The sequence below is a fragment of the Bacillus sp. CCNWLW194 genome (assembly GCF_037120585.1).
In the GTDB taxonomy this organism is placed as follows: Bacteria; Bacillota; Bacilli; order Bacillales; family Bacillaceae_G; genus Bacillus_A; species Bacillus_A basilensis.
In genome coordinates, this window is the sequence record NZ_JBBBBL010000009.1 from 158,713 (window position 1) to 254,022 (window position 95,310).

At 36.9% G+C, this 95,310-nt stretch carries 98 protein-coding genes, 1 tRNA gene, 1 other RNA gene, 1 pseudogene and 1 riboswitch; of the genes and pseudogenes, 24 read left to right on the forward strand and 77 right to left on the reverse strand.

The genetic code is table 11. The annotated features are described in order from the left end of the window. Positions 1–245: 245 nt before the first annotated feature. From V7S50_RS20850 to V7S50_RS20860, 3 genes are all read right to left on the reverse strand, one after another. Positions 246–641 (reverse strand): SET domain-containing protein, encoded by a 396-nt coding sequence (locus V7S50_RS20850; RefSeq protein ID WP_000573650.1) that lies wholly within the window; start codon positions 639–641, stop codon positions 246–248. 196 nt (positions 642–837) lie between these two features. Continuing rightward, the gene (locus V7S50_RS20855; RefSeq protein WP_242254810.1) at positions 838–2,340 is read right to left on the reverse strand and encodes a DUF4077 domain-containing protein; all 1,503 of its coding nucleotides are present in this window, start codon (positions 2,338–2,340) and stop codon (positions 838–840) included. A gap of 27 nt (positions 2,341–2,367) precedes the next feature. Beyond that, complete coding sequence (locus V7S50_RS20860) at positions 2,368–3,426, reverse strand: endonuclease/exonuclease/phosphatase family protein (RefSeq protein ID WP_242254812.1); 1,059 nt, start codon at positions 3,424–3,426, stop codon at positions 2,368–2,370. Positions 3,427–3,644: 218 nt separating this feature from the next. Continuing rightward, positions 3,645–3,704, forward strand: a riboswitch (Fluoride riboswitch). 54 nt (positions 3,705–3,758) lie between these two features. Here V7S50_RS20860 and crcB (V7S50_RS20865) point away from each other — a divergent pair. Both crcB (V7S50_RS20865) and crcB (V7S50_RS20870) read left to right on the forward strand, forming a co-directional pair. Continuing rightward, positions 3,759–4,163 carry a fluoride efflux transporter CrcB gene (gene crcB, locus V7S50_RS20865; protein WP_242255020.1) on the forward strand — a complete coding sequence of 135 codons (405 nt, stop codon included), beginning with the start codon at positions 3,759–3,761 and terminating at the stop codon, positions 4,161–4,163. Then, complete coding sequence (gene crcB / locus V7S50_RS20870; protein ID WP_242254815.1) at positions 4,160–4,516, forward strand: fluoride efflux transporter CrcB; 357 nt, start codon at positions 4,160–4,162, stop codon at positions 4,514–4,516. The genes crcB (V7S50_RS20865) and crcB (V7S50_RS20870) overlap by 4 nt, the downstream gene beginning before the upstream one ends. 33 nt (positions 4,517–4,549) lie before the next feature. Here the strand turns inward: crcB (V7S50_RS20870) and V7S50_RS20875 are convergent, their stop codons facing one another. The 5 genes from V7S50_RS20875 to V7S50_RS20895 form a co-directional block, all read right to left on the reverse strand. Continuing rightward, entirely contained in the window at positions 4,550–4,789 is a 240-nt protein-coding gene (locus tag V7S50_RS20875; RefSeq protein ID WP_242255023.1) for a DUF3947 family protein, read from the reverse strand. Positions 4,790–4,870: 81 nt separating this feature from the next. Then, complete coding sequence (locus V7S50_RS20880) at positions 4,871–5,107, reverse strand: DUF3955 domain-containing protein (protein ID WP_396024862.1); 237 nt, start codon at positions 5,105–5,107, stop codon at positions 4,871–4,873. A gap of 136 nt (positions 5,108–5,243) precedes the next feature. Continuing rightward, positions 5,244–5,759: a spermidine N1-acetyltransferase gene (gene speG / locus V7S50_RS20885; RefSeq protein WP_063221756.1), complete on the reverse strand. Its 516-nt coding sequence runs from the start codon at positions 5,757–5,759 to the stop codon at positions 5,244–5,246. A gap of 142 nt (positions 5,760–5,901) precedes the next feature. Beyond that, complete coding sequence (gene psiE, locus V7S50_RS20890; RefSeq protein WP_000834704.1) at positions 5,902–6,306, reverse strand: phosphate-starvation-inducible protein PsiE; 405 nt, start codon at positions 6,304–6,306, stop codon at positions 5,902–5,904. 49 nt (positions 6,307–6,355) lie between these two features. Further along, entirely contained in the window at positions 6,356–7,318 is a 963-nt protein-coding gene (locus V7S50_RS20895) for a nuclease-related domain-containing protein (RefSeq protein ID WP_242254825.1), read from the reverse strand. A gap of 441 nt (positions 7,319–7,759) precedes the next feature. Between V7S50_RS20895 and V7S50_RS20900 the strand changes: the two genes are divergently transcribed. Then, positions 7,760–8,725, forward strand: coding sequence for a DUF4822 domain-containing protein (locus tag V7S50_RS20900; protein WP_242254827.1), 966 nt, complete (start codon positions 7,760–7,762; stop codon positions 8,723–8,725). A gap of 298 nt (positions 8,726–9,023) precedes the next feature. On the opposite strand, the gene V7S50_RS20905 is transcribed toward V7S50_RS20900, so the two are convergent. From V7S50_RS20905 to V7S50_RS20925, 5 genes are all read right to left on the reverse strand, one after another. Then, a complete protein-coding gene (locus tag V7S50_RS20905; protein WP_242254829.1) occupies positions 9,024–9,776 on the reverse strand; it encodes an iron ABC transporter ATP-binding protein in 753 nt (250 codons plus the stop codon). Next, positions 9,773–10,837: an iron chelate uptake ABC transporter family permease subunit gene (locus V7S50_RS20910; RefSeq protein WP_242254831.1), complete on the reverse strand. Its 1,065-nt coding sequence runs from the start codon at positions 10,835–10,837 to the stop codon at positions 9,773–9,775. Before V7S50_RS20910 ends, V7S50_RS20905 begins: the two co-directional genes overlap by 4 nt. Next, positions 10,834–11,850 carry an ABC transporter permease gene (locus tag V7S50_RS20915; RefSeq protein WP_061679285.1) on the reverse strand — a complete coding sequence of 339 codons (1,017 nt, stop codon included), beginning with the start codon at positions 11,848–11,850 and terminating at the stop codon, positions 10,834–10,836. Before V7S50_RS20915 ends, V7S50_RS20910 begins: the two co-directional genes overlap by 4 nt. Before the next feature lie 19 nt (positions 11,851–11,869). After that, positions 11,870–12,883, reverse strand: coding sequence for a siderophore ABC transporter substrate-binding protein (locus V7S50_RS20920; RefSeq protein WP_242254834.1), 1,014 nt, complete (start codon positions 12,881–12,883; stop codon positions 11,870–11,872). Positions 12,884–13,252: 369 nt separating this feature from the next. Further along, positions 13,253–13,930 (reverse strand): response regulator transcription factor, encoded by a 678-nt coding sequence (locus V7S50_RS20925; protein ID WP_242254836.1) that lies wholly within the window; start codon positions 13,928–13,930, stop codon positions 13,253–13,255. Between the two features lie 488 nt (positions 13,931–14,418). Between V7S50_RS20925 and V7S50_RS20930 the strand changes: the two genes are divergently transcribed. Beyond that, the gene (locus V7S50_RS20930) at positions 14,419–15,186 is read left to right on the forward strand and encodes a GNAT family N-acetyltransferase (protein ID WP_242254839.1); all 768 of its coding nucleotides are present in this window, start codon (positions 14,419–14,421) and stop codon (positions 15,184–15,186) included. A 317-nt stretch (positions 15,187–15,503) separates the two neighbouring features. On the opposite strand, the gene ssrA is transcribed toward V7S50_RS20930, so the two are convergent. The 7 genes from ssrA to V7S50_RS20965 form a co-directional block, all read right to left on the reverse strand. Continuing rightward, positions 15,504–15,858, reverse strand: a transfer-messenger RNA (tmRNA) gene (gene ssrA, locus V7S50_RS20935). A gap of 126 nt (positions 15,859–15,984) precedes the next feature. Continuing rightward, positions 15,985–16,452, reverse strand: coding sequence for an SsrA-binding protein (smpB, locus tag V7S50_RS20940; protein ID WP_001123906.1), 468 nt, complete (start codon positions 16,450–16,452; stop codon positions 15,985–15,987). A gap of 125 nt (positions 16,453–16,577) precedes the next feature. Continuing rightward, on the reverse strand, positions 16,578–19,028 hold the full coding sequence (gene rnr, locus V7S50_RS20945) for a ribonuclease R (protein WP_242254857.1): 2,451 nt from the start codon (positions 19,026–19,028) through the stop codon (positions 16,578–16,580). A gap of 142 nt (positions 19,029–19,170) precedes the next feature. Then, positions 19,171–19,911 (reverse strand): carboxylesterase, encoded by a 741-nt coding sequence (gene estA, locus V7S50_RS20950; RefSeq protein WP_161940515.1) that lies wholly within the window; start codon positions 19,909–19,911, stop codon positions 19,171–19,173. A 162-nt stretch (positions 19,912–20,073) separates the two neighbouring features. Next, entirely contained in the window at positions 20,074–20,307 is a 234-nt protein-coding gene (secG, locus tag V7S50_RS20955) for a preprotein translocase subunit SecG (RefSeq protein ID WP_000557263.1), read from the reverse strand. Positions 20,308–20,401: 94 nt separating this feature from the next. Then, positions 20,402–21,094 (reverse strand): LrgB family protein, encoded by a 693-nt coding sequence (locus tag V7S50_RS20960; protein WP_063221764.1) that lies wholly within the window; start codon positions 21,092–21,094, stop codon positions 20,402–20,404. Continuing rightward, complete coding sequence (locus tag V7S50_RS20965; RefSeq protein WP_000673222.1) at positions 21,091–21,459, reverse strand: CidA/LrgA family holin-like protein; 369 nt, start codon at positions 21,457–21,459, stop codon at positions 21,091–21,093. The genes V7S50_RS20960 and V7S50_RS20965 overlap by 4 nt, the downstream gene beginning before the upstream one ends. A 321-nt stretch (positions 21,460–21,780) precedes the next feature. On the opposite strand from V7S50_RS20965, the gene V7S50_RS20970 reads away from it, so the two are divergent. Beyond that, positions 21,781–22,731, forward strand: coding sequence for a nucleoside hydrolase (locus V7S50_RS20970; protein WP_242254859.1), 951 nt, complete (start codon positions 21,781–21,783; stop codon positions 22,729–22,731). Between the two features lie 49 nt (positions 22,732–22,780). Here the strand turns inward: V7S50_RS20970 and eno are convergent, their stop codons facing one another. From eno to V7S50_RS21015, 9 genes are all read right to left on the reverse strand, one after another. Further along, positions 22,781–24,076, reverse strand: a complete 1,296-nt coding sequence (gene eno, locus V7S50_RS20975; RefSeq protein ID WP_060632838.1) for a phosphopyruvate hydratase — start codon at positions 24,074–24,076, stop codon at positions 22,781–22,783. Between the two features lie 30 nt (positions 24,077–24,106). After that, positions 24,107–25,636, reverse strand: a complete 1,530-nt coding sequence (gene gpmI, locus V7S50_RS20980; protein WP_001231144.1) for a 2,3-bisphosphoglycerate-independent phosphoglycerate mutase — start codon at positions 25,634–25,636, stop codon at positions 24,107–24,109. Then, positions 25,633–26,388: a triose-phosphate isomerase gene (gene tpiA, locus V7S50_RS20985; protein ID WP_001231043.1), complete on the reverse strand. Its 756-nt coding sequence runs from the start codon at positions 26,386–26,388 to the stop codon at positions 25,633–25,635. Before tpiA ends, gpmI begins: the two co-directional genes overlap by 4 nt. 32 nt (positions 26,389–26,420) lie before the next feature. Further along, the gene (locus V7S50_RS20990; protein ID WP_063221767.1) at positions 26,421–27,605 is read right to left on the reverse strand and encodes a phosphoglycerate kinase; all 1,185 of its coding nucleotides are present in this window, start codon (positions 27,603–27,605) and stop codon (positions 26,421–26,423) included. A gap of 139 nt (positions 27,606–27,744) precedes the next feature. After that, positions 27,745–28,749 carry a type I glyceraldehyde-3-phosphate dehydrogenase gene (gene gap / locus V7S50_RS20995; RefSeq protein ID WP_000161237.1) on the reverse strand — a complete coding sequence of 335 codons (1,005 nt, stop codon included), beginning with the start codon at positions 28,747–28,749 and terminating at the stop codon, positions 27,745–27,747. 26 nt (positions 28,750–28,775) lie between these two features. Next, a complete protein-coding gene (gene cggR, locus V7S50_RS21000; protein WP_001258183.1) occupies positions 28,776–29,804 on the reverse strand; it encodes a gapA transcriptional regulator CggR in 1,029 nt (342 codons plus the stop codon). 136 nt (positions 29,805–29,940) lie between these two features. After that, positions 29,941–30,186, reverse strand: a complete 246-nt coding sequence (locus V7S50_RS21005) for a glutaredoxin family protein (protein WP_063221768.1) — start codon at positions 30,184–30,186, stop codon at positions 29,941–29,943. A 9-nt stretch (positions 30,187–30,195) separates the two neighbouring features. Continuing rightward, positions 30,196–31,503: an RNA polymerase factor sigma-54 gene (gene rpoN / locus V7S50_RS21010; protein ID WP_242254861.1), complete on the reverse strand. Its 1,308-nt coding sequence runs from the start codon at positions 31,501–31,503 to the stop codon at positions 30,196–30,198. Positions 31,504–31,762: 259 nt separating this feature from the next. Further along, positions 31,763–31,838, reverse strand: a tRNA-Arg gene (locus V7S50_RS21015). Positions 31,839–32,043: 205 nt separating this feature from the next. Here V7S50_RS21015 and V7S50_RS21020 point away from each other — a divergent pair. The 8 genes from V7S50_RS21020 (at position 32,044) to clpP (ending at position 36,631) form a co-directional block, all read left to right on the forward strand. Beyond that, positions 32,044–32,250 (forward strand): DUF1657 domain-containing protein, encoded by a 207-nt coding sequence (locus V7S50_RS21020; RefSeq protein WP_000216166.1) that lies wholly within the window; start codon positions 32,044–32,046, stop codon positions 32,248–32,250. 93 nt (positions 32,251–32,343) lie between these two features. Beyond that, a complete protein-coding gene (locus V7S50_RS21025) occupies positions 32,344–32,829 on the forward strand; it encodes a YhcN/YlaJ family sporulation lipoprotein (protein ID WP_001228545.1) in 486 nt (161 codons plus the stop codon). 30 nt (positions 32,830–32,859) lie between these two features. Beyond that, on the forward strand, positions 32,860–33,336 hold the full coding sequence (gene spoVAC, locus V7S50_RS21030; RefSeq protein WP_000095399.1) for a stage V sporulation protein AC: 477 nt from the start codon (positions 32,860–32,862) through the stop codon (positions 33,334–33,336). Continuing rightward, a complete protein-coding gene (spoVAD, locus tag V7S50_RS21035; RefSeq protein ID WP_063221773.1) occupies positions 33,337–34,353 on the forward strand; it encodes a stage V sporulation protein AD in 1,017 nt (338 codons plus the stop codon). Beyond that, positions 34,350–34,700 (forward strand): stage V sporulation protein AE, encoded by a 351-nt coding sequence (gene spoVAE, locus V7S50_RS21040; protein WP_000575919.1) that lies wholly within the window; start codon positions 34,350–34,352, stop codon positions 34,698–34,700. Before spoVAD ends, spoVAE begins: the two co-directional genes overlap by 4 nt. A gap of 11 nt (positions 34,701–34,711) precedes the next feature. Further along, on the forward strand, positions 34,712–34,918 hold the full coding sequence (locus tag V7S50_RS21045) for a DUF1657 domain-containing protein (RefSeq protein WP_000215914.1): 207 nt from the start codon (positions 34,712–34,714) through the stop codon (positions 34,916–34,918). Positions 34,919–34,938: 20 nt separating this feature from the next. Continuing rightward, positions 34,939–35,808 (forward strand): DUF421 domain-containing protein, encoded by an 870-nt coding sequence (locus V7S50_RS21050; protein ID WP_336376470.1) that lies wholly within the window; start codon positions 34,939–34,941, stop codon positions 35,806–35,808. A gap of 241 nt (positions 35,809–36,049) precedes the next feature. Then, positions 36,050–36,631, forward strand: coding sequence for an ATP-dependent Clp endopeptidase proteolytic subunit ClpP (gene clpP, locus V7S50_RS21055; protein WP_001049162.1), 582 nt, complete (start codon positions 36,050–36,052; stop codon positions 36,629–36,631). A gap of 386 nt (positions 36,632–37,017) precedes the next feature. On the opposite strand, the gene V7S50_RS21060 is transcribed toward clpP, so the two are convergent. From V7S50_RS21060 to V7S50_RS21175, 24 genes are all read right to left on the reverse strand, one after another. After that, a complete protein-coding gene (locus tag V7S50_RS21060; protein ID WP_000250307.1) occupies positions 37,018–37,266 on the reverse strand; it encodes an HPr family phosphocarrier protein in 249 nt (82 codons plus the stop codon). Positions 37,267–37,289: 23 nt separating this feature from the next. Then, the gene (gene whiA, locus V7S50_RS21065) at positions 37,290–38,240 is read right to left on the reverse strand and encodes a DNA-binding protein WhiA (protein WP_000006561.1); all 951 of its coding nucleotides are present in this window, start codon (positions 38,238–38,240) and stop codon (positions 37,290–37,292) included. An 89-nt stretch (positions 38,241–38,329) separates the two neighbouring features. Then, a complete protein-coding gene (locus V7S50_RS21070) occupies positions 38,330–39,283 on the reverse strand; it encodes a gluconeogenesis factor YvcK family protein (protein WP_060632850.1) in 954 nt (317 codons plus the stop codon). 3 nt (positions 39,284–39,286) lie between these two features. After that, entirely contained in the window at positions 39,287–40,168 is an 882-nt protein-coding gene (gene rapZ, locus V7S50_RS21075) for an RNase adapter RapZ (RefSeq protein ID WP_000138465.1), read from the reverse strand. Between the two features lie 20 nt (positions 40,169–40,188). Continuing rightward, on the reverse strand, positions 40,189–40,647 hold the full coding sequence (locus V7S50_RS21080; RefSeq protein ID WP_001190080.1) for an NUDIX hydrolase: 459 nt from the start codon (positions 40,645–40,647) through the stop codon (positions 40,189–40,191). Positions 40,648–40,875: 228 nt separating this feature from the next. After that, entirely contained in the window at positions 40,876–41,682 is an 807-nt protein-coding gene (locus V7S50_RS21085) for a DUF368 domain-containing protein (RefSeq protein ID WP_242254865.1), read from the reverse strand. 165 nt (positions 41,683–41,847) lie between these two features. Further along, positions 41,848–42,804, reverse strand: coding sequence for a thioredoxin-disulfide reductase (gene trxB / locus V7S50_RS21090; RefSeq protein ID WP_063221778.1), 957 nt, complete (start codon positions 42,802–42,804; stop codon positions 41,848–41,850). 84 nt (positions 42,805–42,888) lie between these two features. Further along, positions 42,889–44,400: a tetratricopeptide repeat protein gene (locus tag V7S50_RS21095; protein ID WP_252209184.1), complete on the reverse strand. Its 1,512-nt coding sequence runs from the start codon at positions 44,398–44,400 to the stop codon at positions 42,889–42,891. Between the two features lie 145 nt (positions 44,401–44,545). Further along, positions 44,546–45,052, reverse strand: a complete 507-nt coding sequence (locus V7S50_RS21100; protein ID WP_063221780.1) for an acyltransferase — start codon at positions 45,050–45,052, stop codon at positions 44,546–44,548. A 34-nt stretch (positions 45,053–45,086) separates the two neighbouring features. Continuing rightward, on the reverse strand, positions 45,087–45,737 hold the full coding sequence (gene ppaX, locus V7S50_RS21105) for a pyrophosphatase PpaX (RefSeq protein WP_063221781.1): 651 nt from the start codon (positions 45,735–45,737) through the stop codon (positions 45,087–45,089). Positions 45,738–45,804: 67 nt separating this feature from the next. Next, on the reverse strand, positions 45,805–46,617 hold the full coding sequence (gene lgt, locus V7S50_RS21110; protein WP_000924239.1) for a prolipoprotein diacylglyceryl transferase: 813 nt from the start codon (positions 46,615–46,617) through the stop codon (positions 45,805–45,807). 24 nt (positions 46,618–46,641) lie between these two features. Then, complete coding sequence (hprK, locus tag V7S50_RS21115; protein ID WP_060632856.1) at positions 46,642–47,571, reverse strand: HPr(Ser) kinase/phosphatase; 930 nt, start codon at positions 47,569–47,571, stop codon at positions 46,642–46,644. 156 nt (positions 47,572–47,727) lie between these two features. Next, positions 47,728–48,108 carry a phage holin family protein gene (locus V7S50_RS21120; protein WP_001267308.1) on the reverse strand — a complete coding sequence of 127 codons (381 nt, stop codon included), beginning with the start codon at positions 48,106–48,108 and terminating at the stop codon, positions 47,728–47,730. A gap of 114 nt (positions 48,109–48,222) precedes the next feature. Next, a complete protein-coding gene (locus tag V7S50_RS21125) occupies positions 48,223–48,480 on the reverse strand; it encodes a DUF4275 family protein (RefSeq protein WP_242254872.1) in 258 nt (85 codons plus the stop codon). A gap of 59 nt (positions 48,481–48,539) precedes the next feature. Beyond that, entirely contained in the window at positions 48,540–51,416 is a 2,877-nt protein-coding gene (gene uvrA / locus V7S50_RS21130; protein ID WP_063221784.1) for an excinuclease ABC subunit UvrA, read from the reverse strand. Positions 51,417–51,421: 5 nt separating this feature from the next. Next, complete coding sequence (uvrB, locus tag V7S50_RS21135; RefSeq protein WP_063221785.1) at positions 51,422–53,398, reverse strand: excinuclease ABC subunit B; 1,977 nt, start codon at positions 53,396–53,398, stop codon at positions 51,422–51,424. 158 nt (positions 53,399–53,556) lie between these two features. Continuing rightward, on the reverse strand, positions 53,557–53,967 hold the full coding sequence (locus tag V7S50_RS21140; protein ID WP_242254879.1) for a DUF4362 domain-containing protein: 411 nt from the start codon (positions 53,965–53,967) through the stop codon (positions 53,557–53,559). A 40-nt stretch (positions 53,968–54,007) separates the two neighbouring features. After that, a complete protein-coding gene (locus V7S50_RS21145; protein ID WP_242254880.1) occupies positions 54,008–54,637 on the reverse strand; it encodes a hypothetical protein in 630 nt (209 codons plus the stop codon). After that, positions 54,634–55,395: a MerR family transcriptional regulator gene (locus V7S50_RS21150; RefSeq protein WP_242254882.1), complete on the reverse strand. Its 762-nt coding sequence runs from the start codon at positions 55,393–55,395 to the stop codon at positions 54,634–54,636. The genes V7S50_RS21145 and V7S50_RS21150 overlap by 4 nt, the downstream gene beginning before the upstream one ends. Positions 55,396–55,494: 99 nt before the next feature. Then, on the reverse strand, positions 55,495–55,722 hold the full coding sequence (locus tag V7S50_RS21155; protein ID WP_242254891.1) for a hypothetical protein: 228 nt from the start codon (positions 55,720–55,722) through the stop codon (positions 55,495–55,497). A 47-nt stretch (positions 55,723–55,769) separates the two neighbouring features. Then, positions 55,770–55,991: a hypothetical protein gene (locus V7S50_RS21160; RefSeq protein ID WP_063221790.1), complete on the reverse strand. Its 222-nt coding sequence runs from the start codon at positions 55,989–55,991 to the stop codon at positions 55,770–55,772. 19 nt (positions 55,992–56,010) lie between these two features. Next, positions 56,011–56,400, reverse strand: coding sequence for a hypothetical protein (locus tag V7S50_RS21165; RefSeq protein ID WP_063221791.1), 390 nt, complete (start codon positions 56,398–56,400; stop codon positions 56,011–56,013). An 11-nt stretch (positions 56,401–56,411) separates the two neighbouring features. Continuing rightward, positions 56,412–56,609, reverse strand: a complete 198-nt coding sequence (locus V7S50_RS21170; RefSeq protein ID WP_000538359.1) for a helix-turn-helix transcriptional regulator — start codon at positions 56,607–56,609, stop codon at positions 56,412–56,414. 235 nt (positions 56,610–56,844) lie between these two features. Beyond that, positions 56,845–57,867 carry a YeiH family protein gene (locus tag V7S50_RS21175; RefSeq protein ID WP_242254905.1) on the reverse strand — a complete coding sequence of 341 codons (1,023 nt, stop codon included), beginning with the start codon at positions 57,865–57,867 and terminating at the stop codon, positions 56,845–56,847. Between the two features lie 151 nt (positions 57,868–58,018). On the opposite strand from V7S50_RS21175, the gene V7S50_RS21180 reads away from it, so the two are divergent. From V7S50_RS21180 to V7S50_RS21195, 4 genes are read left to right on the forward strand one after another with little or no spacing between them, the layout of a single operon-like run. After that, positions 58,019–58,912, forward strand: coding sequence for a LysR family transcriptional regulator (locus tag V7S50_RS21180; protein WP_242254908.1), 894 nt, complete (start codon positions 58,019–58,021; stop codon positions 58,910–58,912). A gap of 51 nt (positions 58,913–58,963) precedes the next feature. After that, positions 58,964–59,332, forward strand: coding sequence for a MerR family transcriptional regulator (locus V7S50_RS21185; RefSeq protein ID WP_242254912.1), 369 nt, complete (start codon positions 58,964–58,966; stop codon positions 59,330–59,332). Positions 59,333–59,336: 4 nt separating this feature from the next. Beyond that, complete coding sequence (locus tag V7S50_RS21190; RefSeq protein WP_242254914.1) at positions 59,337–59,882, forward strand: flavodoxin family protein; 546 nt, start codon at positions 59,337–59,339, stop codon at positions 59,880–59,882. Positions 59,883–59,884: 2 nt separating this feature from the next. Beyond that, positions 59,885–60,244, forward strand: a complete 360-nt coding sequence (locus tag V7S50_RS21195) for a macrolide transporter (RefSeq protein WP_242254916.1) — start codon at positions 59,885–59,887, stop codon at positions 60,242–60,244. Between the two features lie 115 nt (positions 60,245–60,359). Here V7S50_RS21195 and V7S50_RS21200 read toward each other — a convergent pair whose 3' ends face one another. The 16 genes from V7S50_RS21200 to V7S50_RS21275 form a co-directional block, all read right to left on the reverse strand. After that, entirely contained in the window at positions 60,360–60,671 is a 312-nt protein-coding gene (locus V7S50_RS21200) for a heavy metal-binding domain-containing protein (RefSeq protein WP_000637523.1), read from the reverse strand. A gap of 65 nt (positions 60,672–60,736) precedes the next feature. Then, positions 60,737–62,452: an ABC transporter ATP-binding protein gene (locus tag V7S50_RS21205; RefSeq protein WP_242254918.1), complete on the reverse strand. Its 1,716-nt coding sequence runs from the start codon at positions 62,450–62,452 to the stop codon at positions 60,737–60,739. Between the two features lie 285 nt (positions 62,453–62,737). Further along, a complete protein-coding gene (locus V7S50_RS21210) occupies positions 62,738–63,940 on the reverse strand; it encodes a PDZ domain-containing protein (RefSeq protein WP_242254920.1) in 1,203 nt (400 codons plus the stop codon). An 89-nt stretch (positions 63,941–64,029) separates the two neighbouring features. Then, the gene (locus tag V7S50_RS21215; protein ID WP_000830292.1) at positions 64,030–65,466 is read right to left on the reverse strand and encodes a S41 family peptidase; all 1,437 of its coding nucleotides are present in this window, start codon (positions 65,464–65,466) and stop codon (positions 64,030–64,032) included. Between the two features lie 118 nt (positions 65,467–65,584). Next, positions 65,585–66,478, reverse strand: a complete 894-nt coding sequence (ftsX, locus tag V7S50_RS21220; RefSeq protein ID WP_063221800.1) for a permease-like cell division protein FtsX — start codon at positions 66,476–66,478, stop codon at positions 65,585–65,587. Continuing rightward, entirely contained in the window at positions 66,468–67,154 is a 687-nt protein-coding gene (gene ftsE, locus V7S50_RS21225) for a cell division ATP-binding protein FtsE (protein WP_080468341.1), read from the reverse strand. Before ftsE ends, ftsX begins: the two co-directional genes overlap by 11 nt. A 287-nt stretch (positions 67,155–67,441) precedes the next feature. Then, on the reverse strand, positions 67,442–67,765 hold the full coding sequence (gene cccB / locus V7S50_RS21230; RefSeq protein WP_242254922.1) for a cytochrome c551: 324 nt from the start codon (positions 67,763–67,765) through the stop codon (positions 67,442–67,444). A 438-nt stretch (positions 67,766–68,203) separates the two neighbouring features. Next, positions 68,204–69,302, reverse strand: a protein-coding gene (prfB, locus tag V7S50_RS21235; RefSeq protein WP_098555249.1) for a peptide chain release factor 2 whose coding sequence is annotated in 2 segments (ribosomal slippage) — positions 68,204–69,229 and positions 69,231–69,302 — 1,098 coding nt in all. Because the reading frame shifts where the segments join, the coding sequence is not laid out codon by codon here. 144 nt (positions 69,303–69,446) lie between these two features. After that, the gene (gene secA / locus V7S50_RS21240) at positions 69,447–71,954 is read right to left on the reverse strand and encodes a preprotein translocase subunit SecA (protein ID WP_242254925.1); all 2,508 of its coding nucleotides are present in this window, start codon (positions 71,952–71,954) and stop codon (positions 69,447–69,449) included. Between the two features lie 274 nt (positions 71,955–72,228). Then, a complete protein-coding gene (gene hpf / locus V7S50_RS21245) occupies positions 72,229–72,771 on the reverse strand; it encodes a ribosome hibernation-promoting factor, HPF/YfiA family (RefSeq protein ID WP_060632875.1) in 543 nt (180 codons plus the stop codon). Positions 72,772–73,089: 318 nt separating this feature from the next. Next, complete coding sequence (cspC, locus tag V7S50_RS21250) at positions 73,090–73,287, reverse strand: cold shock protein CspC (RefSeq protein ID WP_001990088.1); 198 nt, start codon at positions 73,285–73,287, stop codon at positions 73,090–73,092. A gap of 126 nt (positions 73,288–73,413) precedes the next feature. Next, positions 73,414–74,118, reverse strand: coding sequence for a ComF family protein (locus V7S50_RS21255; RefSeq protein ID WP_242254926.1), 705 nt, complete (start codon positions 74,116–74,118; stop codon positions 73,414–73,416). After that, positions 74,118–75,467 (reverse strand): ATP-dependent helicase ComFA, encoded by a 1,350-nt coding sequence (comFA, locus tag V7S50_RS21260; protein WP_242254928.1) that lies wholly within the window; start codon positions 75,465–75,467, stop codon positions 74,118–74,120. Before comFA ends, V7S50_RS21255 begins: the two co-directional genes overlap by 1 nt. Positions 75,468–75,594: 127 nt before the next feature. Continuing rightward, a complete protein-coding gene (locus tag V7S50_RS21265) occupies positions 75,595–77,013 on the reverse strand; it encodes a C40 family peptidase (protein ID WP_242254929.1) in 1,419 nt (472 codons plus the stop codon). Between the two features lie 146 nt (positions 77,014–77,159). Then, entirely contained in the window at positions 77,160–77,474 is a 315-nt protein-coding gene (locus V7S50_RS21270; RefSeq protein ID WP_000400857.1) for a winged helix-turn-helix transcriptional regulator, read from the reverse strand. A gap of 173 nt (positions 77,475–77,647) precedes the next feature. After that, on the reverse strand, positions 77,648–78,490 hold the full coding sequence (locus V7S50_RS21275; RefSeq protein WP_063221805.1) for a DegV family protein: 843 nt from the start codon (positions 78,488–78,490) through the stop codon (positions 77,648–77,650). A gap of 239 nt (positions 78,491–78,729) precedes the next feature. Here V7S50_RS21275 and V7S50_RS21280 point away from each other — a divergent pair, with 239 nt between their 5' ends. Further along, positions 78,730–79,365 (forward strand): YigZ family protein, encoded by a 636-nt coding sequence (locus tag V7S50_RS21280; protein ID WP_336376471.1) that lies wholly within the window; start codon positions 78,730–78,732, stop codon positions 79,363–79,365. A 74-nt stretch (positions 79,366–79,439) separates the two neighbouring features. Continuing rightward, on the forward strand, positions 79,440–80,573 hold the full coding sequence (locus V7S50_RS21285; RefSeq protein WP_242254935.1) for an LCP family protein: 1,134 nt from the start codon (positions 79,440–79,442) through the stop codon (positions 80,571–80,573). A 37-nt stretch (positions 80,574–80,610) separates the two neighbouring features. Here V7S50_RS21285 and wecB read toward each other — a convergent pair whose 3' ends face one another. Together wecB and V7S50_RS21295 are read right to left on the reverse strand one after the other, a co-directional pair. After that, complete coding sequence (gene wecB / locus V7S50_RS21290; RefSeq protein ID WP_242254937.1) at positions 80,611–81,726, reverse strand: non-hydrolyzing UDP-N-acetylglucosamine 2-epimerase; 1,116 nt, start codon at positions 81,724–81,726, stop codon at positions 80,611–80,613. Positions 81,727–81,800: 74 nt separating this feature from the next. Beyond that, on the reverse strand, positions 81,801–83,171 hold the full coding sequence (locus V7S50_RS21295) for a UDP-glucose dehydrogenase family protein (protein WP_277930189.1): 1,371 nt from the start codon (positions 83,169–83,171) through the stop codon (positions 81,801–81,803). A 500-nt stretch (positions 83,172–83,671) separates the two neighbouring features. Between V7S50_RS21295 and V7S50_RS21300 the strand changes: the two genes are divergently transcribed. The 3 genes from V7S50_RS21300 (at position 83,672) to V7S50_RS21310 (ending at position 88,464) form a co-directional block, all read left to right on the forward strand. Next, on the forward strand, positions 83,672–84,745 hold the full coding sequence (locus tag V7S50_RS21300) for a glycosyltransferase family 4 protein (protein WP_000378310.1): 1,074 nt from the start codon (positions 83,672–83,674) through the stop codon (positions 84,743–84,745). A 201-nt stretch (positions 84,746–84,946) separates the two neighbouring features. Beyond that, entirely contained in the window at positions 84,947–85,684 is a 738-nt protein-coding gene (locus tag V7S50_RS21305; protein ID WP_242254941.1) for a polysaccharide deacetylase family protein, read from the forward strand. A gap of 104 nt (positions 85,685–85,788) precedes the next feature. After that, positions 85,789–88,464, forward strand: coding sequence for a PRD domain-containing protein (locus tag V7S50_RS21310; protein ID WP_242254942.1), 2,676 nt, complete (start codon positions 85,789–85,791; stop codon positions 88,462–88,464). A 141-nt stretch (positions 88,465–88,605) separates the two neighbouring features. Here the strand turns inward: V7S50_RS21310 and exsM are convergent, their stop codons facing one another. After that, on the reverse strand, positions 88,606–89,019 hold the full coding sequence (gene exsM / locus V7S50_RS21315; RefSeq protein WP_063221810.1) for an exosporium regulatory protein ExsM: 414 nt from the start codon (positions 89,017–89,019) through the stop codon (positions 88,606–88,608). 189 nt (positions 89,020–89,208) lie between these two features. Between exsM and V7S50_RS21320 the strand changes: the two genes are divergently transcribed. Next, positions 89,209–90,390, forward strand: a complete 1,182-nt coding sequence (locus V7S50_RS21320) for a chromate transporter (RefSeq protein WP_242254944.1) — start codon at positions 89,209–89,211, stop codon at positions 90,388–90,390. A 38-nt stretch (positions 90,391–90,428) separates the two neighbouring features. Here V7S50_RS21320 and chbG read toward each other — a convergent pair whose 3' ends face one another. From chbG to V7S50_RS21345, 5 genes are all read right to left on the reverse strand, one after another. Next, entirely contained in the window at positions 90,429–91,133 is a 705-nt protein-coding gene (chbG, locus tag V7S50_RS21325) for a chitin disaccharide deacetylase (RefSeq protein WP_242254946.1), read from the reverse strand. Between the two features lie 49 nt (positions 91,134–91,182). Further along, positions 91,183–92,508: a 6-phospho-beta-glucosidase gene (celF, locus tag V7S50_RS21330; protein WP_242254948.1), complete on the reverse strand. Its 1,326-nt coding sequence runs from the start codon at positions 92,506–92,508 to the stop codon at positions 91,183–91,185. Positions 92,509–92,511: 3 nt separating this feature from the next. Next, a complete protein-coding gene (locus V7S50_RS21335) occupies positions 92,512–92,835 on the reverse strand; it encodes a PTS lactose/cellobiose transporter subunit IIA (protein ID WP_242254950.1) in 324 nt (107 codons plus the stop codon). Positions 92,836–93,018: 183 nt separating this feature from the next. Next, complete coding sequence (gene celB / locus V7S50_RS21340; protein ID WP_001168824.1) at positions 93,019–94,326, reverse strand: PTS cellobiose transporter subunit IIC; 1,308 nt, start codon at positions 94,324–94,326, stop codon at positions 93,019–93,021. Positions 94,327–94,342: 16 nt separating this feature from the next. Continuing rightward, positions 94,343–94,645 carry a PTS sugar transporter subunit IIB gene (locus tag V7S50_RS21345; RefSeq protein WP_078994117.1) on the reverse strand — a complete coding sequence of 101 codons (303 nt, stop codon included), beginning with the start codon at positions 94,643–94,645 and terminating at the stop codon, positions 94,343–94,345. 400 nt (positions 94,646–95,045) lie between these two features. Between V7S50_RS21345 and V7S50_RS21350 the strand changes: the two are divergent. After that, positions 95,046–95,310: pseudogene (locus tag V7S50_RS21350) on the forward strand (polyamine aminopropyltransferase); the annotation flags it as partial.

Genomic DNA, 95,310 nt, shown 5'->3' on the forward strand with positions numbered 1-95,310 from the left:
GTGCCACTCATATTAAAATATATATTGCATAATAAAGCAACCCAAATGGGCTACTAAACTTGACATGTAACCAGAAAGACAACAATTTGTAAAATATATCACTTTTACAAAACAATATCCTTCAGTATCTTACTATACCATACGAAAAGAAAGTGGTATTTTTTTGTAATCTTTACTTTATTTTCATCAACGAAAAAGGATGCTTTTACCTATGTAAAAGCATCCTTTTCATTACTTATTTTAAATTACTTTTCGTTCTCTTCTTTTTCTTTATCAAACCATAACAGCTCATCGTCATCAACTTCACCATTATAATTGATTAGAATCTCTTCTCCCGCTTTTATATCCTTATAAGCAAAGAAGTTAAACGTATGATTCTCAAAGACAATATCATACGTTGCATTCGGATTATATGCATGATTAAATAACATGCCGTATCCTAAAAGGAATGCCGTATGATTTACCCCATACTCAAATGCGTAGTCAGCAAGTAACGTTTTCTCAATGTGTTCATGCTGTTCATTCGGATAAGAGATAACTGGTGCTGAGTGAATCAACTCGCCCTTTTTAATATCACGAGTTGCAAATACACCTCTATTAAATTCTCCATCACTAAGTTCAGAAGTCTTAACTTCGATCATATGCGTCACCTATAAAATTCTTTCTTTGAAGTATTTTATCTCGCTACCTGCGAGGTTCAACTAATAATTAGTAGCTATTAGTTGAATTTTATCTCCTTAAGCTTGGCAGAAAACGCGCAGAAAAGCAATTAAATTCCTATTAAGTCTTCGTTTAAATGAAAAAAGAGCACAAATGGTGTGCTCTCTTCAAGCGATATTACTTTTCTAAAATATCTTCTAACAATTTCACTTGCTCGCTAACAGTATGTAATGTCTTCACTGATGTATCATTTCGATGTTTTTCTTCTTCCACACTTGCTAACACTTCTTCTGTAGCCGCAGAAGTTTGCTGAATTACATTAGAAGCATGTGTAACATCCTTTACGATATTCGTCGTTTTAGCTTGGAAATTTTCTTGATGACCAACAATCTCTCTCATTACATCATTAATTGTATCAATAAACTTCCCTAAATCCGTTACATTTGTTAAAACGCTTGCTAGCATTTCGTTACATTCTTCTTGTACTCTTTCTGATTTCTCTACCTGCACTTCTACCTTGCTTGCTTGATTACTAAACTCCTTCAAAATCCCTTGAATTCTTCCAGCAGAACGATTCGATTCTTCAGCAAGCTTTAATACTTCATTCGCTACAATAGCAAACCCTTTTCCATGTTCTCCTGCTCTTGCCGCTTCAATATTTGCATTTAAAGCTAGCAAACTCGTCTGACTTGAAATATTCGTTATTACATCTACAATTTCATTAATTTGCTTCGATTGCATCATTAAATCTCTAAATATAATTCCTGATTGTGAAACAACATCATTTAAACTTCTCATGTTAGCTTCAAAACTTCTTAAAGTATTCACACTACCCTTTGAAATCTCTAAACTTTCATCAACACGAATTGATGCATTTCTTACTTGAGAGATGATTTGTTCAATATTTCCTTCCATATCGTTCAATACTTCTACTGAACGTGACATCATCTCTGATTGTGATTGCGTGCCAACTGCCACCTCTTCAAAAGCAAAATTAATGTCACTCATCGACTCCATTGATGTATTCATATTTTGTCTTAAATGATTGAAATTACTATCTAGTTTCACAACTGTTTCTTCAATAAGCCTTTGCGTCTCTTCTAGCTCCTGAGCTTTTCTCATTACTTCTTGCTTCTCATCGCTTAAACGAGACAACAGATTAGAACCAATTTTCGTGACGCCCCACATAGCGATTGTAACAATCGCTAACAAACTCGCAAAATTAGCAGCTTCAGATGCCGCTGTATAAGCAAAAAATTGATCCGGCCAATAACTACAAAGGATAAATGTACTAACAACAGCTACCCCACCAAGAATTAAAATAAGGCGCTCACTTAAATAAATAAGTGAAACCGCTAGTGTAAAGTAGACCATTTGAAATACAGCTGGGCTTTCATTAAATGCTTGTACCATAATGAAAGACATCATAAGCAACATAAATGTCATGATGTATTTATACATTGATTCCATACTTTTTATAAAAGTAAAAATCGTTCCAAATACAACGACAGAAATGCCACAAGCCCAAAACGCTAGTGCTCTCTCTGTAAAAATATATCCGTAATACCCAATCGCGATGATTCCAAGGAAGAAACTATAAATCGTAATAAACAGCAATAAATGATTTTTCTGTGATTTTTTCTCAAGGTTAGAAAAACAAGTTTTCTTTAACCATTCCATATATAAAGTCCCACCTTCTGCACTTAATTACTTCAACTTAAATACCGCACTCACTGGGTTATGATCACTATTTTCAAACTTTAAATCTTTCCCTTGTACATTTACAATCTCCACATTCGGCGAAACGATAAAGCCATCAATAATCGTAACGAAGTTTTCACCCTCCACATATTTCTTCACATCATCTCTCACCGTCATAACAGACGGATCTACAGCCCACTTAAAGCCACCATCAGTAAAGTCCTTCGGTAACTCTACTAACCACTCAGGACGCTCTTTCACAAACTTCGGATCACTTAATTGAACGTCAGAAAGCAATTGATTCCAATCTCCGCCCATTATTACGTAATCACCATTTTTATAATGCTTGTTCATATATTCTTTTAAATACTCTACTTGCTGTTTTCTAATTTTCCCGCCTTCATCATAGGCAGACAAATGTAAATTTACGAGTCTCACAAACTTCCCATTATTAACAGGAATTTTATGTTCAACAATCGCTCGATCTAAATCAAACAAACGCTTCGGCCAAGGCTCCATTCCAGGAAGCTGGAACCTATTCGCTGTTTGAACTGTATATTTAGAAAATGTACTTAATCCAGCATCTGCATATCCCATTGGACTTGTAATTGGAACAGGAACCCATTTTGTATCATAGTTCTTCCCGAATGACGAAGCATAATCAGGTAATCCCTTTTTTAAAAATTCATGCCCATTTACATCAAATGATCGAAGTGATTTTATATCAACTTCTTGTAATAACGCAAAATCACTATTCTCATTTTGTAAAAACGAAAGCATATTTTTTAAGTTCGTTTCCGTTTGATCTTTACTACTTGAACCAGATCTCTTTCCCCCATCCATAAAGAAGTCTTGGTCCTTATCTAATCCAGCATAACCAATATTAAATGTTGTAACTTTAAAGTCATTTCCTGTCGCTAATACGCGCTCTTTATTATTTTCCACCTTCAAACTTATAACATCAGCAGGCTGTTCTTTAGTAAGCGTCATATACGCTAAAAAACCACCTACAACTCCCATCCCTACTAAAATACATATAAGTACTATTTTTAATAATTTCTTCAAATAAACGCCCCTTTTCTAAAACACACAACTTAATTATCTTTATTTTCAGTTAACTGAAACTGAATGACAGACATACGAAATATTTTACCACATCGAAAACCTTATATCACTATATTTAGTTTATAAGTAATGATTCTTGCTCTTAAATCATCAAAAAATACAAAATGCCCCTACTTCTTCACTGGAAATCAAACGCGATGTTTAGTACACTATATGTAATAATCATAGGCGATGGAGTTCGCCATAACTGCTGCTTAGCTAATGACTCCTACCAGTATAACTACTGGTAGGAGTCTATTTTTTTGAGCAAGCTATTTAAAGAGGTGAGAAAATTGATTTATATTATCGTTGGCATTGCCGGTATATTAGGAGCCCTTTCTCGTTATTATTTAGGTCTTACTATTCATGAGTTTTGGCATCATTCATTTCCATTAGCCACATTACTGATTAACTTAATCGGCTGCTTCTTATTAGCATGGTTAACTACATATATTGCTCGGCTAAACATTTTACCTTCGGAGGTTATCACAGGCGTTGGAACTGGATTTATCGGTTCTTTTACGACGTTTTCAACATTTAGTGTAGAGACTATTCAATTGATCAATCATTCTGAGTGGAGCATAGCCTTCTTATATGTATCATGTAGCATACTTGGTGGCCTCATTATGTCTGGCATCGGCTATACATTTGGTGATTTCTTAATTAAGAAATCACTGACGGAAGGTGATCACATATGATGGAAGCTTTATTAGTCGCAACAGGGGGATTTTTCGGTGCGATTACACGATTCGCAATTAGCAATTGGTTTAAAAAAAGAAATAAAACTTCATTTCCAATTGCTACATTTCTCATTAATATAACAGGAGCGTTTTTACTCGGATATATAATTGGCAGTGAAGTCACTACAGGTTGGCAATTATTATTAGGTACTGGATTTATGGGGGCATTCACGACATTTTCGACGTTTAAACTAGAATCTGTTCAACTTCTCAATCGTAAAAACATTAACACTTTCCTTTTATACTTAAGTACTACTTACATAATTGGTCTCCTCTTTGCATTCCTTGGAATGAAGCTAGGGGGAATATAAAAAAAGAAAGCGACTCTTATCAGTCGCTTTCTTTCATAAGAAGTAAGTCCCGCCATATGGAATGGAAAAAAAACTAGCTGGATACACATTATAATGGACAATTTGCATTGGAAACTGTGAATACGGCATGTACTGACCTTGCATCATTTTTGCAAATTGTGCTTGTTGTTGCATTTTAATAACTTGATTCACAGCATGAATGGTTCCCTGTGCCCCAGCCAGCGTAATAGCTGCTCCTATTTGTCTTCCATTGTAAAAATAACGATTCATCATTATCCAACTCACTTATTATTTGTCTTCCATATGATATGTTTCTATTTCATAGTGAGTGTTTTGTCCCGCTTTATGAACCCCTTATCTATTACTTTTTTTCAGCTTTGAAGTAATAAATCCAAATAATAATACACCAATACCACTAAGGAACAATACATAACTTATCGGTACTAGGAAAAAGAAAGATTCTTCAAGGAATCCATTCGCTCCTACTTTACTGTTTGAAGCATGTATAGTTAAAGAAATAATCGCTAAAATCATGAAAGAAATAGCTACTACGTATTTATTTTTCATCATGTACTCTCCTTTAATTTCCACTAATCTTATTACCAACATAATAAGCCTATAAATATTATAAGTCAATAATATTTTATTGTTTATCGATAAAATATTATTGTTCAACTCATAAAAAAGGGCTAGAGACAAAACATTGTCTTTAGCCCTTTTTACGCATTTATTTCACTCTAAAATATTCCTTTTGGAACATACACATTCTTATCGCATTATGGTAGTTGCCATCAACGAAGAACTCGTCTAAAAGCTCACCTTCTACCATAAATCCAACCTTCTTATAAACATGTACTGCTTTTTCATTTTCCTTATCCACAACTAAATATATCTTATGCATATTTAATACGGAAAAAGCGTAATTCATCGCTAAACGCGTCGCATCCGCTGCATAACCATACCCTTGATAATTAGGATCAATAATAATTTGAAATTCTGTTCTTCTGTGAATATAATCGATTTCTACTAACTCAACTAATCCAACCATCTCATTATCTTTTTCAACGATAAATCGGCGTTCACTTTGATCATGTATATGTTTATCGTATAGGTCCTGTAGCTCCACAAATGCCTCATATGGCTCTTCAAACCAATACGACATAATATGTGCATTATTATTAAGTTCATGTACAAACTTTAAATCTTCTCGCTCTAATGGACGTAACTTCAATTCTTGACTCATTTCTATAACCTCCAAGTAAAAGAAACCTCTTCACTTAATTTCTCAATTTTTTTCAATTTCAAACGCCCTATTTACATTGTAAACTTTCAAGCAACTTGAAGGTCAAGACATAAAAAAGCAGTGCAAGCTTATGCCTGCACTACTACTCTTTTCTCAAATCTCTCATATTTGATATGTATAAAGCAATAACTAAAACAAGAATTGCTCCTGCGTATAATAACGTCTCCATCGGTTCCTCATGAGATACAATAATTAATCGAATTAAAGCCGTAATTCCGATATAAATAAAATAACGTAATGGGAAATGATAGTTCGATTTAAAATACTTAATAATTAATGCAATGAACTCGAAATATAAGAAATAAACGATAATACTTTCAACTAATTTATATGACGTATACTTCTTCGCTGAAAATATGTATTGAATAAAAGTAATCGTCTCATTAATTAAAAAGATAGATAAAACAATGGATAATATAATTAGAGCTATATTTAATATCCACTGTAAAACACTCGCGATAAAATGATCAATATTGAATGATTTCATTTTCTCTTTAAACTCCCCTTCGTATAAGTACGTATTTATTATAGCAAAATTATGATTGGAAAGAAGTTAAATCATAGGTTCGTCCTTTGTTGTTGCCGGTGTATGGGATTTTCATTGTTTGGAGGAGTCGTTTAACCGCAGAACTAGATTGCATATTAAAGAATCCTCTCAATTTGCTATTAGTAGTTATCATTCCAAACAGAAGTGTGTAATCTTGCAAAGCACGTAAATGAGCTTGTTTAGACGTACTATTACAGTTTTGGCAACGCCATCCCTGCTTTTCTTTTAACATCGCCATGGTAAAACATTCCTCACACTGTACGCCCTTTAGCAACTCCTCTTCTTTAACTTTATATTGTACAAGAATATTTTGTCTCTGCGGGATGTGCCCATTCATAATTTGATTTATAAGTCCATTTATATTACTAATTGCTTCTTCTTTATATTGATTTTCAATCTGTTTGATTCTATTAGGTAAATTTGCACCGTGTATAATTTTATTAGGAAGTATTTCATCTGAAGTTTTAATAATTGTACGAGGAGAACTAATTACAACGAGAGATTCAATCGGAATATTATATAAATCATGCAAACTCAACCATTTTCTCAGCTGCATCTCTTGCCGTTTCAGTTGTAAAAGCGGATCTGGGAACCCTTCTTCCGAAGTACCATCTGCTATTCGAATGAGTTGATTAAACTTCGCATCAAAAATTAATGTGCCAATGATATTTTTTATTTCAAGAAAAAGAAGAAAACACGAGGAAACTACAAGGGTATCGATTTGGAAATAATGTTTCTGATCAAACAACCTGATATCATGTAAAATACTATATCTTGTTTCGGACAGAAAACTAAGTGGATATTCAATCGCCTGCTCTCCTTTATAGCCAGCCATAAATTTCGCTAGATTTTCAGCCACCATATTCCTTTTTGGATGATGGGCAGGCAATCTTCTAAGTAAAGCTTCTAATTGAAGTAAATGTACGGGTATTTTTCGTTCTTTCACAATCATCTTTATCCACCTCCAAAATATATCAGCGATTTTTCAAATATATCAGCGCTACTCAAATTATATCGGCGATTTTCTAAATATATCGGCGCAAATCCAAATATATCAGCGATTTTCTAAATATATCGACTTACCGACAAAAACCGACACAACAAACACTCATAGAACCCTATATACAGTATAGCATCACATCAAAAAGCGTACTGTAATCATAATATTAATCCGCCCATTTGATTCCGGCAGTTTCAAAATGAGAGATCAGCATTCATCGTATGTAAAAGACCATTTTCTAAGTATGAACAAATTTTAGGAATTAGTTTATCTTTTTTTAATGTTTTATTTAGAGGCAGTTTATACTCGAGGATTAACATAATAAACGTAGTAACTATTACTACAATCAACAACCGTACTACTTACATTTATAAAATGAGGAGACGATAAAAAATGAACAAAAAAACGAAAGCACTATCATCTATATTGCTCGGATTCACACTAGCACTAACCGGATGTGTTGGTACTAAAGCTGAAGAAAATCATAGTAAACCGAAACAAGAACAAGCTGCTAAAGAAACAAAAAAGGAAAATAAGTTAACGAAAGGCCAAAAAATGGCTAACATTCTTAGCGATACAAATTGGCAAGGTACCCAAGTATATGACAAAGATAAAAATGATTTAACAAAAGAAAATGCAAACTTCATTGGTCTTGCGAAATATGATGCAAAGTCAGGAAGATATGAATTCTTTGATGCTAAAACAGGTGCAAGTCGTGGCGATAAAGGAACTTTCTTTATCACAAATAATGGGAAGAAGAGAATATTAATTTCAGAATCAATGAAATATCAAGCTGTTGTTGACATGACAAAATTAAATAAAAATGTATTTACTTATAAAAGAATGGGGAAAGACGCTAACGGTAACGATGTAGAAGTCTTCGTTGAACATGTTCCATATAAAGAAAAAGAGCTTTCTTTCACTGATCCGGACAAGCAACTGAACACGACTACAGGCGATATCGTTAAGAACGTTGATGGAGATAAAATTTTAGGTGGAACCCTTTGGTACGGAACAAAAGCATTAGATGAAGCTGGTAATGACGTAACACAGTTTAATTCGAACTTTATTAGTTTAGCAAAATTCGATGACAAATCTAATAAATATGAGTTCTTCAATAGCGAAACAGGTCAAAGCCGCGGTGACTATGGTTACTTCGATGTTTTACATGAAAATAAAATAAGAGCTCATGTTTCAATTGGAAATAATAAATATGGTGCGGCTCTTGAACTTACTGAACTGAACAATAAGAAATTTACGTATAAAAGAACTGGTAAAGACCAAGCGGGTAAGGACATCACTATATTCGTTGAACATGAACCTTATAAAGGTGATATGAAGCCACAATTTAGTTTTTAATTAGTTTGATTAAAACTCCTGTACTGAGTTACAGGAGTTTTTTTATGAGTCTACTTTTTATATTTAAAAAATAAAAGAAGCATAAGCTGACCAGCACAGTCAGCTTATGCTTCTTTTACATGGAACAATCACTACAGTTCATCCATTACTTTCGTTGGCTTTTGAAGCTCAGATGAAAAAATTGTTAATTCTTCAGCTGATTGCAAGGTAAAAAAAAATGCTGCCTATAAAATACAGACAGCAACTTCAACTAAAGTAGCTAACATAATTTACGCAAGCTACAGTATACATTTTTTAACTAATAAACAGCAATTGGCCCATAAGGCCCCTTGATAATCTCTATTTTTGTTTCAAAAATATCTGTCAAAAGTGTTGGGTCCATAACCTCTTCTACTGTTCCAAAAGCAGCAATTTGTCCATCTTTCATAGCACAAATTTTGTCAGAGTATTTAGCTGCAAAATTTATGTCATGCATAACAGTCAAAATTGTTCTTCCAAATTCATTAGCCGCACGTCTCAAATGCTCCATCATTTGAACAGATCGAGCAACATCAAGGTTGTTCAGAGGCTCATCCAAAAGTACATATTCAGTCTCTTGGCACAATACCATCGCTACATATGCCCTTTGTCTTTGACCACCAGAAAGCTCATCTAAATACCTATTCTCTAAACTAGTTAAATCTAGGAAGTCGATATATTTAGAAATAATAACTTCATCCTCTTTCGTTAATCTTCCCTTTGAATAAGGAAAGCGTCCAAATCCAACTAATTGTCTAACAGTAAGCCTAGTTACAAAATGATTTTCTTGTCGCAATATAGTCAAAACTTTTGCTAAGTCTTTTGATTTAGATTCAGAAACATCCATATTCGCTACCTGAATTTGACCTTCATCCATATCTAAAAGTCTTCCAATCATCAAAAGTGTCGTGGACTTTCCAGCGCCATTTGGTCCAATTAAAGAAGTAAAGCCTGCTTTTGGTATTTCAATATCCAAAGGTCCTATTTTTACCTTATCAGTATAGAACTTTTTAACGTTATCAATTTTTATCATAAAGCCCTCTTCCTTAAAACTATAGTTAAGAATATGATTCCACCAAATAATTCAATAATAACTGAAACTACCCCTTGAGCATGGAATACATGATACATTAAAAAGTATGCACTCGTCATTATTAAAAATCCTATAGCAAAAGCCATTGGGAAAATATATCTATGATCATACGTTGACGCCGCCTGATAACTCAAAGTTGCTACTAAAAAGCCGTAGAAAGTAAGTGGCCCAATTAGAGCTGTTGAGATAGACATCAAAATAGCTACTAATACAAGCGTATAAATTACACTAGGTTGATATTTAACCCCAAAAGAAGTAGCAACATCCTTTCCTAATGACAAAACATTCAACTTCTTAGAATGAACAAAAATTAATACTGCTACAATTATGATCATAGGAATTACAATCGGAAAATATGCAGGGTCTGCATGATTAACAGAACCAAATAATCTCGCTTGTAAAATATCAAATTCTGAAGGCGCAAGTAGTTTTCTCATAAAAGTTGACACAGAATTTAGTCCGGTACCAATGATAATTCCAACTAAAAGCATAAGTTGTAAATTCCCGTATTTACCGGAAAGTAACCATCCATAAAGTATCAAACTCATGAAAACCATCACAACAACTTGAAATAAAAATGATCCAATTCCATTAAAGTTTATTAATGCACTAGCACCAAAGAAGAATATTGTACTCGTTTGAATTGCTGAATAAAGTGATTCGAAACCTAAAAGTGAAGGAGTAATAATCTTATTATTCGTAATAGATTGGAAAGCAACTGTCGATAAGCTATGGCAAACTGCAGCACTAATCATTGCAACAATAGCTACTATCCTTCTCTTAACAACTGGGATAAAAGAAGGTGAATCTATCGGAACTGGGTTGTTATAAACTAAAAGTCCATATGAAGAAAGGAGACCTAAAGCAATCAATGTTATGAGTAAAATCCAATAACGTCTCGCTTCCTTCTTAGAACGAAAAGCACTAGCTGATCTACTTTCATTATGAAGGCTAGAATCGATTTCGACATTTTCTTTATTTTTATATTCTAATGTGATCATCGCAGCCTCCTTGGTTTTCTTTGTCTCAATAGAATAGTAATAAACACAACCGCTCCCACTGTTGCAAGTATTAAAGAAACAGGGACTTCAAAAGGCTTTATAATTGTTCGAGAAATGATGTCACAGGCAGTTATTGTCCCCATTCCAATCACACAAACCCAAGGTAAATTACTTCTAAGATCATCACCTCTAAACATAGAAACAATATTTGGCACAATTAATCCCAAGAAAGGTAAGTGTCCAATAACAGCTGCAACAATTCCAACTGCAACAGAGATAAGAGCAGTCCCAAAAAGAACAATTCTATTGTAATTAACGCCAAGGCTTGTTGCGACATCTTCTCCTAGTCCAGCTAAAGTCAATCTATTAGCATACATAAAAATAAGCAAAGTAATGATAACAATCAGCCATAAATATTCATATCTTCCCACCTGAATGTTAGCAAATGAACCTACAAACCAAGTTTCAATACTTTGCGTCATTTGAAAAAGGAGTCCCAAAAAAGTAGACACTGCAGAAATAACTGCTCCAAGCATCAATCCAATAATCGGGACAATTAAAGACGAACGAAGCTTAACTCTTCTTAAAAATAGAAAGAAAATCATAGTTCCTATAAAAGAAAAAATGATTGCACCAGTCATTCTTTGAACTAAAGTCGGGGCAGGAAATAATAAATACACAAAAAGCAGGCCTAAGCCTGACCATTCAATAGTACCCGTTGTAGTAGGTTCAACAAAGCGATTCTGTGTAATGAGTTGCATTACGAGTCCTGCCATCGCCATTGCAGCTCCAGTAAGCATTAATGCAACTGTTCTCGGAACACGAGTGATGAAAAACATCTCCATTCCGTCCTCTTGTCCACGTATATCATAAACTCCAGTAAACAGTGATATAATCCCTAAAATTATAACAACTATAACCGCTATTATAAAAGGTTTTGTCCATATTTTATTGTGATTATAAAACTGGGGTTGAGAAATATTCTCAACCCTAGAAATCATATTTTTTGACACTGTTTCGTACCCCTTTACACTACTTAGCTAAAGTTTTAGCAAGATTTCCAAATAACTCTACGTAAGTCTGAATTGATTCATTTGTGTAAGTATCTTCTGGTGCATAAACAACTTGTTTTTTAGAAACAGCAGTTGTGTTTTGAAGAGCTGGTGATTTAGAAATAACATCCTTAGCAGGTGTTGAAGTAGCTGCATCAGATGTTGCAGCATCACGATCTAATACGAAAAGCCAATCAGGATTTGTTTGTGCAATAGCTTCAACAGAAACGTCATCACCTTTATGACCTGCAGTAGAATTAGACACTTCTAATGCTGGAGTCCAACCGAAAATTTCATACATTGGTCCCCAAACACGACCAGAATGTGGAGCAGCAAAACCAATATTCCCACCAGTAACAATAACACTCATAACTTTATCTTTTCCGTTATAAGCAGATTTTGCTTTTTCAATAGATTTATCAAAATCAGCTACTAATTGTTTAGCTTCTTTATCTTTATCAAAGATTTTTCCTAGAGTAGTTGTAGAATTTTTAAGTCCATCTACTAAATTTTTTCCAGGCGTAGTAGATTTCTCAGAAACATCAAAATTAAGATCAATAACAGCTGCATTTGGCACTAATTTTTTGATTTCTTCGTAATGATCAGCAAATCTTTGACCAACGATTACAAGTTCAGGGTTTGCAGCTGCAATAATTTCAAGATTTGGCTCACGGTGATTCCCAATATTTTGAACTTTTTCATCCTTTTTATATGCTGAATCAGCAGGCATGATATCCTTTGGAGCAGCCGCTAATTTAATTCCCCAATCAGCTAAAGTTTCAAAAGTTCTATTATCTAAAGCAACTACATTCTTTGGATTTACAGGGACTTTAACAGTTCCATGAGCATCAGTGATTTCAACCGTTTTTGACTTATCACTACTATCACCTTTATTAGCTTTCGAAGTTTCCTTACTTGAATCTGAGCAAGCTACTAACATTAAAGTGAAAATTGCTAGAATACTTACTAATTTTAAAAGCATAGTTTTTTTCATACGTATACTCCTTATTATGTAATTTAGTTCGAAAATGATAAAGTTCATAGATTAAATTAGATAGTAACTTTTATACATCTAAATTGCTATTGATAATCATTTTCATTTGAACATCCTGTAAATAAGTATAGTCATTAATTCTGTGAAAATCTTGTGAATGGTATGAGTTAATAAAATTAAAGATAAATTTGATACGGTCTCAACTAATGCGCATCAGATCCATCCCCCCACTCATACTAACCGATAGGCTCACACCTTATAAACCATGATTTCTACTGCAAGAAAATGACCATTTCCTGATAGCAATCTTCTTTTTATAGTTTCTGTCTTTTCATATTTCACAGAAACTACTTTATTATCTTATTTTTATCATTCAACCATTGAATATCCCCTGCCATGTATCGTTTGAATATATCTATCTTTCTTCTCGCACTTTAACTTTTTTCTTATATACCCAATATATAAGTCTACTACATTTGGATTTACTACTACGTTATGTCCCCAAACCTGATTCAAAAGCATTTCACGGCTCAATATTGTATTTTTATTCTTGATTAAGAATACAAGTAAATCATACTCCCGCTTCGTAAGCGAGAGATTTTTACCACCTTTTTTCACAATATTGCTAGATGCATCAACAAAAAGATCTTTAAACTGAAAAAAGTTTATCTCATTTTGCTGGTTACAGTCACTTCTTCTTAAAATAGCTTGAATCCTTGCTACTAATTCTTCTTTCGCAAATGGTTTTCTTATATAATCATCTGCTCCTGCTTGTAACCCTGCTACGCAATCCTTGCTAGAAATATTGTCGGTTACAATAATGATCGGTGTCATTTTAACAAGTCGTATTTGTCTGCAAAATTCTGGTCCGGATATGCTTAATGAATCCCAATCTAATATGATAATATCCCAATCTTGTTCATATATTATATTTAAACCTTCGTTTTCATTGTGAAGTTTTAAAATGAAATAGCCTTCTTGCGTTAAACCGCTTACGATTTTCTTTGCTAAAGACCGTTCATTCTTAATTACTAACACCTGCCTCACCGATGGTTCACCTCTACTTCAATATCACTTAGTTAGATAAAAAATTATCCCCAGAAAATAATTTAAGATTTATAAATATTAAATTCCTAAAAAATTCATTAAAACAGCTTATTAGGAGAACTCTATATAATCTTACAATATGTATAGATAAAAATACAAAACATATAAAGATTCGAATAAAGTGAAATTTCAATAACTATTCGCCAATCAGGCGCTTACGGGCATCTATAGTATCTACCTGCTTATCATCAATAACCATTCCTTCATTTTCTGTTTCAGGGATACCGCCCCATCAACTTATACATTTTATAAAACTACAAAACAAAATACGGTATTTTTTCTATTGCTTTAAACCTAGAAGACAAATCGCTTCAATATTTTCTGAATATTATGGGAGGATGTAAATACTGTGAACACGGTATATTTAGTGTTTAATTGACCTTATAATAAAAAACAGCGCGCTAAATTAATTTGAAAGGTGCAAAAAAATGATTACAAATCAACAATTAGTCATAAACAATTTGGAAGAAAAATTAAAAGTATTTACTCATGCAGTTAGTGGAGAACTTACAAAAGAAGAAGATTTCATCATAGCAAATACAGACATTCCTACTGATACATTCAATGTAATATTGCCGAAATCTCCAAATATCAAAAATACAGGTAAGATTAGACATGGAATCGATAATTTTTCATATAAAAAATATCCCTTTAGTATTTGGATTGATGCTCAGTATTTAACCGAGGATTGGACAAAACTTATGCAAGAATATGACCTAGAAGAAGCGGAACGTAATGTGATGATGAAGCTTGAAAATACTCTTAATGTTGGTCAAAGAATTTCCGATCAACTTATGATTACTAATGTAAAAAATAATGAAGAACTTTTAAAATATATAGACGTATTCATGAGCTTATTTGAGGGTACACCAGAAAAAAACGCATTAGAAAGTTATTTTAATAAGTTTTCTCAAGTAAAATTAGGTTCAAAAGTTCAAATGTTTATTGGATGCATAGATGAAATGCCTGTAACTACTGGTTTATTAATAGAAAGCAAAGATAGTTATGGTATTTATGATGTGATGACAAAAGAAACATTTAGAGGTAAAGGAATTGGCAGTGAAATGTTTCAATTTCTTCTAAATCAAACAACGGATAAACAAAAACCAGTTGTATTACAAGCTTCAGATGATGGAAAAAATATCTATAAGCGATTTGGATTTATGGATGTCGGGGAAATGGTTGTATTTGAATAAGGGGTTTTCTTATTCAGCTATAGGGCAGGATTCTTGAGCAACATAGATAGAAAATGATCCAAATTTTTTTAAAAGAATGAACTAATTGAAAATATTAAGGACGTGTTTTGACCAATTTTTTTCAAAACACGCTTTTTTCTTTTTTATTTATCAAGGTTATTTGCTTAATTTGAACAAACTTTATTCTAAAACAACCTTAATTAAAATTACTTCCAAGGAGCATATCTTTGCATAACAAAAAAGGAAGCATAAACCTGCATTTTATGCAAAGTTACGCTTCCTGTTATAACAAAATAAAAAAACCACCAAATATGTATTGGTGGAGACGGTGGGAGTCGAACCCACGTCCAAAAATATCGGCACTTAAGCTTCTACGAGTGTAGTCGATATATTAGCATTTCGCAAACTCTTCGGCCTATCGACAGGCTTCCAAGTTGCTAGTCTGGTTGTTCTCTTCCTTTGTCCTCAGACGGCGAACTCCGGCGTAGTCCACTTAGTTTGAGTCCCTTACCCTACCACATGGACGATGGAGGGAGGAACCTTTAGTGCAATTAAGCAGCTAAAGAAAGATTGTTTTGTTTGCCAATTATAGGCTTTGACGTTTTAACGAGGCCGATCCCCTCGACTCGCAACCTAAGCTCGAACTATCCCTGTCGAATCCGTAACGTCCCCATGATAAAAATGGAGCATACGAAGAAAATTTCGTGATAGCTACTAAGAGCTGTTTTTCAATGTGCAACAATCTTACATAAGTTATTATAACATACGCGCGCCGTTTTACAAATGTAAATATCTGTATTACATCTTTTGACGATCACGGAACGCGCGTGCAATTTCACGTTTAGCTTCTTTCTCTTTTAAATCGTGACGCTTATCATATTGTTTCTTACCTTTTGCTAAACCAAGTGCCATTTTCGCGAATCCATTTTTTAAATAGATTCTAACTGGAACTAATGCATATCCTGTTTCTTTTGAAGCACCCATTAACTTCTCGATTTCTTTTTTATGAAGAAGTAACTTTCTCGTGCGAAGCGGGTCATGGTTGAAACGATTCCCTTGCTCGTACGTACTAATATGCATATTATGAACCCATACTTCACCATTATGTACACGTGCAAACGCATCTTTCAAGTTCACGCGTCCAGCGCGAATCGACTTAATTTCCGTTCCTTGAAGGACAAGCCCTGCTTCGTATGTTTCTTCGATGAAATAATCATGAAATGCTTTTTTATTTTGTGCAATAACCTTACCTGAACCTTTTGGCATATAACGTCCCTCCTCTATTTTTACTATTGTAACAAATGTTAATAAAAAGCGAAAGTGGCTCGCTCTCAAGCCACCAAGAAAAAAGAAAAAGCCCCGCTTTTCATCAAAGCGAAGCCATCTTTTTCTTACTTACGCTTTTTCTTTTTCTTCTTGAATCCTGGTACGTTTTCGAAGAATGCTTTTTTCTTCTTGCCGTTACCATCTTTTTTCCCTGACTGGCTAGCAGACGTAGATGTGGATGTGGATGCGGATGCGGATCCTCTTCCTTTTCCTGCGCCTTTACCTTTGCCACCACGGTCAAATTTTCTTCCTGTGCCACGTTCTCCGCCGCGCTCATTACTACGCTCGCTACGTCCACCGCGTTTCTTTCTGCCTGTTCTTGGCTGTTCGATAACGACTGGGCGGTCTTTGAATTTACGACGAGGCGTACCTTTCATGCCAACGATTTCAAAGTCGATTGCACGCTCATCTTTGTTTACGTTAATAACGCGAATTGTAATTTCGTCACCAATGCGGAATACGTTACCTGTACGTTCTCCGATCATTGCGAAATGTTGCTCATCATAACGGTAGTAATCATCCGTTAAGTAGCTAACATGTACAAGACCTTCGATTGTATTTGGAAGCTCTACGAATAAACCGAAGTTTGTTACAGAGCTAATCATACCGTCATACTCTTCGCCGATCTTATCAACCATATACTCTGCTTTTTTCATTTCGTCTGTTTCACGTTCTGCTTCAACAGCACGACGCTCCATATTAGAAGAGTGCTCTGCAATCTCAGGTAAGTTTTCACGCCATTTTGCTTGTGTTTCGTTGTCGACTTTACCGTTAATGATGTATTCACGAATTAATCGATGAACAATCGTATCTGGGTAACGACGAATTGGCGACGTGAAATGCGTGTAGAATTCAGTTGATAAACCGAAATGTCCTAAGCTATCCGAATCGTAACGAGCTTGCTTCATTGAACGAAGCATAACTGTTGAGATTACCACTTCTTCCGGTTGCCCTTGAACCATTTCAAGAATTTGTTGTAGTGCGCGAGGATGCACTTCATTCGCACGACCTTTTACTGCATATCCGAAATTCGTTACAAACTCGAAGAAACGCTCTAGCTTATCTTCTTTCGGATCTTCATGGACACGGTACATGAATGGTACGTTCATCCAGTGGAAGTGCTCTGCTACTGTTTCGTTCGCAACAAGCATAAATTCTTCAATTAACTTCTCTGATACAGAACGATCACGCATGACAACATCTGTCGGTTTTCCTTCTTCATCTACTAATACTTTCGCTTCTTTAAAGTCAAAGTCGATTGCACCGCGGCGCATACGTTTTTCACGTAAAATTTGTGCCAATTGACCCATCTCTTTAAACATCGGTACAAGCGGTTCATAGCGCTTGATTAATTCTTCATCCTCGTCTTCTAAAATGCTTCTTACGTCAGCATACGTCATACGCTCTGTCGTTTTAATTACACTTTGGAAAATCTCGTGTTTGACAACGTCACCTAAATTGTTAATTTCCATTTCACAAGATAGTGTCAGACGGTCTACTTTTGGATTTAATGAACAAATACCGTTCGATAGTCGATGCGGAATCATCGGAATTACACGGTCAACAAGATATACACTCGTCGCTCTTTCCGCTGCTTCTACATCAATTGGAGAACCTTCTTGAACGTAATGGCTTACATCCGCAATATGAACGCCAAGCTTGTAGTTACCGTTCTCCAGTTTTGTTACTGTAACAGCGTCATCTAAATCTTTCGCATCTGCACCATCAATTGTTACGATCATTTGGTCACGCAGGTCACGACGATCTTTTAAATCTTCTTCTGAAATCGTTTCTGGTACACTGTTTGCATGTTCCATTACTTCTTCAGGAAATGCTAAAGGTAAGTGATGTTTATGGATGACAGATAAAATATCTACTCCTGGATCATTTTTATGACCTAGAATTTGAATAACTTCACCCTCTGCACTTAAACGATTCTCTGGATAGCTCGTAATTTTCACAACTACTTTATGACCTTCTACAGCACCCATCGATGCACTTTTCAAGATAAAGATATCACTCGTCCAGCGCTTATTGTCAGGTATAACAAACCCAAAGTTTTTCGATTCTGTATATGTACCAACTAATTCTTTCGTGCCACGCTCTAAAATGCGTACAATTGAACCTTCTTGACGCGAACCACTCGATTGGGAACTAAGTCGGGCTAATACTGTATCGCCATGAAGTGCACCGTTTAACTCTGTAGGCGGGATGAAAAGATCATCGTCTCCTGTTTTCTTCTCGTCTGGTACAACGAATGCAAAGCCACGTGCATGTCCAATTAACTTACCGCGTACTAAATTCATCTTTTCAGGAAGACCGTAACGGTTGCTACGGGTACGAATAACAAGTCCCTTCTCTTCCATCATTACAAGTGCCTTTACAAAATCTTTAAAGCCCTCAGAACTTTCAATTCCAAATGCCTCTTCTAACTCTTGTATTGTTAATGGTTTATACGCTTCTTCTCTCATAAATAATAACAACTTATCAATATGTTCTTGTATGATTTCTTCCAAGCAAAAATACCTCCTTTAAAACCTTATATTATTTAGTGTATCCGAAAGATAGGGGATGTATAAAGCGAAAATTCAATACTCCCCTTATGATTTTTACAGTTTTCACAAAAAATTCCTTATGAAAAAAAGAGGCAACTAGATCTTACCAATCTAGTTGCTCCAAGAAGTTATATACATCCTCATGTAGCTCGTCACGTTGCTTATCAAGTGTAATGACATGCGTAGAGTCTTCATACCATTTAATGTCTTTTAACGTTGATTCTACACCGTTATAAATAATGTTCGCACTATCTGTATTAATCATTTCATCATGACGTGCTTGTACAACAAATGTCGGTGCATAAATCATGTCCACATTGTTACGTACGTCAGCAATTAATTGTTGTAATGCTTTTAATGTATTCATCGGTGTCTTTTGGAATTCCAACATTTCTTGTTCAATTTGCTCTGGTGATTTTTGCTCACGCTTTTTATATTCGTGGGCATATGCCAATATACCTTGGTACATCGTTTCTTCACTCTTAATATACATTGGTGCACACATTGGTACTACACCTAAAACCGGTACTGTATAACCTAATTTTAGAGAAAATACGCCGCCAAGTGATAATCCAACGACAGCAATTTTCTCAAAACCTTTATCTTTTAAAAGCTGGTATGCCTCCGTTACATCTTGCCACCAATCTTCAGGACCTGTATGAACAAGCTCTTCTGGTGGTACACCGTGCCCTTTATAAATTGGCGCATGACAAGTATAGCCTTTCTTTTCTAAGAAACGCCCTAACATACGTACATCAGCTGAGTTTCCTGTGAAACCATGTAGTAATAAAACAGCGCGGTCTCCACCCTCAAATGTAAATGGTTTCGGAGATGCTAATTTCATCATGTACTTCTCCTCTTTCTCTTCTGTAATCTAGTCGTATTCTTTCTATATCTTAGTGTACCATATTTATATTTCTATAATCTAATTAGAAACATCTTTCAAATAGCAAAATAAAAAAAGAAGAACCATTAGTACAACTTACTAACGCTTCTTCTTTCAATTCTATAAATTTAAGTACGTTACAGCAATTGTTAATACGAAGAATAGCACAGCTAAAACAATCGTAATACGGTTCAATACCGCTTCAATTCCACGTGCTTTTTGCTTACCAAATAATTGCTCTGCACCGCCTGAAATTGCACCTGAAAGGCCTGAGCTATTACTAGACTGCATAAGTACCATAACAATCATTAAAATCGATACAATAATAAGTAAAACGGATAATAACGTATGCACTTGGCGTACCTCCTACAAAGATTCAGTTATTGTAACTGTAGCATAAATCCTATAGAAAAGCGAGAGCAATAAGGTTGCTCTCGCTTTTCTTCTATTACATAAACATCATTGCAAATAATGGTCCAAGCAAACATGTCAAAATTGCAGTTAATGTCATTGTTACCGATCCAATAACACCTTCATGTTCATTATTTTTCATCGCTCTCATGACGCCCATAATATGAGAAGCACATCCAAATCCGATCCCTTTACCAACTGAGTTTGTAACGCGGCTCCATTTTAATAAAAGCGGTCCTGTAATCGTTCCAGTAATACCTGCAATAACAACGAAAGCTGCTGTTAATGACGGTACACCACCAACTTGCTCTGAAACACTCATCGCAACTGGCATTGTCACCGATTTTGGTAAAGAAGATAAAATTAAGCTTTTATCTGTTCCCATAAGTGATGCAATGGCAAAATCACTTGCAATCGCAACTGTTGTACCTACTAATACACCACCAGCAATCGGCACAATATATTTTTGCAGAACGTGACGTTGTTTATAAAGAGGAATTGCAAATGCTACAACACCGGGTCCCAGCAGTTTTGCAATCCAGCCACCACCACTTTCCATATAATGTTGATATGGTATATCAAGCACAATAAATAAGAAAGCCATTAAACCTGTTGCTACAAGCATTGGAATGGTGAATGGTGTTGGAAATACTTTATAGATTTTTTTAGATAATTGATATAATAGCACCGTAAAAAGAACCCAACCAATTCCGATTAATATTTGGTTCATCGCGACTCTCTTTCCTTTCTATTCGCAAGATATTGTCCTGTATGTCCTGCGACAATAATAATTAAAAATGTACTCGCTACAACTGTAATAAAAAGTGAAATTCCTTTACTCATAAAAAAAGCACCGTAATTCATTAAGCCAAGCGTTGGCGGAATTAATAAAAACGGCATAATAGCAACGAGTGTTTCTGCTCCTAAATCGAACCATTTCACTGGAAGAACTTTTAGGCTAAGTAAAACAAGTAAGAGGAACATCCCAATCAAACTTCCTGGAATCGGAATATTTAACATTTCTTGTACCCAAGTTCCAACCATATAAAAAACGTAAAGAGCAGCAATTTGGACAAGAATCTTTGTAAATTTCATGTTCATCATCCCTCATGTTTATACGATCTTCTCTTAATATCTTTATCATAGTATAAATTGTAAAAAGCTGCAATTTATCAACTTGACAGCAAAAACAGCCTATGTTATACGCTTACAACCTTGATATGACTGTATTTCCAAGAGAAAATTAAGTCAAAAACCTTGACCTAATATAAGAAGTTTTTATTTTCTGAATTTTAAAGGTTGTTATTTCAATAAAATAATCTTTTTCTCCTTAAACTTACATATATATAAAGTGAAACTTTAATCACCTCTCACCAATCGGGCTTTTACGGACCAAACAACATAGGTGGTGAACATATGCCAAAAAAAGTTCTTATTTTTTGTGATCCTGGGATTGATGATACGATGGCTCTCCTCTTAGCATTCTTTATCGATGAAATAGAAATCATCGGTATTGTTGCTGATTACGGCAATGTTCCAAAAGAAATGGCCGTACAAAATGCTCATTTTCTTAAGAACGAAACAAAGAATAGAAATATCAAGATATTCGGTGGTTCAGAACGTCCGCTTACTGGTGCCCCCCCTGCTTTTTTTACAGATGTACACGGGACACAAGGGCTCGGTCCAATTATTCCAAATGGGAATGTGACTAATGGAGAAATGGAGAATTTTTTCGAGGTTATTCCTCTTATTGAACAGTATAAAGATGAATTAATCATTGTAAGTTTAGGAAGACTTACCTCCCTAGCAATTTTGTTTATCATGTGCAAACAGTTAATGAAGCAAATTAAATCTTACTACGTAATGGGCGGTGCCTTTTTACATCCCGGTAATGTTACTCCTATTTCGGAAGCGAACTTTTATGGCGATCCTACTGCCGCTAATATCGTTCTTCAATCCGCAGCTAACATGTACATATACCCGTTAAACGTCACCCAATATTCGGTCATTACACCCGAAATGACCGAATACATTGAAGCAAAAGGAAAAGCCCCACTCGTCAAACCGTTATTCGATCATTATTACTACGGCTATTATAAAGTTGCCTTACCGCATTTAAAGGGAAGCCCCTTTCATGACACAATGCCGATACTCGCTTTATTTGATAACTCTATGTTCACGTATCACAAATCACCTATTGTTGTCATGACGGAATCCTCTGCACAAGGAGCAAGCATTGGGGAATTTCGCTCTTTAGTGAACCAGAAGCCATTTATTGATTGGCCGGGTCATCAAATCGCCATTGATTTTGATTATAACCGTTTCTTTAAACATTTCATGTCACTTATGACGGGTGAACAATTTTAGCACAAAAAACAGACCGTGATTTCTCACGGTCTGTCGTTATTTTCTACAATTATCGTTTGATGTTATAGAAAGATTTTACACCATCGTAAACAGCTACTTCGCCTAGCTCGTCTTCGATACGTAATAATTGGTTGTACTTAGCAATACGATCCGTACGGCTCATAGAACCAGTTTTGATTTGGCCAGCGTTAGTTGCAACTGCGATGTCAGCGATTGTAGCATCTTCAGTTTCACCAGAACGGTGAGATACAACTGCTGTGTAACCAGCACGTTTAGCCATTTCGATAGCTTCGAAAGTCTCAGTTAAAGTACCGATTTGGTTAACTTTAATTAAGATTGAGTTAGAGATACCTTTTTCGATACCTTCAGCAAGTTTTTGAGTGTTAGTTACGAATAAATCGTCACCAACTAATTGTACTTTATCACCGATACGATCAGTTAATAATTTGTGACCATCCCAGTCGTTTTCGTCTAAACCATCTTCAATAGAGATGATTGGGAAGTCTTTGCAAAGCTCTTCGTAGAAATCAACCATTTCTGCAGAAGTTAAGCCAGTACGGCCTTCACCTGCAAGGTCATATTTACCAGTTTCTTTGTTGTAGAACTCAGAAGAAGCAACGTCCATTCCTAAGAATACGTTCTCGCCAGCTTTGTAACCAGCTTTTTCGATAGCTTCGATGATTACTTCTAGAGCTTCACGGTTAGAACCAAGGTTTGGAGCGAATCCACCTTCGTCACCTACTGCAGTGTTAAGACCTTTGTCATGTAATACAGCTTTAAGTGCATGGAATACTTCAGCACCCATACGGATTGATTCTTTGAATGTTGGAGCACCAACTGGTAAGATCATGAACTCTTGGAAGTCTACGTTGTTATCAGCGTGAGAACCACCGTTGATGATGTTCATCATTGGAGTTGGTAATTGTTTTGCATTGAATCCACCAAGGTAACGGTATAATGGAAGACCTACGAAGTCAGCTGCTGCGTGAGCTACTGCCATAGATACACCAAGGATAGCGTTAGCGCCTAGTTTACCTTTGTTTGGAGTGCCATCTAATTCGATCATAGCACGGTCGATACCAGCTTGGTCAGTTACGTCGAAACCAACGATTTCTGGAGCGATTGCTTCGTTAACGTTGTTTACTGCGTTCATAACACCTTTACCAAGGTAACGAGATTTGTCACCATCACGTAATTCTACTGCTTCGTGTTCACCAGTAGATGCACCACTTGGTACGATAGCGCGTCCGAAAGCGCCGCTTTCTGTGTAAACTTCTACTTCTACAGTTGGGTTTCCACGAGAGTCAAGGACTTCGCGAGCATAAACATCAATAATTGTTGACATAATAAATTCTCTCCTTTTTATATAAGCAAATTATTTAATAATTGTTTTACCTGTCATTTCTTTCGGTTGTTCCACATTTAAAAGCGTAAGCATTGTTGGGGCGATATCTCCTAAAATACCACCTTCACGAAGCTCTACATCATTTTTTGTAACGATGAAAGGAACCGGGTTAGTTGTATGAGCTGTCATTGGCTCGCCATCAGCAGTTAACTCCTGATCAGCATTACCATGGTCAGCAGTAATAAGTGCTACACCATCTTTTGCAAGAATTGCTTCTACAACTTTTCCTAAACATTCGTCAGTTGCTTCTACTGCTTTAATTGTTGGTTCCATCATCCCAGAATGGCCAACCATATCACAGTTTGCAAAGTTAAGAATGATAACATCATGTTTATCATTTTCGATTTCATTTACTAAAGCGTCCGTTACTTCGTAAATGCTCATTTCAGGTTTCAAGTCATACGTTGCAACCTTCGGTGAGTTAATTAAGATACGCTCTTCTCCTGGGAATTCAGCCTCACGACCACCGCTAAAGAAGAATGTAACGTGCGGATACTTTTCAGTTTCCGCGATGCGAAGTTGCTTTAATCCCGCTTGCGCAACAACTTCACCTAAAGTGTTATCAAGATTCATTGGCTTGAATGCCACGTAACCATCTACAGTTTCACTGAAGTGTGTCATACAAACGAATTCAGGAATGTGAGGTACTTTTTCACCACGATCGAACTCACGGAAATCTTCGTTTGTAAATACACGAGCAATTTGAATTGCACGGTCTGGACGGAAGTTATAGAAGATAACTGCATCATCATCATTGATTGTTGCAACTGGCGTGTTATCTTCGTTAACAATTACAGACGGCAATACGAATTCATCATAGATACCGTTCGCATAAGAGTCTTCTACACACTCTTCTGCTGATTTATAAGTAGGGCCTTCACCATTCACCATAGCACTGTAACATTTTTCAACGCGATCCCAACGCTTGTCACGGTCCATAGAGTAATAACGACCAGAGATAGTCGCGAATTGTCCTACGCCTGTTTCTTTAATTACTTCATTCGTTGCATCGATATAACCTTTTGCTGTTTGTGGTCCAACATCGCGGCCATCTAAGAATGCATGGATATAAACTTTCTCCACGCCTTCTTTTGCTGCTAAGCGAAGAAGAGCAAACATGTGGTTCATGTGACTGTGCACACCACCGTCAGAAAGTAAACCGAATAAATGAAGTGCAGTACCTTTTTCTTTTACGCTTTTAATTGCATTTTGGAACGTTTCGTTCTGATCGAACTCACCTTCACGAATTGCAACGTTTACGCGTGTTAAGCTTTGATATACTATGCGGCCAGCACCGATATTTAAGTGACCAACCTCAGAGTTACCCATTTGACCTTCTGGAAGACCTACTTCCTCACCACAAGCTGTAAGCGTTGTATGAGGGAATTTGTTCCAGTAACCATCAAAATTAGGTTTTTTAGCTTGTGCTACAGCATTCCCGTGAGTTTCTTCACGTAGTCCGAAACCGTCAAGGATGATTAAAGCTGTTGGCTTTCTCATTTTACCGCCCCCAGAAGACCTAAGAACGAAGCAGGCTCTAAGCTAGCACCGCCAACTAAAGCGCCGTCGATGTCAGATTGTGCCATATACTCTTTAATGTTTTCTGGTTTTACGCTACCGCCGTATTGAATACGAACAGCTTCTGCAGCTTCTGTAGAAACAGCTTCTGCAACAACTTTACGGATGTGCGCACATACTTCATTTGCATCTGCAGAAGAAGAAGATTTACCTGTACCGATAGCCCAAATTGGCTCATAAGCGATAACAGTTGCTTTAACTTGCTCTTCTGTTAAGCCTGCAAGTGCTTTAGTCACTTGACCTGCTACTAGATCAAATGTTTTTCCGCTTTCGCGCTCTTCTAAAGTCTCACCACAACATACGATTGGTGTTAAACCATGTTCAAATGCTGCAAGAGTCTTTTTGTTTACTGATTCGTCTGTTTCAGCAAACATTTCACGACGCTCAGAGTGGCCAAGTACTACGTAGCCTACTTTTAAGTCGCTAAGTGCTACTGGGCTAATTTCGCCAGTGAATGCACCATTTTTTTCGAAGTGCATGTTTTGTGCACCTACTTGTAAGTCAGTTCCTTCAGTTGCTGCTACTAAGCGCTCTAAGAATAGAGCTGGAGAGCAAACTACTGCATCAACAGCTGAAGCTGCTGGGATTTGACCTTTAACTTCCTCTACGAAGCTAACTGCTTCAGATAGAGTTTTATTCATTTTCCAGTTACCTGCGATAATTGGTTTACGCATGCTTTGCACCGTCCTTTTTCTTTGGCTGCTACTTATTTGTCGTTAAGACAAACTACACCTGGAAGCTCTTTACCTTCCATGAATTCTAATGACGCACCGCCGCCAGTAGAAATGTGGCTCATTTTATCAGCCATACCGAATTTTTCAACAGCTGCTGCAGAGTCACCACCGCCGATAACAGAGTATGTACCTTCTGCATCTGCTAATGCTTGTCCTACTGCTTTTGTACCTTCTGCGAATGGAGTCATTTCGAATACACCCATTGGTCCATTCCATACAACAAGCTTAGAGTTTTTAATTACATCTGCATAAATTTCACGTGTTTTAGGACCGATGTCCACGCCTTCCCAGTTAGAAGGGATAGAGTCGATACCAACGATTTTAGTTGTTGCAGTTTCAGAGAATTCCTCAGTGATTACAACATCAACTGGCATGTAGAAGTTTACGCCTTTTTCTTTTGCAAGTTGCATAAATTCTTTAGCTAGTTCAATCTTGTCGTCTTCACATAGAGATAGACCAATTTCATGACCTAAAGCTTTAACGAATGTGTAAGCAAGTCCGCCACCGATGATTAAGTTATCTACTTTGTCTAATAGATGACGAATTACACCGATTTTATCTTTTACTTTCGCACCACCAATGATAGCTGTGAATGGACGTTCTGGGTTAGAAAGTGCTTTACCTAATACATCTAACTCTTTTTCCATTAATAAACCAGATACTGCTGGTAGGTAGTCTGCGATTCCTGCTGTAGAAGCATGAGCACGGTGAGCTGCACCGAATGCATCGTTTACGAAGATATCAGCAAGAGCTGCAAATTCTTTCGCAAGTTCTGCATCGTTCTTTTCTTCGCCCGCATAGAAACGTACATTTTCAAGAACTAATACGTCGCCTTCGTTCATTGCTGCAACCATTTCTTGTGCAACTGGTCCGAATGCTTCGTCCGCTTTTTTAACATCTTTACCAAGAAGCTCGCCTAAACGTGCTGCTACTGGAGTAAGACGTAATTCTTCTACTGCTTGACCTTTTGGACGGCCTAAGTGGCTTGCTAAAATAACTTTCGCACCTTGCTCTACTAAATATTGAATTGTAGGAAGAGCTGCACGGATACGAGTTTCATCTGTAATTTTGCCTTCTTTCATAGGTACGTTGAAGTCAACGCGGCAAAATACACGCTTACCTTTTAAATCTACGTCACGAATTGATTTTTTGTTCATTGGATTTCCCTCCGACTACTAGTTAGGATTGACAAAACCCACTCAAAAGCTTAACACATTTGCTTTTAAAACGAAAGAAGAGAGAGAGGGAACAAACCCTCTCCCTCGTTTTGTCATTGATAACTTATATAATTAAGAATTAAAGACCTTTTGAAGTCATGTAAGCTGCTAAGTCTACTACGCGGTTAGAGTAACCAGTTTCGTTATCGTACCAAGAAAGTACTTTAACCATGTTACCTTCCATTACCATTGTAGATAATGCATCGATTGTAGAAGAAGCTGTACATCCGTTATAGTCGATAGATACTAATGGCTCTTCGCTGTATCCAAGGATACCTTTTAATTCGCCTTCAGAAGCTGCTTTGAATGCTGCGTTTACTTCTTCAACTGTTACTTCTTTGTCAAGTTCAACAACTAAGTCAACAAGAGAAACGTTAGCAGTTGGAACACGTACAGCGCCACCGTTTAATTTACCTTTAAGTTCTGGTAATACTAATGCTACAGCTTTAGCTGCACCAGTAGATGTTGGGATCATGTTTTCAGCTGCTGCACGAGCACGACGTAAATCTTTGTGTGGTAAGTCTAAGATTTGTTGGTCGTTAGTGTAAGAGTGAATTGTTGTCATCATTCCGCGTTTTACGCCGAATTTTTCGTTTAATACTTTAGCGAATGGAGCTAGACAGTTTGTAGTACAAGAAGCGTTAGATACTACGTTGTGGTTAGCTGCATCGTATTGTTCGTGGTTAACACCCATAACTACAGTGATATCTTCGTCAGAAGCTGGAGCTGAGATGATAACTTTCTTAACTGATCCACCTAAGTGTTTCTCAGCGTCTGATTTTTTAGTGAAACGACCAGTAGATTCTACTACTACTTCTACTCCGTAGTCGCTCCATGGTAGTTGAGCTGGGTCACGCTCAGCGATAACTTTAATTTCTTTACCGTTAACAACGATGCTGTTTTCGTTAGCAGATACTTCTGCATTTAAAGTTCCGTGAACTGTGTCATATTTTAAAAGGTGAGCTAATGTTTTAGCATCTGTTAAGTCGTTGATTGCTACTACTTCTACCTCAGAGTTGTTAAGAGCTGCGCGGAATACGTTACGTCCGATACGTCCAAATCCATTAATACCAATTTTAGTCATTTGAATTTCCTCCTTGGGGGATTATATTAAAGGGTAATACCCTTTGTTAACTGTTTTGCTGCACCTTCATCTGTAATTAGAATTGAAGTGTGCCCTTGTTTAATTACAGCCTGTATTGCCTTTGCCTTTGAAGAACCTCCAGCGACTGCAACAACGTGAGATACATGTTGTAAATCCTCTAGTTGCATACCAACTGTTCTTACTTTATGAACAACATTTCCTTGTTCATTAAAGTAGTAACCGAAAGCTTCGCCAACTGCTTCACTTGCCTGAATCTTTAACCAATCTGCTTCTGAAGTATTTCTGCGACGTGCCATTGTTAACGCATCACCTATTCCATGAATGACGATATTGGAAGATCGAATCAACTCAAGAACTTCTTTCACGGAAGGCTCTGTCACAATAGACGCATATGCTTCGCTACTAACATGGTCTGGAACATACAACAAGCGATAATTACTCATCGTATTTTGCGCCATTTTGGCACAAATGGTATTGGCTTCTAACTCAACACCTTCTCCAATTCCACCACGCGCTGGGACAAATAGCATATGTAAATCTTTGCAATCAAGCTGCATCATGTCCGCAGCAGCAGCTAGCGTAGTTCCTCCAGCCACAGCAACGATATTATTCGCTGTCAGACGGTCTTTTATACAAGTCACACAAGCACGGCCCATCTCCAGTTTGACCCAAGGTGATTCATCACTATCACCAGGGACAACGAAAACTTCATCCAAGTCTAATGTTTCCTTAAGTTGCTTTTCTAAAACCTTTAACCCGGAAATTTCTTTCATAAAGTCTTCCAAAGCAAGAACTAAAGCTGTTCCTTCTTCTGTCAAAGTCATTCCAGAAGAAGCGACGTGAACTAAGTTTTGTTCTTTCAAAACTTGAACTTCACTTCGCAATACTCGTTCTGTCATACCGAGACTTGCTGATAAGTTTCTTCTTCCAATCGGCTGCATGAGCCTAATGTATTGAAGAATTTGCATTCTCGTTTGCATAACAGGTAGCAGATCAGGTAATAATTTTTTTGTGTTCTGAATCCATGAGCGCATATCTTTTCTCCTCACTACATTGGTTCATTTTTCCTCAGTGGTCACTTTACGTCCCGTAGTGACATTTTGTGTCCCACATAGGTTAAAAAAATAATCCCTGCTACGTGTATTATTGTAACAGGAGATAGAAACTTATTCAACTCTTAACTGCATTCTTTATATAGTTTATTATGACACCTTTGTGAATGTTACCATATTCTACTTGTTTTCCGTCTATTTCTACAACCGGAATCATTAAGTGATATTTTTCTAAAAGGTCATTATCTTCATATATATCTATTTCCTCGATTTGAAAAGAATATTCACATTGTACTTCCTGCAAAACTTCTTTTGCCTGCACGCAAAGACCACAATCTTTTTTTGTATACAGTACAACTTTCATCTTCTTCACCTATCCAATCGTTTTTCGTAATGACGAAGCTGGAATATGCATTTGTTCTCTATACTTCGCCACCGTTCTTCGAGAAATAACGATTTCATGCTCTTCTTCTAATAATTTTGAAATCTTTTGATCTGAAAGTGGCTTTTTCTTATCCTCTGCCTCAACAAGCGTTTGAATAAACTGTTTTACACGTTTTGTAGAAACTGCTTCATCTTCAGTCGTTGAAACAGCATTACTAAAGAACGATTTCATCTCAAATAAACCATGTGGTGTTTGCACATATTTATTTCGCGTTGCACGACTAATTGTAGATTCATGCACACTTAACTCTTCCGCCACCTCTTTTAAAGCAAGCGGTTTTAAATACGCTGGACCTTCCCAAAAGAAATCACGTTGTTTTTCCATAATAATAGTCATTACTTGCAGCAATGTCTGTTTTCTCTGTTTCAAACTGCGCATGATCCACTGCACATGCTGATACTTTTCTGATACGTAAGATGCTACTTCACTTTCGCTATTATTAAGAAGCGCACTATACTCAGAATGAATTTCAATTCTTGGCATATTTCTCTCATTCATCTGTAAAACGAGACGATCGCCATCTTTTTTCACCGCCATATCAGGCACAATATAAAGTGGTTTATCAGAAGAAAACGCAAGACCTGGTTTTGGTTGTAATGACGTTATACAATTTACCGCATCCTGCAATTCTTCATTACTACACTTCAACACTTGAACAAGCTTTCGCCAATCTTTCTTCACGAAATAAGCGAAATGATCTTCCACAACCTCTTCTGCTAATCCATTTCGTCTTTGTAAGCGCTTCAATTGTAAAGTTAGACATTCCTGAATATTACGCGCGCCTACCCCTGCTGGCTCGAGTGATTGGACAAGCTCTACAGAGCGGTCAACTACATGAAGCGGTGCGGAAAGGAGGCTCGCTAACTCCTCGTTCGTTTCTTGTAAATATCCATTTCCATCCATGTTCATAATAATGAAAGAAGCTGCTTTTCGCTCTTCTTCCTCTATTTTATAATACTGTATTTGATTTAATAAATGTTGCTGAATCGTTGTAGAATCCACACTGTAGATTTCCATCTGATTCTCGACTTGTTTGCTGGTACTTTTACTTGTGTTAGAGCTCTTTTTCTTCTCCCTCTCAAAACCACCTAACTCAATAAGGGGATTCTCTAACGATTGCTCATACAAAAACTCCGATAATTCTTGTACATTATACTGGAGCATTGTAATCGCTTGCCTTAACTCTTGTGTCATTGCCAAACGTAAGCTTTGTTCTTGTAAAAGACTTGCCTTCAAACTAATCTCCCCCTTGTTTCTATTGTACAATAAGTTTGGTAAAAGGAGAATGCTATCACAGACACCCATTCCAAAATATTATTAATTTATATGTATTAATGAGATTTACAACTTACAACCGAAATTTGAATAATATTGAAAGAAAATATTAAGGCCAAAAAATTATTACCAAGTACTAATAGTAAATCTTATCACTAGATATAACAAGAGAGAAATAAAAAAAGTCCTAACCTACAAAACGTAAGTTAAGACTTTTTGACGCGCCCAGAGGGATTCGAACCCCCGGCAGACGTGGTACCGGAAACCACCGCTCTATCCGACTGAGCTATGGGCGCATGATTATAAAATACACTTCATTTTCTTCTCATAATAATAGCAATAAAATCCATCTAAATCAATAAAAATATCCCCATAATCCTTTATGCAACTTAGTTATGATTACATCAACAAAGCACCATCCCCTAAATTTTCCAATCATAAATTCACCCCAACTCACAAATTATAATCTTTGAATTGATATTCCAAAGGGGGCTTCATTCAATGACTGTAATTACGAAACTAAAGCAAACTGTTTCTGGATTAAAAAGTGCACAAGCTAGCTTAGAGGGATTCGCTCTTGATACGGATAACCAACAAGCTAAGCAACTTTTCCAAACAGCTGCGCAGCAAACACAAACGATTATCGATTCTTTAAACCCTCGCGTTGAAGAAGTCCAACAAGAAGAACCACAATACTCACAGCAATAACGGATTCGTCATGCTGTGAAATAGAAAAAGGATGATATGCAGTCATCCTTTTTCTATCACATTACATATTGCAATAGAAATGGAATGATAATTATGCGAAAACTCGGCCTCATAACCGCATTATTTGCCCTTCTATTTAGCTCTTTTACCGGATGTGATAATAGTCCCTTAGATAAAAAAGTGAAAGAAGAAGCAAAACGAACGGAGAAAGAGAAAGGTCCCAAATTAACAAAGACAAGTACGGAATCCTTTAATCAATCTATATCACAAGGAGCAAAAAAAAGAGCTCTCGCTATGGATGAAATTATAAAAAGCACAGCAGTAAATTCAAATTTAGATCTCTACATAGCAGTTACACCGGAGCATCACGAAAGGTTTGGATTAAAACCTCTTCGTAAGAAGCTTCAAAAGCAGCTAAGTGATGAGCATCCTACTTTCGATGTTCGTGTCAGTACAGATAAAAAAATCTTTATGTTACTCGAAAAACTCGAAAGAAAAATTAAGGAAAAAGAAGTATCTAAAGATGAAATTAATAAACAATTAAAATTCATTGGGAAAAAAATGGAGTCTAACACTTAACGCTTTTTTTTAAGAAAAGGAAGGATTGCAATGTCTAGTAAAGATAAAAACTTAACCCCTGTGCAACAGGAGTATAAAAAATTCGAACAAGAACGAGAACCGAAGCGCCCTGTCTTGAAAAATTGTATAAAAGCCTTTTTCGTCGGTGGTTTTATTTGCTTCATCGGACAACTCATTTCTACATTTTATATCACATATTTTGATTTCACTGAACGCTCAGCGGGAAATCCAACAGTCGCAACTCTTATTTTCATCTCCATGTTACTAACTGGATTTGGTATATATGATCGTTTTGGACAGTTTGCCGGAGCAGGCACAGCTGTACCTGTCACTGGATTTGGTAACTCTGTTATTGCCGCATGTATCGAACACCGAACGGAAGGTTTTGTCCTCGGTGTTGGCGGTAACATGTTTAAATTAGCTGGTTCTGTTATTTTATTTGGTGTATTTTCCGCTTTCGTCATCGCACTTATTAAAACGATTCTCGTTCAATGGGGAGGGCTATAAATGTTACAAGGACACCGAACATGGGTATTTGAAAACAAACCAGTTATTATTTCGACGGGAGTCGTTGGCGGGCCGTTTGAAGCTAAAGGAAAAATTCCAGAAGACTTCGATACCCTCCATGAAGATTTATGGCTCGGACAAGATTCCTATGAAAAAGCACATAAAATTTTGTTCGAAGAGGCTTGTAGTCGCGCTACTGAAAAAGCAAAACTTCGTAAAGATGATATTCAATTTGTACTCGCAGGCGATTTAATTAATCAAATTACCCCTACAAGCTTTGCTTGCCGTACACTGGGCACTCCTTATCTCGGACTATTCGGCGCTTGTTCTACTTCTATGGAAGGTTTAGCACTTGGAGCAAGTATCGTAAATGCAAAAGGCGCAAAATATTTATTAACCGGTGCATCAAGCCATAATACAGCTGTGGAAAAACAGTTCCGCTATCCTACCGAATATGGCGGGCAAAAACCACCTACCGCGCAGTGGACAGTAACCGGAGCAGGAGCCGCTATTTTAAGCGATACGGGACACGGTCCTAGGGTAACATCTGCCACAATCGGACGAGTGGTTGATATGGGATTAACGGATCCTTTTAATATGGGAGGTGCAATGGCTCCAGCTGCCGTTGATACAATTGAAGCCCATTTACGCGAACGCCAAATTGATGCCTCTTACTACGATTTAATCGTAACAGGCGACCTCGGACATGTCGGTCGCGAAATCGCTTATGACTTACTACATAAACACGGAACAAAAGTAACGAGCGAACAGTTTCAAGATTGTGGGTTACTCATTTATAGAGAAGGGCAACCTGTTATCGCTGGTGCTAGCGGACCAGGATGCTCTGCAACAGTCGTATACGGTCACTTATTAAACCGAATGAAAAGAGGAGAGTTTAAAAAAATACTTGTCGTTGCGACAGGCGCCTTGCTATCTCCACTTACATTCCAACAAGAAGAAACGATTCCGTGTATCGCTCATGCCGTTTCGATTGAATTTGGAGGTGCAATGCAATGATTTTTTTCTGGGCTTTCGTCATTGGTGGACTCATATGTGTAATCGGGCAACTTATGTTTGATGTCGGCAAGCTAACACCAGCTCATACAATGGCAACACTCGTTGTTGCCGGAGCTATATTAGATGGATTCAATTTGTATGAACCATTAATTGACTTCGCTGGAGCTGGGGCAACCGTACCTATTACAAGCTTCGGTAATGCCCTTGTTCACGGTGCAATGGAAGAAGCTGCAAAACATGGCATCGTTGGCGTTATTACTGGCATGTTTAAAGTAACGAGCGCCGGTGTGTCAGCAGCTATTATTTTCGGCTTCATCGGAGCATTGCTATTCAAACCGAAAGGATAAGAGGTGTTTGTATGACTGTTATCGCTAGCGTAAAAACCTGCCTTGCTAGTGTAAGAGGAGCTCAAGCAAGCTTAAGCTCCCTTTCGCTAAATTCTACAGACGATGAAGCAAAACGCGTATTTCATGAATGTATGTTAGAAATGGACAGCATCATCGCTGATTTACAAAATAGAGTTTCCGTATTAGAACGTGAAGAACCTCAATATAAAGGGTTTTAAGTAGACTGGAGGAAATGACTATGTCTCACCTGCCGGAATGGACACTGGTCATTCTTCGCTCTGTATTCATATTAATCATTTTATTCACTATTACAAAATGCTTAGGAAAAAGGCAAATCTCCCAACTTTCCTTTTTTGAATACATAGCAGGAATGACAATCGGTGATATCGCCGCTCAAATAGCTACAGGGCTTGATCAAAAGTTTTTCCATGGTGTTTTTGCCATACTTATTTTCGCCTCAGTACCCTTTTTTGTCGGAATTCTCTCCCTAAAAAACAAAACTGCTAGAGATTTTTTTGAAGGGAAGTCTACAGTGTTAATAAAAGATGGCAAAATACTTGAGGATAATTTAAAACAAGAAAAATATACAAGTGATGAGTTACTTGAACTTCTTAGAGGAAATGGTGCATTCAGTATAGCTGAAGTCGAATTTGCTGTCTTAGAACCAAGCGGAGAATTAAATGTATTATTAAAGAAAGATTCTCAACCACTTACTGCAAAAGATCTCGGTTTAAAAGTGCCGAATGAAAAAGAACCGCAAACTGTTATTATGGATGGCAATGTACTAGATGAACCTCTTTCAGCAAGCGGGCATAACCGCGCTTGGTTGCATTCCGAACTAGAAAAGCTCGGTGTTGTTATTGAAAATGTCTTTCTCGGTCAAGTGGATTCATACGGACAACTTACTATCGACATTTATAATGACAAACTACAAATGCCTTCTCCTCAAAACAAACCTTTATTATTAGCATCTTTAAAAAAATGTCATGCTGATCTTGAACTATTTTCCTTAGAAACAAAGTCAAAATCAGCAAGCGAAATGTATAGTAAAAACGCGAAACAAATCGATAAGATTTTAAATAAAGTAACCTATCTTTTAAAAGAATAACTCTCGAAAGAACGCTTCAGTAAAAAGGCGTTCTTTTCTTTTTTTCTACAGGTTTCATAACGTTTAAATTTATGTAATTCGGTTATGATGTTGAAGATACATAAGCAGGGAATTTCAAAAACATAGCGAATAATTCATGGTACAACTACATATTTTTTTGATTTAAAGTGGTTTCGTTTGACCTTTATTGACCATAATTGTATTATAAGACTAAGAAAGCTTTAGAAGGAGGAAATAACAGATGAATTTAATTCCTACAGTAATTGAACAAACAAATCGTGGAGAACGCGCTTACGATATTTACTCTCGACTATTAAAAGACCGCATCATTATGCTTGGTAGTGCAATTGATGACAACGTAGCTAACTCAATCGTTTCCCAGCTTTTATTCTTGGAATCTCAAGATCCAGAAAAAGATATTCACATCTACATCAACAGCCCTGGTGGTTCTATCACAGCAGGTATGGCAATTTACGATACAATGCAATTTATTAAACCACAAGTATCAACAATCTGTATTGGTATGGCTGCATCTATGGGTGCATTCTTACTTGCAGCAGGTGAAAAAGGAAAACGTTATGCACTTCCAAACAGTGAAGTAATGATTCACCAACCACTTGGCGGAGCACAAGGTCAAGCGACTGAAATCGAAATCGCTGCAAAACGTATCCTATTCTTACGTGAAAAACTAAACCAAATTCTTGCTGACCGCACAGGTCAACCTCTTGAAGTACTACAACGCGACACAGACCGCGACAACTTCATGACAGCAGAAAAAGCTTTAGAATACGGTTTAATCGATAAGATCTTTACAAATCGTTAATACTTAAAAGCGGAAGCGGCTCGTTTAGAATCGCAGGGTGTTGGAGCTTTTACATTCGAGGCAAAAAGCGCCTCGGATGTAAAAGCTAAACAACTGGAGATTCTAGCCGCTGGAGCTAGATACATAAAAAAGCGCCCTATTACAGGGCGCTTTTTTATGTATTGGCCTCCGTACGAATATACCCCACCTAGTATTCACCTAAATATATCAGCAATTTTTCAAATATATCGAACGTAACTCCAATTATATCGGCGATTATTTTAATATATCGACGTTTCGACACAACTTATCGACTTACCGACAATCCTCGACAAGCACTCCCCCCCACATACCTCCACCAACAAACATCAAAAACAAAAAAGCTATCGCATATACGCGATAGCTTTTTATTGTACATATGCAGCTAATGCTTCTAAAGCCTCTTCTGCATCTGAACCTTCTGTTGTAATTGTTATCATGCTACCAGTTCCAATTGCTAAGCTCATAATCCCCATTATGCTCTTTGCATTTACTGTCTTTCCATCTTTCTCGATGAAGATATCCGCATGAAAGCGATTTGCCTCTTGTACAAACAACGCAGCCGGACGTGCTTGTAAACCGTTTTTTAATGAAACCTGAACTCTTTTTTGAACCACAGCTCCATTTCCCCTTTAACCTCTTATTTTTTTGCTACCGTTTCCCCCGCGCGTAATTTCTCTGCAATATCATCGATTTTACGCAAACGATGATTAATACCCGATTTACTAATTTTGCCCCCGGATACCATCTCACCTAACTCTTTCAATGTTACATCTTGATAATCTCTTCTTAGTTGCGCAATTTCTCGTAGTTTATCTGGCAATATATCAAGACCAACCGTCTCATCAATATAGCGGATATTTTCAATCTGCCTTAGCGCTGCACCAATTGTTTTATTTAAATTAGCTGTTTCGCAGTTCACTAAACGATTTACAGAATTACGCATATCACGTACAATTCGAATGTCTTCAAATCTTAAAAGTGCATTATGAGCTCCTATAATATTTAAAAACTCTGTAATTTTTTCTGCTTCTTTCAAATACGTAATATACCCTTTTCTTCTTTCCAATGTCTTACTATTTAAATCAAATCCGTTCATCAGTTCACATATAGCATCATTATGTTCCTTATATAACGAAAAGATCTCTAAATGATAAGATGATGTTTCTGGGTTATTTACTGAACCACCTGCTAAAAATGCACCGCGTAAATACGATCGTTTACAACATTTCTTCTCAATCAATTCTTGTGATATATTTCGAATAAATGAAAAGTCATCTCGAACGATATGAAGATCGGCTAATATTTCGCGAGACTTCTCAACAAGCCTTACGATATATACATTATTTTTCTTCAATCGCATTTTTTTACGAACAAGTAATTCTACCGTCACGTCATATCCTTTTTTCAAAAGCGTATAAATCCTTCTTGCAATTGCCGCATTTTCCGTTTGAATATCGATAGATAGACGACGATTTGAAAAAGAAAGCGATCCGTTCATTCGAAGTAACGCTGATAGTTCTGCTTTCTCACAGCATTCCTTCATCTCAAGATTCGTCAACTCTTTCTTTGTTTCTGATGCAAATGACACAGTCAACACCTCCTTATACGATTATTGTGGAACAAAAATCTTGTCCTATATGAAAGGATGAGCGTTACCTCAAACGAGGCAACGCACATCTACAACAGTGAATATAAAATGGAAGCTAACTTTAATGTATCGTGCCTTACAACACGATCATCATACTTCGCTAATTGATCTTGAATGACATCAATATTGTTTTCGATAAAACGCTCTTCATCTACTACAACTGGCGCCGACATTTCTTCCTCATATAATTGACGTAATTCACAAGGAATATCACGGTTATTTACAATTGCAGTATCGATAAATGGTTTACCTAAATGATCATGTAACGCCTGCACATGGTCAAACGCAGTATATCCCATCGTTTCACCAGCTTGCGTCATAACATTACATACATATACCTTCTTCGCTTTTGCAGCAAGAACAGCGTCCCCGATTTTGTTAACAACTAAATTCGGTAATATACTCGTATACAAACTTCCTGGACCAAAAACAAGTAAATCAGCTCGTTTAATCTCAGCCAACGTTTCATGTAACGGTTCTACATCTTCTGGAGTTAAAAAGACACGGTTAATCTTCTTCCCGAAATAAGGAATTTTTGATTCACCTGTTACAATTTCTCCATCTTCTAGTTCCGCATGCAATACTGCACTTTGGTTCGCTGCCGGTAACACACGTCCTCTGACGTTCAACACTTTACTCGTTTCAGTAATCGCATGGAAGAAATCTCCTGTAATCGAGGTCATACCCGCCAATAATAAATTACCTAACGCATGACCTTTCAGCCCATCTCCCGTTGTGAAGCGATGCTGAAATAAAGCTTCCACCAGTGGCTCTACATCTGATAACGCAACAAGTACGTTACGAATATCACCTGGGGGTGGAATTTCTAGCTCATCACGTAATCTACCTGAACTGCCACCATCATCAGCGATTGTAACAACTGCTGTAATATCAACAGGATACTGTTTTAATCCTCGTAACAAAACAGAAAGTCCAGTTCCGCCTCCCATGATAACAATTTTAGGTTTTCTCTCTTTTTTCATCCCTTAATGGCCCTTTCTCTTCTCCACATCACGATGAGATACATGAACACTATACTCTGGTTTCAAATGTTTCCCAAGGTATTCTGTAAGCGTAACAGAACGATGCTGTCCACCTGTACATCCAATTGCTATTACAAGTTGACTCTTGCCTTCTCTTTTATAATGAGGCAGCATGAAAGTGATAAGATCCGTCAATTTCTCTAAAAACTTATGCGTCTCATTAAATTTCAGTACATACGATGAAACTTCCTCATCTAGTCCTGTTAATGGCTTCATATGTGGAATGTAATATGGATTTGGTAAAAAACGAACATCAAATACTAAATCTGCATCAATTGGAATGCCGTACTTAAATCCAAATGACATAACATTTACACGAAATGCTTGCTCCGTTTCAGTTGAAAACAGATGAACAATTTTTTCACGTAATTCTTTCGGTTTTAAATCCGATGTATCAAGCACAATATTCGCTCGCGCCTTCATATCAGTTAATAAGCTACGCTCCATCTCAATTCCCTTTAACGGCAAACCAGTTGGTGCAAGTGGATGCGAACGTCTCGTTTCTTTATAACGAGTCACAAGCGTGCTATCCTTCGCATCTAAGAATAAAATATGAGGAATAATCCATGTACGTTCTGATAAATCATCAAGCGCTCCCCATAAATGTTCGAAAAACTCTCGGCCACGTAAATCAACGCCAAGTGCTACTTTATTCATTTTCCCTTTTGAATCCGCCATAAGCTCAATAAACTTTGGCAATAACATCGGTGGTAAATTATCTACACAGAAATATCCTAAATCTTCAAAACTTTGTAAAGCTACTGTCTTTCCAGCTCCAGACATTCCTGTAATAATTACCATTTTTATATCATTATTCTCTGTCATCGTATCCTCTCCTTGACGGTTTAACTCGGATCTAATCGGTATGAAAGCAACTCAAAATCTGGGGTATATACAAATGTACCGTAGATTATGCCATTTCCTTTAATTAAATAATCAATAATGTGATAATCTCCTGGTGCCATTGCTAAATCATCAATTTTATCAAATGTATGCCAACCAATGATGCCTTCTTCGCTCTCTAGTTTGTTTTCTCCTGCAAAATCTGTCGCTAAAAAGGAGAACATCATCCATTCAGAAACAACTTTATCACCTTCTTGGATGACAAAGGTGAAGACCCCCTTTAACGCTGGGTTCTTTAAATAAATCCCTGTCTCTTCACGATACTCGCGAACAACGGAATCTCTTACAGTCTCACCACGCTCCATTTTCCCGCCTGGTGCAACCCACCAATTCCGGCGAGGTTTTTGGAGTAAGAGTACTTCATTATCTCTAATTAACACACAGTTTGTCACTCTTTGCATGTTTCTTCACCTCAGCTACTTGCAGCAAATTTTTCACTGCATACTCATTTCATTATACTATCAAAAACAGTTTGCTACAACGAAGGAGCCAGTCCTCTTTCGCTAAGCACACGCTACTCAACAATTTTAAAAAAGCTTTCTATAACAAGCAATGTAAATGCTTAGAATTCCAATGAATAGCATGAAAAATCCCCTTAACGATTTTTATCGCCAAGGGGATTAAAGCCTTTATTTCTTACCGAAATAAGTAACAATCGCAAATCCTAAAATAAAGGTAATAATTGAACTTATAATTGAAAATCCTCCATTTGGAATACCAGGGAACACAATTACAATCGAGCCGATAACAAGTCCAATAATTGCCGCAAATGTCATACTTTTATAACGATCTAATAAGAAACTAATTCCTTTACTACTTACAACGAACCCTACCATAACACCAGCACCGATAACTGCGATTAAAGGTAAGTTCAGTGTAGTTAAAGCGTTAATTGCTGTCGGATACACACCAATAATTAATAAAATAAATGATCCGCTAATTCCAGGAAGCAACATAGCCATACTAGCCATCCATCCTGCGAAAAATAAACCAATTGCATTTAAAATTGTTAACGTCGTAATTGGATCTGCTGCCTTATCTGGTTTAAAGAAAGCTGTGATCGCAACAAGAATTGCTGCAACTATTAATAAAACAATGTGCTTACCTTTAAATGATGCCTTTGCATCAGCTTCCCTCATTAACATCGGTAATATACTAATAATTAAACCGAGGAAGAAAAATTGAGTCGGTTCATAATGATTTGCAAGTAAATATTTAATAACGTGACTTAACGTTAAAAACGCTGCTGCCACACCAGCTGCAAGAGGAATTAAAAATCCTAAATGTTTTTTCCATTCACGACTAAAGAATCCACTAATTGCCGCAAGCAATTGTTCATAAATCCCTAACACAACAGCGATTGTACCGCCGCTCACACCAGGAATTAAATCACTAACGCCCATACAAAATCCACGATATATATTACGCCATTCCATACTGAATAAATTCCTCATTTCTTATAGTGATTTTTTCCGTAAAGTCCAGTATATCAATAAGAAAGCTTATAATCTCAATATTTTTTGACAAAACTTTGACATTTTCACACAAAAAAAGAAGAAAGCTCTTATATGTAGCTTTCTTCTCAAAAAGTATAGCATCCCTTATTTTTCTGATACAGTTTTTAGTTCTTCTAATAACTCTTCTACGTAATGTTGTGCGCTTTGCGCTGCAATACTACCGTCACCTGTTGCAGTTACAATTTGACGAAGCATTTTTTCGCGAACATCACCAGCTGCGAAAATACCAGGAACTTTCGTTTCCATACGCTCGTTCGTTTCAACGTAACCATTTTCATTTGTAATACCTAACTCAACAAACGGTTTTGATAGTGGTAACATACCGATATATACGAAAACGCCATCAGTTTTGACTTCTTTCTCTTCTCCACTGTTTACGTCTACAAGCGTTACGCTTCCTACTTTACCATTCGCTTCGTTAATTTCTTTAATAGTGTGATTCCAAATGAAATCTACTTTCTCGTTTTGGAAAGCACGATCTTGTAAAATTTTCTGTGCACGAAGAGTATCACGACGGTGAACGATTGTTACTTTTGATGCGAAGCGTGTTAAGAACACACCCTCTTCAACAGCAGAGTCTCCGCCCCCAATAACAACAAGTTCTTTCTCTTTAAAGAATGCACCATCACATACCGCACAGTATGATACACCACGGCCGCCAAGTTCTGTTTCACCTGGTACACCGATTTTTTTATACTCTGCACCACTTGCAACGATAATTGCACGTGTTTTATACTCTTTTTTACCAGCAATAATTGTTTTGTACTCTTTACCATCGATGACTGCTTTCACATCACCATATGCATATTCAGCACCAAATTTCTTCGCATGCTCGAACATTTTATTTGATAAGTCTGGTCCTAAAATTGACTCATAACCTGGGTAGTTTTCTACATCTTCTGTGTTCGCCATTTGTCCACCTGGAATACCACGCTCAAGCATTAATGTGCTTAAATTCGCACGAGATGTATATACTGCAGCTGTCATACCAGCTGGTCCTGCACCAATAATAATGACATCATAAATTTTTTCTTCTGACACACTATTCACTCCTATTCATTCCTACACAATTAAGTTACCCTCATTATACTGTTAGCATCATTTTTTTCCCAATGATTTGCTTACTTATGTGTGCGTACGCTTAACAGCTTGCACATACTTTCGAACAGTCGCTACAGATACATTATATACATCTCCGAGCTCTGACTGTGTCATCTTATTTCCTTGTTCGCTGCGTACGATATATTCAACCGCAGCTGACCACCCGTATACATTTGTAAAAACCGCCCCAGATGTATATAAGCGTATGAACGTACAAAACCAAAATTGTAAACACTCTTCGATTAATTCATCATCTTTTTTCGTATAATTGTATAACGCATCCGCGATTCGTGCGCACTGTTCAAATTGCTGTAAATCAGCTGGAATGCTCTTATGGCTATTAAGTAAAAAGAAATACTTTGCAAGTTGCGATACGATTGGAACACCGTTCTTCACCTGCGTTACATCAAAGAAGAATCCCACCTTCTCTGGCGTTGACAATTCATTCATTAAATATAAAGCTAGCATTTGTTCCTCTAGCGTCGCACTTTGCTGAAATGATTTTCGTAATTCTTCAAATAACACGTTTTGTCCTTCATCCGCTAAATTCAATGCATTCCACGGTTCTTTTCCCTTTTTATCAGGGTGCAATTCTACAACATGTTGCCACATTTTTTCAGCTACTTGCTGATCTTTCACCATATACGCAGAATATGCAAACCAATAATAAAAACTAACGTCTCCCTCATATCCTTGACGCTTTAATAATTTAAACCATTTATATGCAGGCTCGAAATGACCAATTGTTGCAAGTGTCGTTCCAAGTTTCAAACGATGTTCAAACGAAATCGGATATACCGAAACTAACTGCGCAGCTAATGCCTCTACTTGTTTATGCTCTCCAATTGAATATAGAAAAATAAGCGTATTACAAAGCGCATGTATATTACCTGGATTTTTCTCTAAAATCATTTCAGTTAACTTCAGCGCCTTATCTACATTACCAGATTGAAAATGCGCAATGGCTAAATTATTATGCCCCGACCAAAATTCCGGATAATCTTTCGTAACAATTTCTAATGTAGCAATTGCTTCTTCCAATTGTCCGTTGCGAATATAACGATTCGCTTCTTCCTGCATAACAATTAAATCATCTTCATCCTCAATCTCTTCGGCACCCATCGCTTCTTCTTCCATGATCTCAAGTAATTCTAATGTATCTTCTACGAATTCCTTCTCTTCTGCAACTTCTAAATAGCGATCCGCATACTTCTTCGCCTGCTGAAATAGCCCCATATATGCATAATTATTTGCAATAAAATAATAACACTGTTCAAGTTCTGGATTAGATCTAACAAGCTTAAAGAAGGTTTGATTTGACTCTTGATATTCACCAGCCTCAGATAATACTGTTGCTAATTGGCATAAAATAAACGGCTCCTTCTCACTTTGTGCCGCTCTTCGAAAATATTTAATTGCATCTTGCAATTTCTGCCCTTTGTAAGCCCTCATCCCTTTTTTATAAAAGAAGTCCGATAATTGATTAAAAGAGATAACTTGTCCGTTCTCCTTATATATTCTTTGATTTTTCCCCATATATCCTCCAGTTTTTTGTTTTCTTCGTTCACACATTCTTCTATCTATAAGTATAAACGATTCCGTAAAAAACAAAACAGTATATTATACTCAATTATTTCCTTTTTATTCATTAAAAAAGAAGAGAAATGTTACATTTTTAGTATCAACCTTCTCTAGCATCCATTTCTTCTTTTGTATAAATAACACGCATTGGATTTCCACCTACGAAAGCACCACTTGGTACATCTCTATGAACCAGTGTGCCAGCTGAAACAATCGCGCCATCCCCAATTTTCACACCTGGTAATATAGTCGTATTTGCTCCAATCATCACTTCGTTTCCTATGATGATTTCCCCAAGTCGATATTCGCGAATTAAATATTCATGTGCTAAAAGCGTTGTATTATAGCCGATAATCGAATTTTCTCCCACAACTATCTTTTCCGGGAACATAATATCTGGCATTACCATAAGCGCAAATGATGTTTTCTTTCCTACTTTCATCCGTAAAAACGTACGATACAGCCAATTCTTCACAGATAAAAATGGTGTGTAGCGTGCGATTTGGATAATAATAAAGTTTTTCATTACCTTCCAAAAAGACACTGTTTTATACACATTCCATAATGAATTTTCTCCTGAAACAGGATAGCGCGTTGTCCGTCGCACTGAACTCTCTCCTCTACTTATACAAAGTAAAACTTTACGAGCGATTCATATCAGACAAAATCGGTAGTAAATCACTCATTTTATCTAACATAAAGTCCGGTTTATAAGCCTCTAAATACGCTCTACCTTTCAATGTCCATGAAACCGCAGCTGTTTTCGTACCCGCATTTTGTCCACCAACAATATCATGATGATTATCCCCAACCATCAATGCCTCTTCTGGTTTCGCATCTAATAACTCAAGCGCTTTTTGAAGTGGCTCTGGATGTGGTTTCACATGCTCTACATCGTCAATTGTTACGACAACATCAAAGAACTCATCAAGCTTTGATAACTTTAATCCCATCTCAACGGTTTGTCGCGCTTTCGTTGTAACAATACCAACTTTATAACCTTGTTTCTTTAATTCTTGAACTGTTTCATATACAGTTTCATATTCTTCTACTAATTCATCATGATGATCATGGTTAAATTGACGATAGCTTGTAATTAACTCTTCAACCTTGCTTTCATCAATCTTACTAAAAGTATCATGTAAAGATGGACCGATAAATGGCAATACATCTTCACGCTTATATTGATCTGGATAATATGTATTTAAAGTATGTAAAAAAGAAGAAATAATAAGTTCATTTGTATTAATTAACGTTCCATCTAAATCAAATAACACTGTATTTATTTTCATTGCCTTAGTCCTTTCTCTTTCCTGAATATGAAAGAAGCAGCATCTTATAATAAGATGCTACTTTTCTCTAATTTTCCGAATATCTTTTATCAGCTTGCCCCATTTTTCGCCTCACAATAATGAAAATAATAGAAATAACAACAAGTCCAATTGACATCACTTGTGCAATACGAAGTGGTCCTAGCATTAAACTATCTGTACGTAACCCTTCTACGAAGAAGCGTCCTACTGAATACCAAATTAAATATGTGAAGAATAGTTCCCCGCGGCGTAAATTCACTTTTCGTAATGCAAGTAATAGAATTACTCCCGCGAAATTCCATAATGATTCATATAAAAATGTCGGGTGGTAGTACACACCATCAATATACATTTGATTAATAATGAAATCCGGTAAATGAAGACCTTCTAAAAACTGTCTCGTTACTTCATCACCATGTGCCTCTTGGTTCATAAAGTTTCCCCATCGGCCAATTGCTTGTCCTAGTAAAATACTTGGCGCAGCAATATCAGCCAACTTCCAGAATGAAACCCCGCGGCGTTTCGCAAAAAGAATTCCTGTAATAACAGCCCCGATTAAACCACCATGAATCGCCAAGCCACCTTGACGAATATTAATAATTTGACTCGGGTTTTGCGCGTAATATTCCCATTCAAAAATAACATAGTACATTCTCGCAAATAGAATAGCGATCGGTACCGCAATTAATACAAGGTCAACAAATGTATCTTTTGGAATACCTAGCCTTTCTCCCTCGCGAGTTGCTAGCCAAAGACCTAATAGCACACCTGTACCGATAATAATCCCGTACCAATAAACAGGAAACGGCCCAAGTTGGACAGCTACGCGGTCAAGCTGCGGTACAGAACCTAACAGCATATGTATGACCTCCCTCTCCAAAGTTTACTCCTGATTTCCTAACTCAATCGCACTCATTAATCGTTCTGAGAACTGCTGTGCTGCATTGACTCCCATACGTTTTAAACGGAAGTTCATCGCTGCTACTTCAATAATAACAGCCAAGTTTCGACCAGGACGAACTGGAAGTGTAATCTTCGTTAGTTCTGTATCAATAATCTTCATCTTCTCTTCATCAAGACCTAAGCGATCATAATTTTTCTTTTGATCCCAAATTTCAAGATTAATAACAAGTGTAATACGCTTATAATTTCGCACTGCCCCTGCACCAAATAACGTCATAACGTTAATGATACCTAGACCACGAATTTCTAATAAATGCTCAATTAAATCTGGTGAGCTTCCTACTAATGTGTCTTCATCTTCTTGACGAATTTCTACACTATCATCCGCAACAAGGCGGTGACCACGCTTCACAAGTTCAAGAGCTGTCTCACTTTTACCGACACCACTTTGACCTGTAATTAAAACACCAACGCCGTAAATATCTACTAACACACCATGAACAGCAGTTGTTGGCGCTAACTTACCTTCTAAATAGTTTGTTAAACGACTTGATAATCTTGTTGTCGTTTGAGAAGAACGTAATAAAGGCATGCCGGATTCACGTGATGCTTGCAGTAACTCATCTGGTACATCTTGATTACGAGTTATAATAATACATGGCGTCTCCTCGGTACAAAGCGCTTTCATTCTCTCTTGTTTTTGCTCTGACGTTAACGTGTCAAAGAACGTAAGCTCCGTCTTTCCAAGAAGCTGTACGCGATCAGCTGGATAGTATGTGAAAAATCCTGCCATTTCAATTCCAGGTCTTGATAAATCACTTGTATCAATCGGACGATGAATTCCATCTTCACCACTTATTAACTCCAATTGAAATTGTTCAATTAAATCTTTTGTCCTTACTTTCGGCATATGTATAAACCTCCACTCCGCTGCGGGTTCAGTCTCGTTTGATGTAAAATTCCATTCTACCCGATATTGTACCATTTTTTTCTGGAAACAAGAAATACGGTTTCTAATAAATAGAAAAAAACATTTCATACACATCATGAAATGTTTTTCTTTTTGTCATTTTCTCTTTTTTTCATATAACGGTTCCACAATTGCCTTTTCAATAATCATATTAAAAATTGAAATACAAATTGCCGCAACAATCGCTACACCGAAACCTGATATATTAAATGCATCTCCTAATAATGAATCTGCTATTTTTAACGTAATCGCATTAATAACAATTAAGAAGAACCCGAAAGTTACAACTGTAATTGGTAGCGTAATTAAAATTAAAAACGGTTTTACGAACACATTTAAAACAGCCAAAATAATACTCGCAATAATTGCAGTTTGTATATTTGCTACGTAAAACGCGTCTGGTGCAATCCCTTTTAAAAGTCCCGATACAGCGATTAACACAACGCTATTTACAAGAAGTGATACAATCCATCTCATTTTCTTACACATCCTTTAAACATATATATTTCATCATACGCTAATAGATAATAAACGCAAGTATCATGCAAACACTTATACCAACTTATTCTACTCTTCATGCTTGTATACCTACTAACATTTCCTTGTGAAATAAGGCCCACACCATCTATGCTCATGCGTTTTCACAAAAGTCCAAGTGAAATCTTTATCTACAATATAAATATCGCCTTTATACATATCATCTGTTTCACGTAATATATCATCCATACTTAATAAACTCGCATCTTTTATTATTAGTACATCATCACAGCGTTTCCGAAAATATACACCCCACCTTTGGAACTCTCTTACCTTCATACTTTTCTTTCGCAACACATCTAAAAACTCCATCGTCTCCCCCTATACAATAAAAACCGAGTGTCATTTCCACTCGGTTTTTATTCATACACTTATTGTGATAACTCTACTTCTTTTATTTTTGCTTTCATCCTTGCTTTATCACGAACTAAAATGTCTTTTAAATACTTACCTGTATACGAGCGCTCTTCTTTCACTACTTGCTCTGGCGTTCCGGAAGCAACGATTTGTCCACCTTTGTCCCCGCCTTCTGGTCCAAGGTCAACGATATAATCAGCTGTTTTTATCACATCTAAATTATGTTCAATTACAAGTACCGTCTCACCGCTCTCAACAAGACGTTGCAACACTTCTAGAAGACGTGCGATATCATGCGCATGTAAACCAGTCGTTGGCTCATCTAAAATGTATAGCGTACGCCCTGTAGAACGACGGTGTAATTCAGAAGCTAATTTCACACGCTGTGCTTCACCACCAGATAACGTCGTAGCTGGTTGCCCTAATTTCATATAACCAAGCCCAACATCTACAAGTGTTTGAAGTTTACGCTTAATTTTTGGGATATTAGCGAAGAACTCTACTCCATCTTCAATTGTCATCCCTAACACTTCAGAAATGTTCTTATCTTTATACTTCACTTCTAACGTTTCACGGTTGTAACGTTTACCATGACAAACTTCACACGGAACGTATACGTCTGGTAAGAAGTGCATTTCGATTTTAATAATTCCATCACCACGGCACGCTTCACAACGTCCACCTTTTACGTTAAAGCTGAAACGTCCTTTTTGATATCCGCGCACTTTCGCTTCATTCGTTTGCGCAAACACATCACGAATATCATCAAATACACCTGTATACGTCGCTGGATTAGAACGTGGTGTACGACCGATTGGTGATTGATCAATATCGATTACTTTATCTAAGTTCTCAAGACCTTTAATTTCTTTATGCGTACCTGGCTTCGCTTTCGCTTTATATAACTTTTGCGCTAACGATTTATATAGTACTTCATTAATCATCGTACTTTTACCGGAACCAGACACACCCGTTACCGCTACAAACGTACCAAGTGGGAATGACATTTTCGCGTTCTTTAAGTTATTCTCTTTTGCACCGACAATTTCCACTTTACGTCCGTCACCTTTACGTCTTTCAAGTGGAACCGGAATAAACTCTTTACCGCTTAAATACTTCCCTGTTAATGAATTCTCATCTTGCATCACTTCAGCTGGTGTCCCTGCTGATACGACTTGTCCACCGTGAATACCTGCACCAGGTCCGATATCAAGTAAATAGTCAGCTGCCATCATCGTATCTTCATCATGTTCAACGACGATTAACGTATTGCCTAAATCGCGCATTTCTTGCAATGTACGAATAAGACGATCGTTATCACGCTGGTGTAAACCGATAGAAGGCTCATCAAGAATATAAAGTACGCCAGTAAGACGAGAACCAATTTGCGTCGCCAAACGAATGCGTTGCGCCTCACCACCTGATAAAGTTCCTGCGGCACGACTTAACGTTAAATAATCTAAACCAACGTTCACTAAGAACCCAACGCGCTCCTGAATTTCTCTTAAAATTAAATGAGCAATTTTTTGTTGTTTCTCCGTTAGCTCTACATTTGAGAAGAATTCCTGTACTTCTTGAACAGAATACTTCGTTACATCAGCAATTGTTTTGTCACCAACGAAAACAGCTAAACTCTCAGGTTTCAAACGTCCACCTTTACACTTCGGACAAGCTTGTTCTGCCATATACTTTTCCATTTGCTCGCGGATATAATCAGAACTCGTTTCACGATAGCGACGTTCAATATTTGGGATAACACCTTCAAATAAAATCTCATTTTCCTTTACTTGACCAAATTCATTTACATAGCGGAAGTAAACTTTCTCTTCACCGCTTCCGTACAACACTTTATCAAATAAATCTTTCGGTATATCTTTCACAGGCATATCCATATCAACGCCGTAATGATTACAGACAGACTGTAAAAGCTGTGGGTAATATTGTGAACTTGTCGGTTCCCAAGGCGCAATCGCATGCTCATTTAATGATAAATCCCAGTTCGGAATAACAAGTTCTAAATCCACCTCTAGTTTTGAGCCAAGTCCATCACAAGACGGACATGCCCCGAATGGACTATTGAATGAGAACATACGCGGCTCTAATTCTCCAATTGAAAAACCACAATGCGGACAAGCATGATGTTCACTAAATAGAAGTTCCTCTTCTCCCATAACATCGATTAACACGCGGCCCCCACCAAGCTTTAATGCACTTTCAAGTGAATCAGCAAGACGGCTTGCGATCCCTTCTTTTACAACAATACGATCAATTACAACTTCAATGGAATGCTTTTTGTTTTTATCTAACGCAATATCTTCTGATACATCAAGCATTTCCCCATCAACACGTACACGAACATAACCTTGCTTCTTAATATCTTCCAGCACTTTCACGTGCGCGCCTTTACGCCCAGAAACGATAGGAGCTAACACTTGTAATTTCGTACGTTCAGGATATTCAAGTACACGGTCTACCATCTGCTCTACTGTTTGTGACGTAATTTCAATGCCATGATTCGGACAAATTGGCGTGCCAATTCGCGCAAATAATAAACGTAAATAATCATAAATCTCGGTTACCGTTCCAACAGTTGAACGCGGATTACGACTCGTCGTTTTTTGATCAATCGAAATCGCTGGTGATAATCCTTCAATCGTATCTACATCCGGTTTATCCATTTGCCCTAAAAACTGGCGTGCATACGCAGATAACGATTCTACGTATCTGCGCTGTCCTTCTGCATAAATCGTATCAAATGCTAATGATGATTTCCCCGAACCAGACAATCCCGTTACAACGACAAGCTGATTTCTCGGAATGGTTACATCTATATTTTTTAAGTTATGTGCTCTAGCACCTTTTACAACAATAAAATCCTTGCTCTTACTCACTCTTTTCACCCTTCCGCTTTTAATTCTAATAATAAATCTCTTAATTCAGCTGCACGCTCGAAGTCTAACGCTTTTGCTGCCTCTTTCATTTCTGCTTCCATCTTCGCAATTGTCTTTTCACGCTCTTTTTTCGTCATCTTCTTAGCTGGCGTTGCTTCATATGTTTCCGGCTCTTCAGCAGCTGTCGTTGCACGGATTACATCACGCACGCCTTTTTGAATCGTTTTCGGCGTAATACCATGCTCTTCATTGTAAGCTTCTTGTATAGTACGACGACGTTGCGTTTCTTCAATCGCAATTCCCATCGATCTTGTTATACGATCTGCGTACATAATAACGCGGCCGTTTTCATTACGTGCCGCACGACCAATTGTTTGAATTAATGAACGCTCTGAACGCAAGAACCCTTCCTTATCAGCATCTAAAATAGCTACAAGTGATACTTCTGGAATATCTAATCCTTCCCGTAATAAGTTAATACCGACAAGTACATCAAACTTACCAAGGCGAAGGTCACGGATAATTTCAATACGTTCTAATGTTTTAATTTCAGAGTGAAGATAGTTCACTTTAATTCCTACATCTTTTAAGTAATCCGTTAAATCCTCTGACATTTTTTTCGTTAAAGTCGTAATCAATACACGTTCATTTTTTGCAATGCGATCTTGAATCTCTCCTAATAAATCGTCAATTTGCCCTTCAATTGGTCGTATATCGATTGGTGGATCTAAAAGCCCTGTTGGACGAATAATTTGTTCTATTACTTCTGGCGACTGCTCTAACTCATACGGTCCTGGCGTTGCTGAAACGTAAATAACTTGATTTGTTTTCTCTTCAAACTCATCAAATGTGAGCGGTCTATTATCTAAAGCTGATGGCAGACGGAATCCATGATCCACAAGCACTTGCTTACGTGCTTGGTCCCCGTTATACATCGCTCTTACTTGTGGCACTGATACGTGCGACTCATCCATAACGATTAAGAAATCTTTCGGGAAATAGTCTAATAACGTATACGGCGTTGCACCGGCTGGACGAAGTGTTAAATGGCGGGAATAGTTTTCAATCCCTGAACAAAAGCCCATCTCGCGCATCATTTCTAAATCATAACGTGTACGTTGCTCTATACGCTGCGCTTCTAACAACTTGCCATTATCATTTAATTCCTTTAAACGTTCTTCTAATTCTTTTTCTATATTTTCAATAGCGACCTTCATCTTTTCTTCACGTGTAACGAAGTGAGATGCTGGGAAGATTGCTACATGATCACGTTCTGCTAATACTTCACCTGTTAACGCATTTACTTCGCGAATACGATCGATTTCATCGCCGAAAAACTCAATTCGAATACAATGCTCATCAAGTGATGCTGGGAAGATTTCAACTACATCTCCGCGCACACGGAATGTACCACGCTTGAAATCAATATCATTACGTCCATACTGCACATCAACTAGTTCACGAAGCAATTGATTGCGGTCCTTTTCCATACCAACTCGAAGTGAAACAACTAACTCGCGGTATTCTTCTGGAGAACCTAAACCATATATACACGAAACACTTGCAACGATAATTACATCATCCCGTTCAAATAATGCAGACGTTGCTGAGTGACGCAATTTATCAATTTCATCATTAATCTGCGCATCTTTTTCAATAAAAGTATCTGTTTGCGGCACATACGCTTCTGGCTGATAATAATCGTAATAACTAACAAAATATTCAACTGCATTATTCGGAAAAAAGTCTTTCAACTCACTATATAACTGCCCTGCTAACGTTTTATTATGAGCCATAACAAGTGTTGGCTTCTGCACTTCTTTAATGACATTTGAAATTGTAAATGTCTTACCCGTTCCTGTCGCACCAAGCAACACTTGCTTTTTCTTTCCACTATTAATTCCCTCTACAAGCTTCTCTATAGCTACCGGCTGATCACCTTGCGGGGAATACGCTGAGATAATTTCAAATTGATGTTCCAAGGAAAAACCGACCTCCTCATAAAAATCTGTATTATTATTTTACCACGAATGCCCATAAAAAACCTAAAAAAACGAACAGATATTCGGTAAAGTTTTCGACATTATATACACAGAAAAAGGAAGGAGTACATACTTCCTTCCTCTACTAACTCTATTTTTTAGGTACATATATTGCGTCTATCTTCATTCGTACAATCTATTAGCCTATAAGTGATTTCTAATTCATGCTGGTCTTTAACAATACTTTTACAACTATCTTTATGTAACCCTTTATTCTCACCAGCAAATTGGTCTTGTCTATTATCTACCACATAAAGTATATCTTTCTCACTATGCTCTAACGTTTGAAAAATCGGATCCCCTTCATGTGTGTAATGTACAATTCTTATTTTATCAACTTCCCCTTGTTCCACATTTAAAACGAATTGCTCGAATTTATCTAGATTGGAAATTCCTGCTCCCTTTACAATGACATCATTCTTCTTATCAATTGTAGTGTTAGATTGCGAGCATGCTACTAAACTAAAGAGAAATAGACATATAAAACTGGTTCTTTTTCCTATTGTCATCCTCTCCTATAAAAATTATTTGTATACCCAAAAGCTCCTTTCAACTATGAAAGGAGCTTTTCTTTTCTTTTCCTTTCTCCTTCTTCGGAAAAATCACATATGAAAATGAAATAACTGTATCTACTAAAAGTATAATTGCCCAAACTTGGCTAACACGACTCGCTGCTTTATTTAAAACAATCCCCGTTTCTAACCAATTACCCCATTGTTCAAACGGTACAAACCCATATAAGAAGAAAAAGAAAATATGAACAATCACAAATAAACTAAGATGCACTACCCAATTTTTCATTTCCTGCTTCGCATAGGCCATGCCTGTTAATTCTACTTGTTCTTCAATAATAGGCGCCGGTTCATTCCGCCATTTCGCAACTAATTTTTGTACAAATATATCAAGTTTCTTCAAATCCTTTTTCCCGTAGAAGACCGCATACAATAAAATAATTACAGTAATGATTTGAAAGTTAGAGAACTTTCCTGTTTGATAGTAATCCACTACTCCTAAAGTTAAAATAAACACTTCATTTACGAGTAGCACAATCCCCATAATAAAACTCGCCTTTTTCAAACGAAATCCGTAACGCAGTAAAAAGAAACCGATAGCCGATAACCAAAATACAATTTCTGCCCCAATTAAAAAATACCAACGATATTCTGCGAGTATACTCATTTATCCCTCTCCTTTTCATCATAAATACGAAAAGCTTCATCCATATATAGTAAAAGTTCTTCTTCGATTGGATACATGCTCATTTTCTGTGAAGCTTCCTTCGATTTTCTAACTTCCCATAACTTATCTAAAAATGCTTCGTCACCATTAGCCATCTCTAAACATTTCTGCATTAATTTCTTCGTTGCCTCTTGTACCTCATCACTAGCAGCTTCTTTACCATCTTTCATAAAAGTACGTAATTGCTTTAACAAATCTACCCACTCTAAAACATTCGGATCTTCCTCACTCATATTTGGCAAATTGTGAAGCAACTTTTGTTCTTCCTTTGAAAACACTTCATTTTGGAATATTTCACGTATACGAGGAGACTGTTTCGAAAGCTGAATCAATTCAAACATAACTTTCCAATCAAGTTCTCCCTCCACGTCCACCGAATAAACAACTGCTTGTAAAACACGCTCCATTTGATTAAATTTCTTTTGTTCTCCCTGTACAAATCGAAGTTGTTTTTCAAGAGAATCCTTTAAATTCAGCTCACCTTTTACTAACATATTCGCAGTTTCTTTTAACGAAAATCCCATTTCCTTTAAAAATAAAATTTGTTGCAAACGAATGACGTCAGCTTCACTATATAACCGATGTCCACCCTCTGTTTTCCCACTCGGCTTCAATAAATCTATTTGATCATAATAACGTAATGTACGTACCGTAACTCCTGTTTCTCTCGTCAATTGTTGTATTGAAATCACTGCCATCACCTCTTCCACTTCATTATAAAAGATGACGTTACGTAACTTTCAAGCTTTTTGTAAAAAAATACAAAAAGCTGTTTATACTCTTTGTATAAACAGCTTTTACGGAAATAACCCCTTTTGTACAGCACGACCACAAAATAAAATAAGTGCTCCAACAACAACACTCGTTGCTGTTTTATAATAATGGGCTGATAGTAATAAATAATACGATAAACCTACAGTACCAATCATAATACAAATACTTGGCACTGGATTACGAGAGAAGTTCTGCATTCCCCAAAACAAAGCAAAAATAGCCGTAGCAACACATAATACCGGTAATCCCATCCCAGTTCCCCTTTTTCTATTTATCCCTTACTCAGGCGATACCAAACTTATACACGATCAGCCTCTTTACTATTTCTATATTTCCATTTCGGCCAATAGTTCACAAAGAAATAAACAAACTGCCCTAGTACAAATAACACAAACGGCATACCAGCACTTCCGTAAACTATTAAATTGTACAAACTCCACACAGCTAAACTAATCGTAAAAAATAATCCTACATATTTAAACGCTTTATCTGACTGGAATCTCTCAAACTCATCCTGCATTTTTTCATTCCTCCTATCGCTATGCTCGTTTTCCTACCATAACTCCTATGATGAGACTACCTGCAAATAAGGAACTACATATTATAAGTATCTCTTGCACAGGTATAACAGCCCTGCCTATTGCTTTACTCGCAACAATATAAACAATAAGGAACAGAAATGCGAATACAAATGAGACGTTTACATGCTTTTTTATATTTTCATTTACTCGCTCATCTATATCAGGGAGTTCTTCTTTTTTGTACTTACGCTTTTTGTAATACATATACACTGTCAAAAATACAATTGCTAAAACGTTACTCACTACGAGCGGTAAAATTGGTATAGCTGGATTCATAATACAAACGACAATGTCTCCCAACAGCAATCCAAAAAACGTACCGACATACAACTTTCTAGCATCGTTCATTTTCTCTCCCCTTACTCTAGCGTAAATATCTCTTCCACCTTCACTCCAAAATATTTGGCGATTTTTAGGGATAATTCTAGACTCGGATTGTAATGATGGTTTTCAATCGCCACGATTGTCTGCCGCGTCACTTGCATCGCCTTTGCCATTTCCACTTGTGTTATATGATGTTGCTTTCTTAATTCTTTAATTTTATTTTTCACACCCATAGGCTCCACCTTCAAAAGTAAAGATATCTTTACTTAAATTATAAATATTTTCCAGTTACAAGTAAAGATATCTTTACAAATTTCAGAAAAATGTTTCACTGAACATCTACTCTAACAAAGTACAAGATTAATTCAATTTATATCAGCGATTTTTTAATATATCGACATCCGTAGCGCTATAATCATAAGAAAAAGCTGTCCCCAAATACCTTTGGGAACAGCTTCTTCGTCCTACTTACATAAATCCTAATCCCCATACAAGAACGTATCCAAGAACCGATAAGCAAACCGAGCCGATCAGCCCCGCCACAAATGCTTTGCTTCCTAACTTACGGAACGTTTTAAACTCTACATTTAAACCAAGCCCCGCCATCGCCATTGCGATAAGCATATAAGCGATGACTACAATATATCCCGCAACAACTTCTGGAATTACGCCAAGCGAATGCACCGCACTCATCGCTAAAAATCCGAAGATGAACCAAGGAATTGGAAGGTCACGCCACGATCTTTTTTCCTCGCTACCTTCACTCTTACCAAACCATACTCCGATTAAAATCGCTACTGGAACAAGCATTGCAACGCGCGTTAGTTTCACGATAACTGCGATATCTACAGCCGTACTTCCTCCTGGCGCCGCAGCCGCAATTACGTGAGCAATTTCATGCAGCGTCGCCCCTGAGAACACTCCGTATCCGTATGGGGATAGGCCAAGCACTGGATATAATAACGTATAAATAAGCGTAAATATCGTACCTAAAATAGCAATAATTGCGGCACCAACTGCTGTTTCATCATCCTTCGCTTTCACTTGCGGCGCAATTGCCACGACCGCAGCCGCCCCGCAAATTGCTGTCCCGCACGCTGTTAAAATGCCAAGTTTCTTTTCTACTTTAAATACTTTTGTTAGTCCGTATACAACGAAAATTGTAAATGTAATAACAACCGCAGCGATGACCAATACTTTCGGTCCCGCCTTCGCAATATCAACAAGGTTTAATCGCATTCCAAGTAAGATGATCCCAAAGCGCAGCAACTTCTTACTCGCAAAGTTCGTCCCTGCAATTGCTTCATGAGGAACTCCAATTGCTGCGCGCCAAATCATCCCAATTAGAATAGCAATTACTAATTGTCCCATAATATTTAAAAATGGAAGCTCTGCTAAATATTTCGCCGCAATTGCGATTAATAATGTAATCCCAATCCCTTGTGAAAATCCAAAGCCCTTCTTCTTTTGTATAACAAGTGTTTGTTCCACTTTGAACCACTCCAATAATCGTATTGGAACATGCATGTTCTTTCTACTTACATTATAAGAGAGTTTCTATAATAAGTTTAATATCAATATTGAATCTCTATCATCAGAAATACTTATGATAAAATAATAGAAAAAGAAAAGAGCCAATTATATGAACGTAGATATTTTAAAAATTTTTGTTACTGTCGTGGAACAGAAACACTTCTCCCGTGCAGCAGAATTATTAAATCTTTCACAGCCTGGCGTAAGTATGCACATTCGCAACTTAGAAAACGCATTCGGAACTACACTTATTCAGCGATCTCCGAAACATGTCCAAGTCACGGAAGCCGGAAATATTCTATACATACACGCAAAGCAAATGCTCTCTCTTTACGAAGATGCTAAACAAGAGATTAATGAGCTACATAACGTTGTAACAGGAACCCTTCGCATCGGTGCTAGTTTTACAATTGGCGAATACTTGCTCCCGAAAATACTAGCTAACTATGCGAATGAAAATCCACACGTCGAAGTCCATACCTTTATCTCAAATACAGAAGACGTTTTGCAAAGCCTTCGCTCTAATCAAATTGATATCGGCTTAGTAGAAGGGCAAGTTGTATATGCTGATGTTGACGTTGAAACATTTATGCAAGATGAAATGAAGCTCGTCGTCCCGCCAAACCATCCACTGCTCCGCACAAATGAAATAAACGAAAGCACACTCCAAGATCAAGTATGGGTATTAAGAGAAAGTGGTTCTGGAACACGCGCTTATAGTGACCGCTTTATTCATCAACACCATTTAAAAATGAAGCGATTCTTTACATTTAGTAGTATCCAAAGCGTGAAGGAAGCAGTGAGTGCCGGGCTTGGCATCGCTATACTTTCCGATTGGACTGTACGGAAAGAGCTACTTGCAAAAGAACTATTCCACGTCGAAGTTCCAAATGAGCAACTCATCCGTCCGTTCTCCATCGTGCGCGGCAAGTATTTCATTCCATCTAAAGCCATTCAAGTGTTCTTAAATCATGTAGATTCTTTTGCAAAAAAACAGCATTGACCTTCACATTAGTGTGAAGGTTTACAATACATGTAAAAGGAGTGAAACACATTGCGAATCGGGGAGTTATCAAAAGAAACTGGCGTTAGCGAAAGATCACTAAGACATTATGAAGAAAAGGGATTACTCCCTTCGAAGCGCCTCGCAAATGGCTATCGTGATTTCGATGAAAGTGCCATCGAAAAAGTGGAGCTTATTCAAATATACTTACAAATTGGCTTAAATTTAGAAGAGACGGCAAGGATGCTGCGCTGCCTTGAAATTGAACCGCACCTGTACGACAATCCGTGCAGCAGCATCCTTACGCTTTACGAAGATAAACTTAATGAAGTAACAAAGCAAATCTCATTGCTTTCCAACATCCAAACGAATTTGCAAAAACACGTTTCACTCCTAAAACAAGCAAAAGAAAGGGAATGATTACATGTTTGTTATACACGGCAGTTCAAGACAAAATGGAAATACAGAAACTTTAACACATATGATGATAGAGGGCATTGAAACAGAGCAAATTTACTTGCGAGACCATACAGTCCATCCTATTACAGACCAACGTCATGATGCAGAAGGATTCCAACCTGTAAATGATGACTACGAGCAGTTAACCAAACGCATGTTAGAGCACGACACAATTATCTTTGCTACACCATTATATTGGTACGGAATGAGCGGACATATGAAAAACTTCATCGATCGCTGGTCACAAAGCTTACGCGATACATCACTTCATTTCAAAGAAAAAATGAAAGGTAAAAAAATGTACGTTGTCATAGTTGGCGGAGATAATCCGAAACTAAAAGCATTACCGCTTATCTCCCAGTTCCAATACATCTTTGATTTTGTTGGTTCATCATTTGAAGGTTATATTATTGGGGATGCAAATGGATTAGATGAAATCCAAAACGATGCTGAGGCGCTAGCGAAGGCACAAATTTATAATAATGAATTCAAAAATTACAAACAGAAATAAGTTTGAAAAACTATTTAGACTTAGCAACGCAAGAAGAATTAGAAAGCATGTTACAAGAATATCCTGATCCAATACTTTTCATTAGCCATGACCGTGCCTTCATTCATTCTGTTGCAGACCATATTCTACAAGTAGATGAGGGTGAACCAAGAGTATTCCACGGTAATTATGAGCAATACACAAAAAGAACAACCGGGAATTCTGTAAACGTTACTGAACAAGAATTATTACGATTACAAACAAAATTAACAGAAAGCATCGGCCGAATTTTCATACCAAATCATCACGATGACATCAAATCTCTCGAACAAGAATACGAAACATTATTAGTTCAAATCCAAGAATGTAAAGAAGCGCTCTAATGTCTTCCCTATATATCGACAGGGCCTTCCGCATTTCCCAAGAAATATTGGAACTTCGACATAGAAATGTTAGACATAACAACAAAAAAGCCGTGCATCAGCACGGCTTTTTACTCTATATACGAACAGCAGTCCCGCTCACAGCAACCATTAGCATCCCTTCGCGAACTACTTCGTAATCCACGTCAATACCAACAATTGCATTCGCATTTTTTTGTCTCGCAAAAGTTTTCATTTCTTCCATTGCGATGTCACGCGCTTCTTTTAATTTACTTTCATAAGCGCCAGCACGACCACCGACAACATCACGGACAGAGGCGAAGAGGTCACGAACGATATTCGCACCCATAATCGCTTCTCCATTCACGATATCAATATACTCAATAATTTCTTTTCCTTGAATTGTAGACGTTGTTGTTACAATCATACTTTATAGCCTCCCATATGAGATTTTTACCTACTTATGGTGCACTAATTCAGTACAAATTATATTTACGAACTAAACTGAGCTTCGTATAACCTACTGTATCCTCCGCCTCGCTCAATTAATTCATCATGTGAACCTTGTTCTGCAATACCATCTTTATTTACAACGACGATTCGATCCGCATTTTTAATCGTTGCAAGTCTGTGAGCGATAACTAACGTTGTACGGCCAGCTGCTAATTCAGCAAGTGATTTTTGAATTGCAAGTTCCGTCTCAGTATCTAGTGCAGAAGTAGCTTCATCTAGTATTAAAATTGGCGGGTTTTTCAAGAACATACGAGCAATCGCTAAGCGCTGCTTCTGTCCACCAGAAAGTTTCACGCCGCGCTCACCGATAACAGTATCTAAACCGTCTGGTTGTGAATAAATTAAATCTTCTAGCTGCGCACGTTTTACTGCCTGCCAAATTTCAGCCTCTGATGCCTTTAAATTTCCGTAAGCAATATTTTCACGAATCGTTCCTGAGAATAAGAACACATCTTGCTGCACAATTCCAATTTGCTTACGAAGTGAAGATAACGTCATATCTTTCGTATCAATACCATCAATTTGAATCGATCCAGATGATTGCTCATAAAAACGTGGTAATAGGCTACATAACGTCGTTTTTCCAGCTCCTGATGGTCCAACGAACGCAACCGTTTCACCTGCATGTATGTTCAAACTAATGTCATTTAAAATCGGTTCTTTGTTTTCATAACCGAACGTAATGTTTTTATATTGAATATCACCGTGTACATGCTTCACTTCCATTGCATCTTTAGAGTCTACAATATCAGGCTCTGTTTCAAGAAGCTCTACATACCTTTTAAAGCCTGCAATCCCTTTCGGATAGCTTTCGATTACCGCATTGATTTTTTCAATTGGGCGGAAGAAAATATTCGTTAATAGAACGAATCCAATAAATCCACCGTACGTTAATTCGCCTTGCAGAACAAACCATGTGCCGCATATTAAGACGAAGAGTGTTACGAGACGCATGAGCATATAACTAATTGACGAATTTAACGCCATAATTTTATAAGCCATTAATTTCGTTGTACGGAAACGAGCGTTGTTCACAGCAAATTGCTCCTTCTCAAACTTTTCATTTCCGAATGCTTGTACAACGCGGATACCACCAACGTTGTTCTCAATACATGCATTGAAATCAGCAACGTCTGAGAATAAACGTCTAAACGTACCTGTCATTTTTTTGTTGAAGTACAGCGCTAACCATAATAGGAATGGAATGACGAAGAACGTTAATAGCGCTAACTTCCAGTTAATCATCATCATAAATGAGAACGCCCCAACTAAAGTCATAACAGCGATAAATAAATCTTCTGGCCCATGGTGAGCAATTTCCCCAATTTCCATTAAGTCGTTTGTAAGACGTGAAATTAAATGACCTGTTTTATTATTGTCAAAAAATCTGAATGATAGCTTTTGAATGTGATCAAATAATTTCTGCCTCATATCCGTTTCAATGTTAACACCAAGCATATGCCCCCAATATGTAACGACATATTGCAAACCTGCATTTAATATATAAACTGCAAGTAAACCGAAACAAGCCCATAAAATAAGCGTCCAGTTTTGCCCTGGCAATAACTTATCAATAAATTGATTTACGATAAGCGGGAAACCAAGTTCTAGTAATCCTGCGACGACTGCACAAGAAAAGTCGAGTATAAATAAACCTTTATAAGGTTTATAGTAAGAAAAAAATTTACGTAACATATCTTCCCTCCATTTTCCAAAATTAAAAAGACTCCCTAAATGATAACCATTATCAAATAATTATTCAAGTTATCCGTCTATGAAACTGAAAATAAGGTTTGCGATAGTTATCGTTTTTTGCCGGAAAGTCGATATATTTAAATAATCGCTGATATATTCCGATAATCGCCGATATAATTTCAATTGCGCTGATATATTCTGATAATCGCCGATATAAATTTCATTTACTAACTACCCTCTCCCAAACAAAAAAGGCATCACCACAAGGTGATACCCTTTCTTTTATTACATCGCTTCCGAATCCCACTCATGCTCCTGCTGAACAAATACAACACCTAATTCGTGATGTCCCCCAGCATACAATGCCGTTTGAGCAAGACGAAGCTCACCATTTGTATCTAATACTTCTAATTTACAAAATGCCCCTGTCGTCTTCGTTTGAAGTGCATCATAAAATTCCTCAGCACTTCTTGGAACGACTCCATTTACTTTCGTAATAATTTCTCCAGGCAGTAAATTCAGCTCTGCACCAATTGTATTCGGGATTGTATCTAATACAACGAGCCCATCATTACGTGCAGCGAAGTACGCTGGTCTTGTCTCATCAGAAATTTTTTCTTGCATGGAAATCGTGAAACGCCCAAGCATTGCGACTCCCATCGCGATAATTGCAAGTACATGCCACCAATAACTTGCGATTCCTAAAACGAGCACAAGTGCCGCTAAGCCATAGACACGTCTTCCTGTAAATAATAAAGCTTCCGTCGGCTCATAACTTCTAATCCTTCTCATAAATCCAATTAAAAATGGAACGAGGAATAGAGAATATGTATCAGAACCGATTGAAACGACAGGCCACCATGAAATAAACTGCGTTACCGCGTCACCTGGTACAAGAATAAAAATAGGAACGATCCATAAACGCTTGGATTCGTGTAAACCAATCTTTAGCCCACGCTTACCCTTCCTAATCTTCGGCGTAGAATATCCTACTGCATTTTTAGAAATCAACAAACCCTCTACAACGAGCATGACGCCTAGCAAAATAGCAAGAGATACAATCGTACTCTCCTCACCATCTCCAAGCTGTAAGAAGGAAACTGGTAGCTTAGAAGATAATAGAACACATATCATCGCGACACTAAATGTGTAAGCTGCTGATAAATATCGATACATAGCAGTTACTCCAAATAATAATGTCCAAAGTAAGATGACCCATAAACTCGCTTTAGAAACAACAAGTCCAAGTCCAATTGTAATAATAGATACAACTAATCCGTATTTAACTCCTGCAAATAGAGACGTTCGCAGTTCAAACCAAATATCATAAACTTTAAAAGAAAAATCCTTTCGTTCTCGTAACATACGTAAGTATCCAACGAAGATACTACTTATTAAAAATACATAGACAGCAGGGTGTAAGAAAAAACGTCCAACTGCCCGCATTATTTCAAAAATCCATGCCTCCACGAACCCATTCACCACCATTTATATCATTCTTTCTTTTTATATTATCATAACTGGACAAACGTTTGTTTAACACAAAAAAATACAGGCAGCAAACTGCCTGTATTTTTTTATTTCGCTATTAATTTTAATGCTGATTGTAATTGTAGATCATTTTCTCCAGAACGGATTTTTTCAATAATTTTCGTTTGAATCGCCTCAGCTGTCTTTTTATCTAGCTGTCCTGTCGCTTCCATCTCATTCGCATTTTGAAATGCTTTCAGCGCTGATTCTGTCTCTTTACTAAAGTATCCATCTTCACGTCCTGGTACATATCCTAAGCTCTTAAGCATTTCTTGCGCGTGCTTTACTTGTACATCATTTGAATTGTATGAAAGTGTCTTTTCAATTTGAATTGGTGTCGCATGATAATAATCCGGTTGCTTCACTTCTACGGTTGGCGCGATTCCTTTTTTATGAATCCAGTTTCCATCCGGTGTTAACCATTTAAACATCGTTAGTTTGATGTTGCTGCCATCTTTAAATGGAACGGCTTGCTGAACAGTACCTTTACCAAACGTTTTTTCACCAATTAAATCGTATCCTTCTCCCTCTTTTAGCGCACCCGCTAAAATCTCTGAAGCAGAAGCACTTCCATTATCAATTAATACTGAAATTGGATATGATTTTCTCTCTTTCAATTCCGTAGAGAATTTCTTCTTCTCACCATTTCGTTGCTCTACTTGTAGCATCGGCTTTTTATCCGTCATAATTTCCCCTAGTATCTCTTCTACACTATTTAAGTAGCCACCAGGATTACCACGCACGTCAATAACTAAGCCTTTTATGTTTTTCTTCTCTAACTCTTTTAACTGATCCTTAAATTCTTTCGCTGTATTTTCAGCAAAGGAAGTGATTTGCATATAACCGATATCTTTTCCGCTCTCTTGTTTCACAGAACTAAACACTGTGAAGATTGGAATTTTTTCACGCTTAATTTTAAATACAATCGGATCAGCTACTCCTGCACGCTTAATTTCAATCGCGACAGTCGTTCCTTTTTTACCACGAATCTTTAATACCGCTTCTTCACGTGATAAATCTTTCACACTATTTCCATCTACAGATAAAATTTGGTCATTCGGTTTAATTCCAATCTTTTCTGCCGGTGAGCCTTTAATTGGTGATACGATAATAAGCTTACCGTCCGTTTTGTTCACCTCAGCCCCAATCCCCTCTAGCTCAGGATCAAGCGATTCACTAAACTGTTTAGCCGTTTCTTTATCCATATACGTGGAATAAGGGTCCTTCAGCGTAGACAACATACCTTGTATTGCACCTTCGACTAACTTGTCATCCTTCACGTCTTCCACATAACGTGAATCAATTAGTGCATACGCCTCATTAATTTTTGCCAAATTCCCTTGCGCAGTGCTAGCGTTTCCACTCGAAATTGTTTGCGTCACTTCTGCTGGGTTAACCCCAAATAAAGACATACCTGCAAACATTCCGCCAGCACCAATTAAAAATGCAACAACCATTCCAATAATTGCAACTCTACGTTTCAATGCGGAATTCCCCTTTCCAAAACACACAGGTGGTGTAGCAAAAGGCATCACACAGTGTGTGATGCCTTTACCTATTTCTACTATATGATAAGCTTGTACGAATTATGTTTGCAACTTTTTATACTTTTAAGAAGCGACGAATTGACATTACACTTCCCCACATACCGATTAAAGCCCCAATTAATACTAGTAAACCAGCTAATTGGAATACGAAAGGACTATATGGTAGAAGCTCGAAAATTGTTCCGCCAAGTTTTTCGTTAAATACACTTTGCAGTGAATTATACGTAACTAAAATTAGGCCAATTGGAATAATTGATCCTAATACTCCTAGGAATAATCCTTCTAATAGAAACGGCCAACGAATAAACCAGTTTGTTGCACCTACAAGTTTCATAATTTCGATTTCTGTACTACGAGCATAAATTGTAATTTTAATTGTGTTAGAGATTAAGAACATCGCTGTGAATAAAAGACCAGCAATTAGTGCAATCCCGATATTACGTCCTGTTTTTACAGTATCAAATAATTTTTCAACTTGACCTTTACCGTATTGAACGTTACTTACAAACTGCATTTTTTCAATCTTTTTCGCAATTGTTGCTGTATCTGTTGGTTCTTTTGCTTTTACAATGAATACGTTTTTCAATGGGTTATCTTGTTCAAATAACTCAAACGCTTTTCCGCTATCGCCTAAGCTTTTAATTAAGCTTTTTAGCTCTTCCTCTTTAGAAGAATATTTAATAGAGTCTACTTTTGCAATCTTACTCATATCATCTTCTAATTTCTTTTGATCAGCTTCTTTTGCTGCTGGATCAATGTGTACACGAATCTCAACATCTTGCTCTACCTTCGTCGCAAAATGGTTCATATTCATAATGGCTGTTAAAAAGACACCTACAAGTAATAATGTAACTGTTACTGCACTAACAGAAGCAAACGTCATCCATCCGTTACGGGATAGATTTTTTACACCTTCTCGCAAATGTCGACTAAGGGTCTTAGCCTTCATATCCGTATCCTCCCTCAATCTCGTCTCGAACAATTTTTCCGCCTTCAATCGCGATTACACGATGACGGATTGTATTTACGATATCTGCATTATGCGTCGCCATAACAATTGTTGTACCACGCTCATTAATGCGAGTAAAAATCTTCATAATATCTAGAGCTGTTTCAATATCTAAGTTACCTGTTGGCTCATCGGCAATTACAACCTTTGGTCGATTTACAATCGCTCTCGCAATCGCAACACGTTGTTGCTCTCCACCTGAAAGTTCACTTGGAAGTGCGTCTGCACGATCTTCAAGACCTACAAGACCTAAAACTTCTGTTACACGCTCACGAATTGCATCTGGTTCTTCTTCAATTACTTCTAAGGCAAACGCAACATTCTCATATACCGTTAATTTAGGTAGTAATTTAAAATCTTGGAAAATTACGCCTAATTGACGACGGAAATATGGAACATCTCTTTCTGCCAATGTTTCAATAACAAGTCCATTTACATTAATTGATCCTGTAGATGGCTTCTCTTCGCGATACATCATTTTAATAAATGTAGATTTTCCGGCTCCACTCGGTCCAACTACGTATACAAACTCACCTTGTTTAATGTTAACTGTGAGACCAGCAATGGCTTTCATACCATTCGGGTACTCCTTATAAACATTCGTCATTTTTATCATTATTTATCACCCAATACTTAATGATTTTTTTCGAAATACTTTTCTGTACATTTGAAAATAAAAGATAGCCTTTTATTCCCGCCTAACCATTCTTGTTGAAGGTAGTCTACTTATACTCTGTTTCTAAGCAATACTACTCTATGTAATATATTTCAGCAAAATTCTACAAACCCCATTGTAACATCAAACGGTTTCCAATTCGGATACATTTTTGTTACAGTTATGTTACATCCCCAAGAAAGGGAAACGAGTTGACTATATTAATCAACTCGTCCATTTTACCCTTCTTATTTATGTTCAGCTAACCATTCAGCTACTTTTTTCGCATCTTTACCTTGAATGATTCCTGGTGACATAGAACCGCGGCCTTTTTCAATAATCTTTTCAATCTCTGCTGCGTCATATTTCTGTCCTACTTTTCGTAAATCGGGTCCAGTTGCTCCTGATAAATCTTTCGCATGACAACCTATACAACTTTTTTGATAAATTTGCTCTGGGCTATCTGTGCTTGCAGATTGTTTCGAAGGCTTACTCTCTTCTTTATTTCCACACGCTCCTAAAGCAAAAACGACTGATGTTCCTAGCGCAATAGCCAACAATTTCTTTTTCACTTCTATCGCTCCCCATTGTTGATATTCTTTTCATTCCTAACACACTCATTTTCATTATAAGCATTATCTTTATATAGAAAAACTAAGGTATATTTCATATTCTTCAAAAATACAGTGAGAACCCTAATAATATAAAGCTTTTATAAGATGTTTCAATTCTGTGAACAACTTATAAACTTCTATAAAGAATCCTTTTTGAACGGGAAATCAGAAAAGTTCTGTATAAAGTATTACTCTATTGCCGCTCTGTTTTACTATTCTCTACTTTTTACAAAACAATATACAACATTGTATGCTACATATAATCCCATCAAAAAGAGAAGTTGTCGTTTCCAACTTCTCTTCCTCTGTACTTCATCCATATAAATAAAATAATACTCTTTATATCCTCTATATCCTCAGCATGCGCCAACAATTTTGTTGGCCTTTTTTCGCTTATTAAATGCGAGAACGTAAGTAAGCATCAATAAACGGATCAATTTCTCCATCCATAACTGCTTGTACGTTACCAACCTCTGTATTTGTACGGTGGTCTTTCACAAGAGAATATGGGTGGAATACGTAAGAACGGATTTGGCTACCCCATCCGATTTCTTTTTGCTCTCCACGAATCTCATCTAATTGTGCTTGTTGCTCTTCCAATTTCTTTTGATATAATTTCGCTTTTAACATTTTCATCGCGTGCTCACGGTTTTTAATTTGAGAACGCTCTGACTGACACGTTACAACCGTATTTGTCGGTGTATGCGTAATACGAACTGCTGAATCTGTCGTATTAACGTGCTGTCCACCAGCTCCACTTGCGCGGTACGTATCAATTTTCAAGTCTTCCGTACGCACTTCAATTTCAACTTCATCATTGAATTCAGGTACAACTTCACAAGATACGAACGATGTATGACGACGGCCTGAAGAATCGAATGGCGAAATACGCACAAGACGATGTACACCTTTCTCTGCCTTTAAGTAACCGTAAGCGTTATGACCTTTAATTAATAAAGTAACACTCTTAATACCAGCTTCGTCACCTGGTAAGTAGTCAACTGTTTCTACTTTAAAGCCACGTTTTTCAGCCCAACGTGTGTACATACGTAGTAACATAGAACCCCAGTCTTGTGACTCTGTTCCACCAGCACCTGGGTGTAATTCTAAAATTGCATTATTTTTATCATAAGGATCGCTTAATAATAACTGAAGTTCATACTCATTCATTTCTTGAATTAAGCCTTTTACTTCTGATTCAAGCTCCTCATGTAAATCTTCATCATACTCTTCTTTTAAAAGCTCATGCGTGACTTCTAAATTTTCGAATGTCTCATCTAACTGACGGAACTTCCCAACCATATCTTTCAGTGCATTTGCTTCGTTAATTACAACTTGTGCGCCTTGTTGGTCATCCCAAAATCCTGCACCCATCATTTTCTCTTCTAATTCTGCAATTTGTTTCTCCTTAGTAGGGAGGTCAAAGAGACCCCCTAAAAGCCGCTAATCTCTTAGCCATTTTCTCTAATTCCTGTCTAATTTCTACTAATTCCATTTCCTTCACCTCTATGTAATTGCTGTTACTTTCGTATGAAAACAAGGGAAACTCTCTCCACTTATGACGGAGAGAGTTTAATCCTTCTTAATTAAACATTTTTGATATAAAAGTTTGCAAAGCGGCCTGAACTACTGCCCTATATTACTTACCGATACCACAGCAGTTTTTATATTTTTTACCGCTACCACATTTACATAAATCGTTGCGGCCCACTTGGTCACCTTTTACAACTGGCTTTTTCTTCGCTTCTTCGCCATCGCTAGATGGGTGAACAGCTTCACCTTGAACAACTTCTTGACGCTCTAAGTTTTGTTCAATTTCAGCTTTCATAATGTAACGAGCGATTTCTTCTTCGATAGAAGCAATCATTGATTCGAACATTGCGAATCCTTCCATTTGATACTCACGAAGTGGATCGATTTGACCGTAAGCACGTAAATGAATACCTTCACGAAGGTGATCCATCGCATCAATATGCTCTGTCCATTTCGTATCTACAACACGGAATACAACAACTTTTTCGAACTCACGCATTTGCTCTTCTGGCATTAGCTTTTCTTTGTCATTGTAACGCTCTATTAATTTCGCGATAATTGGCTCGCTCATTTCCTCTGGAGCAAGACGACGTAATTCTTCTTCTTTCACATCTCCTTCTTGCAGAAGGTTTGTATTTAAGTAGTCAACAAGACCTTTAATGTTCCAATCTTCTTCAATTTCTTCTTGTGTATGAAGTCCAACCGCACGCTCTACTGTAGATTTCATCATACCTTCAATAATGCCGCGTAAGTTCTCAGACTCCATTACTTCTTGACGCTGTTTGTAAATAACTTCACGTTGCTGACGAAGTACATCATCGTATTGTAGTAACTGCTTACGTGCATCATAGTTATTTCCTTCTACACGTTTTTGCGCAGATTCTACTGCACGAGAAACCATTTTACTTTCGATTGGCTGAGAATCATCCATACCAAGACGATCCATCATTGCTTTCATGTTATCTGAACCGAAGCGGCGCATTAATTCATCTTCCATCGATAAGTAGAACTGCGTAACACCAGGGTCCCCTTGACGACCAGCACGACCACGTAACTGATTATCAATACGACGACTTTCGTGACGCTCTGTACCGATAACTGCTAAACCAACGTTTTTAATATCTTCTCCCAGCTTAATATCCGTACCACGACCCGCCATGTTCGTCGCAATCGTTACAGCGCCTTTCATACCAGCTTCTGCAATGATATCTGCTTCACGCGCATGGTTTTTCGCATTTAAAATGTTATGACGTACACCTTTACGCGTTAACATTTTTGAAATAAGCTCTGATGTTTCAATTGCAACTGTACCGACAAGAACAGGTTGTCCTTGTTTATGACGATTTACAATATCCTCAACAACAGCATTAAATTTACCCTCCATTGATTTGAAGATTAAATCAGCACGGTCATCACGGACAATCGGTTTATTTGTTGGAATTACGATAACGTTCATATTATAAATGCTACGGAATTCTTCTTCCTCTGTTTTCGCTGTACCAGTCATACCAGATAACTTTTCGTACATACGGAAGTAGTTCTGGAACGTAATTGTCGCAAGCGTCATACTTTCATTTTGAATTTCTACGCCTTCTTTTGCCTCGATAGCTTGGTGTAAACCTTCACTATAACGACGACCTTTCATAAGACGACCAGTAAATTGGTCTACAATTACGATTTCGCCTTCTTGTACAACATAATCTGTATCACGATGCATAACAACGTGTGCACGAAGCGCCTGATTAATGTGGTGAAGAAGTGCTACATGTTTTAAATCGAATAAGTTTTCAATATGGAAAGCTTTCTCAGCTTTCGTAATACCATCTTCTGTTAACATTACATTTTTCGTCTTCACATCAAATGAATATTCTTTTTCATTTTCTAATGTACGAACGAATGCATTTGCAAACATGTATAGCTCTGTTGATTTTTGAGCTTGTCCAGAAATAATAAGTGGCGTACGTGCTTCATCGACTAAGATAGAATCGACTTCATCGATAATAGCAAAGTGAAGTGGACGTTGAACGCACTGCTCTTTATATAACACCATGTTATCACGTAAGTAATCGAATCCAAGCTCGTTATTCGTGCTATACGTAATATCAGCAGCATAAGCCTCTTGTTTCTCTTCTCGTGACATATGGTTTAAGTTAATTCCTACTGTTAAGCCTAGGAACTCATGAAGTTGTCCCATTTCGCTCGCATCACGTTGCGCTAAGTATTCATTGACTGTAACAACGTGAACACCTTTTCCTGTTAAAGCATTTAAATATACAGGTAATGTAGATGTTAACGTTTTACCTTCACCCGTTTTCATCTCAGAGATATTCCCTTCATGTAAGGCAATACCACCCATTAACTGTACACCATACGGACGCATTCCAAGAACACGAGTCGCAGCTTCACGAACAACCGCAAAAGCTTCAGGTAGTAGATCATCTACTGTTTCACCTTTTGTTAGACGTTCTTTAAATTCAAGCGTCTTCCCTTTTAATTGTTCATCAGTTAATGGCTTAATAGATGACTCTAATGCATCAATTTGCTCAACTGTCTTCTGCATACGTTTAATTTGGCGTTGATTTACATCAAACACCTTTTTTAAAATACCGATCATAGGAAATACGCTCCTCTTTTTATTAAAATAAAACTTCCGATTGTTTTTTCTTTTTCTCTATTACAATCAGTCGTTATAAAAATCAAATGTATGTTATGCCAATTTTTCTCCTAATTAAAAAAACTAAAATGTATATACCTAATGATAATTGTAACACTTGTCTTATAACTATGACAACAATCGGCCGAATGTCTCGTTCTAAATTAAGAAAACTTTTTTTAAAAATCTATTTTCAGCAAAAAAACGCAGCCATTTCGGCTGCGCTTTCGAATTATTATTTAGTTTCGATTAAACCATATTTCCCATCTTTACGGCCATATACAACATTTGTTTCATTTGTATCAGCATTTGTGAAGACGAAGAAATTATGTCCTAGCATATCCATTTGTAGGATTGCCTCTTCAACGTCCATCGGTTTTAAATCGAATCGTTTTGTACGTACAAGTTCTAGTTCATCCTCTTCTACCTGATCCAGAACAGCTACTGCTTCTGGAAGGATAAAGTTCGTTTTTATAGAACCTTTCTCACGTAACTTACGATTTACTTTTGTTTTATGTTTACGAATTTGTCGCTCAAGTTTATCAACTACTAAATCGATAGCAGCGTACATATCGCTATTAGTTTCTTCTGCACGAAGTAATAAATCAGTAAATGGGATTGTTACCTCGACACGTTGCTTGTCAGAGTATACTTTTAAATTAACTTTAATCTCTGGGAATGTATCAAAATAACGCTCTAACTTACTTAGTTTTTTCTCTACATATTCCTTTAATGCTGGAGTTACTTCAATATTTTCACCACGAATGTTGAATTTCATAGATGAATTCCTCCTTTCAAGCCTATGTACTATAATTTCGACACTGGCTTAAAAACTCCTTCTAACTTTTTTAAAAAAATTAGTGGAATTGCGATTTTTTTATCGTTTTTTGTTGAAATGAAAAGATGCATCGTTTCTATCTTTATTTTATCCTATTAACATCATGAATAACGAATATAACTGTGGACAATTCGTTACAGAAAAGAAACAACTTTTTGACAACTTAACTCATAACAAAAACCCCTTGTAAAAACAAGAGGTTCTACATATATATAACGTTGCCACAAACGCAGCTTTCTCTTCCCAAAAACGATATCCCTACAGTTTTACAACATTAGCTGCTTGTGGTCCACGTGCTCCATCTACAATATCAAACTCAACTTGTTGCCCTTCTTCTAATGACTTATACCCATCTTGTTGAATAGCAGAAAAATGAACAAACACATCATCACCATCTTCACGCTCAATAAACCCAAATCCCTTTTCTGCATTGAACCATTTCACTCTTCCTTGCATGTTCATTCCATTCCCTTCACTCTAAAAATCAGGGCATTCGCCCCATAATTTGACTATAACGAATGACAACATATGAAGTCAAAGAAGACTTATCGTCTTTTTATTATCCCTTTCGACAGTTACAGATCAACTTCTACAGAGCGTCAAACTAGAAACTTCCCTTGCTCCTCTATCGTATAAAAGACTTCCAATTTGTCTAACTGTAATTCCTGTCGTATATACATCATCAACGAGTAAAATGCGTTGGCCATGAAACATCTCTTCTCCCTGAAAATAAAAAGGATTACTTCCTGAAAGCCTTTCTTTACGCGATTTCTTACTTTGCTTTTCTGTTTCCCTTCTTCTTAATGATGGATAAGAAACTTTGACAGGCAAACAAGTTGCTAATAACTCTGCCTGATTAAAACCACGTTCATACTCCCGTTCCCTACTAAGCGGAACAGCAATAACAGTTGAAACGACCGGAAAATACTTTTGAAATAGCTCCCGAAAAGATCGGTGAAAAATATGAACTAATTCCGCATCCCCCCGAAACTTAAACTGTGCTACTATTTCTTTCATCTCATCATCGTATACGTACAACGAACGATTTTTAAAAGGCCAATACTTTTCATCGTCCATCCACCTTATACAATCCATACAAATATCATCTTTTTTAAACAAATTAGAAATACGTTCTAAAGGTCGCCCACACTCCGTGCAAATTTCTCCTATAATATAGGAAAGCTTTTGCTCACATCTATCACATATATATTTTTCATGAGACTTTACAAAAAAGGTGTGCCAACTAACTATTTCTACAATATACTCATCACAAATTAGACAATACATTAATCGATCAATCCTTGTTCTTTCGCAATTTTGTTCATACTTTGAATATGTTTTTTCGCACGTACCATCGCCTCTGTCTTACCGTAATGAAAATAAATAACCTCACCATAAGGTTCTTCAAAACTACGACCTGCTCGGCCTGCAATTTGTACGAGCGCACTTTCCGAAAAGATTTCTTCTTCAGCCCCTAACACAGCCACTTGTAAGTTCTTCACAGTTACTCCTCTTTCTAAAATTGTCGTTGTAACTAATAACGGAATGTCTCCCTTTCTGAAAGATGCCACTTTTTCTTTTCTCATCGGATCTTCTGCATGTACGCCATCGATTCTATTATCCAACCCTTTCAATAACAGGCTTATTTCTTCTATATATCGCACATGAGGAACAAATAAAAAAATAGGATGCTTTTTGTTTAAGTGCATTTTTAACCATTGTAGTAACACGCGAGGAATTTTTTTATGATGAAGACTTTTCTTCCAATTTCCGCACCAACTAAATAGAGGAACTGGTAACGGATGACGATGGTATCTTCCTGAGACAATGATGCCTTTTTGTTTCCCCCTTCTGAAATTGCGCTTCCACTTTTCATCAGGGGTTGCAGTTAAATAAATACGCGCTACTTTCTCTTTCATCGCTTGTTGCACTGCATACCGTAACATTTGATCCGCATGATACGGGAAGGCATCTATCTCATCTACAATCATGACATGAAACGCTTTATAGTAACGTAACAGTTGATGAGTCGTTGCAACGACTAACGCTGCATCCTTTTCATGATCTACACTCCCTCCGTATAAAGCAGCTACATTTATACTCGGAAACACTTCTTGTAATCTCGGCGCTAATTCCAGTACAACATCCGTCCTTGGCGTTGCGATACAAACTCTTTCTCCTTTTTGAAGTGCCTCTGCAATACCGTAAAATAACATTTCTGTTTTTCCAGCCCCGCACACAGCCCAAATAAAAAAAGATTCTTTCTGCTTAATAGCTTCTATAACACCTTGCGCCGCCAACTGTTGACCAGTAGACAAAGTCCCGTTCCACTGTAACAAATTTAAACCTTTTTCTCCGTTTCTTTCAGCGATTCCTCGAACAAGTACAGTACATTCACTAACTCTCCCCATCGTTATACACTTCCGGCAATACGTACATACTTTACTGCACCTTTTGCATAAAAATGAGGCGAATAGCCGCTGCTCTATATTTCCACAGCGCTGACACGTATATTTAGAAGCTTTCTTTTTTATACCTTGTACACATACGACCTCTCCCTTCTTTTTCAAGTTATTTAAGTCCCTAAGTAGATCTGAAGAAAGTTCTTCTAATAGCAACTGCTTTCCAGCAAGCATCAGCAACCACCTCCAGCACCACTATAAACCTTTCTCATAATCTCGTAAAAACGCAAAAAAGCCGATAACCTACTTATAAAATAGTAAGCTATCGACTTTATACACATGTTTTATTCGATTATAAATCCTAGAATCTACCGTATCCTAAGAAATGTTTTTGGTTGTAGCTACTGCTTAAGCTAGCGTAAGCAATCCCTTTATCACCAGCATGAATCATTTGGCCATTACCAACGTAAATACCGATGTGAGATGGACCTGGCTTATAAGTACCTTGGAAGAATACTAAATCTCCAGGTTGTGGGCTACTTACTTTAGAAACTGAATTCCAGTAACCTGCAACGTCTTGACGTCCTACACCATAGATGTAAGAAATGAATCCACTACAGTCAAAACCACCGTTTGATGGAGATGCACTTCCCCAAACATATGGTAAGCCTAAGTAGCCTTGCGCTTTACCAATTACGCCACCCGCATTTGGAGTTGGTGCTGGCTCTGGTTTTTTCGTTTCTTGCTTAGGTGCTTCTTTTTTAGGCTCTTCTTTTTTAGGTTCTTCCTTTTTAGGCTCTTCTTTTTGAGCTTGTCCACCGTTGTTTGCTGGTGCAGCTTGCTGAGCAGGTGCTTGCTGAGCTTGCGCATCTTTAGCAGCTTGTTCTGCTTGTTTTTGAGCAGCAGCTTCTTGTGCCGCTTTCTCTTGTGCTTCTTGTTCAGCAATACGTTGTAATTGTAATGCTTGTTTTTCAAGATCTTTCAATTGACTTTCCGTACTTGTCATTGAAGTTACAACTGTGTCCATTTTACCGCTTAAATCGTTTACTGCTGTTGCTTTTTTCGCTTTTTCAGCGTCAAGTTCTTTCTTAGCAGTTTCAATTTGAGCTTGTGCTTCTTTTAATTCTTTTTGCTTTGTTTTTACCGTTTCAACATCTTTTTTCACGTTCGCTTGGTCTTCTTGTTGTGTTTTCATGATATCTTCGTCAGACTCAAGAATTTTAGAAACAGAAGTTAAACGATCAACTAAATCTGCAACGTTTTTAGAGTTTACAAGAACTTCTGTTACAACATTTGTGTTTGGTTGTTCTTGAAGTGCAACTAAACGTTTTCTTAATAATTCTTCACGTTTTGCAATTTTCGTTTGTAGTTCTGCAATATCTTTATTTTTCTTTTCGATTAACTGCTCAGTATCCGCAACTTTTTTCGTTGTTTCATCAAGCTTTGAAGCATTCTCTTGGACAGACTTATCTAAACCTTGAATTGTTTTGTTTAAGTCGTTCATTTGTTTTTGTAATTCATCACGTTCTTGTTGTTGTTTATGTAAAGTATCATTTTGTGTGTTAATTTGTGATTTCACGTCAGAAATTTTATCTTCTGCAAATACATTTGGTGTTAGTCCTGAAAACATTAACCCTGCAACTAATGCGCAAGATGCCATTTTTAGCTTTTTCATTTTATTTTTTACACCGCTTTCTTTTTTCTTTTTCCGTATATAACCTATAAAATTTATACCATAATTCGGGATTTTTTTTGCTAATGTTACGCTTTTGTAAAACAAATGTAATATTATATGTAACACTATCGCAAAATATGCATATTTTTGTATGTATGTGTAGAAATTTAAAAGCTTTTTATAAGCAAAGAAAAAACGCAAGGTTTCCCTTACGTTTTGTTAAATATACTAATACGGATGAAATCAAAACGTTATTTCATCCATTTTTCAGCCCAATTTTGGACTTCATCCATAACACTTTCTAACGCTTTTCCCTTGTCCGTTAAACCGTACTCGATTCGAACTGGTACTTCTGGATAAACATTACGAACTACAATGCCTTCGCTTTCCAATTCCTTTAAACGCTCTGACAACATACGATCGCTCATATTCGGTATAATATCTGCGATTTCTCTAAAACGCTTTGACTCTTCAAGCAAAGATTTAATAATTAAGCCAGTCCATTTCTTACTAAGCAAAGTAAAAGCTGACTCAAACTTTGGACATAAACAAGAATTATGCTCCATATGTTTCACCTCTCTTCTATTATAATATAGTTTCTTGTAAAAAGTAAGTTATAAAACTTTCCTCATTATTTTATTTTACGTACATTTTACCATTTCCAAATATTAACTTGTCAACTTCATGTAAAATATCCGTAAAAAAACCCTCTTCCATAAGAGAGCTTTTTATATCTTTATTACTTCGTATACCATCCAAGACCTAATGCACCTTCACCTAAATGCGTACCAATTACAGCACCGAAATAACCTGTACGGATTGTAACATGAGGATATTTTGCTTCTAATTCTTTCTTCCATTCAATCGCTTCCTCTTCACGTTGCGCATGAATGATAACTGCTTCCATAGGTACACCTTTACTTGCTTGCTCATCAAAAATTTCGATGATACGTTTTAACGCTTTTTTACGCGTACGGATTTTTTCAAACGGAATAATGATTTTTTCTCTAAAATATAAAACCGGCTTCACTTGTAACAGACTACCAATGAAAGCTTGCGCGCTATTTAATCGTCCTCCACGTTGTAAATGGTGTAAATCATCTACTACAAAATAAGCGTCCATCGTTTTCTTCATTTCATCAAAACGGGCGATAATCTCTTTTGGATCCTTTCCTTCGCTTGCTAGCCTTGCACCTTCACGCACATAGAATCCTTGTACTTCACAACTAATTTCAGAATCGTACGTATATACATCAATGCCCTCAACCATCTGTCCAGCTGTCGTTGCCGTTTGATATGTACCACTAATTCCACTTGAAAGATGAATGCTAATAACTGCATCGTAATCCTTAGATAATTGTTCATATAGCTCAACAAACTTTCCGATTGCTGGTTGAGAAGTTTTCGGAAGTTCTTCTTGCTCACGTACTTTTACATAAAAATCATCTGCTGAAATTTCAGCTTCTTCTTGATAAGATTCCGTTCCAAATACAACGTTTAATGGAATCATATATATATTGAGTTCATCACGAATATGCTTCGGTATATATGCTGTACTATCAGTAACAATAGCTGTTTTCATTTGCGTACCTGCCTTATAAAAAAGTTTTTATTTCCTAATTTTACACGAAAACTAAAAATGGTGCATCCATACATGAAAATGCCGGTTTGAAATTATACTCATCATCTCGACAAATTACAACAAAAAGGTAAAATACTCACCAAAAATTTCAACTTATTTATAAAAAATGTTTGAATATAAAAACGCCCGCTTTTAAAATGTAAAGTACTAGTCATTTTGATGGATAGGGGCGTATACAAGTGTTATTACAATATTTAACAATAAAAGACTACGGTGAACACGAAATTGTTATTCAAAAATCAAGATTCATCTGTTATGTTAGTCGTGCTACAACCGAAGAAGAAGCTCAAGAATTCATACAAAAAATCAAAAAACAAAATTGGAATGCCACACATAATTGTTCTGCGTATTTAATTGGCGAACAAGATCAAATCCAAAAAGCAAACGATGATGGCGAACCTAGCGGTACAGCTGGTGTACCTATGTTAGAGGTACTAAAAAAACGCGGTTTAAAAAATACCGTCGGTGTCGTTACCCGCTATTTTGGTGGCATCAAACTGGGCGCTGGTGGTTTAATTCGCGCATATGGAAAATGTACAAGCGAAGGCATTAATCACGTCGGTGTTGTCGAGCGAAAACTAATGCGTGTTATGCAGACCGAGATTGATTACACATTACTTGGCAAAATTGAAAATGAATTGCGTAATTCAAAATATGCCATTAAAGATATACATTATCTCGAAAACGTCACATTTGATACGTATGTAGAAGAAGATGGAAAACAAGCATTCACAGATTGGATGATTGAATTAACAAATGGGAAATGTACAATTACAGAAGGAGATATGTTGTACTTAGAACAAGATGTTATCTAAGAATAACTACATCATCACCTTTAAATATTAATGTAGTGAATTACTTTCCTACAAATGAACTAAGGAGATTATATATGGAAGAACGTTATTATCATCTCCAAAATAGCAGAATAAAAAAGAAACGAAGAAGAAAGTTTTTCTACTTCCTCATTTTCTTATTTTTATTTGGTAGTGTAGGACTTTATATATTAAATTCCTACTCTTCTCTCATGGGGATGTATAGTGGTTTTACTCGTGAAAAATCGGATTTGAGAACCGCAGATGTAGAAATTACAAAAGAGCCTTTTACAATCCTTATTATGGGTATAGAAGATTATGCAACAGACGGTCAAAACGGTCGTACAGATTCATTAATGTTTGCGACAGTCAATCCAAAAACGCAAAAGATATCACTTATGAGTATCCCTCGTGATAGTCGTGTTCCAATTGTCGGAAAGAATAAAGAGGACAAAATTAATGCTGCGCACGCTTACGGCGGAGAAGAAATGGCAATCAAAACGGTCGAAGGTTTTCTAAAAGTGCCTGTAGACCATTATCTTAAAATTGATTTCCAAGGCTTTAAAGGTATTGTTGATGCTGTTGGCGGTGTTACTGTTGATGTCCCCTTCGATTTTTGGGAGCGTTCAGACGTGGATTACTACAAAAAAATTGAATTTAAGCAAGGGCAACAAGAATTAAATGGTGAAGAAGCACTCGCTTACGTTCGTATGCGAAAGCAAGATCCAAATGGTGATTATGGTCGGGCCGCTAGACAAAGACAATTACTAGCTGCTGTTGCTCAAAAACTAAATTCCACCTCTACCGTATTTAAAATTAAAGATTTGACAGAAGTCGTTGGAAAATATATAAAAACTGACATTCCTATTTCAGATGGCCTTGCTCTTTACAATAAACTCTCTGGGTTTGATCCTTCTACAATGCAAACGTTCAAACTTGAAGGAGAAGACAAAAAAGTAGGTGGTATTTATTACTTCCTTCCAGATCCAATCGGTGTAGAGACAGTACGTAACGAAATAAAAAAAGAATTAGGAGAAACAGCAAACTCTCAAGAAAATTCAACAACAAAAACCGAATCAAATCCTTCTTCAAATTCTAACTCTAACGAAAAGGCAAAGAAAGAAACGGACCAAAATCAGAACAAGACACAAACTGAGCCCCCTCCTTCTACGAATGCTCATGCAGAGTGGATTATGAGAAATCAGCAATAAAAAAGAGCCAAATCGTATATGATTTGGCTCTTTTTATTTACTTATTAAAGTGTTGTAAAATTGCTTCTACAATACGCTCTGATGCACGACCATCACCGTATGGGTTAGATGCTTTTGACATCTTATCATGAGCTTCTTTGTCTGATAACAACTCATCAGCAAGACTAAAGATTGTCTCTTCGTCTGTTCCTGCTAATTTCAATGTCCCTGCTTCAATACCTTCTGGGCGCTCTGTTGTATCACGAAGAACAAGAACCGGTACACCTAATGACGGTGCTTCCTCTTGTACCCCACCAGAATCAGTTAACATTAAGTATGAACGAGCTGCAACATTGTGGAAATCAATTACATCTAGCGGCTCAATTAAATGAATGCGGCCATGATCCCCTAAAATATCATTCGCTGTTTCACGAACAACAGGGTTCATATGAACAGGATACACAACTTGTACGTCTTCATGCTTATCAACAAGACGCTTAATTGCACGGAACATGTTACGCATTGGCTCTCCTAAGTTTTCACGACGGTGAGCTGTCATAAGTACAAGACGATCATTCCCAAGTTTCTCTAGTACAGGATGACTATATGTTTCTTTTACAGTCGTTTTTAGTGCGTCAATCGCTGTATTTCCTGTTATGAAAATGCTTGACTCATCTTTATTTTCTTTCTGTAAGTTCGTTGCTGATTTTGCTGTAGGTGAGAAATGAAGATCTGCCATTACACCTGTTAATTGACGATTCATCTCTTCTGGGTATGGAGAATATTTATCCCATGTGCGAAGTCCTGCCTCGACATGACCTACTGGAATTTGATTATAGAAAGCAGCCAAGCTTGCAATAAATGTTGTCGTTGTATCACCATGTACAAGTACGATATCCGGCTTTGCTTCTTTCATTACTTTATCCAAACCTTCTAAACCACGTGTTGTAATATCAATTAAAGTTTGGCGATCCTTCATAATATTCAAATCGAAATCTGGCGTAATTCCAAAGATACTTAATACTTGATCTAACATTTGACGATGTTGTGCTGTTACAGTCACAATTGATTCAATTTTATCTGGATGCTTTTGCAACTCTAATACAAGAGGTGCCATTTTAATTGCTTCTGGACGTGTCCCGAAAATTGTCATTACTTTTAAACGTTCAGTCATTTCATTGCCTCTTTTCTTTCACTAGTTACGACTTCTATTATGACATATAAGAATATACATGAATACATACCTTTTTAACGAATAACGGAAAAGTCCCTCTTACAAATACTTTCTCTTCCAACAGAATAATAATCTATCTCTTGCTTCTTGACATCCTCATCAGTATAACAATTTCTTCCATCGAATAAAATAGGTTCTCTCATAAGTTGGGCGTACTTTTCTAACGGATAAGCTCGGATAGCCTCCCATTCTGTCATGATAAAAGCCGCACTTGCTCCTCTAATTGATTCATCTATACATTCACTATATTGTATAGTCTCCCCAAAGATATTTTTCATATTTTGAATCGCCTTCGGGTCATATAGAACTACATCCGCACCTATATTAATTAATTCTTGTATCATAATAAGGGATGGTGCATCTCTTATATCATCAGTATTCGGTTTAAATGACGCTCCCAGCACCGCAATCCGCTTCTTATTCATATTTATTACTTTCTTTGCTTTTTCAATCAATAACAACTGTTGTTTATTATTCACTTCAATGACTGCTTTTAACAAGCGAAAATCATGCGCCACATTCCCTGCAATTTGTACAAGAGCTTTCGTATCTTTTGGAAAACACGATCCCCCGTAACCAATGCCCGCATTTAAAAACGACGCACCAATTCTCTTATCCATTCCCATCCCTTGTGCAACGTCTAATATATTCGCTCCTACCTTCTCACATATATTTGAAATTTCATTGATAAAACTAATTTTTGTCGCTAAAAAGGCATTCGATGCATATTTAATCATCTCTGCACTTTTTATATCTGTAACATATGTTTTTAAGCGTAATTCATTATATAAATCCTCCACTTTTCGTGCCGTTTCCTCATTATCTGCTCCAATTACAATACGATCTCCTCGAAAAAAATCGTAAATACCTGAACCCTCCCGTAAAAATTCGGGATTCGATGCAATATGTAATTCATGTCTCCCCTGTAACTTCCCCTCAATCCATCCTCTAATCGTACCATTCGTCCCTACAGGAACAGTACTTTTTGTAACAACAATAATGTCGTTAGTCGCATATGTTCCAATATCAACACATGCACTTTGAATATATGTTAAATCCGCTGTCCCATCTAATAAAGATGGTGTTCCAACTGCGATAAATATGAACTCTGCATCGTTAAATGCTTCTTCTTTACTTGTTGTAAAAGTTAAACAGTTATTCTCATATGCTTCATTTATTAATTCATATAAACCAGCTTCATAAATAGGCAGATCCCCTTGTTTTATCCGTTCAATTTTCTCATCATTTATATCAAAACATGTAACCGAATGTCCCAATACTGCCAATCCTACTCCTGTAATCAATCCAACGTATCCGGTACCTATTATCGTAATTTTCATTTCCTTTTCGCACAGGAATATACAATAGAAAATATACGAATACATAGAATTCTCCCTGTGCTTCCCCCTCTCACATTAAAAATGAGAAAACTCTTTTACTTCTTTATTATATGAATTACTTTTTTCATTCTTTTTTAAGTTTTTGTAAAATTAAATAACTTCCACTAATTATTCGTTAAACCAATTGAGATTCTACAGGAATTAAGGCTCCCTGTTCATTCGGGATAAATTCCCACATTTTAACACGGAACTTACTCATTTCTACGTGTAACACTTATAATATTGAAATAAAAGTATTCACTATTAAAGAAAAAGAGAAAATGTCATATTTTAAAGCCCAATACGATTAACCTTCTCAAATGATTCAACATTCTGTATACAATTGTCATATATTCTATCTGCTTCCATTTACCGTAAAAACAAAAAAAGATTGAATTCTAATCTTTTTGTGATACCATATGTTATGAGCCTGTAAATAAACATCATAATTTTCAGATAAATATATTAAAAAAAATTACGTTAGACTATAAAAGGGTGGGGTATTAATGGACTCACAAGTGATTTATGCCATTTTGGCATCTTTCATCACTGTACTCGTCGTTACTCCTTTAGTTATTAAGTTAGCTTTTAAAATAGGAGCAACAGATAAGCCAAACGCGCGTAAAGTACATCAAAAGATCATGCCTCGTCTTGGCGGGTTAGCGATATTTATTGGTGTAGCTGTAGGATTTGTTGTCGGTGGCTTATATGAACAAAGAATGTTATCGATAACGCTAGGTGCGATTATCATTGTAATCATCGGTATTTTAGATGATATGTACGAGTTATCTGCGAAGGTAAAATTCGGTGGACAACTATTAGTTGCCATTATGATTGTAAAAAGTGGATTATTAGTGCAAGTATTATATATTCCAATCCTCGGGGATACTGAACTTGGATGGCTTGCTTACCCAATTACAGTATTTTGGATTGTAGGTATTACAAATGCAATAAACTTAATTGATGGCTTAGATGGATTATCTGCTGGTATTTCATCTATCGTACTTGCAACGCTAGCATATATGGCCTTCACTAGCCCATGGGGCACTGGAACAGCTATCATTTTACCTCTAGCACTAATTGCACTTGCAAGTACAATTGGATTTTTATTCTACAACTTCCATCCAGCAAAAATTTTCATGGGAGATACAGGCGCACTATTTTTAGGATACTGTATTTCTGTTATATCGTTACTTGGATTATACAAAAGTGTAACGTTATTCAGCTTTATCGTTCCAGTTATCATTTTAGGTGTACCTGTATTTGATACGACATTTGCAATTATCCGTCGTATCGTAAATAAAAAACCTATTTCAGCACCAGATAAATCGCATTTACATCACCGTTTACTTGCAATGGGCTTCTCTCATCGTAAAACGGTACTAATTATATACGCATTCGGTATTTTCTTTAGTGTAAATGCAATCATTTTCTCTAGTGCGACATTATGGTTATCCATTATTCTTCTTTTCGTTTTAATCTTCTTTACAGAGATTATCGCTGAAGTAATCGGGCTTGTACATGAACGTTACAAACCACTTATTTCCTTTTATAAAAAAGTGAAAAAACGCGAAGACTAATTGTAGTATAGCCTGTACAATTATGAAATATTCAAATAGCCTACTCTTTCTTATAAGAGTAGGCTATTTTTTTATTCATTATTTTACATTTCCAAAATATAGATTGTTTGAGAGTGTCGCTATTGGAGAAAGATATACATAATAAGAAAAGGATTATATTTTCTTTTTTACATCTTGATTGTCAAACTGAGGGTGAATGTTATGATCAAGCGAGTATTTCAATACATTATTTTATTTTTAATAATTACTATGTACGCGTCATCTCATGCAGGAGCAACTACTATTCCCCCTGCTGAACATCATCCAAATACTGAGACGACTTCTCCTACCAAAAAAATCGCGTACTTAACATTTGATGACGGACCAAACAAATATACTACACAAATTTTAAACATCTTAAAAGAAAAGAACGGAAAAGCAACTTTCTTTGTTATTGGTGGAAAAGTGCCACATTATAAAAAGACAATGCAAAGATTAATTAAAGACGGACATTATATCGGACTTCACAGTATGTCACACGATGTAAAACGTCTTTACACTGGTGATCCATCTGCTTTAATTACAGAAATGGAACAAACACAAAACATTGTTCAGCAAGTTACAAAATTAAATACACATCTCGTTCGTGTCCCGTATGGTAGCATGCCTTACTTAAAAAAGAATTACCGTGATGCGCTCGTATCAGCCCAGTATAAAATGTGGGATTGGACAATCGATACATACGACTGGAAAAGCTATGACAATCCTTCTGCCATACTAGAAAGGGTACGTAATCAGAGCGATGAACAAGTCGAAGTGATTTTAATGCATGATTCGAGTGTCACTGTACAAATACTGCCAAAAGTAATTGATTATTTACAGTCACAAGGATACAAACTTCTTCCCTATAATCCATCTTCTCATCTCGAAGTTAATTTTTGGAAAGACACAAGATTGTAACAGCTTTAGTGCCTATGTGCTAAAGCTGTTTTATTTTTCTCTTCCCACCCTTCCCATTTTTGTGTAAAATTTTAAATAGTGATGAAGTTTCGAGGTGAATAGAAATGAAACGAATAGATCTCATTTTTAACGCAATACAAAAAGGCAATTATACAGAAGGTGTAACCGCATCAGAACTCGCTACCCTGTTGCAACTAGATCGCGCCAATGTAAGTAGTGACTTAAACAAACTTGTAAAAGATACACGTTTATTAAAAACAAATACGCGTCCTGTTCGTTTTTATATAGAAACGAACACGTCGTTGGAAACGCATTCAAAAGAAGTGACTTCATTAGATACATTTGCTCTTGAAAATACAAGTCTTAAAATCGCAATTGAAAAAGCGAAAGCTTCTATTCTCTATCCTCCAAACGGTATGCACACTTTACTGCTGGGAGAAACAGGAGTCGGAAAATCTATGTTCGCTTCTTTAATGCACGAATATGCAATTGAAGTTGAACAGCTTCCTAAAAACGCACCATTTATCGTCTTTAACTGTGCTGATTACGCAAATAATCCACAGCTACTACTGGGGCAGTTATTTGGGATTAAAAAAGGAGCTTATACAGGGGCAAGTGATCAAAAAGGGTTAATTGAAAAAGCGCATGAAGGGATTCTTTTCTTAGATGAAGTACATCGCCTTCCTCCAGAAGGACAAGAAATGCTTTTCACCTTTATTGACCGCGGAGTATATCGCCGCCTTGGAGAAACAGAAAACGAGCGTAAAGCACAAGTATTAATTATTACTGCAACAACCGAAGAACCAAATTCATTTTTATTAAAAACATTTACAAGACGTATACCGATGACTGTCACACTGCCACCACTTCGTGAGCGTACACATAAAGAACGCTTTGCTTTATTACAACTATTTTTCACAAATGAAGCAATCCGCCTGCGAAAAGAAATTCACGTTAGCCCGAATGCAATGCGTGCTTTCGTCTTTTACAATTGTCCCAATAACATCGGTCAATTAAAAACGGATGTACAAATCGCCTGCGCGAAAGCCTACTCTGACTTCGTGACAAAGAAACGTGATTCTGTCTACGTTTCAAGTACAGATTTACCTTGGTATATGAAAGAAGGGCTATTCATTGAAAGAAAAAGCCGTCATATATACCAAATACCAAATGAAACATTTATATTTACAGGTGATGAAGGTTGGAGTAATCATAAAATAGAGAATGAAAAACAGTCTTCTATTTACGATTATATTGATTATAAATACGAAGAACTTCAAGCTCGCGGTATTGAAGAGGACGAATTAGAATTACTAATAGAAAATGATATTCAAAGCTTTTTCGTACAATATTTTAACCAAATGTCCAAAAAGACAAGTCATGAAAATGTTTTTAAAATTGTGGATCGTAATATCGTTTCCGTATGTGAAAAAATCGCGGAACTTGCTGAAAAGCATTTATCTAAAACGTTTGATGAAAAAGTATTTCTCGCTTTAAGTTTACATGTACAGACAACTCTACAACGTTTACAAGCTGGGAAACAAATTCATCACCCACAATTAAATCAAATTCGTACGAAATATAAAGAAGCTTTTTCCGTAGCTATGCAATGCATTCAACTACTGGAAGACGAATTACAAATAACAATGCCTATCGATGAAGCAGGCTTTTTAACAATGTTCTTCGTTGTTGATCCAATTCCTGCCTCACAAACAGAAGTAAAAGTATTAATATTAGCGCACGGCAACGGCATTGCAACAGAAATGGCAAATGTTGCAAACGAACTTCTCGGCATTGAGGAAGTAACCGGTATTGATATGCCGCTACATGAATCGCCGAAAGATTTCTTAGAGCGCGTGAAAGTGTATATGAAAACACTCCAAAATGTAAACGGGCTTCTCTTACTCGTTGATATGGGGTCGCTTGCTTATATTGGTGATATATTAGAAACTGAGTTCAAAATTCCGGTACGTGTTCTTTCCATGACTAGCACTCCACATGCACTAGAAGCAGCTCGAAAAGCTCAGCTTGGCTACTCGTTAGATGCATTATATGAAACCGTGAAGAACTTAACACCGTTTTACTTAAACGTACAAGAAGAAAAGAAAAAGCCACTATCACCAATGAAATCTGTTATTTTAACAGCTTGTTTAACTGGTGAGGGCAGTGCTTTAGCTATTCAAAAAATGTTAGAGAACTATTTGCGATTTGACAAAGACTTAATTGAAATTATTCCGATTAGTATCGTCCATGAAAAAGATTTAACGAAAATGATTGAGAACATAAAAAAAGAGCGGAATATCATTTGTATCGTCACAAATTTCGATGTGCAAGTTCCATGCTTAACATATCATTTTCAAGATATCGTAAACTACACAGCAATTCAGCCAATTCAAGAATTAATTACGTATGAAGAAACATATGCAAAAATGGCTGACATTCTTGAACAACAAATGCAGCGTAACGACGGAGCATTACTTATTAAAACAATTCGTTACGCATTAAATACAATTCAAGAATTAATTTCCTTACAGCTAACTCCTGACAGCTTAATGGGTGTTATTCTGCATATGAGCTGTATGGTTGACCGTCTTCAAAAAGGAGAAAGCCTCCTCCCTCATCCAGATAAAGAGAAGCGAAGACAGGATGAATACTGGATGTATATGAAAGTGAAAAAGGCATTGCAACCGATTGAAAATACATTTGAAATACAAATACCCGATGACGAAGTGTTTTATATCATGGACTTCTTCATAAAAAATCAACCTGTAAAAAATTAATCGAGACAGTATTTTAAATATATCGACCGTAATGCGAATTATATGAGCGATTTTCAAAATATATCGATTTACCAACAATAATCGCTAAAATTTGTACCTCATAGCAAAAAAGGCTGTTCCAAAATATGGACAGCCTTTTTTCTACTTCTTTACTTTCCTAATTCTCCCCCTGATTTCGCCCTTCTTATTGGACTTCGTATAAACATTTACATATACGTTCGCCTGAATGATTTCTTGAAGTAAGCTATCAAACGCTCTCCCCTGTAAAGGCCCTTCAAAATCCGCCACATTGACTACACCCGTCACGGCTCCTTCATTTACACTAATACCTTGCTTTAATGGGCCAAATAAGCTTAAAACAATTGGACCAATTTGATCTGCTTTCCCTAAATGAATTTGGCATGATGTAACTTTTTCGATGTTTTTCAATATGACCCGATATTGCAACTTCTTTAAATCATCACTAAATATAAACTCTGCTACACCATAAGCTTCTGTATTTACAGGAGGTATTTCCCTCTTACCTGTTAACCTCGCAAAGAAATGTGTTGTCATACGGGCATTCTCCTTATATAAATTTCCCAGCACTACTTCTACTACTTTATGGTTTATACATAATCATTTATGACTTTTTAAAGCCTTAATTACAAAGAAAAGATTCACACAATCTTTACATTAGAATCGTTCCTTTTGCTTTACTATCTCTTGTATAATGCACTTAGAAAAACATTCTAGGAGGGCATTTTGAAAAATAACAAATACACTTTTCACACATTATTAGAGATTTTTTTCGTCTCATTTAAATTAGGACTTACTTCATTTGGTGGTCCTGTCGCCCATCTTGGGTATTTCCACCACGAATATGTGCAAAAAAGAAAATGGATGGATGAACGAAGCTATGGAGATTTAGTAGCACTATGTCAATTCCTTCCTGGTCCTGCTAGCAGTCAAGTCGGTATGGGAGTTGGGTTATTAAGAGGCGGGGTATTAGGAGCTATTATTTCATGGATTGGATTCACTTTACCGTCTGTGCTTGTTTTAGTTTTCTTCGCCTCATTCCTTAATCAGTTCGATCTTGGAAGTGCTGGCTGGATTCATGGACTAAAACTTGTAGCAGTCGCTATTGTCGCTCATGCCATATGGGGAATGGCACAAAAATTAACGCCAGACCGAAATCGTGCGACGATCGCTATTGTAACTGCCGCAGTCGCCTTACTATGGCCAAATAGCTGGACACAAGTCATTCTCATTGTAGTATCTGGCTTTATCGGCTGGTTTTTATATCGCAACCAACCAATTAGCCAATCTCAAAATATAAAAGTACCTATTTCAAAAAAGATAGCAGTTTCTTGTCTCATCTTATTCTTCGGGCTATTAGTACTGCTACCAATATTAAGACCGTTCTCTTATTACATCGCTTTATTTGATAGTTTCTATCGGTCTGGCGCACTTGTATTTGGAGGTGGACACGTCGTGCTGCCCCTTCTTGAAGGTGAGTTCGTACAAAATGGAATGATGACGAAAGAACAATTCCTAGCTGGATACGGATTAACACAAGCAGTACCAGGACCACTATTTACATTCGCCTCTTATATAGGAGCAGTGCTAAACGGGACACTTGGGGCAATACTCGCAACAATTGCAATCTTTCTTCCTGCTTTCTTGCTCGTTATTGGTGTTTTACCATTTTGGGACAGTGTGAGAAAAATATCTTACATACAAGGCGCACTACTTGGAGTCAATGCAGCCGTTGTCGGTATTTTATTAGCAGCTTTTTATGACCCTATTTGGACAAGCACAATCATGAACGCTGTAGATTTTGTTTTTGCGTCTCTTCTATTTTGCTTGCTCGCTTTTTGGAAAACACCACCTTGGGTTATCGTTATACTTGGAGCCTTCGGCGGATATATTCTATCCATTTTGTAAACAAAAAACGACGGCATTATGTAGCCGTCGTTTTTTTATTAAAACTTCACAAGCTCTATTCCTTCTGGTAACTCGCTCTCTGTTAAAATACGTAATTCTTTCACACGATCCATTACGTAAGAAGAACGCTTCACAAGCTCTGGATCAATATAAGCTGGATGAACCATAATTTCTACCGTTTGCTCACCTTGTACTCTTTCTTTTAACTTCACAAAATAATCTTCCGTCACACCATCCGCATAAAAGTCACTATAAAACACGTCAGAAAATGGACGCACTGCTCGCTCTTCTTCACAACGACGAATTGGAACATTATATTTAGTAGCTAATCTTTCAAGAACATCGTGCAAAATTGGCAATCCATGTACATGATGATGACTATCTAAATGAGTTGGTTTTAATCCGTAAGATAGGAATTTCTCAATTTGAGCAGTCCACTCACTCTCAACTTCTTCTGGATTTACCTTCCCTTCCCATACGACGCCTTGTTTATGAAACACCCCATCGCTACTTACAAGTGATGGTACGTCTCCAAGAAGCGGTTTTCCTGCCGTTAATACGAGATGTACTCCTATCCCTAACGTTTTATACTCTTTTGCTAAGCGTACCGCATGCTCTGTTCCTGGCATATTCATCATCATCGTCGTTGAATTTACAAGTCCATTTATATGCCCATCAATAATACCGTAATTTGTACCTTCTGTAAGACCGAAATCATCTGCATTTACAATTAACTTAATCATCGTAATACCTCCTATTGAAATAAAAAAAGCGGGCTAAATAGCGCCGCTTTTATTTCTCTATCTTTTTGAAGAACTGCGGAAGATGTTCTTTATGTGCTTCCAACATTTCATCTAAAATTTGTTTTGCAACTTTATCTGATGGTACAAGTGGATTAATTGTCATAGCAAGCAGCGCCTTATGATAATCCCCTGTAACAGCAGCTTCAATTGTTGTGCGCTCAAATGATTTAATTTGTTGTACTAAACCGCGAACTGGTACTGGAAGATCTCCAACTGCAATTGGTTTTGGACCTTCTTTCGTAATAATACAGTTCACTTCAACAGCAGAATCATGTGGTAAGCTTGCAATTGTTCCATTGTTTCGTGTATTAACAGGCTGGATATCACCTTTATTATTGTAAATAGACGTAATTAAGCTACATGCTGCATCACTATAATAAGCGCCGCCACGTTTTTCTAATTGTGGTGGTTTAATATCTAAGTTCGGGTCTTTATATAACTCGAATAAATCATCTTCTAATTGTTTTACTACTTCTGCACGTGTACCTTTTTCAACCGAAGCTTCTTTCTCTTCTTCTAGCATTTCACGTGTTTTGTAGTAGTAACGATGGTATGGACAAGGAATTGCACGAAGGCCGCGAATAAAATCTGGCTCCCAGTTAAGCGCAGCGATATTTTCCATCGTAATTTGCTTTTCTGGATCTGTTACAAGCTCTAACACACGATCCATTACACTTACGCCATCTAAATATACGTCTAGTCCGTATACCATATGGTTTAAACCTGCGAAGTCAACATGTACACGACTTGCATCTACTTCAAGTAATCTCGCAAGACCCATACGGATTCCGATTGGAACGTTACATAGACCAACTACTCTTTGAATATTTGTATAACGAAGAACAGCTTCTGTTACCATACCAGCTGGGTTTGCAAAGTTAATTAACCATGCATTCGGACAAAGCTCCTCCATATCCTTACAAATATCTAAAATAACAGGAATCGTTCTCAACGCTTTGAATAAACCACCAGGACCATTCGTTTCCTGACCGATTACATCATATTTTAATGGGATTGCTTCATCTTTTGCACGTGCTTCTAATAAACCTACGCGAAGCTGCGTCGTTACGAAATCAGCACCCTTTAATGCCTCACGGCGATCAAGTGTTAAATGAACCTCGATTGGTAAACCTGATTTTTTCACCATACGCTTCGCTAAGTTACCAACGATTTCTAACTTTTCTTTTCCTGCCTCAATATCTACTAACCAAATTTCACGAACAGGAAGCTCATCATAGCGTTTAATAAATCCTTCAATTAACTCTGGTGTATAACTAGATCCACCGCCGATTGTAGCAATTTTAATTCCAGTCATGTTTTATTCCCCTTTCGCTTCAAGCTTTTTATAAAGATCGATAAACTCTGCTGCTAATTCTTTTACTGTAATCGCATTCATTAAATGATCTTGTGCGTGAATTAAAAGAACACTAATCTCTGTTTTTTCTCCTCTTGCTTCTGATTGTATGAGCTCTGTTTGGAAATGATGCGCTTCATTAATCGCTTCTTTCGCCTTTACCATCGCTTCATCAGCTTCTGCCATTTTCCCCTTTTTGGCAAATTGAAGTGCCTCCATTGCAAAGCTTCGTGCATTACCACTATTTAAAATTAATTGGAATGGAATTTGTTCTGCTGTAGTCATCATAATTACCGCCCTCTCTATTATGGTTCAACCGATTTACATACCCCTTCAGTTTGAACATGTCTATTAAATTATTATTTTATGAATGATAGTTTGGTGTTCTTGTAGATGGGTTTCATCTTTTTGAACATGATATAAAGGTAATTGTTCTCACAGATCATGTTGTCTGTGAGAACAATTACTATGTTACATAGGTACAGAGTTGTTATTTCCTTGTGCTGCTGCTTTTTCAGTACGAACAACAGAACGGTCACATAACACAACGAATGGATAATAGATTACCATCGCAATTACAAAGTTGAATAACTGTAGAATTGCACCTGAAAGATGTCCACCTGTTACAAGATAACCACTAATAATTGGTGGTGTTGCCCATGGAATCATCACAACTGTTTTTGGTACCCAGCCAATAGATATAGCTGTATAAGAAGTAATTACTAATACAATTGGTGTTATGATAAACGGTAAGAATAAAATTGGATTTAAAATAATTGGTGTACCAAAGATTACTGGTTCGTTAATGTTGAATGCACCTGGACCAATTGATAAACGAGATACACCGCGTAATTGTGCACTTTTTGCTACAAGTAATACAACTACTAAGAACGCTAATGTTGCACCAGAACCACCAAGATATACGAAAGTATCAAAGAACGGTTTTGTAACAATGTTTGGAACATCAAATGCAGATGTGCCACCTTTGAATAACTGCATATTTTTCTCTAATGCTGGTAAGTATAACGGCTCAATAATACCACCAACGATATTTGGACCATGTAAACCGAAGAACCAAAGAAGATGAACAAGGAGTACAATGACAATTGCACTTGGTAATGTCCCTGCTAAACTTTGCAGTGGCGATTGAATCGTATTAAAGATAAATTCATGAACACTTGTACCGGCTAATTTCACTGCTAATTGAATACCTGCAACTACTGTTAAAATAACAAATGCTGGAACTATAGCTGCGAAAGATCTTAAAACTGCTGGTGGTACTCCATCAGGCATTTTAAAAGTAATGTTTCTTTGTACGAAGAAACGGAATACTTCAGTAACAAGGAGTGCTACAATAATTGCTACGAATAACCCTTGTGCACCTGTCCAAGCTAAGTTCAATCCGCCTTCTTTCGGTGTTGTTGGCGTAAGAATAATTAACGCACCAAATGAAATAATACCTGCTGACAAACCATCAACGCCGTAAGATTTTGCTAAGTTATAACTTGTTGTAAATGCTATGATTAGTGCTAGAATCGCGAAAGAACCAGTCCACATTCCACCGCCAACTTGTTTCCACGTTTCACCAAACAAACCTTTCATGAAATCTTGGAAAGCCTCAGATGGAAAACCATTAATTAGTGATGCCAGTGCACCAACTAAAATAAGTGGCATAACTGCGATAAATCCGTCACGGATCGCAGCTAAGTGACGTTGCGATCCGATTTTACCAGCGACAGGAACAATATATTTCTCCATAAATGCAATAAACTTTTGCATTTCGCTTCCCCCCTAATTATTTTTTAAGTGTTAACGCGTGATCTAAAACTGCTTCTCCATTCATCATGCCGTAGTGCATTGGATTAATAACGTCGATTCCAACGTTTCTCTCATCAGCAAGCGTTTTCATTGAAGAAAGCATGTAACGAACTTGTGGTCCTAGTAATAATACATCTGCTTGATCGATATTGTTTTTTACTGCATCCCCAGATACAGCCCAAATCTTTCCTTCTAGACCGCGAGCTTTTGCAGCCGCTTCCATTTTTGTAACTAGTAAACTTGTAGACATCCCTGCTGAGCAACATAATAAAATATTCATTTGAAAATCCCCCTTGTGTAGTATAAAAAATTTATGTTTTATTTATTTTTCTTTACGCTATTTATTAATGCAATTAGCGTGCCAACTTTTTAAAACCACTAAAATCAGCACTTTTTCGACTGTTTTCTTTGTGTGTTAACGCTTTCAATTAGTGTGTCACTCAAAAAACACACAGTGTGTTATAAAACAACACGCTTTTAACACATAACTGTATGAAAATAGATTAGTGTTTAGTTGTCTAGTTGTGTTTAAAACAAAAAAACACTAAAAAAATTTTTTTAGCGTGAAAATCTATTAAAAATAAACTCCTCTTGAACACACTCCCTTATCTATTGTCCAAGCAGACTCTACTAAATTACATAGAATAGAATAAAATAACACAATTCGAAAGGGGATTCCTATGCCAAAACATAGAAAACAAAGCAAAATAAAGATTTATAGAATAACAAGCTATAAAAAAGACAAGCGTTCTGAATTAGACTCTGACAAATTCGAACTAGAACAGCAGGAGATAGAAAATAAGCAGGACAAGCATGGTAAACAGGACAAACTAGACAATCAGGACAAACTAGACAATCAGGACAAGCAAGACAATCAGGACAAGCAAGACAATCAGGACAAGCAAGACAATCAGGACAAGCAAGACAATCAGGACAAGCAAGACA

Excerpts from the sequence above, each read along its gene's own strand:
- psiE (WP_000834704.1), bottom strand. The coding sequence starts at position 6,306 with ATGAAATCATTCAATATTGATCATTTTATCGCGAGTGTTTTACAGTGG.
- V7S50_RS21190 (WP_242254914.1), top strand. The coding sequence starts at position 59,337 with ATGTTTGTTATACACGGCAGTTCAAGACAAAATGGAAATACAGAAACT.
- V7S50_RS21210 (WP_242254920.1), bottom strand. The coding sequence starts at position 63,940 with ATGGTGGTGAATGGGTTCGTGGAGGCATGGATTTTTGAAATAATGCGG.
- tpiA (WP_001231043.1), bottom strand. The coding sequence starts at position 26,388 with ATGCGTAAACCAATTATCGCAGGTAACTGGAAAATGAATAAAACTCTA.
- spoVAD (WP_063221773.1), top strand. The coding sequence starts at position 33,337 with ATGTTACAAGGACACCGAACATGGGTATTTGAAAACAAACCAGTTATT.
- V7S50_RS20990 (WP_063221767.1), bottom strand. The coding sequence starts at position 27,605 with ATGAACAAAAAATCAATTCGTGACGTAGATTTAAAAGGTAAGCGTGTA.
- wecB (WP_242254937.1), bottom strand. The coding sequence starts at position 81,726 with ATGACTGAACGTTTAAAAGTAATGACAATTTTCGGGACACGTCCAGAA.
- V7S50_RS21070 (WP_060632850.1), bottom strand. The coding sequence starts at position 39,283 with ATGAAAAAAGAGAGAAAACCTAAAATTGTTATCATGGGAGGCGGAACT.
- crcB (WP_242254815.1), top strand. The coding sequence starts at position 4,160 with ATGATGGAAGCTTTATTAGTCGCAACAGGGGGATTTTTCGGTGCGATT.
- celF (WP_242254948.1), bottom strand. The coding sequence starts at position 92,508 with ATGACTGGAATTAAAATTGCTACAATCGGCGGTGGATCTAGTTATACA.
- V7S50_RS21095 (WP_252209184.1), bottom strand. The coding sequence starts at position 44,400 with ATGGGGAAAAATCAAAGAATATATAAGGAGAACGGACAAGTTATCTCT.
- V7S50_RS21125 (WP_242254872.1), bottom strand. The coding sequence starts at position 48,480 with ATGGAGTTTTTAGATGTGTTGCGAAAGAAAAGTATGAAGGTAAGAGAG.
- celB (WP_001168824.1), bottom strand. The coding sequence starts at position 94,326 with ATGCAAAAGTTTATTGCATTTATGGAGAAATATATTGTTCCTGTCGCT.
- V7S50_RS21270 (WP_000400857.1), bottom strand. The coding sequence starts at position 77,474 with ATGGAGCATAATTCTTGTTTATGTCCAAAGTTTGAGTCAGCTTTTACT.
- estA (WP_161940515.1), bottom strand. The coding sequence starts at position 19,911 with ATGAAATTAGCATCTCCGAAACCATTTACATTTGAGGGTGGAGACCGC.
- V7S50_RS21045 (WP_000215914.1), top strand. The coding sequence starts at position 34,712 with ATGACTGTTATCGCTAGCGTAAAAACCTGCCTTGCTAGTGTAAGAGGA.
- gpmI (WP_001231144.1), bottom strand. The coding sequence starts at position 25,636 with ATGAGAAAGCCAACAGCTTTAATCATCCTTGACGGTTTCGGACTACGT.
- V7S50_RS21295 (WP_277930189.1), bottom strand. The coding sequence starts at position 83,171 with ATGTATTCGTATATTTTCTATTGTATATTCCTGTGCGAAAAGGAAATG.
- smpB (WP_001123906.1), bottom strand. The coding sequence starts at position 16,452 with ATGCCAAAAGGTTCAGGTAAGGTTATTGCACAAAATAAAAAAGCATTT.
- secA (WP_242254925.1), bottom strand. The coding sequence starts at position 71,954 with ATGATCGGTATTTTAAAAAAGGTGTTTGATGTAAATCAACGCCAAATT.
- chbG (WP_242254946.1), bottom strand. The coding sequence starts at position 91,133 with ATGATTAAGTTAATTGTAAATGCAGATGATTTCGGTCTTACAGAAGGT.
- V7S50_RS21155 (WP_242254891.1), bottom strand. The coding sequence starts at position 55,722 with ATGGGATTACCGGTATTATGTGTTGCTACGGCTATTTTTGCTTTGTTT.
- V7S50_RS20970 (WP_242254859.1), top strand. The coding sequence starts at position 21,781 with ATGCCAAAAAAAGTTCTTATTTTTTGTGATCCTGGGATTGATGATACG.
- comFA (WP_242254928.1), bottom strand. The coding sequence starts at position 75,467 with ATGCTTGCTGGAAAGCAGTTGCTATTAGAAGAACTTTCTTCAGATCTA.
- V7S50_RS21170 (WP_000538359.1), bottom strand. The coding sequence starts at position 56,609 with ATGGGTGTGAAAAATAAAATTAAAGAATTAAGAAAGCAACATCATATA.
- V7S50_RS21025 (WP_001228545.1), top strand. The coding sequence starts at position 32,344 with ATGCGAAAACTCGGCCTCATAACCGCATTATTTGCCCTTCTATTTAGC.
- spoVAC (WP_000095399.1), top strand. The coding sequence starts at position 32,860 with ATGTCTAGTAAAGATAAAAACTTAACCCCTGTGCAACAGGAGTATAAA.
- V7S50_RS21255 (WP_242254926.1), bottom strand. The coding sequence starts at position 74,118 with ATGTATTGTCTAATTTGTGATGAGTATATTGTAGAAATAGTTAGTTGG.
- spoVAE (WP_000575919.1), top strand. The coding sequence starts at position 34,350 with ATGATTTTTTTCTGGGCTTTCGTCATTGGTGGACTCATATGTGTAATC.
- V7S50_RS20855 (WP_242254810.1), bottom strand. The coding sequence starts at position 2,340 with ATGGAATGGTTAAAGAAAACTTGTTTTTCTAACCTTGAGAAAAAATCA.
- V7S50_RS21140 (WP_242254879.1), bottom strand. The coding sequence starts at position 53,967 with ATGACAATAGGAAAAAGAACCAGTTTTATATGTCTATTTCTCTTTAGT.
- V7S50_RS20900 (WP_242254827.1), top strand. The coding sequence starts at position 7,760 with ATGAACAAAAAAACGAAAGCACTATCATCTATATTGCTCGGATTCACA.
- V7S50_RS21020 (WP_000216166.1), top strand. The coding sequence starts at position 32,044 with ATGACTGTAATTACGAAACTAAAGCAAACTGTTTCTGGATTAAAAAGT.
- lgt (WP_000924239.1), bottom strand. The coding sequence starts at position 46,617 with ATGCTGTTAGGTTCTGTACCGCAGCTTGACCGCGTAGCTGTCCAACTT.
- V7S50_RS20905 (WP_242254829.1), bottom strand. The coding sequence starts at position 9,776 with ATGATAAAAATTGATAACGTTAAAAAGTTCTATACTGATAAGGTAAAA.
- exsM (WP_063221810.1), bottom strand. The coding sequence starts at position 89,019 with ATGACAACACATTTCTTTGCGAGGTTAACAGGTAAGAGGGAAATACCT.
- V7S50_RS21345 (WP_078994117.1), bottom strand. The coding sequence starts at position 94,645 with ATGAATATTTTATTATGTTGCTCAGCAGGGATGTCTACAAGTTTACTA.
- V7S50_RS21085 (WP_242254865.1), bottom strand. The coding sequence starts at position 41,682 with ATGGAATGGCGTAATATATATCGTGGATTTTGTATGGGCGTTAGTGAT.
- V7S50_RS21275 (WP_063221805.1), bottom strand. The coding sequence starts at position 78,490 with ATGAAAACAGCTATTGTTACTGATAGTACAGCATATATACCGAAGCAT.
- speG (WP_063221756.1), bottom strand. The coding sequence starts at position 5,759 with ATGAGTCAAGAATTGAAGTTACGTCCATTAGAGCGAGAAGATTTAAAG.
- V7S50_RS21285 (WP_242254935.1), top strand. The coding sequence starts at position 79,440 with ATGGAAGAACGTTATTATCATCTCCAAAATAGCAGAATAAAAAAGAAA.
- V7S50_RS21305 (WP_242254941.1), top strand. The coding sequence starts at position 84,947 with ATGATCAAGCGAGTATTTCAATACATTATTTTATTTTTAATAATTACT.
- V7S50_RS20895 (WP_242254825.1), bottom strand. The coding sequence starts at position 7,318 with ATGATTGTGAAAGAACGAAAAATACCCGTACATTTACTTCAATTAGAA.
- V7S50_RS20965 (WP_000673222.1), bottom strand. The coding sequence starts at position 21,459 with ATGAAATTTACAAAGATTCTTGTCCAAATTGCTGCTCTTTACGTTTTT.
- cspC (WP_001990088.1), bottom strand. The coding sequence starts at position 73,287 with ATGCAAGGAAGAGTGAAATGGTTCAATGCAGAAAAGGGATTTGGGTTT.
- V7S50_RS21180 (WP_242254908.1), top strand. The coding sequence starts at position 58,019 with ATGAACGTAGATATTTTAAAAATTTTTGTTACTGTCGTGGAACAGAAA.
- V7S50_RS20910 (WP_242254831.1), bottom strand. The coding sequence starts at position 10,837 with ATGATCACATTAGAATATAAAAATAAAGAAAATGTCGAAATCGATTCT.
- ppaX (WP_063221781.1), bottom strand. The coding sequence starts at position 45,737 with ATGAAAATAAATACAGTGTTATTTGATTTAGATGGAACGTTAATTAAT.
- hprK (WP_060632856.1), bottom strand. The coding sequence starts at position 47,571 with ATGCCGAAAGTAAGGACAAAAGATTTAATTGAACAATTTCAATTGGAG.
- ftsE (WP_080468341.1), bottom strand. The coding sequence starts at position 67,154 with ATGATAAAAATGACGAATGTTTATAAGGAGTACCCGAATGGTATGAAA.
- V7S50_RS20875 (WP_242255023.1), bottom strand. The coding sequence starts at position 4,789 with ATGATGAATCGTTATTTTTACAATGGAAGACAAATAGGAGCAGCTATT.
- V7S50_RS20960 (WP_063221764.1), bottom strand. The coding sequence starts at position 21,094 with ATGAACCAAATATTAATCGGAATTGGTTGGGTTCTTTTTACGGTGCTA.
- eno (WP_060632838.1), bottom strand. The coding sequence starts at position 24,076 with ATGTCAACAATTATTGATGTTTATGCTCGCGAAGTCCTTGACTCTCGT.
- clpP (WP_001049162.1), top strand. The coding sequence starts at position 36,050 with ATGAATTTAATTCCTACAGTAATTGAACAAACAAATCGTGGAGAACGC.
- V7S50_RS21165 (WP_063221791.1), bottom strand. The coding sequence starts at position 56,400 with ATGAACGATGCTAGAAAGTTGTATGTCGGTACGTTTTTTGGATTGCTG.
- V7S50_RS21335 (WP_242254950.1), bottom strand. The coding sequence starts at position 92,835 with ATGATGACTACAGCAGAACAAATTCCATTCCAATTAATTTTAAATAGT.
- hpf (WP_060632875.1), bottom strand. The coding sequence starts at position 72,771 with ATGAAATTCAACATTCGTGGTGAAAATATTGAAGTAACTCCAGCATTA.
- V7S50_RS21160 (WP_063221790.1), bottom strand. The coding sequence starts at position 55,991 with ATGCAGGATGAGTTTGAGAGATTCCAGTCAGATAAAGCGTTTAAATAT.
- V7S50_RS20930 (WP_242254839.1), top strand. The coding sequence starts at position 14,419 with ATGATTACAAATCAACAATTAGTCATAAACAATTTGGAAGAAAAATTA.
- V7S50_RS20920 (WP_242254834.1), bottom strand. The coding sequence starts at position 12,883 with ATGAAAAAAACTATGCTTTTAAAATTAGTAAGTATTCTAGCAATTTTC.
- V7S50_RS21005 (WP_063221768.1), bottom strand. The coding sequence starts at position 30,186 with ATGAAAGTTGTACTGTATACAAAAAAAGATTGTGGTCTTTGCGTGCAG.
- cggR (WP_001258183.1), bottom strand. The coding sequence starts at position 29,804 with ATGCGCTCATGGATTCAGAACACAAAAAAATTATTACCTGATCTGCTA.
- V7S50_RS21300 (WP_000378310.1), top strand. The coding sequence starts at position 83,672 with ATGGACTCACAAGTGATTTATGCCATTTTGGCATCTTTCATCACTGTA.
- gap (WP_000161237.1), bottom strand. The coding sequence starts at position 28,749 with ATGACTAAAATTGGTATTAATGGATTTGGACGTATCGGACGTAACGTA.
- ftsX (WP_063221800.1), bottom strand. The coding sequence starts at position 66,478 with ATGAAGGCTAAGACCCTTAGTCGACATTTGCGAGAAGGTGTAAAAAAT.
- V7S50_RS21080 (WP_001190080.1), bottom strand. The coding sequence starts at position 40,647 with ATGCAAAGAGTGACAAACTGTGTGTTAATTAGAGATAATGAAGTACTC.
- V7S50_RS21050 (WP_336376470.1), top strand. The coding sequence starts at position 34,939 with ATGTCTCACCTGCCGGAATGGACACTGGTCATTCTTCGCTCTGTATTC.
- V7S50_RS21120 (WP_001267308.1), bottom strand. The coding sequence starts at position 48,108 with ATGAGATGGATTGTATCACTTCTTGTAAATAGCGTTGTGTTAATCGCT.
- V7S50_RS21150 (WP_242254882.1), bottom strand. The coding sequence starts at position 55,395 with ATGGCAGTGATTTCAATACAACAATTGACGAGAGAAACAGGAGTTACG.
- V7S50_RS21145 (WP_242254880.1), bottom strand. The coding sequence starts at position 54,637 with ATGAGTATACTCGCAGAATATCGTTGGTATTTTTTAATTGGGGCAGAA.
- V7S50_RS21200 (WP_000637523.1), bottom strand. The coding sequence starts at position 60,671 with ATGATTGTAACAACAACGTCTACAATTCAAGGAAAAGAAATTATTGAG.
- rapZ (WP_000138465.1), bottom strand. The coding sequence starts at position 40,168 with ATGACAGAGAATAATGATATAAAAATGGTAATTATTACAGGAATGTCT.
- V7S50_RS20850 (WP_000573650.1), bottom strand. The coding sequence starts at position 641 with ATGATCGAAGTTAAGACTTCTGAACTTAGTGATGGAGAATTTAATAGA.
- V7S50_RS21205 (WP_242254918.1), bottom strand. The coding sequence starts at position 62,452 with ATGTTACGTAAATTTTTTTCTTACTATAAACCTTATAAAGGTTTATTT.
- V7S50_RS21310 (WP_242254942.1), top strand. The coding sequence starts at position 85,789 with ATGAAACGAATAGATCTCATTTTTAACGCAATACAAAAAGGCAATTAT.